Genomic DNA, 115,343 nt, shown 5'->3' with positions numbered 1-115,343 from the left:
GATCATTGGCGTTATCGACGGCGGCAACGACTCCATGGGCTCGCTGAGCCTGTACATGCCCCGAGCAACGATCGCCGAGCTCTACGGCGATGACAATCCGTCGTTTCCCAGTGTGACGGCACTCGCCGCCGAGGACACCGATATGGACGAGCTCTGCAAGACGATCGAGTCCAAGGTGCGCAGCATGAAGGGCATCTCGGAGGACGACGAGTACGACAGCGTGTCGGCAAGCTCCATGAAGAGCGCTATCGATGCCCTCAACTCCTTTATGAGCGCCTTCTCGCTCATCATGGGCGCCGTTGCTGGCATTTCGCTCCTTGTGGGCGGAATCGGCATTATGAACATGATGCTCACCAACGTGACCGAGCGCATTCGCGAAATTGGCATTCGCCGGGCCCTGGGCGCAAGCCGACGCGATATCACGGCCCAGTTCCTGGCCGAATCCTCGGCGCTGTGCATCACCGGCGGCATTTTAGGTGTCGTGATTGGCTATCTGCTGGCCTGGGGGCTCACGTTCTTTGCAGCGAGCTCGGGCATTATGAACGAGTTAGGGGGCACTGGGACGATTACGCCGAGCTTCTCCATTACGACCGTGCTGATCGCGTTTGCCGTATCGGTCGGCATCGGCGTGATCTTTGGCTTCTACCCCGCGCGCCGCGCCGCAAAGCTCGATCCAGTCGAGTGCCTGCGCTACCAGTAGAACCTCAACCCTAAGTTGCGGTGAAATAGGGACTGTTTAGGCCGCTAGAAGACCAATTCAGTCCTTATTTCACCGCAACTCAGGGAGGATAAGGCGCTAGTGCTATTCGAAACGAGATTCCAAGCTCGACAGGCCGTTGAGAGTCAAGTCGTTGGCGACCGCCGAGACGCGCTCGATGGGAACCGAGCCGTCCGACAAAGCCCACGTGCGATAGATGCCGATAATACCGGACAGCAAAAACGCCAGGTAGTAATCGAACATCTCGTCCTTTAGGCCCTGGGGAAGCAGATCGCGCTCAGCGATCTCGTGCTCGAGCGGTACACGCAGGCGAGCCATAAAGTCGTCGAGCGGAATGTTTTCGATCAACTGGCGATTAAGCACCAGGTTGTTGCACAGCGCCTCGTTAACGGTCTTGAAAAAGGACGCCGCAGCGCCAAGTGCGCGCTCGTTGGTGTCGCCGCCCATGGAGGAAAGCGTCTTCTCGACCGAATCGACAATCATCTCGACCACATCGACGGCAATGGCATCGAGCAAGCCATCGACCGTGCCAAAGTGCACATAGAAGGTCTTACGGTCGACATTTGCCTCGCGCGCGATGGCGCTCACCGTAATATCGGCCAGGGGCTTTTCCATGAGCAGACGCTCAAACGCCGAAAGAATCGCATTGCGGCTTCGGACGATACGACGGTCAAGGCGCGGTTTGGTGGTAGCCATAGACGTGTCCCCTTCATGTCAACTGCCCACCTGTAAATTCTCTACATGTGGGAGATAATCAACGTAAGAGGATTATCCTACATCTCACATCGCAATGACGGGCGTCATCAAGAACGCACGACTCGCCCACTGAGCCCTAGGACCTCTTCTTCTTATTAAGCGCCGACGGAGAAACGCGGATACCGTCACCAGTCTGACGAACGTAGGTCTTGTGAGCCGGCTTAGAGGCCACAGCAGCCTTTTGAGCACGCTGATTGGGATCCACGGTAACCTGGCACGCAGGATGCGCCCTAACGGGCGTAGAGGGCGTCTGAGGCGCACGCCCGAGCTTTCGCATCACACGGTCCCAGCGTGCATGAATACTCTCGTTGTGAGCGCTCTTAAGGCCCAGCAGCGGGGCGGCCAAAATGGTCGGCGCGATAAAGGTGATCAGACGCCACAGCAGATAGCCGGCAGTCGATGCCGTGCCAAAAAAGTGACCCAAAAACAGTGCGAAGCCGCCCTCGGCGCCACCGGTGCCACCGGGCAGCGGAACGGCGGAGCTCAGCAGCTGGACAAAGGCACTCGCGGCCATGACCGAGAAAAAGTCGACTTCGTGGTGGCCAAAGGAGAGCATCAAAAAGTACGGAACCAGGTAGAAAAACGCCAGCTGCAGCATAGTGATGACGACCGTGAGCAGCATGGACGAAAAATGGCCGGCGGAGAGTTTGAATTTCTCGGAGAACGAATAGATCTCGCCGTCGACAAAGGTGCGCCAGCCCTCGATCTTAGTGGCGGAGACGCCCACGCGCTCAAGCCAATTGATGATGCAATGTGCGACATGCGTGACGGTCTTGGGCATCAACGCCACGGCAAAGATGCCGAGCAGAATGCAGCAGTGGCCGCCAAAGCTAAAGACGCACAGCAGTGTCATGTCGCCATAACGCTCGGCGAAAAACGGCATACGGGCGAGCAGCAGAATGGCGCCCCATGCCACCAAACCAAATTGGTACACGATAAAGCGCGTAAACTGCGTGGCACCTGCTTCGCCCACGTTTTGGCCGGCTTTGGTCAGGCGGTAAATCTGGGCAGGCGTAGAGCCCATCATCATGGGCGTCAGGTTGCCAAAGAAGATGCCGCTCGCCTCGACCGAAATGAGGTCGCGGATGCCGACGGGCGAATCGGGGTCGAGCCAAACGGCAATCGCGTACGCCACGATGCCAAAAACGAGATACAGAAACATGCAAAAGCATGCAGCAAAGAGCCAGGGCATCTGAACGCTGGACATGGCGGCCCAAAACTGCCCCATCTGCCCGGTCACGACCAGATAGACGATATAGCCGATCAGCACAACGCCGATAAAGATGGCGCCGCGACGCGCGCTCTTGTTGTCATCGCCGCCAGAAACCTCGACCTGGGGCTTTGGGCTATGCTGAGAGGACTCCGTCATGAGGCTCCTTCTGACCATCAAAGTATCTGGCCTATTGTACCCGTATGGGAGATGAGCAAAACGTAAAGCTATGAGGCAAATGGGATTAACAGACCAGCCCGCATGCAATAAAAAACCCGGCCTTCTTACGAAAGACCGGGTATCTAAAACATGGTAGCCCGTACCAGATTCGAACTGGTGATCTCCGCCTTGAGAGGGCGGCGTCCTAAACCGCTAGACGAACGGGCCATAAGCCTCAGCAAAAAAGAAGTGGTAGCCCGTACCAGATTCGAACTGGTGATCTCCGCCTTGAGAGGGCGGCGTCCTAAACCGCTAGACGAACGGGCCACATGACATCTGCACTGCCGTGCTGCGAGGAAATATATTACGGGACAAAAAACGCGAGCGCAAGAAGAAATTCCAAATTGCTCAGATTTTGTCGTGAGGTTATGGAAAGCGCAGTTAAAAGCCACAGCCTATGATTTTTCTGGGACGGGGCTTAAAAAATCATTTCAGATTGCCGAGCGATTCTTTAAGACCACAACTTCATTCAAAATGATTTTTAAGCCCCGTCCCAGAAAAATCATCCTAGGTTGAGATGAGTCAGGAGGACTTCGCGCTCGTTGGGAACATTGTCCTCGATCACAGCGTCGAGGGCGGCGTTGAGCAGCTGCCCCAACTCCGGCCCCGGCTTGACGCCGGCGCGAATCAGGTCGCCGCCGTTGATGGCAAGCATCTTGAGCGTATAGGGCTCCCCCGCCTCAAGCAGTTCGTGGGCGAGCGAACGCATCTCCTCGATCGTCTCGACGTAATAGAAGCACGACGGCGCCTTACCGAGCGTATCGGCACGTTTAAGGTCCATAAGCTCGTCAATCAAACGCGGCGTGTCAACACCCTCGCCCGAAAGCAAGCGCATCATATTGAGCAAACAGGAGCGCTCGGGGCGCAGCGGCTTATCATGATACTTGATAAGCAGACACACATCGCGAACCAAATCGTGCGAAAGCGCCAGACGATCCATAATGGCGCGAGCCTTCTTGGCGCCAAGCTCGGGATGACCGTAAAAGTGGCCGCTGCCCGCATGGTCGACCGTAAAGCAATCGGGCTTGGAGACGTCATGCAAAAACGCCGCCCACATAAGGCTCGGCGAAGGCTCCACGCCGTCACACAGCGCCAGCTCCCCCGCCACCGTCAACACGCGAGCAATATGCTCATAGACATTAAAGGCATGGTAGACGCTGCGCTGGTCAAACCCACGAGCAGGCGAAAGTTCGGGCACGGCGACACAAATAAGCTCGGGATAGCGCAGCATCGCGTCTCCCCCGTGACCGGTCGAAAGAATGCCTTCGAGCTCAATGCCCACGCGCTCGCGTGCCACGGCATCGAGCAGCGATGAGCATTCGGCAAGCGCCTGTTTGGTCTTAGGCTCGATCATAAAATCCAAACGACAGGCAAAACGCACGGCGCGCAGCATGCGAAGCGCATCCTCATTAAAGCGACGCTTGGGATCCCCGACGGCACGGATCAACTTACGCTCCAGGTCACCCTGGCCATCGTACCGGTCGACAAGACCGCGCTGCGGATGCCAAGCCATAGCGTTAACGGTAAAGTCACGACGCGCCAGATCGTCCTCAAGCGAGGCCGCACGCTGCACACTCTGGGGATGGCGACCATCAGTGTAAAAGCCGTCCAAACGATACGTCGTGACTTCGATGCGCTCATCGTCACAAATGGCGGTGATGCCGCCAAATTTAATGCCCGATTCAACCACGGCAATGTCAGCGGCCTCGAGTGCCGCCTTGGACTCCTGCCACAGGCCGCTGCAGCACATATCAACATCGTGGCTGGGGCGTCCCATCAATGCGTCACGTACCCAACCGCCCACGAACCAGGCCTCAAGACCGGCTGCCTCAAGCGCATATAGCACACGCAGGGAGGCGTCTGAGGGCTGCGTACCGTTGAGCGAAACATTGCACATACCTATGGCCTCCTACGCCTGCAAGCGTTAATCGATGGTTCTCAAGAAGTCTAACAAGAAACGGGCATGCGCGCACATGCAATCGTATCGTCAATTCGAACGAACGAAACAGCAGACACCACATATGTTCAGCGCGCAAAAAACACCCGCCTTGGTAATCCAAAGCGGGTGTTCGGCAACGATGTATCGATGCGGCTAGCAGACCTGGCGAACCTCGATGTGCTTCTTATATTCGTCCACCTTGGCAAAATCGCCCAAACCGGGGCACTCGACCACGTTGGCGCCGGTGGCCATCGACAGGCGCAGGGCGTCCTCGACGCGCTCGGGGGCGTCATGCCACACGGACAGGAAGGCAGCGAGCGAGGAATCGCCAGCACACACCGTCGACAGCAGCTTGACGTCGAAGGTGCGGTTAGCAAACCAGATGTGCTTGCCGTTGGAGAAGTACGCACCGGCGCCACCAAGGGTCAGCAGCACGTTCTTGGCGCCCTTGGCGTGCAGCTCGGCCATAGCGCCCTTGACGGACTCGTCGTCGCCACCGCTCACCTTGATGCCAAAGATGTCAAGCAGCTCGTCGTCATTGGGCTTGATCAGCAGTGGCTCCAGAGCAATGAGGTCTGCCAGCTGATGGCTCGAGATGTCGAGGACGAACTCGGCCCCCTTGGCCTTGACACGGCGCAGGACCTCGGCCAAGAAGCCCTCGGAAGTGTTGGGAGGCAGCGAGCCGCTGATGACCAGGCAGGTCATGTCATCGAGCGAATCGATAAGTTCAAACATCTCCTGCTCGTTGGCCTCATTGATGGCGGCACCGGCGTTGACCATGTTGTACTCGGTGTCGGGGCCGGCATTGAGGAACACGTTGACGCGCGTGATGCCGTCGGTCCACACGGGCTTGACGGGCACGCCCAGGGCCTCGGCGCCCTTGACGATGAACTCGCCCGAGAAGCCAGCGAAGAAGCCCAGGATCGTGGTGTCGACACCGTAGTGGTCAAGCGTAAACGAGACGTTGAGGCCCTTGCCGTTGGGCGTATAGACGGCGTTGCGAGTACGCGTGACGGTGTTGGCGGAAAGACCATCGCAGGCAATGTTGTAGTCAATGGCGGGATTTGCAGTGAGCGTGTAAATCATGTAAGTTCCTTTCACAAGGCAACGTGTTAGTGAAAGTATATTCCACGCTTCGGGAAAAGACCATAGCAACTCGGCGAACGGTGTAGAACGCGTGCAGGGCGACGGGATGACGGGCAAAAGAAACAGGGTCCTTGTCCTGTCGCTCGCCCACAATATACAAAAATGGCGCCCCGGCCAAAACCGGGGCGCCATGCACGCGAAAATAATGAGTTTCGCTTACTTGCGATCGAGCTTGCGGACAGCAACGCGCTTGCTGTACTCATCGACGTGGCCGAAGTCGCCGATGCCGACGGACTCAGCGACGTTAGCGCCGGTAGCCATAGCGAGCTTCATGGCCTCCTCGACGTTGTCGCGATCCCTGTACCACTTGTGCAGGAACGCAGCGAGGGTGCAGTCGCCGGCGCAGACAGAAGAGACCAGCTTGATGTTGAACTCACGCTTGGCGTACCAGATGTCCTCGCCGTTAGAGAAGTAAGCGTCGCCGCGGCTACCACGGGTGAGCAGCACGTTCTGAACGCCGGCGTCGTGGGCGAGCTTCATGGCAACGCGGACCTCGTCGTCGGTGTCGACCGGCACGCCGAAGATGGCCTTCATCTCGTGATGGTTCGGCTTAATGAGCAGCGGCTTCTTGTGAGCGAGCTCCTTGAGCTTGTCGGAGGACAGGTCCAGGACGACGTCGGCGCCACGGGCCTGAGCATGCTCCATGACCTGAGCCAGGAAGTCGGGCGTAGCTTTGGGAGGCACGGAGCCGGAGACAATCAGGCACTCAAGATCGCCCGCGGTGTCCAGGATGTTGTAGAGCTCCTTCTGATGCTCCGGCGTAATCGGGGCGCCGGGGTTCAGGATGCCGTACTCGTGCTGGCCATCGTTGACGTAGGTGTTGATACGCGTGATGCCGTCGGTCCAGACCGGGCGGCACAGGCAACCCAGGTTCATGACCTCCTCGACGATGAACTTGCCCGTGAAGCCAGCGAAGAAGCCGAGCGCGACGGTGTCGACGCCCATCTTCTTAAAGGCGAAGGACACGTCGAGGCCCTTACCGTTTGCCGTGTAGCTGGCCGAGCCGGTGCGGACGTTCTCGTCGGGCTCGAGCGGAGAGCTCGAAACCGTCATATCGACAGCCGGGTTAGCGGTTAGCGTGTAGAACATTTACAGTACCCCCTGTATATGTGAGGGCCGCGTGGCCGGCCCATTCCAACCACGCGGTTACCTCTGATACCAAATTAGCGAGCTGCAGACTCGAGCAGCGCCTTGACCTCGGCGGCGGTGTTGCAGGCGAGCGCCTTCTCGGCGAGCTCGTCGCACTCGGCCTTGGTCCACTGGCTGATGGTCTTGCGGGCGCGCAGGATAGACGGAGCGCTCATCGAGAACTCCTCCAGACCCCAGCTGATCAGCAACGGCTCGAGCAGCGGATCGGCAGCGGCCTCGCCGCACATACCGACCATGATGCCGGCCTTCACGCCGCTCTCGATGATGTTCTTGAGCGAGCGGAGCACGGCGGGATAGTACACCTGGTACAGGTTGGAGATGGTGTCGTTGCCACGGTCGGCGCACATGGTGTAGCCGATCAGGTCGTTGGTGCCGATGGAGAAGAAGTCGGCGACCTCGGCAAGACGGTCAGCGAGCAGCGAAGCGGCGGGCGTCTCGACCATGATGCCGACCTCGATATTCTCGTTGAACTTGCGACCCTCTTCGGTCAGCTCGGCCTTGCACTGCTCGACGAGCTCCTTGACAGCCACGACCTCCTCGACGCAGGTGACGAGCGGGATCATGATCTTGACGTCACCGAAGGCGCTGGCGCGCAGCAGGGCGCGGAGCTGGACCTTGTACTGGTCGGGATTGGCCAGGCAGTAACGCACGGCGCGGAAGCCCATGAAGGGGTTGTCTTCCTTGACCATGTGCAGGTACGGGATCTCCTTGTCGCCGCCCACATCAAGCGTACGAATGATGACCGGAGCGCCCTTGAGCGCGCTGGCGACCTTGCGGTAGGCGTTGAACTGCTCCTCCTCGGAAGGAAGCTCAGCAGAGTCCATGAACAGGAACTCGGAGCGGAACAGACCGATAGCCTCGGCGTCGTGATCGAGCGCGTTGGGCACGTCATCGGGGTTACCGATGTTGCAGGCAATGATCTTCTTGATGCCATCGGCAGTCACAGAAGGCTTGCCGCGGAAGGCCTCGAGGGCTGCCTTCTCGGCAGCGAAGGCCTCGGCCTTGGCTGTGTAGGCGGCGAGCGTCTCCTCGTCGGGATCGGCCTCGACGATGCCCTTGCCACCGTCGACGACAACGGTCATGCCGTTGCGCAGTGCGGTGCAGCTGTTGGAAACCGAAAGGACAGCCGGGATCTCGAGGGCGCGCGCGATAATCGCGGAGTGCGACGTACGGCCACCGGTCTCGGTGACGATACCGGCAACGTGGGCCTTATCGATCGTGGCGGTCATGGACGGCGTAAGGTCGTGCACGACAACGACGGTGTTCTCGGGCAGGACGGAAAGGTCGACGACCTCCTTGCCCAGCAGCTCGGCCAGAATACCGGTGCGGATGTCGGCGATATCGGCCGCGCGCAGACGGAACATCTCGTCGTCCATGGACAGGAACATGTTCTCGAACATGGTCGAGGTGTCCATGAGCGCCTGCTCGGCGCAGGTGCCGCCGTCAATGGCGGCGTTGATGGCGTCGGTCATGCCCGGGTCCTGAGCCAGGACGATGTGTCCGCTCATGATCTCGGCCTCGGCCTCGCCCACCGTCTCCTTCATGTGGTCGGCCTGAGCCTGGGTCTTCTCGCAGAAGACCGAAAGAGCGGACTGATAGCGCTCCTTCTCTGCTGCCGAATCAGCAACCTGGTGCGGCTCAAACGTCAAGTCGGGATCGACGGCGACCATAACGGTGCCGATACCGATGCCCTCGGAAGCGTTGACTCCCTGATACATTCCCATTCCTCTCTCCGTGTCATGTGATAAAGCGTTTTGCCATATCCTTGACAAAAGAGCGCAGTTACCTTAAAACAGGTCACTGCGCTCCCAAATATGAACTTAGTTGTTCAACATGCGACCCGTTTGAGTTCTACTCGCCAAGACCGCTCTTGATGAGGTCGATGGCAGCAGCCAGAGCCTCGGCCTCGTCAGCGCCGTCGCACTTGACCTCGACCTCGGTGCCGCAGGGGATACCAGCAGCCATGAGGGCCATCGGGGACTTGCCGTTGACCTCCTTCTCGGGGGTGACGACCGTCACGTCGCAGGCGTACTTGCCCATGGTGGAGGCGAAGAGGCCAGCCGGACGCATGTGAAGACCCTGAGGATTAACGAGGGTAGCCTTCTCAGAAACCATAATTGACTCCTTTTTGTGTTTAACCCCTGTCAGCCATGCGACAGGAGCCATATTCACGACGTTGTTTATATTAACTCACATCAAACTGTTTTTCATTGTGTTTCGCACGAATTATTGGACGGATGTCGTTGCAGCACGCTCGCCTGCCGGGCGGGGCGGTTAAGTTTGCTGCTCTACAGTCCTGCGCAAGACGGAAAGCACATTAAGTGCTTTCCTTTGCGTGCGGAACTCGCGACAAACTTAACCGCCCCGCCCGGCAGGCGAGCTGCGGAAACTCGGTCGGTCCAGAGCAATATCGTGCGAACGGAATTCTGGCTGAATATTTATCCGCACGGACGATCCGATAGACAGGCCGCGCTATCCCCTTCTTCCAAGTTGCGGTGAAATAGGGACTGCATTTGGAGTTGAATCGTTTAAACAGTCCCTATTTCACCGCAACTTGTGGGAGAGGTAGAAATAGGCGGAGGCCCTAGAGGGGGTCTCCGCCTTGTATGCAGGGAGCGATGTTTTACGCGTGCTGCGGGTTTAGACCAGACGGGCGTTGATCGTCTTGGCGATCTCGGCGGCGTCGGAGGAACCCTTGACGGTGGCACGGAAGTCCTCGTCCATGAGCGCCTCAGCGACCTTGGACAGGATCTTGAGGTGCGTGGTGCCGGCCTGGGCACCGGGGATGAGCAGGGCAATAGCCACGTTGACGGGAGCGCCGTCCATGGTATCCCAACCGGTCACGCCAGAGTCGTCCTTGACGACGATGACAGCAGCCTCGGTAATGGCATCGGACTTGGCATGCGGGATAGCGAAGCCCTCCATCATGCCCGTGGTGCCCTCGGCCTCGCGAGCCAGGAAGGCGTTCATCACGGCGTCGGCGTCGTTTGCGATACCGGCCTTGACGGCCTGGTTGGAAACGAAGCTCAGAGCCTCGTCACGAGAAGCGAAGTCCTCGGCGACAAAGACATTCTCGACCTTCACGAAGCCGGCAGCCTCGGCCTTGGAGGCCTCGACGGCAGCGGCCTTGGGAGCCTCGACCGGCTTAGCGGAAGCGGCAGGAGCGGCCTTCTGGTTCTTCTCGAAGTCATACTTCTTGAAGGCAACGAACAGGATGCCACCGACCACGGCGCCGATGAGGATCGCGAGGACCCACAGCGGACCGTTCTCGACAACGGGCAGGACCAGGAAGCCACCGTGGGGTGCCGGATCGTGGACGTTGAACATAATGGTCAGGATCGAGGCGATGGAGGAACCGAGCATCATGATGGGCATGACGGGCCAGATGTTCTTGGTCATGAACGGAATGGCGCCCTCGGTGATGTGGGTGCAGCCAAGGATGAGGTTGACGACACCGGCGTCATGATCCTCCTGGCTGAAATACTTCTTGCCGACGATGACGGCGAAGGTGGTGATCAGCGGCGGAACGATACAGGCGGCAGAGACGGCAGCCATGAAGTTGGTGCCGAAGTTATAGGTGTCGGTGCCGACACCAGCAGCCAGGGCCTCGGTGAGCATGGCGGTACCGGTGACGTAAGCAGCCTTGTTGACCGGGCCACCCATGTCAAAGGCGCACATACAACCAATAGCAAGACCCAGGACAACAGCGCCAGAGGCAGACAGACCCTTGAGGAAATCCATCATGGCGGTGTTGATGGCAGCCATGGGGCCGGAGATGCCGAGCATGACCAAACCGACGATAGCAGTCGAGAACAGTGGGTACAGGAAGATGGCCTTGAGGCCGTCCAGGTTCTTGGGCAGCTTGGCAAAAACCTTCTCGAGCAGAAGGATGACATAGCCGGCGAGGAAGCCGCCGACAATGCCGCCCAGGAAGCCGAAGCCCACACCGGTGCCGCCAGCATCGATCATGTGGGTATCGGCGTTAACGGGCAGGCCCTGGATGGCGATCATACCGGCAACAAAGCCGGGGACGAGTGCCGGGCGCTTGCCGATGGACTCGGCGATGTAGGCGGAAAGCACGGGAACCATGAGGTTCATGGCAATGCCGCCGATGATCTTGAGCATAGCGGCGAAACTGTTGTAGTCGGCAGCCGTCGAATCGAAGGACGTGATGCCCCACAGGAACGAAACGGCGGTCAGGACGCCACCGGCAACGACGAAGACCAGCATGTGACTAACGCCGTTCATGAGGTGCTTATAGATGATGTGGCCGATGGATTCCTTCTCCTCGACCTCATCCTCGACATCGGCAGCAGCGGCAACCGTATCGTCGCCCTTGGCGGCGAGTGCGCGGTCGATCAGCTTGCCGGCAGCCTCGACGGACAGGGCCTTGGAAACACCAACGGAAACCATGGGCTTACCGGCGAAACGCTCCGCCTGGACATCCTTGTCGGCTGCGACGACGACGGCCTTGGCACCAGCGATCTCACTCTTAGTGAGCTCGTTCTCGACACCGACCTGGCCATGGGTCTCGACCTTAATGGTCAGACCGCGCTCGGCAGCCGCCTTCTCCAGCGCCTCCTTCGCCATGAAGGTGTGCGCAATGCCGGTCGGGCAACCGGTGGCTGCGATGATGTCAAACTTAGCCATGTGTCCCTCCTTCTTGAGTACAGCGCCCGCGGGCGCTCCCCTACACGCGCTTCGATACGCGTTTTTCCACACCTGAAAGATACCAACCCACCGCTTATATGAGAAGCAATACAGCTCATTTCTCCGGTGAAAGGTTCTTTCATTACCGTAAACGGTCGATGAAAGTTTACCATCAACTATTGAAACGGCAAGATGTATCTTGTAATTGAAAATGCCCGTATACTACGACATTACAAAACAAGTCCGATTTTCATGCCAGCCAGGAGCCATCCCATGTCCGATAGCAGCAAGAGCGCACTCTCCCTTATTAGTATGCACAGGGGGTACAGCGAGTCCGAGCAGCGCATTGTCGACTATATCCTAGAGCACCAGTCCGAGGCCCCGCGTCTGACAGCCGCTCAGCTTTCGCGCGCCGCTGCAACCTCCGAGGCAACCGTCTCGCGCTTCTGCCGCAAACTGGGTTTTGGCAGTTTTCGCAGTTTCCAGTTTTCACTAGCGCGCGATCTGGAAAGCCAGCGCAATGAAGGCCTCACCGACGAGGTCTCGCTCGACAATATGGAGCAGAGCCTCAAGAATATTCTCGCTGCAAAGGTAAGCGAGCTTAATGCGACTATCGATGGCATTGACCACGACACGTTGGCAGCCGTCGTGCACGCGTTTAAGAACGCAGGGGCTATCGAGTTTGCTGCCGTAGGCAACACCAACGCCGTCGCGCTCGACGCGACGTTTAAGTTTTCGCAGCTGGGCCTTCGCTGTATGGCAAGCACCATCAGCGAGACCTCGATTGGTTTTGCGCTTACGCTGCGCCCCGGAGATGTCATCGTGCTGATCTCGAGCTCCGGCAAGTCGCGTCGACTGAATCGCATGGCAAAAGCGGCTCGCGGCTGTGGCGCCACCGTTGTCGTCATCAGCAGCGACAGCAAGTCCCCGCTTGCTCGCCTGGCCGACTACACCTTTAATACTGTGAACCACGAGGCACTGCTCACCACGGGCGACTTTGCGTTCTCCAAGATGAGTGCCACGATGATCATCGAGGTTATATACAACTTCCTGCTGCCCGAGATTGAAGACGCCCGCGAGCATATCAGCTACTACGAGGAGCTCATCCAGCCGGATAAGGTCGTGGAGTAGGTTTTATCAGGGGACGTTATGTACCATTCCGATAAAACTATGCCGGTTTACTACGATGAAATCGTGATATGCGACCACATCGTGTTTTAAAAGAAAACCGCAGGGGTTCTACCTGCGGTTTTCTTTTTACAATTTTAGCTGTGCTCGAGCTACGCCGATTCATCGTAGTAAACCGGCATAGTTTTTGACGGTCGGGCCAGACAAGCAAGTGGCGGTGCAACAATTGCTGATATTTTGTCCCCGCCAACACTGTCAGCTCGTTCTAACCTCGAGCCTCTTCCAGCATCTGCTTGCCGTGTGCCAGGCTTGCCTCCGATTGATCGCCGCTCAGCATGCGGGCGATCTCTGCGATGCGGGCGTCCCCGGCCACCTCATCCAGATGCGTCTGGGGAACGTCGCCGGGCTCTTTGCTCACCACGTAGTGTTTGTCGGCCATGACAGCGACCTGCGCCAGGTGGGTTACGACAATCACCTGATGCGTAGCGGCGAGATCTGCCAGCACGCTCGCGAGGGCACGTGCTGTAGAGCCGCCGACACCGGCATCGACCTCGTCGAACACCAGCGTATCCACGCCGTCCGCGTTACCGAGAACGACCTTGCTCGCCAGCATGACGCGGCTCAGCTCGCCGCCCGACGCAATGCGGCGCAGGGGGCGCGGCGTCAATCCGGCACCACTGCGATACAAAAGCTCATAGCTCGAAGGCCCCGCCAGCGTCCATTCGGCACGCGGAAGATCGCGCGACTCCCAAACGAGCTCGGCGTCGCCCATCTCCAGGCGCGCCATCTGACGGCCAACCTCGTGGCAAAAGCGAGGGGCTGCGGTATTCCGCACGCGTTTAAGCGCCTTGGCAGCAGCAAAAAGCTCGCGTTCGGCACACCCGAGCGCCTCGCGAGCCTTCTTGATCCGCTCATCACCATCATCGACCAGCGACAACAGCTCTTGTGAGCGATCGCGCATGGCAAAGACATCGCCCATGGTGGGTCCCCACTGACGTAGCAAACCCTTAAGATCGGAATAACGCTCGCGCATACGAGCCAGCTCGCGCGGATCGAAAGCGACCCCATCGCGATAGGCGCGCAGCTCGTTGGCACAATCCTCGAGCGAGATGCAGGCATCCGAAAGCGCATCGGCGATGTCGCCCAGCTTGCGGTCGACGGTCGCCATGCGGGAAAGCTCCGCCACGGCACTGTTCACGGCATCGAGCGCTCCCCCTTCAGCTGCAAGCGATGCATGGGCATCGTTGGCCGTGGCCACCAACACCTCAGCATGCTCGGAGCGCGGCAGCAGCTCCTCGAGCTCCTCATACTCGCCCGGTTTGGGGTCGACCTCGGCGATGCGCTCCATGGCGAAGCGCGCCTCCTCGACGCGACTCCCCTGCGCACGCGAGGCCTCTTCGACGCGACGGACCTCCTTGGCAGCCGCACGCGATGCCTTAAAGCAAGCACGGTAGTGCTCGAGCGCCTCGAGTGCCGGGCGCCCTGCCCAGGCATCGACCATGGCAACATGATGCGCCGGGTCGAGCAGGCGCTGGTGCTCGTGCTGACCGCAAAGATCCATCATCACGCCGACGCGCTCCGAAAGTTCACGCACGCTGGCGATGCGGCCGTCAATTTTTACGCGGCTGCGGCCCTCGGCAGAAAGGCTGCGCTGCACGGTGAAGCCCTCCGTGTCGTGCGGTCCGTCAAACAGACGCGCCTCGACGCTGGCAAGCGCCTCGCCCTCGCGCACCGTCGACGAATCCGCGCGCTCGCCCAAAATGAGCTTAAGCGCCGAGAGCAGCGCGGTCTTACCGGCGCCGGTTTCTCCGGTCAGAACCGTTAGACCCGCGCTCGGAACCAACGTCGCCTCGCGAATGAGTGCAATGTTGGAAACCTGCAGCTCATCGATCATGGCGCACTCCGTAGAACACGCGGCTCACCGAGTTATAGAAGCTCTCGGGGCCGTAATCCAGCAGCAGCACATCGCCGGGACCGCGTCGCACGGCCACGCTCTCGACCGTGCCATCGCAGGTAATAAACTGCCCGTCGATGGCGATCGCCGGCACGCTCGGGCGATCATCGGACATAAAGATCTCGACGATATCGCTCGGCGAGGTCAAAAAGGCGCGAGCCTGAATGGTATGCGGAGCGATGGGCACACAGACCATGCCCGTGTAATCGGGACTGACGATGGGGCCGCCGGCGGAAAGCGCGTAGCCGGTGGAGCCAGTCGCCGTAGATACAACCACGCCGTCGCCGCGCAGGCGGTCGATATGATGGCCGGACACCGTGATATCGAACTCGACCATATCGGACAGGGGCCCGCGCGTAAGCGCCATATCGTTGAGGGCAAACGTGCGCACGACATCCTTCGTGCCGTCTTCGCGAACCGAAACGATATCGGCGGCGATGGTGGCACGGCGGCTCACATGGAGCTCGCCGGACAGGGCATCGCTCACGACCTGCAAAATGTCGCGCTCCTCGGGGCTCGCGGCCGTCAAAAACCCCAAATGACCATAGGAAAGACCCAAAATGGGAATCTCACGGTAGTTGAGAATGCGAGCGGCACGCAGCAGCGTACCGTCACCGCCGAGCGTAATGACCAGGTCGGCATCGTCAACATCGGGAGCACTCTGGATCTTGGAACGCTGGTCGGCAGCCCATGCGACCTCGTAGCCCTGGCGCGAAAGCCAAAGCTCGAGCATCAGGCCGCTCTCGACCGCTTCTTGCTTGTAGAAATTGGGAACCAGAAAGACCTTCATAGCGTTGCAGCTTTCTCGCTCAAAACCGATACCTGGGAATGCAGCTCATCGTCGGTGCATTCGCCGGGGGCAAACCTCGTGCCGTACAGGAAAAACTCAACGTTTCCTTTGGCGCCATGGATGGGCGACACGCACACGTCGCGCGGGAACAGGCCCTTGGCGGCAAAGAGTTCAATCGCCGCCACGAGCGTATCGCGGCGGACGGCGGGGTCGGTCACGATGCCGCCCTCGCCCACCAGCGCAGCCGGCGCCTCAAACTGCGGCTTTACGAGCGTGCAGAACGAACCCGAAGGCTTCAGGCACGCCAGCACGGCGTCGATGATATTCGCGATACTCGTAAACGAAACATCGCACACGGCCAGGTCGACAGCGCCGCCGTAGCCGAGCTCGGGCAACTGCGTCACATTGGTGCGTTCATGGAGCGTCACGCGATCGTCCTGGCGCAGTGACCAATCAAACTGGGCGCGACCCACATCGACCGAAACAACCGTGGCGGCGCCACGCTTGAGCAGGCAATCGGTAAAGCCGCCCGTGGAGCAGCCCACATCGAGGCAAGCAAGGTCCGTCGGATCAATCCCAAACGCATCGAGCGCGCCCTCGAGCTTGAGCCCACCGCGCCCCACGTAGGGAATACGACCCTTCACGTGCAACGGCAGGCCGGGCGTCACCTTAAGACCCGGCGAGGTCAAACGCTCGCCGCCGCTCGAGACCAAGCCGGCCATAAGAGTGCGAAGGGCATCCGCGCGATCGGCGCAGATGCCCTGTGAAATCAGTTCGTCATCAAGACGCACACGTTTCATGAATGCCATCAACCATTCGTATCCGGAGACGCGGCCTGGCTATCCTTGGATTCGTTTGCCGCATCCTCATCGTATTCCTGCTCAAGCTTATCGGCCTCACGAGGCGTCAGCTCAAACTTATCGACCATGTCGACCGCACGGGAGCCCAGCTCGATCGCCTCGTCGAACAGATCGAGCGAACGCTCCAGGGACGTATCCTTGGAGCGAACGGTCGCGATAATCTGGTCCAAGCGGTCCGAGATCTCGTCGAAGTTGCGGACGGAACCCTCTGGCATGGCTACTCCTCGACGGTACCGGTCTCGGCCTCGGCGACCTCGGCATCCTCGTCGAGAACGCCGGCCGCAGCCTGAGCGGCGGCAACCTTGGCGGCAGCCTCGGCAGCCTGGGCCTCCTCGCGGGCACGGTCCTCGGCCAGCAGCTCCTGATACAGGTCCTCGCCCGGTAGCTCTTCGCTACGAGCGATCTTGCCCAGCACGCCATTGACGAACGACGCGGACTGGTCGGTGCCATAGGCCTTGGCAAGCTCGACAGCCTCGTTGATAACGATGGCGTCCGAGACCTCCTCGTCGGTGAGGAAGCGCATCTCATAGACGGCGATGCGCAGCAGATTGCGGTCGGCACCGGGCATGCGCATAAGATCCCAGTTCTTGGCAACGGAGCGCAGGGCGCAGTCGATGCGGTCGATGTGCTCGTAGGCACCGCGGCACAGCTCCAGCGCGTAGGGGTCGAGGGGACCCTTCGAGATCAGGAAATCGCCCTCGAGGACGCGCTCGAGCGGGCTGTCCGTGGCCTCAGCCTGGAACAGCAGCTGCAGCGCCTGACTGCGGGCAAGCGTACGCCCGCGATAAACCTTAAGGCTCAAAGGTTACTCCTTGGGGAAAACGAGGCCGTCGATGCAAACGTCAACGCGCTCGACCTCGACGCCCACCTGGGCGTCGATGGCGGCAACCACGGCGGCTCGAACGGCATCGGCGAGTTTCTTGAACGGATAGCCAAAGAACACCACGACGCGCACGGTAAGCGCGAGCTTGTCGCCGATGACCTCGGCCTCGACCGCCGGCTCGGAAGCCGGGGCCTTGGACGAAAGCATCATGGAGACAAGGTTGGTGGCAAGGTCCTTGACGCCCACGGAGGCGATGCCCTCGACATCCGTGACGGCGCGCGAGACGATGGCGGTCAGAACATCGGGCGAAATGCCGATGCCGTCAATCTTGATTTCCTGGGGCATGAGTCCTCCTAGAAGAGTTGGTTGCTAGACGCGGGAGACGAACTTGCCGTCGCGGGTGTCAACCTTAATGACCTCGCCCTCGTTGAGGTACATGGGGACCTGGATGACAGCGCCGGTGTCGATGGTGGCCGGCTTGGTGGAACCCTGGACGGTATCGCCCTTGAAGCCCGGGTCGGTCTGGACGATGGTGGTCTCGATAAACATCGGCGGGGTCACGCCCATGAGCTCGTCGTCGGCGAAGAGCAGCTGGCAGGTGTCGTTCTCGCGCAGCCACTTGGCGTTCTCGCCCACCATGTCCTCGGGAACGGGAACCTGCTCGTAAGACTCGTTGTCCATGAAGATGTAATCGGCGCCGTCGTTGTAGAGGTACTGGAACTCACGGGTGGTGAGCATGACGCTCTCGAACTTGGTGCCGGCGTTGCAGGTGTTCTCGACGACGCGGCCGCTCTTGATGTCGCGGGTCTTGTAGCGCACGAAAGCGCCGCCCTTGCCCGGCTTGACGTGCTGGAACTCGACGATGGTGTAGACCTTGTCCTTAATGCGGAGACCGAGGCCGTTCTTGAAGTCGGCGGTAGAGATAGTAGGCATAGCAACCTTTCTTGTTATTGGCGAGACGCACAAGCGTCCAAATTACATACGACCGAAATTATACACTTGCAGACGGCGGCTGCGGCGAGCGCATAAAAAGAGAACGCGGGGCGCCCGAATCATTTCGGACGCCCCGCCCCCAAAAACCCAACGGGATGTTTTAGCAATCGATAATGTGCAGGTCGTGCGGGGTCTTGGTGAAGGGCTCATAGCCGTTCTCGGTAACGACGCCGTAGTCCTCCAGGCGCACGCCGCCCACACCGGGCAGGTACACGCCGGGCTCCACGGTGATAACCGAGCCGACCTCGATGATGTTCTTGCTGCGGTTGAAGTTGGGCAGCTCGTGGATGTCGATGCCCACGCCGTGGCCCAGACCATGGTTGTAGTAATCGCCATAGCCGGCATCGCCGATGATCTTCTTGGAAAGCTTGAAAATGTCGTTGCCCTCGACGCCCGGATGGATGGCGGCGACGCACTCCTCGTGCGTGCGGCGCACGAGCGCGTACAGGTCGAGCTGCTCCTGGGTGGGCTCGCCCATCACGACGGTACGAGTCATGTCGGAGCGGTAGTCGCAGTAGCCCGCACCGTAGTCCATCAGGACAAAGTCGCCCTTCTCGATCACACGGTCGCTCGGGACGGCATGCGGGTTGGCGGTATTAGGACCGCTCGCCACGATGGAGCCGAAGGCCAGGCTGTCGGCACCGTTGGCGAACATAAAGTTCTCGAGCTCGTTGCGAACCTGCTTCTCGGTCATACCGGGCTTAATAAAGCCGAGCATGTGCTGGAAGGCAGCATCGGTGATCGACTGCGCGTGACGCATGAGCTCGATCTCCTCGGCATCCTTGATGGCACGCATCTTGCGGATGTCGTCGTGCATCAGCGGCAGCATGCAGGCGACGGAGCGGTCCTCCAGACCACGCTGGATACCCTGGTAAAAGTTAATCTGCATGTCATCCTCGACGGCGCAGACGCGGCACTTGTTGGCCGCAATCTTGCCGGCGACCCAGCCGGGGATGGTGCCCTCGTCCATGTCGTAGACCCAAGGGCTGCCGGCGGGCGTGTTCTCCTCAAAGCTGTTGAGATAGCGCGAGTCGGTGTGGAACAGGCACTGGTCGGCCGTAATAAACGCGGCATGCGGGAACTCGAAGGTGTAGTCGAAGACGCCCTTCACGCCCGTGAGCCAACGGAGATTGGCCTCGTCGCGCACGACGATGGCGTCGTAGCCGCGCTCGGCCATCAGGGCACGGACACGCTCGATACGACCGGCAGGACCGGCAGCAAACTCAGACATGCAGATTCCTTTCTTGATGTCCTCAATAAAAGCGGGATGGACTCAATCAGCGCACGGAACCGTAAACGATTCGCAACCGATTAAAACCCGTCCCTCAAAATGATACGAAAGACGATGGATGTCAATAAAATTAGAGAAGTTCCCTGCGAGAAGCCAGATACGCCTGCGCATGGCGCTCGAGTACATCGTCGTCCACGGCGTTAAGACGAATGGCGCCAAGTGCCGCAGGCAGCGGCAGCATCGTACGATTGGAGCGAGCGAACTGCTGCTTGCGGAACTCCTCGATAAACGCGGTGGGCTCCAGGTCGAAGCCAAGCTCCTCGATGCCAAAGTCCTCCAGGCAGTCATCGACCTCAAACACGTAGTCGATATCGAAGTCGCAGGCATCATGTGCTAGGCGCGCCTCAAAGCGCATACCCTCGGAAAGGAGCTGGTATGCGGGGACGTGCGCCGCGGCATCGCCCAGGCAGGCGCGAAGGGTGCGCTCCCCCGTCTTGCCAAAATCGAGCGCATGGCGAGCGCTCGGGTTCGTGGCCATCAGTACGTCCTTGCGGGCAGTCTGAGACCACTGAACGGCATTGACGAGCGCGACTTCCTCGCCAGCGAGAATCTCGGGGATGGTCTCGGTAAACTGATTCCAACGGGACTTGCTGCTCGAAAGCATGGTGCCAACAAGTACCGCATAACCGAGCTTGAGGTCCTCGGGGTCCGCTTCGCGAACAAGTTCGAGGTCACACACGACCAAGCCCGGCTCGGGACGGAACGCGATAGCGGGAAGCGCATTCGCCGACGAGGCGACGAGCGGCTCCATCGTCGTAGCGACCGTGAGCATAGCGTCGAAGGTCGTCGGCAGCAGGGCGCACTCCGTGCGTCCGCACCACTGGTTGGCGCACCAGCAAACAACCGAGCAGGTTGCGGCATCGCCAACAGCAACAACCAAGTCATCGCAGGTAATACCGTTAGCCGACAGTGCGCCAAAGACAGTATCGGCGTCAGCCAAGGTCGCGCCATCAGGCGAAACCTCAAGCGAAAGCTCCGACACAGCAAAGCCGGCATCAACCAGAGCGTGCTCAACGATCTCGCCAAAGCGATCGGACACAGCGCTGTTCCAGACAACCATCGCGCGCTTGGGCTTGCCCACGACCGAGGCAAACATGCGCGACAGCTCGCTAAACGCGTCAAAGCCGACGCGAACATCGACGCTGCGGTTTTGGAAATTGATGAGTTGACGGCGAATCATAGCAGTCCACGCTCCAAAAGCATCTCGGCACAAACATAGGAAACGTCCTCAAAGGACTTATTGCGAATATCGAGGGTAAGATCGGCAGCTTGGCGATACAGCGGACGTCGATGCTCGAACAAGCGCGCCGCATGCTCAGGCGAGCGGAAATCGGGGCGCGTGTCGGAGCGGCGGATCTGGCGCATCGAGTCCTCAAAGTCACCCTCGAGATACACGCAGGTACCCATCAGGTGCATGAGCTCGATATTGACCGGCGTCTCGACAATGCCACCACCGCACGAAACCAGCAGGCTGCGCTCGCTTTGGAGCGAACGGAGCGCCGAGGTTTCGAGCTCACGAAAACGCTCCTCTCCCTCGGTCTCAAAAATCTCGGTTACCGATTTTCCACAACGACGCACGACCAGGCGGTCGGTATCGATAAACCGACGCTTAAACATGGTGCCCACGTTGCGCGCGAGCGTCGATTTACCCGCACCCAAAAACCCGATAAAGAAGATATGGTCGCAGCCGTGCTTGGTGTGCTGGGACATGACGCAACCTATTCCTCGCAGGGAAGGTCGCGCAGGGCCCGGCGCTCAAAGATACGGAAGATTTGCGTATACCACAGGTCCTGCGTGGCCTGCGGCTTTACCAAGATCGTGTCGACACCGGCAAAGTTGCCGCTCCACACGTCCGTGTACAGCTGGTCACCGATCAGCACGGCCTCGTCGGTCGTGGCGCCCAAGCGCTTAAGACCGGCCCTGAGAGCAAACGGCGCGGGCTTCATGGCATGGCTGATGGCCTCGAGCCCCAGCTCGCGTGCGGAGCTCATGACCTGGTCGCGATGCCAGTTGTTCGACACCATGCACAGCTTAAAACCCTTGGAGCGAGCGGCGTCGAGCCAAGCCAAGACGGCAGTGGGAACCTGCTCGGTATCACGCGGCACCAGGGTATTATCGCGGTCGAGCAAAATGGCGCGCTTGCCGTCGGCCCAAAGGGTATCGAGGTCGATGCGGTCGACCGAGGCAACATATCGTTTGGGGCTGAAAATCCTCATGTTTAATTCCAAGACTGTTGGTGCTCTTCGTAGGTCTGCGAGAAATACTCCTCGTCCTGCGTAATGTAGAAATACAGGTCATCGGAGTCGGTGGGCTCAAGGGTGGCCTTAAGCGCCTCGAGCGACGGAGAGCAGATGGGCGTGGGCGGCAGCCCCTCATGCTTATAGGTGTTGTACGGACTATCGCTCTGCAGGTCGTCGGCGGTAACCTCGCCGCCGGTGACATACATCATGGTCGCATCGCTATTGAGGTAACGCAGGCCATCGAGCTTGCCCGCCAGACGGTTATAGAAAACCGATGCCACGTGCGCGCGCTGCTCGGCGTTGAGGCCCTCGCGCTCGACGATCGAGGCAAGGTTAACGATGTCGTAATCGGACATATCCACGCCGTAGCGCTCCTTGATTTTGGCCTCGCAACCGGCAAAATCGAGCGACTTGTACTCGGTGTTGAATTGATCGAGCATGGCGCGAATCACATCATCGGCAGACGGATCCTTACCCAACGAATAGGTCTTGGGGAATAGGAAGCCCTCGAGCGAATCGTTTGCAGCGCCCTCAAGGAAGCTATAGTCCTTCACATAGTTGGAGGCCTTTGCCTGATTGAGGAAGTCTTCCTTGGAGATACTGTCGTATGCCTTGACCACGCGATCGGCGACCTGGTCAACCGTCAGGCCCTCTGGGATAGTCAGTGCATCGGAGCCCGCATTGGGGCCCTCCATGAGCTGCTGAACGACCTTGGTCGCGTCCATGAGCGTGGTGAACGAGTAGGTGCCGGGCTTGAGCGACATGTCGGCGTTGAGCTTTTTGACCGCCGCGTAATAATCCTTGGGATTTTCGACGATATGGTTCTCGGAGAGAATCGAAGCGATGCTGTCACCCGAGGCACCATCGGGAATAGTGATAGTAACCTGCTGGCCAGCAGTGACTTTCGCATCCTCACCAGCAAAAAAGCCCTTGACAGCTGGCACGACAAAGAAAACGATCGCGACAAGCGCAAGCACGACGACGACGCCACCGATAATCATAGGCACCGGGGAGCTTTTCTTTTGGGCACCACGGCGAGCGCGCGTGTTATAGCTCGAGCGCGTGGCCGGAGCAACGCCGTGCGAGCCATGAGCATGATGTGCGTGGGAGCGTGATTGCAGTGCCTGTCCCTGCGTGCGCTGGGCAGGAGCCTGCTGCTTAAAGCGGGAACCGCCCGCGGGCTGGGCTGTATGGGCAGCAGACTGCTGAGCAGGACGACGAACAGGCTGCTGGCCTGGACGCTGAGTGGGCTGAGTGGGGCAAGAAGAGGGCTGCGCCGAACGTGCGGCGGGTTGGGCCGCGCGCTGAGTCGGTTGCATCGGACGCTGACCGGACGATACAGGGCGTGGCGCAGGCTGTCGTGTACGATTCGGCTGGCGCGGATCGAAAGCGCTAGACATGCAAAACCTCCTCGTTTTTGCGATCGAGCCACGTCTGCAAGAACAGGCTGGCGGCGATCATGTCGATCTTGCCCCTCATCTGCTTTTCGTTGAGTCCCTGCTCGCGCAGGATACGCTTGGCCTCTTGCGAGGACAGGCGCTCGTCCTCAAACTCCAGCGGAAGATCGAGCTCGTCGGCGATCTTTTGCGCTATGGCGGCAACGCGCTCGGCCTGGGGGCCAGGCTCGCCGGCCATGGTCAGGGGACGCCCGCTTACCAAGATGTCGGGCTCATAGTCCTCGACCAGGTAACGGAACGTCTTGGCCATACCGGTAACCTCAGCGGCCGGAAGCACCTTGACGGGCATCGCCATCTTGCCATCACGGCTCGAGACGGCGATGCCGATCCTGGTCTCCCCTATGTCCAGCGCGAGCGCGACCACAGCGACTACTTAGGCGCCGAGCGCGGTCTTGGCGGCCGCGAGGGCATCGGCGATACCGGCAGCGTTCTTGCCACCGGCCTGGGCCATGTTGGGACGGCCGCCACCGCGACCATCGACCAGACCCGCGATCTGCTTGATCACGTTGCCGGCGTGGAAACCGGCCTTCACGGCGTCATCGGAGCCGGCGGCGAGCAGGGCCGGGGTGCCCTTCTCGGTCACGCTGGCAACAACACAGGCAACGGGGCCGGCGACCTTCTGGTGCACGGTATCCCAAACGTTGCGCAGGTCGGCGGCCTCAAGGCCCTGGAGCTCAGCGACGACGAGCTTATAGCCGTCGAGCTCGACGGCACCCTCGATGGCGCTGGAGATAGCGTCAGAGGAGCCACCGGTCAGCGCCTTCTTGAGCTTGTTAGACGTCTCGCGCAGCTCGGCCTGCAGGTTCTCCACACGAGCGGGAACCTCGTCAACGCGGCACTTGAGCGCAGCGGCAGCGGCGTCAACGAGTGCCAGGCGGTCGGCCATGTAGTCGAGGGCGCCCTTTGAGGTAACGGCCTCGATACGGCGGACGTTCGAGCCCGTGGAGGACTCGGAGATAATCTTGAATAGGCCGATCTCGGCAGTGTTGGCAGCATGCGTACCACCGCAGAGCTCGCGGGAGAACGGCTGGTCCTCGGCGCCCACGGAAACGACGCGGACGACGTCGCCATACTTCTCGCCAAACAGGGCGACGGCGCCGGCGGCCTTGGCCTCGTCGATGCCCATGACGCGGGTCACGACCGGCTTAGATGCAAAGATCTGTTGGTTGACCAGGTCCTCAACAGCCTTGAGCTGCTCGGAGGACAGGGCCTCAAAGTGCGTGAAGTCAAAGCGCAGGTGCTCGGGCGTCACCAGCGAGCCGGCCTGAGAGACATGCTCGCCCAGGACGTGCTTAAGCGCGGCGTCAAGCAGGTGAGTGGCGGTGTGGTTGCGGCGCAGGAAGCCACGGCGCTCGGCGTCGAGCGCGGCGGTCACGGTAGCACCGACGGTCAGCGTGCCCTCGGCGGCGTGCGCAACGTGGGCATACAGGCCGTTGTGGTTCTTGGTATCGGAAACGGTCAGCGAAACGCCCTCGGCGGAAAGCTCGCCGGCGTCACCCTGCTGGCCGCCCATCTCGGCATAGAACGGGGTGCGGTCGAGCACGACCTCAACATCATCGCCCGCGGCAGCGGACTCGACGGACTCGCCGTTGCGCACGATGGCGACAACCTTGGCGCCTTCGATCACATCGTTGTCATAGCCGTCGAACTCGGTCGCAGCGACCTTGTCCGAAAGCTCGACCCACACATCGTTGAAGCTGCCCCAGGCATCGCCCTTGGCATTGGCGCGAGCACGGGCCTTCTGGTCCTCCATGCAAGCGGTAAAGCCGTCCATGTCGACGTCGTGGCCGGCGGTGCCGGCAATCTCGACGGTCAGGTCGATGGGGAAACCAAAGGTGTCGTGCAGCTTAAAGGCGACATCACCCGGGAGCACGGCGCCCTCGGCAAGCGCTGCCAGGGCCTCGTCCAGGTAGACGCGGCCGTTGTCGAGCGTCGTGGAGAAGCGCTCCTCCTCAGAGGCGACGATACCCTTGACGAGTGCGACGTTCTTGAGCAGCTCGGGATAGGCCTCGCCCATCTGAGCGTTGACCTCGTCGATGAACTTGGTCAGGAAGGCACCCTCGATGCCCAGCAGGCGGCCGTGGAACACGGCACGGCGGAGCAGACGGCGAAGGACGTACTCGCGACCCTCGTTACCGGGGAGGATGCCGTCAGAGATCATAAAGTCGACGGCACGGGAGTGGTCGGCGATGATGCGCAGGGAGCGGCTGGCACCGGAGTAATCGTCGGCGTCATAGGTCTTGCCGCTGATCTCCTCACCGAGCTTGATGAGGTGCTGCATCAGATCGCCATCGTAGTTGGCGGTCTTGTGCTGCATGATAGCGGCCATGCGCTCCAGGCCCATGCCCGTATCGAGGTTGCGATGCGGCAGCTCCGGCATGGAGCCGTCCTCCTGGCGGTCGTACTGGGTAAACACGAGGTTCCAGAACTCAAGGAAGCGGTCGCAGTCGCAGCCGGGCTTGCAGTCGGGGCTGCCGCAACCGACCTCCTCGCCCATGTCAAAGTAGATCTCAGAGCACGGACCGCAAGGGCCAGTGGGGCCGGCGGCCCAGAAGTTGTCGTCCTCGCCCAGGCGCGAGATGTGATCCTCGGCAACGCCCAGAGAGCGCCACACGTCGTGGGTCTCGTCGTCCTCGGTAAAGACGGTAAAGTACAGGCGGTCGAGCGGCAGTTTGAACTCCTTGGTGATGAGCTCAAAGGCCCAAGCGCAGGCCTGCTGCTTGGAGACGCCGCCAAAGGAGAAGTCGCCGAGCATCTCAAAGAAGGACAGGTGACGGCCGTCCTCACCGATGCAGTCGATGTCGTTGGTGCGGACGCACTTCTGGCAGGAGATCGCGCCAATCTCCTTCATGGTCTTCTTGCCCTGGTAGTACTCCTTAAACTGGTTCATGCCGGCGTTGGCGAGCAGCAGCGAGGGGTCATCAGGAACAAGGGACGAAGAAGGATAGAGCTTAAGACCGCGCTCCTCAAAGAAGTTGAGGAACTTGGAGCGGATCTCGGCCGTAGTCATTGACGGGTAGTCAGCACTCATAGAGGGAATCTCCTCGGTTTCACATCGAAACAGTTCAAACGTAACGATATTACCATCCCGCCGCGCCAGTGCAAAAAAGAGGGCCGCCAAACAGCGACCCTCCAGCGAAAGTGCACGTTATTTAGGAGTATGCGATGCTTTGAAAAAGGCTACTGTATAATTACATATAAGATTCACCCGGAAGGAGCGATCGATGAAAAGCAAACGATTTGTCCTGAATGCACTTCTGGTTGTAGCACTTTTAGCGCTTTTGGCTTTCTCCTGCTGGTACGCAAACCAACCAGCATTTGGCTACGTATTGTATGCAGTAATGTCCGGCGATAAAGCCTATTACACTCTACGCGCAATTGACGTTCTCTTTTTCTATGTAGCCGGCCCCTTAACAATCGCTTTGCTCGCGTTTCTTGTCATTTACAACTTCAAGAAACGTTAATAGGACCTATTTAGAATCTGAATCGTCCATGGAACCGTCGATGCCGGTTTTGGTGTCGTCGTTCGTATTGGAATCGTCATCCTTGGCGAAGGGATTCTTGAAAAAGCCCGTCGCATCGGGCTGCAGGCCCGAGAGCTTGATCCAGGGATTCTCGAGCTCGGGCTTGGGCATCGCCTGGGCCTCGGGCGCGGTCTCATTGCCGATGAGCTCGGACTCGTAAATGAACGTATCGTCTCCAAGCGCGTCATAGGCGGCGACCGGGTTGCCCTCGGCATCGCGATACGGCGTGCCCTTAAACACGGCGCCGTCGTATGCCACGAGCTGACGGCCGGTCTCGTTCTCAAAGTAGTAGACGAAAATGCCCTTGAGGGCCGCGCACAGCGGAATGGCGATGACCATGCCGATGGGACCCATGAGTGCCGAACCAATAACGAGGGCCGTCAGGCTCATGATGGGATGCACCTGCACCGAACTCTGCATGACCTTGGGGGAAATGACGTTATCGGTGACGTTTTGGGCCACCATGGTCACAACGAGCGTCCACAACGCCAGCATAGGGCTAAACATAAAGCCGAGCACCGTGGCGATCGCCGCGCTTACCCAGGGACCGACAACCGGGACCAAGTGCATGATGCCGGTAAAGATGGCCATGAGTGCCGCGTAGGGATGGCCAATGAGCGTAAAGCCGATAAAGGCGAGGATGCCACCGCAGATGGACGTCACGACCATGCCGCGCATATAACCGCCGACCGAGCGCGAAAGAATCGCGACCATAAAGCGGTACGAGGTCTCCTTTTCCTGGCCAATGATGGTGCAGACCTCGTGGTGCATGCGGGGGTAGTCGCAGGCCAGCCAGTAGGCAAGCACCAAACCTAGGAAGATTACGAACAGCTGCGAGGCCGTGTTGGTAATAAGCGGGAACACGCCGCGACCGAGCTCAGCGGCGATTTGCGATACGTACTTGGACGCCACAGTAACCAGCGAGGACAGATTATCGTCCAAGTACTCCTTGAGCGGCGTGTTGTTGAGCGTCTTAGCGTGCGAAATCATCTCGTTGAGATCACCGCCCGCAACGCGAAGCTGCTCAGGCAGACGACTCAGGACTTCCATAATCTGACCGAGCAAAATAGGCGACAGGATGCAGACGACGCCGACGAGCACTGCCACAACCACGATCAGCGCGATGAGCGAACCGATGCCACGACCGACGCCGTGATGCTCGAGCCAGTTAGTGATCGGCGACATCACAAAAGCGATGATGGAACCGACAGCGAGAAACTCGATAACCGGCGCCAGGATACCCATAAGGTTAAAGATGACGGCTGCGATGACAATGCAGCCGACGACAGCCCAAATGCGAAGCGTCAGAATACGAGTATCGCGCAGCGTGCGGTCGGTTTGTTGGGGGTGCTCAATCATGAACGAACCATCACTCCGTCGGGGTCGATCTTGTCCTGTATCTTCTTAAGGGTACGGCGCAGCAGGCGCGAAACCTGCACCTGCGAGATACCCAACTTCTTAGCGATCTCGATCTGGGTCATGCCCTTCACAAAGCGCAGCTCGATAACCTCACGCTCACGCGGCGAGAAATCGCGGATGGCTTCCTCGATCACCAGGCGGTCATCGGTAAAATCGAGCTCGTTGTCGTCATCGGCATAGCGGTCGAGAATCGAGGGGGCATCATCGGAATCGGACGCGCCAGGAGCCTCGATGGGCACCGAGGTATAGGCCGAAGACGATTCCATGGCCTCCAGCACCTCGTCGACGGTCACGCCCAGGTACTCAGCGATTTCTTCAACCTTAGGCGAGCGCTGCAGCTCGTTAGTGAGCTTGTCGGTAGCTTGGTTAACCTTGGCAGAAAGCTCCTGCAAACGGCGCGGCACGCGCACGCTCCAGCCCTTATCACGGAAGTGACGCTTAATCTCGCCCAGGATGGTAGGCGTGGCAAACGTCGTGAACTCGAGTCCGCGCTCGGGGTCAAAGCGGTCGATAGCCTTGAGCAAACCCAGATAGCCGACCTGCATGAGGTCGTCGAGTGGCTCACCGCGGTTCTTAAATTTGTTGGCAAGAAACCTTACCAGGTTCATATGGGACATGACGAGCTGCTCGCGTGCGTCCGGATCACCGGTCTCTTTGTAGCGACGAAACAGCTCGCGGGTTTTCTCCTTGTCCCAAGCGGTCTTACCGCTCCGGGAACGTTCGGTCATATTAGATATCCGCCTTGAGGTCGAGGGAAAGCGTCAGGGGCGCCGCGGTCTTTTCGTAGGAATCGCACACGCTTGCCAGAATGAGCTCGGCATACACGGCAGCCTGATCATCCTCATCGACAGTCGCCTGGTCACCAAAGGTAAAGGTCATGCCCACGTGCGATTCGTCGACGTCGAATTTGATCGAAATGTCGTCAGAATCAACGGCCGTGCAGCCAAAGATGAAGGCCTCCTCGGCAGCCATACGGATGTCCTCGATACGATCGACGGACATAGAGCACAGCGCACCGACATTTGCCGCCGTCATGCGCACAAGGCGCGCGAGACGCGGATCACCGGCAACGCTCAGCGTAATGGGGCAGGTTGCTTCGCTACTCATCGCAAGACTCCTCGGAGGTCTCGGCGGGCGTATAGGTGTAATACTGAGCAGGCTTGGCTGCGGGCTTCTGCGCATCATCGTCACCAGCAGCGGCATCGTCCCCGGCTTCGTCAATCAGGACACGCTCGGTCGGCTGCTCGGCTTCGGCGACAGCGGAAAGCGTGCGCTCGGCGTCGGCCGCGGGAGCCTTCACCTTGTTAAAGAGTTTCTGCACGGCACCAGCAGCAGAATCAGTCACGCTCGATACGGCATTGCTGGCCTCGGCCACGCTGCCCGTAACCTCGGAAATGTCGCGAACCACAGCTTCGACCTCTACGAGATTGGAGGTAAGGGCGTCGACGGCGGTCTTGCTCGACTTGAGGAGCGGCTCAACCTGAGCCAACGCGGGGGTGAGCTCATCGACAGCGCCATCGAGCTTTGCTACCACCGGCTGTGCCTCGGCGATGGTGTTGTTAAGGTCGCTCACGGTCTTATCGACCGAATCAACGACGGTGCGGGTCTTTCGCAGCGTGAGCGCGAGCTCGATAACAGCCCACACACCGGCAACGGCGAGCAGCAGCAGGGCGATTTGAATGGGACTCATACAAGCCTCCCGAAGGAATCGAAATACAGACGCTGTTCATGGTACCCCAAAGAAGGGGAAAGATACCCAAAGGGAATGTGCGAGGTCCCAAGGACCTACTTGGGCGCTCTGCCGCTACGGTCCCGCTCGCTTTGCTCTACGCGCCACTCTTCCCAGCCGCGGCCGGCAGGCTGCCAAAACGCACCGCGCTCCAACCCCTCGGGCAAATAACGCTGATCGACCCAGCCTTCGGGATAATCATGCGGATACTTATACACACCGTATTCGTCGCTGCCCGGGCGATGACGATCGCGCAGATAACTCGGCACCTCGCGCAGCCCACTTGAATGGATATCGGCCAACGCCGCATCGATCGAAGCCTCGCACGCGTTGGATTTAGGCGCCAAGCACACATAGAGAGCAGCCTGAGCCAGATTAATACGGCACTCGGGATAGCCAATGACCTCGGCAGACTTATACGCGGCATGTGCCACCAAAAGCGCCTGTGGGTCGGCGTTGCCAACATCCTCAGAAGCCTGAATCATAATACGACGAGCGATAAACTTAGGATCCTCCCCCGCGTCAATCATGCGCGCGAGCCAATAAATCGTGGCATCGGGGTCGCTACCGCGCATAGACTTAATAAACGCACTGATGATGTCGTAGTGCATGTCACCGTTTTTGTCGTACGAAAAGCCACGGCGCGGATTGGCAATCTTCACGTCGTCAACAGTGATGGGATAGCGCTCCCCCGCCGCCGGCGCGGGCGTTCCCTCGGTATCGGGGCGCGTGACGGCAATCTCGCTCGCAAGCTCAAGCGTCGTGAGCGCCGATCGAGCGTCACCCGCTGCCAGCGTGCAAATGGTCTTAACCGTATCCTCATCGGCCGAGAACTTACCGTTCAAACCCTGCGGCGCCTCGAGCGCACGCTCAATAAGCGTGGCGATATCCTCGTCTTTAAGATGCTCAAGTTCCACCACGCGACCGCGCGAGAGCAATGCCGAGTTGACCTCGAAGTACGGATTCTCCGTCGTGGCGCCAATCATAATGACGGTACGGTTCTCAACTGCATGCAGCAGGGCATCCTGCTGCGACTTGGAAAAGCGATGAATCTCATCAATAAAAAGAATGGTGCGGCGGTCGTACGTATTCAGGCGCGTCTTAGCCTCGTCAATCACGCGACGAAGATCCTTTACGGTGCCCGTCACAGCGCTGACCTCGACAAACTCGCTCTTGGTATGGTTGGCGATAATGTGGGCCAGCGTCGTCTTGCCCGTACCGGCCGGCCCGTACAGAATCACACTCGACAGCACATCGTGCTCAATCGCGGCACGCAACCACGAGCCCTTGCCGACGGCCTTTTGCTGACCCACATACTCGTCGAGCGAATTGGGCCGCATGCGCACCGCAAGCGGCGCATTCTGAAAGGAACGCTCGCGCGTCGAAGCAGAAAAAAGGTCGTCCATAGCCATCCCGTGCATCTATCAAAGTCGTCATCTGCTAACAGTATACCGAAAATATACGAACTACCGTTCGTTAATATAGGTACGGTGTGGAAACTTCAATCCCGGGAACAGCTTGCTCGTAAGTTCGCAGAAATAACCGTCCGTCATGCTCGCAATGTAATCCACGACCGCCTGGTCCTTATCGTCCTGCCATGAATAGGTGCGATCGTAGTAGGAAAGCTGCTGCTCAATGCGAGAAATGTGGTGCTTAAAGATATACGAGGACTCGTCTCCTTCGTTTATGTCCTGCAGGCAACGGTCGTAGAGCTTTTCGAAGGCCTCGCGCAGCTCCGCTTCGGAGTCGCCCTCAATACCGCCCTTGCTATAGATCTTCTCGTAGTTTTCACGCTTGGCCCGGCGGATCTCCTCAAACAGGTCCTCGCTCATCTCGATGCGCGGCTTGCCATAGCTGTGCGCGACGATATCGATAGAGGCATGCGTAAGGATCCAGCTGTTGTATGCGCCGCCCAGGTCATCGTCAAAGGCGTCGGGTGACAGCAGGCCTGCCGCAATGGCGTCTTGGCGATCGCGCCCCACATAGGCAAGGATGTCCGAGATGCGAACCACGCAGCCCTCGAGCGTCATGGGGCGCAGGTGCTCAATTGCGCTGTAACCTGTGGCAATGCAATCCTCAACCGTCTGATCGAACTGGTCAAAGGAACCCATGTCCGAAAGCTCAAACACACGTTGCTCATACTCGCCGTTGTGGCACAGTACGCCGTCGAGCGTCTGGAGCGACACGTTGCGGCCGTACAGCGCGTCGAGCACGCGGACCGACTGCACGTTATGGAAAAAGTAGCGGCCCGTACGATCGTGATAGATATCGTTGAGGAATCGCTCGCCGGCATGGCCGAAGGGTGTATGGCCCAAGTCGTGGCCCAAACCAATCGCTTCGATCAGATCGCAGTTGAGCCCCAGGGCGCAACCGATATCACGTGCGATGCGCGAAACAAGTTGCACGTGCAGGCCGCGACGCGACAGATCATCGTTGCTGCGAAAGCTGAAAACCTGAGTTTTGCCGGCGTATCGGGCGTACGCAGGCAGATGCAGAATCTTTTCGGCATCGCGCATAAAGGCCGGACGCATGAGCGTGCCTTGGTCTGCGGCTCGATCAACACGGCGGATGACCTGACCATCGTTGCATCGATAAGGGTTAACGACACCCGAGGCACGGTCGGTAGCGATACGCTCGACCAGCTCGGGCGACAACGCCGAGGGAATGCGATCCATACGCGCCTTGATGGCGGCTGTCTGTTGATTGATTGCCATGGCATGCTCCTTAAAAAGGGCGCGCAACGATTACAGCGTACTACCCACGACCTCGATTATGGCAAATATCGGCACTAAAAACGGCAGCAATGGCAAGGAGCGCGATTTTGTGATGAGGCAGGCGACAGCAAGGGCAAGGAGCGAGACAGCAAACGCAACGATGCCACCCAGAGGGTCGAGGATGCAAAGGGCAAAGAGCGCCTTGGCGTCCCCCATGCCAATGCCGGGAGCGTGGCGAATACGACGCCAGAGCGACTCAGCAAACACAAGGGCAAGGTAGACGATGACCGCAAGACCGGCGTGCTCAAGCGCCGTGTTAATGCCCCTGTCGAGCCAAACGCCTGCAAACGCCGCCACGGCACACGCGCCGGCAAGTTCATTGGGAAACCGCCGCTCACGGGCATCAATCGCCGCGCCAACAAAGATGCAAATCCAAAACGGAATAAAGACCATCTAACACCTCCTTGGGCAGCAGCTCAAACGCAAAAACCACCACAAAGGTACTGTCCCTTTGTGGTGGTTTTGATCGTAGTTATTTGGCGCCTTGCATGACCTCGTCGAGGGTAACGCTTACGGCGTGTTGCGTCGGCACCCAGTCAACCTTCAAGAACAGAGCAGCCACCGTGATGGGGATATAGCTGAACATAAAGATCGGGAAGGTAAACAGGTTGGTCACCAGACGCCACTTTTGCGCACAGTGAATGTGCTTGTACTCAAAGATGGTCGTAAGCAGCGCCAGGATAAAGAAGGTCTGATACATCATCGCGAAGGTCATAATGAGCGAGGCGGCACACGCCTGCATCTCGACCTCGGTGGCCAAGAAGCCGTGCGAAAGACCGCCCACGATGAGGAAGGTAGCATTGGCGAGCATCGAGATCAGCGATAGCAGCATACCCGGAGCGATCGTCATAAACATGTCGTAGGCGGCAAAGCGATGATAGCGGAAGGTCGATTTGACCAGATGCTTACCGTAGGTAAAGAACACCTGGTAGAAGCCCTTGGTCCAACGCATACGCTGTTTCCAAGACGCCTTAAACGTCACGGGCTGTTCGTCAAAGAACTCCGCCGGCGCATAGCCAATGCGAATGCCGTGGATAGCGCAGAACGTGGTGAACTGAATGTCCTCAGTCAGCGTGTGGAACTGCCAGCCGTGCATGCCCTCGATAACACTGGCAGAAATGAGATAGCCCGAACCCGATACAGCGCAGGAAGTCTTGCAGATGTTGCGCGCATTGTTAAGGAAGCGCGCCTCGCGCAGATACCACGTGGCGTTGGCCGCAGAGATCCACGAACTGCCGAAGTTCTTAGAGTTGCGATAGCTGGTGACCACATGAAAGCCTTGGTCAAAAGCATCGTTCATCTTGGATACGTAATCACGGGAAATGACATTATCGGCATCGAAAATAAAATAGCCCTCAAAGGTATCGGGATACTCGTTGAGAATGCGGTCGAAGCCAAAGTCCATGACCCAGCTCTTACCCTTGCGGGCAAGGTCATTACGCTCATAGACAATGGCGCCCGCCTCGCGCGCGAGCTGCGCCGTGTTGTCGGTGCAGGCGTCGGCGACCACGAAGACCTCAATAAGCTCGGACGGATAGTCCTGATCCTTGATGGAGCGAACGAGGTTGGCGATCACGGCCTCCTCGTTATGCGCAGCGATAAAGAAGGCATAGCGGTGAAGTTTTTTGGCCTTGGGAGGCGCGACCTCGCCACGAAGAGCGCCAATGACAAAGAAGACCACCTGGTACAGAAAGCAGACCGTGAGCAGCGTGACGACAATCTGGTTGAAGATCACGATGGGTGTGTTGGTTTGTAAAAAGGCGAGCATGCAGGCTCCCAGCAACGCGTTACGTAAACAATCGTATATCTTACCGCAGGCTTACCGAGTTCAAGAAACCACCTAATACTGGCTAGGCTTCGAGCAGACCGAGCTGCGGGACGATTTCGTCGCCAGCGACAGTGCGGCCGAGCGAACGAGGGGCCAGATCATCCAGAACCGCCGCAAGGTCCCACGGCAGCTCGTCACGGCACTCAATGCGCTCCCCCGTCACGGGGTGGTCAAACGCCACGCGCCAAGAATGGAGGAACTGCCTGGTCAGGCCCTGATCGGCGCGTGCATCGCACTTACCGTAGAGCGGATCGCCCACGCAGGCGTGGTTGATATGGCGCATGTGCACGCGAATCTGATGCGTGCGGCCCGTAAACAGGTGGCACTCGACGAGCGTATAGCCGTCGTCAAATCGCGTGGAATCGAAGCGCTCGAGGACCTTAAAGGTCGTAATGGCCTGGCGCGCGAAAGGATCGTCCGAAACCGCCATCTTGACACGGTCGCGCGTCGATCGGGCAATGCCGGTGTTGATGGTGCCCTCGTCCATGGCGATGTGCCCGTGAACAAGTGTGATATAGCGACGGTCGAGCGTACGCGTGCGGATGAGATTTTGGAGCGCGCGCTGGGTGTCGTCGTCCTTTGCCGCAAGCATGAGACCCGAGGTATCGCGATCCAGGCGATGCACAATACCGGGGCGGTCCTCGCCCTGCACGGTGCCCAGATGGTCGATACCGCAGTGATAGACCAGGGCATTCGCGAGCGTACCGCTCTCATGACCATGCGCAGGATGGCACACCAGGCCGCGCTGCTTGGAGAGCACAATGAGATAAGCGTCCTCATAGCGAATGTCGAGCGGGATGGCCTCGGGAATCACATCGGCGGGATCGTGCGGCTCGGGCAAATCGACCGAAATACGATCGCCGGCTCGCACGGCGTACTTTTTGGACAGGCAGGTCTCGCCATTGACTACTACGGCACCGCCCTCAATCAGATGCGCGCAGGCAGAGCGCGTAGGGCAGCCGTCATTGGCGCCCAGATAAGCGTCAAGACGCTGACCAGCGGCATCGTCGGCAACAAGAATATGGATGTCGGCCATTAGCGCTCGTTCCTTTCGCGCATCTTGCGGGCACGCTCCCCGCGTTGCTGGGCCTTGCGCTTAGCGCGGGCCTCGTCACGGGCGTTAAGCTCGGCGGTCGCATCGACCTCACGGGCAGCGGGGCTCAAGAACATGTAGCCGAAGAGGGCGAGCACGACGCCCAAGGTAATGCCGATATCGGCCACATTGAAGACGGGAAAGTCGATGAAGGTGGTGGCAATAAAATCGGTCACGAAGCCAAAGGCCAAACGATCGATAGCGTTGCCGATAGCACCGCCCGCAACCATCGCCATGCCCACAACCTCAAGATGGGCGAGCTGGGGTGCACGAACGAGGTACACGGCAATAGCGATAATGACCGCCAACGCCAGCACGGCAAACGCGATGCCATGCCCCTCGCCCATGCTAAAGGCAGCACCGATATTGCGGACAAACATAAAGTCGATGACACCGGGGATAACAGTCACATGCAGAGCATCGCCCACGGCACGAACCGCAAGCTTGGTCAGCTGGTCGACAAGCAGCACAACGAGCGCTACCCCACCAGCAACACCCAACCGCCAACGCAAAGGCGGCGTCATATCCCCGGCACGACCCAAATCAATCCCCTACCCTCAAGAACATCGAATTACGTTTAACGCAAGTAATCATCTTATATTGCCACACGCGGAGCGCACGACATATCCACCAACGCAAGCGAAATATTCAGCTAAAAACGAAAGCGGCATTCCGAAAAACAGAATGCCGCTTGAATGTGACACAGGTAGTCAATGGGAACGTTCTTGTTTGACTAGTCGTTTAAGAACGTCCCCAACAACTAAACAATAGAAACGCCGCATTACCGTCGCCAACAGCGAAAACGTCCCTAAGCGAGCAAGGTGACGTGAAAGAGGAGGGAAGCGTACTTTGGTACGCGACCGACGATTGAACGTCAGGTTGCCGCTTAGGGGCGTTTACAGCGTCGGTAGGTTACGGCGTTCTACGAACGCCGTAACCTACAGCGCATCAGCGCAGCGCTTGCAAATATGCGCGTGGCCGTTGTACTCGCCGACGGTGGTGCGATAGTTCCAGCAACGGTCGCAGCACTCGCCCTCGGCAGCCTCAATAGCAACGGAAAGCTCCTCGCCCTGGGCCAGCTCAACATCGGAGACGATGTAGAACTCGGCCAGGTCGACGGCTTTGTCGCCGGTCAACAGCGCATACATCTCGGCGGGAACGACCGCCTTGACGCGAACCTGCTGGCTCTTGGTGAAGGTGCCGGCAGAACGGGCATCCTCGAGGGCCTTGGTCACGGCGCTACGGAGCTCGAGCGAAGCCTCGAGCACGCCCTCAAACTCATTGGCCTCGTCGACCGTGATAGGCGACTTGTACCAATCGAGCAGCGCGGCGTACTTCTGGTGATCGACGCAGCCGGCGGGCGCATAGGCCATGGCCTCGTCGACGGTGTAGGACAAGATCGGCTGCAGATCGCGCATGAGCATCGAGAAGAGCTCGGCGAGCACGGTCTGAGCGCTGCGGCGCTCGAGAGAGCCGGGCTTCTCGCAGTACAGACGGTCCTTCAGGGCGTCGAGGTACACGTTGGAGAGCTCGGTAACCACAAAGTCGTAAAGCGCACGGTAGGCGCGCGGGAACTCGTAGCTGGCGTAGGCATCGTCGACCTCGGCCTGGACCTGGGTCAGGCGGGCAACCATGAGCTTGTCGAGCGGCAGCAGATCGGCAAAGGCGACGCCGTCGGTCTCGGGCTCAAACTGGCCCTCGAGCTCGGAAAGCAGGAAGCGCAGCGTGTTGCGGAAACGGCGGTAGGCATCGGACGTACGAGCGAGAATCTCGTGGTCGATGGAAACGTCAGAGCTGGTGTCGACCGAGGCAACCCACAGGCGGATGATGTCGGCGCCCATCTCGTCGCAGACCTTGTTGGGGTCGATGACGTTGCCGAGCGACTTGGACATCTTGCGGCCCTGACCGTCGAGCGTGAAGCCCTGCGAGACGACCGCCTTGTACGGAGCATGGCCGTTGGCGCCCACAGAGGTGAGCAGCGAGCTCTGGAACCAACCACGGTGCTGGTCGGAGCCTTCGAGATACACGTCAGCCGGGTACTCAAGCTCGGGGCGATACTCGCAGACGGCCTTCCAGGAGACGCCGGAATCCCACCACACGTCGAGGATGTCCTTATCGGCCTTGAGGTGATGGCCGCCGCACTTGGGGCAGACACAGGCCTCGCCCAGGTAGCTCTCGGGAGCGTCGGTGAACCAGGCGTCGGAGCCCTTCTCATGGAAGAGCTTGATGACGGCATCGAGTGTGGCGTCGTTCATGACCTTCTCGCCGCAGTCGGCGCAGGTGTAGCTCGGGATGGGCACGCCCCAGTTGCGCTGACGGCTGATGCACCAGTCGGGACGCTGCTCGACCATGGCGCCAATGCGATTGGCCGCGTGGGCCGGATACCACTTGACGTTCTCGCGGACCTCTTTGCCAGCCTGCTCGCGCAAACCGGTCTTGTCCATCGAGACAAACCACTGGTCAGTAGCACGGAAGAGCACCGGGTGCTTGCAGCGCCAGCAGTGCGGATAGCTGTGCGTGATCTTCTTCTCGAGAACCAGGGTGCCGCGCTCGCGCAGGAACTCGATGATATGCGGGTTGGCCTCATCGGTATCCATACCGCTGAAGGGACCACCGGTGCCAAACTCCTCGCCGGTGTAGAACTTGCCGTCGTCATCGACCGGCATGCAGATGTCGGTGATGCCCTCCTTGAGGCAGGCAAAGTAGTCGTCGACGCCGTGGCCGGGCGAGTTGTGGACGATACCGGTACCGTCGTCGACACCGACGTAATCAGCCAGCAGCGCCACGCCCTCAACACCGTCAAAGATCGGCTGCTTGTAGTGGATGTGGTGGAAGGTCTCGGCGGGAACCACATAGGGCTTGCCGTCGACCATAACCGGGGTGTACTCCCAGCCAAACTCCTCGCAGCACTTGGGAGCCAGGTCCTCGAGCATGACCTCGGCACGGCCATCGTGCTCAACGGCGACATAGGCGGCGCCGGGCTTGAGGGAAACTGCCTGGTCGGAGGGGATGGTCCACGGCGTGGTCGTCCAGATGATGAAGTCAACCGGGCCGTCGAAGTTCTCGAGGCCGGCGGGCTTGGAGGTCATCTCGAAGCGCACGAAGATGGACGGGCTCGTCTCGTCGGAGTACTCAATCTCGGCCTCGGCGAGTGCGGTGTGGCAGTGCTTGCACCAGTGGACGGGCTTATGGCCGCGATAGATCATGCCCTTATCGAACATGGCCTTGAAGACCTCGATGTCGGCGGCATCATGCTGGTGATAGAGCGTCAGATAGGGGTTGTCCCAGTCGCCGAGCACGCCCAGACGACGGAAACCGGCCTTCTGAAGCTCGATGTTCTCGACAGCGAACTCGTTGCAGAGCTCACGGATCTTGGCCGTGGGGGTCTGGTTGAACTTCTCGGTGCCGAGCTTCTCCTCGACCTTATGCTCGATCGGCTGGCCGTGGCAGTCCCAACCGGGGACATAGGGAACCTCATAGCCCTGCATCATCCAGTAACGGTTGATCATGTCCTTGGAGATCTTGTTCATGGCGTGGCCGATGTGGATCGGACCGTTGGCGTACGGAGGGCCGTCGTGCAGCACGAACTTCTTGTGACCCTCGTTCTTCTTCAGAACCTGCTCGTAGACCTTGTTGTCCTGCCAGTCCTTGAGTCGCTTGGGCTCGGACTTGGAAAGACCGGCACGCATGGGAAAACCGGTCTTGGGCAGATTCATCGTCTGCTTGTACTCGTTTGCCACGGTACCCCTTTCATGTCGTGGGCGCGCACGCCCTCTGGGCACCAAAAAAGCGCCCGTCCCTGCAAGCTGGGACGAAGCGCCACAAAACGGGCTGTGCGCCCGCAAAAGCTCTTCGCTTAACCACCCAGCTTAGATGCCCTCGCCCGCGTATTCGCGCGCTCGCATCCGTTACTCGGCTGGCCTGTATCGACGACCATCTCGGCGATGTCTACTAAGACGTGCCTATGCGGCTCGTCCGTTAGGACCGCAGCTCCGGGGTGATTTTCATCGGTCGCATGCACGGGCTCTCAGCGCTCCCCGCTCTCTGTAGCATGCGGACGGCCGACTACTCGTCCCCATCAACGCTTATGCGGTGTATGCTAGCACGTTCCGCGCCGGCGAAAAACCCTCAACACTGGTTTTATACGTTCGAAATTTCTCGCTATTACAGCCCTGCTCTAGGAGCAAAATACCTGAAAGCACTCTATCGAACGAAAGAAGGTTGCTATGCGCACGATTGGAATGAGCGACTACACCGTTGGCGAGGATTGCTTTGACGAGCTGCCCGCCGCACTGGCGGAGTACGGCGCGACAAAGGTCGCGATCATCGGTGGCAAGCGGGCACTGGCCGCAGCACTTCCCGGTATCGAAGCTGCGCTGGCAGGTACCGACGTCGAGATTCTGGAGACGCGCGTCTACGGTACCAACAGTACGCGTGCCAATATCGCCAAGGTCGTGAACTCCCCTGCCTGCCAGGAAGCCGACGTGCTCATTGCCTGTGGCGGCGGCAAGGCGCTTGATACCGTGAAGACGGCGGCCATCGAGCTCAAGAAGATCGTCTTCACGGTCCCGACGATCTGTTCCAACTGCTCCGCCGCGACCGCCATTGCCGTTGTCTACAATGACGACGGCTCGCTCGAGGGCTATTCGTACCCCAACCGCCCCGCGCACATCTTCATCAACCCCAAGATCATCGCCGAGGCTCCGGCGGAGTACTTCTGGGCCGGCGTGGGCGATGCCCTGTCCAAGCAGCCCGAGGTCGAGTACGCCACGAGCGCCGGCAACCTGGAGCACACCGCCGGGCTTGGCCTGGCACTCGCCCACACCTGCTCCGAGCCGCTGTTTACCTATGGTGTCCAGGGTCTTGAGGACGTGCGGCAGAACCTGTCGAGCGAGGCCGTCAAGCAGATCGCGCTCGATATCGTGGTCAACACGGGCTATGTCTCCAACCTGACCAACCAAAACGATTACTACTACAACTCGAGCGTGGCGCATGCGTTCTACAACGCCACGTGCAGCATTCCGCGCGAGGGCTCCTACCTGCATGGCGAGGTCGTGAGCCTGGGCGTGCTGGTGCTGTTTGCCTATACGGGAGACACCGAGAACCTTGAGCGCTACGCTGCCTTTAACAAGCAGATGGGGCTGCCCGTGACGCTTGAGCAGGTCGGGCTTTCCGAGTCCGATATCCCAGCCCTGTGCGAGTACGCGCATGCCACCAACGAGTGGAAGCAGGGCAACCCTGAGCCCTTCACCGACGAGAAGTTCGCCGCCGCCATCAAGGCCGCCGACGCTTACGGCCACACCCTCTAGCTCTAACCCAAAACCACCACAAAGGGGACAGGCACCTTTGTGGTGGTTTTTTATTGCTCCAACATTCAGTTCGCACTCGAACCCGATTCTATACGAGAAAGGGTCCGGGTACGTTTTTTGTTTATCGGTAATTCTGCGGAAGGACCACTCGGAACGGTAAACAGAAACGAACAGAGGCAGAGTACCATCGTGGTGATGGTATCCTGCCTTTTGTTTTGCGGAACCAAGGTCGCTTTATGCGAACTTGATCGCCACTTATATGGCGCATTGATGGCAATTGCTGCGTACGTGCGTACCGGGAGCCTGTACGCCTCTGGCAAGGCGTAACACACTAGACTTTGTTCCAAAGTCCGTGTGCTAAGGGGGCAGGGCCCTTAGAATTCCTGTGGAGTGTGTACGCACGTACGCAGGAAAACAGCAAATTACGCTATATCAGGGCGTTCTTTCATTGGTGAGTATGGTATACACGGCTTAGTTCAACAAATAAGAATTTAATTTATATATAAAGGAGAATATTGATGAAAATGTTTTTATGTTCGCACTTTTCAAGTGTAGGAAGTCTGATAAAGGAAGAAATTGAAAATAAAAAAGTCGCATTTATTCCAACAGCTTCGCTGCGTGAAGGCTACACCGGTTATGTCGGCTCGGCTCGAAAATTATTCAAAAAGTTGGGAGCAATCGTAACTGAAATTGATATTTCAACGGAGGCTTATTCAACGATACAGTCTCTTTTTGAGGATGCGGATGTGATCTATTTTACCGGCGGAAATTCTTTTTTCCTTATAGACCAGCTCCGTAAAACGGGAACGGATGAGCTGCTGAAGAAAGAATTGGCAAAGGGAAAACTGATGATTGGTGAATCAGCAGGTGCGATTGTATGCGCTCCAAGCATCCAATATATCGAGCAAATGGATGAAAAGCCGGAGGACTACTCACAAGAAGATGATGCAGGGCTTAATTTGATTGATTTCTATGTTCTTCCGCATTTTCTTACAGCACCATTTAAGAAAGTTACCGAGAAAATAATAACTGAGTTTTCGGATTTGAATCTATGCCCAATTAACAATCGTCAGGGAATTGTAATTGATGGTGAAGGTTCAAAGGTTATTTGCAAAGACTAATTTAAACTTCCAGTTTGCTGCACTCGCTCCTAGCAGGGTTTGGGGCAGGAGGGGCGCAAGAGACGGGAGGGCCTTGTACGCGTTCCTGCGCGAGGGCCGCGGGGAGGGGCTGCCTGGGTACGGCGCCTGTCAACTCGGTCTACGTCTTTGATGACCGGGTCGTACTCAATATCAACTTCATGGATGATGCCAAAACGGTCACCCGTGAGGAAGTGTTGGGTTCGAGTGTTGTGGACAATGTTCCAGCATGCTGGGATCGAACTCGCTAGCCGGAATCACACGGTACCCGTGGCGCAGGAGCAGGTCGACGAAAATACCGTTGCCCGCGGTGAGCGTACCGCTAAAGGATCCGTCGTAGATGCGACCCGCGCCGCACGAGGGACTACGGTCCTGCAGGATGCACGCGGCGATCTCTTCCGGTCCGCCCGCCTGCTCGCACATATCGAGCGCTCGTTGGGCACCCAGGCGAAATTCGCGATCGACCGATATGCCCTCGCAGGTACGAACCTCTCCGTTCACAATCTCGGACGGCTTGCGCGGCGTGGGCAGGCCCCCAAAGACCTCAGGGCACACCAAGAGGACCTCGGTCCCTGTACGCTCGCAGGCCTCGACCAACTCGCGATGGTAGTTGTCGAGCCCGTTATACTTGCAGCTCTCGCCCATCAAGCAGGCGCTCACCACGATCTTCATTTCCATCCCTCTCAAGCAAAACGCCCCATTTGAGAAAGCTGCTCAAATGGGGCGTCGGCGTTTACCGGCTCGGCCGCGGCTTTACCGCTGCTTGGGCATCAGCGGATTCTCGCGCGTGAGGAGGTTCATGAACTCCTCGCCCGTGATGGTCTCCTTCTTATACAGATAACGAGCCAGCTCATGGAGCTTAAACTTGTTCTCCTTCAGAATCTGCAAAGCGCGGTCGTGCGCATCCTCGATCAGCTTGGCGACAATCGCGTCCACGCGCTCGGCCGTACCGGGGGCGCAGGTGAGCGACGTGTCCTGGTTGAGGTACGCATTCTGAACGGTACCGAGCGCCATCATGCCAAACTCATCGGACATACCAAAGCGCGTCACCATGTTACGGGCGAGCTTGGTGGCCTGCTCGATATCGTTGGCTGCGCCGGTCGTCATCTCACCAAAGATGAGCTCCTCGGCTGCACGGCCACCGCAATAGACGGCGAGCTTGTCCAGGACCTCCTGACGTGTGGTCAGGAAGCGCTCATCCTCCTCGACCTGCATGGTGTAGCCCAGAGCACCGCTCGTGCGCGGCACGATGGTGATCTTGGTGACCGGCGCAGAGCCCTTCTGGCGAGCGGCAACGATGGCATGGCCGATCTCGTGATAAGAAACGACCTGCTTCTCATGGTCGGACAGCACCGTGGACTTGCGCTGCTGACCGGCGATGACGACCTCCACCGACTCCTCAAAATCATCCTGGGTGGCACGCTTGCGACCCTCGCGGACGGCACGCAGGGCGCCCTCGTTGATGATGTTGGCCAGGTCCGCACCCGAGGCACCGGGCGTGGCGCGGGCAATCGCGGTCAGGTCAATCGGCGGCTGCGTCTTCACGCTCTTGGCATGCAACTCAAGAATGTTCTTACGGCCGGTCAGGTCGGGCAGCTCAACGGGGATACGGCGGTCAAAACGACCGGGGCGCAGTAGAGCGGGATCAAGGCTGTCGGGACGGTTGGTAGCAGCGAGAACGACAATACCCTTGTGGTTATCGAAGCCGTCCATCTCGGTCAGCAGCTGGTTGAGCGTCTGCTCGCGCTCGTCGTTGCCACTAAAGCCGCCGCCATCGCGCTTCTTGCCGATGGTATCAATCTCATCGATAAAGACGATGCACGGGGCCTTTTCCTTGGCCTGCTTAAACAGATCGCGCACCTTAGCGGCACCGCGGCCGACGAACATCTCGACGAACTCAGAACCAGAAATACTAAAGAACGGCACGCCCGCCTCGCCGGCCACAGCCTTGGCAAGCAGGGTTTTACCAGTACCCGGAGGGCCGACAAGGAGAGCACCGCGCGGCAGCTTGGCGCCAATCTCCTCGTAGCGCTGCGGCTTCTCCAGAAAGTCGACGACCTCCTTGAGGGACTCCTTGGCCTCTTCCTGGCCGGCAACGTCCTTAAAGGTCACGCCCACGTCCTTGGAGGCGATCACGCGCGCGCCGGACTTACCCAGTCCGCCGCCGCCAAAACCGCCGCCGCCAAAGTTCATCGACGGACCGTCATCGCCCATGGCCTTCTTCATGCGGCGGTTGAGCCACCAGCCGATCAGGAAGAAAATCGCCATGGGAAGGATAAGGGTGAGCAGGTAGTAGGTCATCAGACCCGAGTTCTTATCGGGAACGACCGACTCCAGTGAAGCACCGGACTCAAGCACGCGATCGGTAAAGCCCGCGTCATTCGGAACACCGGTCGTCTTGTAGGCGATGTTCTCGTCCTCGCCCTTCTTGGTGTAATAAATCGTGTAATCGTCCGTGTTGTACTCGACCTTGTCGACACTCTTCTTATCGAGCGCTTTGACAAACGTCGAATAATCGGTCTTCGTAATCTGCTGCGTGTGACCGATGTTGGGGAACAGAACGGTCGAGAGCACGAGGTAGACGACGAAGGCGATGAGCACGTAGAGGATCATATTCCGTCTACGTTTGTTGTCATCCATCTCCATCTGCTTGAACTCCATCTACTGGGGTTGATAATGCTAACTAGAATACCCAACCCGGACGGCGATAAACCGACGCCGGGCACGAAAGGACAGAGATGGCATCACTTGAAGTCGGCAAGGTTCAGATCTATACGGGCGACGGCAAGGGCAAAACCACGGCTGCGCTGGGATTGGCGATGCGCGCCAAAGGTTATGGGCTCGACGTACTCATGCTGCAGTTTGCCAAGAAGCTGCACTGCGCCGAGCACGACGCCGCGCCGCGCCTGGGACTGCGCATTGTACAGGCCGATCGCGACACACCCGAGGCCTGCGCCGAGCAGATCATGGAGCTCGCACGCGAGCAGATATCACAGGTCGACGTTCTGATTTTGGACGAACTCGGCGAAGCGATGCGCCGCGGATTCGTGACGCGCGAGGATGTGGAGGGACTGATCGCGCTGAAGCCTGCCACCACGGAGCTCGTGCTCACCGGCCGCGGGCTGCTGCCTCTCGCGGACCTCGCCGACCTAGTCACCGAAATGCGCCCCGTCAAACACTACTTCGACGAAGGCCTCCTAGCCCGTCAAGGCATCGAATACTAATTGATCCAAAGGGGACGGAGGAAAACGGACCATCGACATCAAGACGGAGAGAAATGATCCGTTTTCCTCCGTCTCATACGGATCATTAGGCGGTGGCGCGGCCGAGCCAGTTGCCGCTATGGTGGTAGATGGTGAACATCGTGGCGGTGATGAGCCAGGTTACAGGGTAGACCAGCAGCAGGTGCTCAAGCGACGGATCGAACGGCATAATCGCAAACACCCAGATCACCCTGAGCACGACGGTGCCAAAAATCGTGAGCAGCATGGGCTGCAAGCTCACGCCGGCACCACGAATGGAGCCCGACGCGTTCTCGATAATCGAGAAAATCGCGTAGAACGGCGCAATGAAATGAAGAATCGTCGTGGTATACGCCGAAATCGAAGCATCGTCGACAAACAGACGCGACAACGGACCCGAGAATACCAGCAGCACGGCAGACAGGCCGCCAATGAGCATAAACGACAGCACGAGCGACGTATGGTAGCCCTTGCGCATGCGCTCGTAGTTGCGCGCGCCAAAGTTCTGTGCCGAGAACGTGGTGATCGACACGCCAAGCGCCTCGGTAACCATCCAGACGATGCCATCCAAGCGGCCCGAAAGACCCCACGCCGTGGTGACATCGGCACCAAACGAATTGACCGACACCTGAATCAAAACGTTGGAAATCGAATACGCAGCAGACTGAAAGCCAAGCGGCAGACCACACGAGATCATGCTCTTGCAAATGCCAGGATCAATGCCGAGTTTGGACAGTGAAAGCCGCCACGCACCCGGTGCGTGCATCATACGAATCACGATCATCGTGGCGTTAGAGCAAATGGTCAGTGCCACCGCGATACCGCAGCCCAGAGCCTCCATATGAAGCACGGCAACGAAGATGACATCCAGCACCGCATTAACAAGGCAGCCGGAAGCGATAATCACAGCAGGCCCGCGCGTGTCGCCCACGGCGCGCAGCAGTGCCGTTCCCATATTGAGCAGCAGCGCCGCAACCATGGCGGCAAAATAGCAACGAGCATATGCCACGCCCTCGGCCAATAGTTCATGCGGCGTGTTCATAAGCACCAGCATGGGCTCAACGAACACTATGCCAAGAATCGAGAAAACGATACCGCCCACCAACGCGAGCGTCATGGCCGTATGGACCGAACGACTCAGCCGCTCATCATCGTGCTGGCCAAAATACTGACCGGTAATGACCGCGCAGCCGGCGCCAACACCAACGCAAAAGCCAATGCAGAGCTCGGTAAGCACCATCGTGGCTTGAATGCCACCCAGTGCGAGTTTGCCGCCAAACTGGCCGACGATATACGTACCGATGAGCGTGTAGGCCTGCTGAAAAAACGAACTAAAAAAGATGGGAACGCACAGCGAAAGCAGCTGCTGCCAAATAACACCCTGCGTTACATCGATAGCCGTAGATTTCTTAGCCACACGCCCTCCCCAAAAGCGCACGTCAACCGACAAAACAGCAAATTAAGGCCAACGCCAATACCAGCTTAGCACCGACCGGCGTCGACCGAAACACCCCGAATAAGAGCCCGGTGCGAACTATCTGCCTAGTGATACAGCCCCGGCTGGTAGTGGTACTCATTACTCACGTGCGGGCACAGCTGCCAAAAGGCGACGGCACTCGCCGCTGCCACGTTAAGCGAATCGACCCCGTGCGCCATCGGAATGCGCACGGCCCGGTCGCAGCCCGCGATAGTCTTGGCACCCAGGCCGGCACCCTCGGTACCCATAAAGATTGCCAGGCGGTCAATCTCCTGCAGCACGGGATCGTCCAGCGATACGGAATCGTCCGTCAATGCCATGGCAGCACAGGAAAAACCGGCTTCGTGCAGTGCCGCCAGGCCATCGTGCGGCCACACACGAGCCTCGCTGCCAATGCGCGTCCAAGGCACCTGGAAAACCGTGCCCATGCTCACGCGGGCCGAGCGACGGTACAGCGGGTCGCAGCACGTAGGGCTGACCAAAATACCGTCAACGTTCAATGCGGCCGCCGAACGGAAAATCGCGCCCACATTGGTATGGTCGACAATGCCCTCGAGCACGCACACGCGCACCGGACGCTCCCCCGCCGCCTCGACGACGCCGTCGAGAAACTCATCAACCGGAATCTGCCGCGGGCGACGAAACGCCGCGAGCGCGCCGCGCGTCACGTTAAAGCCCGTCAATTGCTCCATGAGCTCCATGGAGGCAACGAACACAGGAACCGGACCTGCGCCCTCGCGCACAACCAGGCGCTCAAACAGCGGCATCATCTGATCAAGCCAGCGTTCGCTCAAAAGAAAGCTCACCGGCTGGTATCCGGCGCGCACCGCGCGCTCGATAACCTTGGCACTCTCAGCGATAAAGATACCCTTTTGGGGCTCCAGCACGCAGCGAAGCTCGCGCTCGGTCAGTCGCACGTAGGCGTCGAGCCGCTCATCCGTAAGCGAATCGATTCGCAGAACCTCAACGGCATCAGTCATAGCAGCCAGCCCGCACCCTTCTTAACAGCACATCTATACCAAACGAGGCGACGCGAAGCGCCGCCCCATGCATTCAATCAACCCGATAATACCGTTCACGCTAGGCGATTCACGCCTCAACGCGACGATATGTCACGAACTCATAATCGAGACCCTCGTCACCCTCGCCCGCGGCAATCGTGGCAACCCCGCCAGCCTGCGAAACTTCCCATGCAGGATCGGCGTCCAAATTGGGAAAATACGTGTCCACGGGATGAACGCAGTGGTTATGCGTGACCTCGGCCTCCACGCAGTACGGCAAAAACTGCCGATAGACATCGCCACCACCGATCACCCAGGCAACGGGCTCATCGGCAACCGCGGCGAGCGCCTCGTCGATACTATGCACCACGTCGACGCCCTCGGGAGCAAAGCTCTCGTCGCGGGTAAGCACAATATTGCGGCGGTTCTTGAGCGGACGCCCGCCGGGAAAACTCAGCAGCGTCTTGCGTCCCATAATGACCGGGCAACCTTTGGTGCACGCCACAAAATGGCGCATGTCGGCGCGATTGGACACCACCATGTCGCCCTCGCAACCAATGCCCCAATCATCACACACGGCGACGATGGCAGAAAGCTTACACGTCATAAGCGCCACCTACACCGCAATGGGAATGTTCTTGACCTGCGGGCCGTGCTCGTAGCCCTCCACGATAAGGTCATCGGTCGTAAACGCGTAGAAATCATGCACGTCGGGGTTAAGCGTTACCTTAGGCGCCGCAAACTGCGGACGCTCGATAAGCTCACGGACGATATCGACATGACGGTCATAAATATGGGCATCGGCGATCACGTGCAGCAGCTCGCCAGCAATCATGTCGACCGACTGCGCGACCATCATCAGCAAAATGGCGTACTGGCACACATTCCAGTTGTTCGCGGCCAAAATGTCCTGGCTGCGCTGGTTGAGAATCATGTTGAGCGTGGGCTTATCGTCATGCGGGCGCTGCGTAACGTTATAGGTCACGCTGTACGCGCACGGATACAGGTGCATTTCGGACAGGTCGCTAAACACGTACGTGTTGGTCATGATGCGGCGGCTGTACGGCGTATGCTTAAGGTCGTACAGCACGCGGTCCATCTGGTCGAAATCGCCCTCGGCATAATGGCTCTTCTGGCCAATCTGATACCCATAGGCCTTGCCGATGGAGCCGGTCTCGTCGGCCCACTCGTCCCAAATATGGCTGTTGAGGTCATGAACGTTATTGGACTTCTTTTGATAGATCCACAGGATCTCGTCCATCGCAGACTTAAGCGCCGTGCGGCGCAAGGTAAGCGCGGGGAACTCCTCGCGCAGGTCGTAGCGTGCCGTAACGCCAAAGTTTTTAATGGTATAGGCAGGGGTGCCATCCTCCCACACCGGACGGACCTTTTGCCCCTCGGTGGTGGTGCCATGGTCCAGAATATCGCGGCACATGGATACAAACTGTTGATCAGCCTTGCTCATTGACCCTCCTGTCAGTCGCCTATAAGCGAGATTCATTGTAGCTCAGGCGCACGCAGCCCCACAGCCCAAACATAAGCCCTCATTTTCTGACATATGCCAGAAATTCCTTGCTCAAATCCGCATATTCGCTATTCTATTATTGACATATGTCAGATAAGGAGCATGTATGGCAGGAAGACGCGAAAAATTGCGCCGCGTTGGGATCATCCCCGAATATCGCGGCTTTACCCCTGACGGCCTTGCCAGCGGAGACGCCATCGAGATGACGGTCGACGAGCTCGAAGTCCTGCGGCTGTGCGACCTGGAAGGCCTCAATCAGCAGACCGTCGCCCAGCACATGGGCATCGCTCGCGCCACCGTGGCGGCCATCTGCAGCCGCGCGCATCGCAAGGTGGCAAACGCGCTGGTCAACGGGCGCGCGCTGAGTATCGAGGGCGGCAATATCGCATACTCCCCCATCACCACGACGACGGCCGCATGGCCAGCAAAGGAGGTCGGCACCATGAGGGTGGCAACGACGTACGACAACGGCAACATCTTTATGCACTTTGGCCGCAGCGAACAGTTCAAGATCTACGACATCCAGGATGGCAAGGTGCTCAACGAGCAGGTCGTAGGCACCGGCGGCACCGGTCACGGCGCCCTGGCGGGCCTGCTTGCCAACGGTGGCATCGACGCGCTCATCTGCGGCGGTATCGGCGGCGGCGCCATCAACGCGCTCACCCAGGCCGGCATCACCGTCTATGCGGGCGCCCAGGGCAGCTGCGATGCCTGCGTCGAGGCCCTCATTGCCGGAACGCTCGCTCAGACCGGCGAGGCCACCTGCGACTGCCATGGTCATGACCACGAGCACACCCATGAGCATGGCGAGTCCTGCGGCTGCCACGGTCATCACGACCACGACGGACATGAGGGCTGCAGCTGCCACTAGCGGCAAACCCGCGCGTCAGAACGCTTCCGCACATGCAACAACCTGCAAACAAACGGCGAAGGCCGCCTGGAGTACCATCCAGGCGGCCTTAGCAACACACGACTCAATCAGTCGTTATTTTTTATTGCGCATCTGCGCTTCCATCTGACGCAGCAGGTCCATATCGGACTTAGGACCACCCGCTCCCAGTCCGCCCATGCCGCCCAGACCCATGGCATCCAGACCGGGAATATTGGGCATGCGCATCTTTTTGCCCTTCTTACCCTTCTTGCCCTTCTTGCCGCCGGCCTGCGCCTGATTGGCCATCGTGCGCATGCGGCCCATCATCTTATTCATCTCGCCCCACTGCTTCATAAGGCTATTGACCTCGGTGGGGGTCACGCCGGCGCCCTTGGCAATGCGGGCACGGCGCTGGCCGTTGATGATGGAGGGGCGAAGGCGCTCCTCCTTGGTCATCGACATGATGATGGCCTCGTTCTTGTCGAAGATGCCCTCGTCCAGGTTGCCGCCCATCTGGTTGAGCGCGCGCTGGCCACCGGGAAGCATACCCAGAATGCCCTTCATGCCGCCCATCTTCTTGACGGCCTTCATCTGGTCGAGCATATCGTTCATGGTAAAGCCCTCGCGCAGCATGCGCTCGGCGGCCTCGAGCTGCTCGGCATCGGCGGCCTCCTGGGCCTTCTCGATGATGCCGACGACATCGCCCATGCCCAAGATGCGCTTGGCCATGCGGTCCGGGTAAAACGGCTCCAGCGAATCGGGCTTCTCGCCCATGCTCACGAACTTGATGGGCTTGCCGGTCACCTGGCGCACAGAAAGCGCGCCGCCGCCACGGGCGTCGCCATCGAGCTTGGAGATGATCACGCCGTCAAAGTCGGTGCGCTCGGCGAAGGTCGAGACAACGTTGACGATATCCTGGCCGGTCATGGCATCGACGACCATCAGCACCTGATCGGGCTTGACGGCTTTCTTGATGTCCACGGCCTCCTGCATCATTTGCTCGTCGATCTGCAGGCGGCCGGCGGTATCGACGATGACCACATCGCGCAGGTGGTCGACAGCCTCCTGGATGGCGCCCTTGGCGATATCGACCGGGTGCTCGCCGTCACCGCGGAAGACCGGAACGCCGATCTCTCCACCGAGCGTGGCCAGCTGGTCGGCAGCGGCAGGGCGGTAGACATCGCACGCGGCGAGCAGGGGCGAGCGGCCCTGCTTCTTGAGCAGGTAGGCCAGCTTTACGGCCGCCGTGGTCTTACCGGAACCCTGCAGACCCACGAGCATGATGACATTGGGGATGCGGTTGCTAAAGACGAGCTTGCTCTCGGTGGAGCCGAGCATCTCGGTGAGCTCGTCGAGCACGATCTTGACGACGTTTTGCGCCGGCGACAGCGACTCCATGACCTCGGCGGTCATGCAGCGCTCCTTGGTCTTGGCGACAAACTCCTTGACGACCTTGAAGTTGACGTCGGCCTCAAGCAGCGCCATGCGAATGTCGCGCATGGCCGAGGTGATATCGGCCTCGGTCAGCTTACCCTTGCCGCGCAAGCGGTCAAATGTGTCGTTGAGGCGATCGCTCAGGGAATCAAACACTGGTTACTCCTTAGTTGGACTCGCCCACCAGGGCGCGGCAGAAATCTTTGGCATTGAACTCCTGCAGGTCATCGACCTGCTCGCCCACGCCCACGCGCAGGATCGGGAGCTTGAGCTTCTCGGCAACGGCCATGGCGATACCACCCTTAGCCGTTCCGTCGAGCTTTGTCATGATAATACCGTCCAGACCCAACGCCTCGTTAAACTCAAGCGCCTGGTTCAGACCGTTTTGGCCTGTCGCGGCATCGATTACGAGTACAACCGAGACGGGCATGGGGCCGGCGGCCATATTGGCGGCGCGCTTACGCGTCACGTTGACCACCTTGGCAAGCTCGCGCATGAGCTCGGGGCTCGTGTGCAGACGGCCGGCGGTATCGATAAGCACCAGGTCGCTGTCGCGCTTGTCGGCCTCGTCGAGCACGTCGTAGCAAACACTTGCCGGGTCGGAGCCGCGGTCGCGCTTGATGACGGGGACGCCAGCGCGCTGGCCCCACACATCGAGCTGCTCGATAGCGGCAGCACGGAAGGTATCGGCCGAACCGATCACGACGTTCTTGCCGCGGGCGGCCATGGCGCTCGCGATCTTACCGACCGTCGTGGTCTTGCCGGCACCGTTAATGCCCACAAACAGCACGCAGCTCGGCGTATCGGAGAACGGATCGCGCTCGATGGGCACAAAGTGCTGCTCAAGCTGCTCGGCCAGGGCACGGCGAAGCTGTGGAGCGGTCTTGAGGTTCTTCTTGGCCGCAGCATCGCGCAGGTCATCGGAGACCTGAATGGCGATCTCGGCGCCCATGTCACCCATGACGAGGGTGTCCTCCAGGTCCTCCCAAAAATCCTCGTCGACCTCACCGCCAAAGTAGAAGACCTCGTTGAGGGCCTCGCGGCTTCGCTCAAGTCCGCGCGAGAGAGCATCGAAGAATCCCATTATGCATTCACGACCTTTCCGGTTTCGCGATCGAGTTTTTGCGAGACGACGCGACTGACGCCGTCGGCTTGCATCGAGACGCCATAGAGGACGTCAGCGTCCTCCATAGTACGGCGCTGATGCGAGATAACCAAGAGCTGCGTATCGGAACGCAACACATCGAGCGCGCCGATGAGCTTGGACAGGTTGGCGTCATCGAGCGCCGCCTCGACCTCGTCCAGCACATAGAACGGCACCGTGCGCGTGCGATACACGGCAAAGAGCAAGGCGAGCGCCGTCAGACTCTTCTCGCCGCCCGACATGAGCATCATCTTGGTGATGCGCTTGCCGCGCGGCTGCGCCACGACCTCGATACCCGTCTCGGCAGGATGCTCGGGGTCGGTCATCTCCAGATGCGCCTGTCCACCCGGGAACAGCATGGCGAAGATCTCGCGGAAGTTCGCGTCGACCTTCTCAAGCGTCACCAGGAAGGCCTTCCGCATCTTGCGATCAATGGCCACCGTGATCTTGGTGAGCGCCTTGCGCGCGCTCTCCAGATCGGCCAGCTGCTCCTCGATGTAGTCGGCGCGGCGCTTGAGCTGCTCGTACTCCTCCATGGCAACTTGGTTAACGGGACCAAGGTTGTTGATCTGGCGCACAAGCTGGTTGAGCTCGCGCTCGGCGGCGTCGCGGTCGGTGGGCGCGGGAAGCATGAGCGCTTCCTCGAGTACCGTGGTGCCATCGGCGGTGATGGCCTTGATGGCCGCCTCCACCTGCACCTCGAGCTTGCCGCGTGCGACCTTGAACTCGTTTTGCGTGGCAGAGGCGGTATCGACTCGTTCCTTAGCGCGGGCAACCTCTGCCTTGGCATCCTCGATGGTCTTCTTGAGCGAAGCGGAGTCCGCCTCCTCCAGAGAGGCCTGGTCACGCAGGCGCGCTGCCCAATCCGACGCGCGTTCCAACAGGGCAGAATAGCGTTCGTGCATGGGATCGACGCGCAGGCGCAGCAGCTCGAGCGAGCGCGAGGCCTGGCGTGTTCCGCGGATACGACGGTCGATGCCCTCAAGACGATGCTCCAGGTCGGGCACGCGGCCCTTCAGCGAACGCAGGCGTTCACTCGTCTGGGCTAGGCGAACCTTGGCGTCGGCGAGCTTGCCGGCAGCCTCGGAATCGTCACGGCGAACGCGGTCGAGTTCGTCGTTGGCCTCGGCAATCTGCAAGCCCAGATCGCTTGCCTGCGCACGGGCCTCGTCACGCGAACGGGTGAGCTCGTCCACGCGCGGGCGCGCGGCGCGAACGGCCTCGGCAGCCTGCTCACGGCGCTTGGAGATACGCACGCGCTCGACCTCGGCATTGTTGGCGCTTTGCTCCAGACGGCCGATCTCGGACAACAGGGAGCGGCGCTCGCCCTCAAGGCGGGCAATCTCACCGGCGGCATCGCCCTCAGCGGCACGCGCTTCCTCAACGGCCGCATTGGCCTCGACGACCTGATCCGACACATGCTCAAACACAGCGGCCAAATCGGGCTCAAGCCCCTCCAGCTCGCGAATGCGACGCTTACGCTCCAGAGCACCCGACGCCTCGCCGGCATCGAGGCCCACACGCACCAGGCCGCCGCAGGCGACGCGGGCGCCATCGGGGGTCACGTAAGTCACGCCGTCAACGACCGGCGCCGAAAGCGCGGCAGAAAGATCGTCCACTACGTAATAGCCGCCGAGCAGCGCCTCGACGACGGGTCCGTAGCCTGCGCGCACGGACAGACGATCAACCAGGCGGGTACCGGCAGCGCCCTCAGCGGCGGTAGAGCCGCTCACGCCGCGCGCCACCAGCAGTGCCTCGCCCGAGGCCTTCTTTTGGTCCAGAGCCGCACGACCGGCACGCTCAAGCGTGGCGGCGTCATCAAACAGCAAGGCATCGATATCGCCGGCGAGCAATTGCTCCACCAGGCCCTCAAGCTCGCGCGGGGCCTCGAGCACGTCACCCAGGCGGCCCGAGACATCGTCGCCCAGCGCACCCACCAGTCGGCTCACGAGCGGCGAGCTGTCGGCCATGCGGGCATCGAGTTTCTTTTGGCTGGAAAGCTCCGAGCGCACCTCGGACAACTTGTTGCGCGCCTCGCTCTCGCGGGCACGCAGGTCCTTCAGGGCTGCACGGGCGACCTCGGTGGCCTCACGCGCATCGGCCTGGGCCTGGCGCGCTTCCTCAAGAGCGTCCTCAAGCTCCTCGGCGCGGTCGCGACGGCTCTCGAGCGAGGCCGTGACCTCCTCGAGCTGCTCGTCAATCTGCTCCAGGCGCGAGGCATACATGTTGTCCTCGACCTCGGCATTGCTCAAGGAATCCTTAACCTTGGTGAGCTCGAGCGCGGCGTTATCGGCCACGCGCTGCACATCGCGTTGCTCTCGCGTAAGCTGCGAAATCTGATTGTCGAGCGCCACGCGCCGCTCGTGGAGCTCAGCGGCGGCAGGACCAGCGGCGTCAACGTCCTCCTGGGCTTGCATATGCGCACCGGTCACTTCCTCAAGCTGCGCACGCGCGTCCTCGAGCTCCTCGACCACGCGACGACGCTGATGCTCGGAGCTCGAAATCTGACCGCGTATGTCAGACAGGCGCGACACCATGTTGTGGCCCTTTTCCTCGAGCAGGCGCATGTCGGAGTTAATGCGGCCGACCACATCTTGCATATGACGGCGTTGCTCGCCCAGGTCGCCCACAAACAGGCCCTTTTCCTCAAGCATAACCTGGAGCTTCTCGAGCTCGCGCTCCTTTTCGCTCATGCGGTACTGCGCAAGCTCCAGCTCGGCAGCACCTTCCTTGGAGCGGCTCTCCAGGTCGTTCCACTGCGACTGCAGCGAACGAAGCTCATCGACAGCCAGCATCTGCGTAAGCTCGTTCGCGCGCGAGGACAGCTCTTTGTACTTGCGCGCGCGATCGACCTGACGCTCCAGCGGTCGCAGCTGACGGGCGATTTCCTTATTGATGTCGCGGGCACGCGTCAGGTGCTCGTCCATCGACTTAATCTTTTTGAGCGCACGCTCCTTGCGGCGCTTGTGCTTGGAAATGCCGGCGGCCTCCTCGATGAGGGCGCGACGCTCCTCGGGGCGGCTCTGCAAAATGGCGTCGAGCTTGCCCTGGCTGATGATGGAATGCGTATCCTTGCCTAGGCCCGAATCGTGCAGGATGTCCTGAATGTCCATCAGGCGGCACGGACTCGAGTTGATGAGGTACTCGCTTTCGCCCGAGCGATACATACGACGGGTGATGGCGACCTCGTCAAAGTCAACGGGCAACATATGGTCCGAGTTATCGAGCACCAACGTGACCTCGGCGACACCCACCGGCTTGCGCGCCGACGAGCCCGAGAAGATGACATCCTCCATGGCCTGGCCGCGCAGCTGCTTGGCGCTCTGCTCGCCCAGGACCCACAGAATCGAGTCAGAGATGTTCGATTTTCCCGAGCCGTTTGGACCGACGATGACGGTCAGGCCCGGCTCAAACGTCATATGGGCGCGGTCGGCAAACGACTTGAACCCTTTGAGCGTGAGAGACTTGAGATACACGGTTCCTCGCTTACACGTGCTTCTTGTTCAGAATCACGCCGTTGGTGGTGTAACCCATGCGGTCGAGCGCTTCGAGCGCGGCAGCTCCCTCGGCTTCCTTCTTTGAGGAGCCGGAGCCGCGACCCTGACGAATACCATCGATCAACACCACAGCGGTAAAGGTGGGCGCATGCGCCGGGCCCTCGGAGCCAACGAGCTTGTACGCCGGAGGTTCGTGACCGTCGGCTTGCACGCACTCCTGCAAAAACGACTTGGGGTTCGCAGGATGCTCGGCACGCTCGGAAGCCAAATGCGGCTTAAGCGTACGGTGAATGAACTCCGCCGCAACGTCCCAGCCGGCATCCAGGTACAGCGCGCCCACGAGCGACTCATAGACGTTCTCGAGGGCCGAATGCAGGCCGCGCGCACCGGTACCGGTCTCGGAGGCACCAAAGATGATGATGTCGTCGATGCCCAGCTCGTGAGAAACCTCGGACAGCGTAGCGCCCGAGACAAGCGACACCTTCAAGCGCGTGAGCTTGCCCTCGTCAAACTCCGGATAGGACTCAAACAGGGAGCGTGCGACCACAGCGCCCAAAATGGAATCGCCCAAGAACTCAAGGCGCTCATAGCTGGCAGAAACCGGCTGGCCCTCGACTGCCGAGGGATGCGTAAGCGCCGCGCGCAGCAGCACCTTATTGTTGAACTCGTGGCCCAGGATTTCCTGGGCGCGCGTAAGTCGGTCGGATAAAGCCAAGACTTAGGCCTCCTTGGCAGCTTCGATAGCGTCGACGGCGTCGGCGACAGAGTTGAGCGAGAGCAGGGTCTCGTCATCGATCTCGAGGTTGAACTCGTCCTCGATAGCCGTAACCAGCTGCAGGCGCTCGAGCGAGTTGGCATCGAGGTCGTCAAAGGTGGTCTCCTCGCTAATTTCGGCAACATCGACGCCTAGAACGTCAGCAGCGACCTCGGCGATCTTGTCGAAGATTTCGGAGCGGTCCATAGCGCTTCCTCTCATAGTGCATGAATACCAAAAGAATGGTACCGCCCGGGCGGTACCAAGACACGGTTCTGATTCTACCCCACGGCGTGCACCGCGAAGCACATAACAGCGCTCTAACTCGCTCTTATAAAACGATACCATCCATAGAGTTGGCGACATTCTCGACCAGCCCGGCGCGCACGGCTTCGGCCGCCGCGAGCGTACCGTTTTTGACAGCCTCGACTGAGGTGGCACCATGGCCGATCAGGACCACGCCGCGCAGGCCCAGAAGAATCGCGCCGCCCTTGGCGTCGCCAGAGAGCTTGGCCTTAATCTCGCGCATCTGCTTTTTAATGAGCAGCGCGGCGATCTTGGTGCCGAGCGAGGCCATAAAGGCGCCCTTGAGCTCCTGCAGCAAAAACTTGGCAGCGCCCTCGGTGGCCTTGAGCGCAATATTGCCCGACATGCCATCGGCAACGATGACATCGAAGTTACCTGAGGTGAGGTCGGTGCCCTCGCAGTTACCAACAAAGCCGGGAACGGCGGCCTTCATAGCAGGGAAACAGGCCTTGGTAAAGTTGGAGCCCTTCTCGTCCTCGGTGCCGTTGGCGAGCATGCCCACGCGAGGATGCTCGATGCCCAGGACGACGCGGGCATAGGCGCTGCCCATCTGGGCAAAACGCACCATATCGTCAACCTCGACATCGGGGTTGGCACCCATGTCGCACAGCACCGTCAGACCGCCGGCGCGATTGGGCAGTGCATTGGTCAGACAGGGGCGCACCGGCTGCTTCTTGCCTTCGGCCTGATACCTAAACGGCGTCACGTAGGCGGTGGCAGCGGCGGTCATGGCACCGGTCGAGCCGGCGGAGAAGAACGCATCCGCGTTGCCCTTCTTAATGGCGCGGCAAGAAAGCACGATCGACGACTTACGCTTGGTCATCACGGCGCGAATGGGATCGTCATCCATGGCGATAACGTCAGGTGCCTCAAGGGCCTCAACACGTGCATGGGAAGCTGCAAAGGGATTGACGATTTCGGCGGGGCCAGCTGCCAAGACCTCGATATCGGGATCGGCGGCAAGCGCAGCCTCGATACCATCGAGAACAACCTGAGGTTTCTCGTCTCCGCCCACAACGTCTACACAAACGCGAACGTTACTCATATACATGCTCCTTATACAAAAATGGCCGACTCACTGAGCCGGCCATTGTGGTTCCATTTGGAACGGCATCGCATCCAGAGTATACCGTTACTCGGTAACGATAACCTCGCGGTCCTTGTAGAAACCGCAGCTGGGGCACACGTGGTGCGGAAGCTTGACAGCGCCGCAACGGGGGCACGTGGACTGAGCCGCAGCCGAGATCTTCATGTTGGCGGAACGACGGGTGTGAGTGCGGATACGACCCTGCTTTTGTTTAGGTACGGGCATAGTGACCTTCCTTATGAACTATCCAGTGTGGCGATTACGCGCAAGTAGCGATACTACCACAGTTTTACTCATCGAGCTTGAGATTCTTCAATGCTGCAAATGGATTTTCCGTGGCAGCGGCCCATTCTGCCTCTGCCTGGGCGGCGCAATCGCATTGCTCGACGTTGAGATTGCAACCGCAGGTGGGGCACAGACCACGGCAATCGGGCTTGCAGAGCACCACAAACGGCGTGTCCATAACGACCGCGTCATTGATGGGCTCACCCAGATCGACGATGCGGTCCTCACCCAGGAGCTCGTAGCCGTCCTCGTAGGCCTCGGGATCCTCGGGCTCCTCAAAGAGGTAGAACTCCTCGATCTCTCCGGCGATATCAAACGAGGCGGGCTCCAGGCAACGGTCGCACTCACCGGTGGCGTGCGAGCGGACCATGCCCGTGAGCAAGACACCGGTACCGGCATTGGTAAAGACAACGTCGTAGTCGATGCCGTCCTGTAGCTGGTACTCCTTCTCGCCCACCGTGTAGGTGGCGACATCGACCTTACCGGTCAGCGGAAACGAATCTCCAGGAAACTCGAGCTGCTCGGAAAGATCGACGGTAACGCTCGGGAACTCAGCCATTACCACTGACCATTCTGCTGGGCGGCACCCTCGTTGAGCTGCTGACGGCAACGGGTAACGGTGCCGGTCAGGCTCTTGAGGTTCTCCTCCAGGTGCGTAAAGACCTGCTCTGCGTAGTCCTCGGCAGCATAACGCGTCTCGCGCTCGTACTGCTGGGCACGATCGCGGATGTCGTCGGCCTGCTGCTGCGCAAGGCGGACAATCTCCTGCTCACCGGCAATGGTGAGGGCCTGCTGCTGAGCATCGGCGATGATGGAATCGGCCTGAGCAGCGGCGGAAGCCATAAGCTCCTCGCGCTCTTTGAGGATACGGCGGGACTTCTGCCATTCCTCGGGATAGCTCATGCGGATCTCATCGAGGATGTTAAAGAAGACGTCGGCGTCGATAACCTTCATCTGGGCGTTCTTGCCGAACGGCGTCTTAGCCTCTTCGATGAGCCCCTCGAGCTCGTCGACAAGACTCACGATCCTATCGCCAGGAAAATTCTCGCCCGGCATCCGGTCTCCTTTCATAGGTAACATATCATCGTGCTAGTTTACCACATGCCACCAGGCAATAAAAAACGTCACGAAAAGCGATGTCTGAGCGCTTCGACCACGTTGGGCGGCACAAACGTCGATACATCGCTGCCGAGCGAGGCGATCTGGCGAACGACCGAGCTCGAGATGTAACCGTACTGCGGAGCACTCATGACAAAGATGGACTCCAGCTCGCTATCCAAGCGATAATTGAGGTCGGCCTGCTGCAGCTCATACTCAAAGTCGGTCATGGCGCGCAGGCCCTTGACCACGGCCCCCGCCCCCTGCTCACGAGCGAAGTCGACCAAGAGGCCGGTAAAGGGCAGGACTTCGACGCCGTCGATATCACCGAGCGCCTCGCGGGCCAGCGCCACGCGCTCATCGAGCATAAACGTGGTGCCCACACCGTTTTTACCCTGCGACTCTGCAACAGCGACGATCACACTGGGAAAGATGCGGCGGGCGCGGCGGATCACATCGATATGGCCAAACGTGATGGGATCGAAGGTGCCCGGGACGATCACGCGGTTGATGGTGTCATTCATGGGCGTCCTCCGGGGATACTGCCTCGTCATTTTCGTTAGCGTCAGTGCCGCCGTCCTTGCTATCGCCGACCCAACGGAGCAGGTCGACCGAGGTAATGCCGTAGCGCTTCTCACGTACAGTCTCAAAGCCTGCCGGATGCGCGCCCGCATCGGCGGCGGCATGCTCAAACAGGGCGTAAGCGCCAGACGCAAGCATACCCTGCTGAGCCAGGTCCTGCAGCAGCTCCTCGACCGGCTCGGCACCAAAAGCATAGGGCGGGTCGAGCAGGACCAGATCAAAGGGGCCGCCTGGTACACGACCGCGCGAGGCACTCACCAGCATGTCGCCCGTGACCACGCGCCAACGCGCACGGTCACGGCAGAGCGACTCGATATTCTTGGTAATGAGCCGCGCGGCGTTGCGATCGATCTCAAACGTCGTGAGCGAGCGGGCCCCACGAGAGAGCATCTCTAACCCTAAGGCGCCGGAGCCGCCAAAGGCGTCCAGCACGCGGACCTCGTCCAGATCGAAGTCGAATGCCGACATGACCATAGATGCGCATGCCTCGCGCACGCGATCGGTCGTGGGGCGGGTGACATCGCGACCACGGGGCTCCTCGATCTTACGACCGCGCCATTCGCCGCCGATGATTCTCATCCTCCGCTGACCTCCTTAAAAATGTGTCGATATCGCATGGCGACCGCATCGCGCAGAGGGCGCGTCGCCACGGAGTCAAGGGTGCAAGCATACCGCAAGAGCTCGACCGCGTCCAAATGGGCCCACTCGATCAGCTCCTCGTCGGCATCCAGGTCGACAAAGCGCAGGGTCACACCACCATGCTGGCGGTACCCCAGGATTTCGCCCTCGTGGCGCAAACGCAGGTCCATTTGGGCGAGCGTAAAGCCGTCCGAGGTCTTTTCGAGCGACTGGAGACGGTCTTGCGCCGCCGATGCGCCGCCGTTGCCCTTGGAGTGCGTCATAACCAGGCAGGTGCCCGACACGCTGCCGCGGCCCACGCGACCGCGCAGCTGGTGCAAGGCCGCCAAGCCAAAGCGCTCACCGTTCTCGATGACCATAACGGTGGCGTTAGGCACGTCGACGCCCACCTCGACCACCGTAGTCGAGACGAGCACGTCGATCTCGCCACGCTTGAAGGCATCGATGACCCGATCCTTCTCCCCCGCTGGCATACGGCCGTGAAGGCGCTCGATGGCAAGACCCGGCAACGCCAGACGCAGGCGGTCGAGCTCGGTTGCCGTATCGTGCAGTGGCACGGGGACCGTCACGCGGCCCTCGTCGTCGCGGGCGATACCGGGCACGTCTTCCAGCTCATCGGCCGAGTCACTCGGCTCCACGAGCGGACAAATCACGTAGGCCTGCTGACCCTTTTCATGCGCCTCGCGGATGGCGCCATAGGCGAGGTCGCGACTCGACTCGGTGAGCACGCGTGTCGACACGCCAGCGCCAGGGACGGGCCGATGGCGGATGATGCTCGTATCCAGATCGCCGTAGACCGAAAGCGCCAGCGTACGCGGGATGGGCGTTGCCGTCATAACGAGCAGATCGGCACCGGGGCCCTTCGCGCGTAGGGCGTTGCGCTGGCCAACGCCAAAGCGGTGCTGCTCGTCGATGACAACAAGCGACAGATGCTTGAACGCAACGTTATCCGAAAGCACCGCATGGGTGCCAAAGAGCACGTCAAGCTCGCCCGATTCCAGCTGGGCATGGATGCGCTCGCGCTCTGCGGCCGGCGTGGCGCCCGTCAGAAGCGCCCAGGACATGCCGGCCTGCGAGAGCAGAGGGCCGGTCTTATCGGCATATTGGCGCGCCAGCACGCCCGTGGGCGCCATAACGCAGGCCTGTGTGCCGCTATCGGCAGCCACAGCCAGCGCGCAGGCGGCAACGGCGGTCTTACCGGTACCGACATCGCCCAGCAGCAGACGGTTCATCACGCGCCCGCCATCGCACATGTCATGCAGGATGTCTTGGAATGCGGCCTCCTGCTCGTCGCTCAGCGAAAACGGAAGGGCCTGTTTAAGCGCGCCCAGATGCTCGCCCGCAGTGTGGGCATAGGGCACCACATCGACCAGGCCGCCGTCGTTGCGCAGACGCAGCGCCAGCTGCAGGTAGAGGCACTCCTCGTAGGCAAGACGCCGGCGTGCGATGTCGCGCTCAGCCATGCTCGAGGGAAAGTGGATCGAACGCAACGCGCGGGCATTGCTCATGAGCTTCCGCTTTGCGCGCAGCGGCGCGGGAATCGGATCGAACGGATTGCCGACGACCTCGAGCGCGCCGCTTACGATGCGGCGCATCCACGCCTGGCTCACGCCATCGCTCACGTAATGGACCGGCAGGATGGTGCCCGCAGCACGCCCGTCATCGAGCTTTTCAAAGTGCGGCGAGGCCATCTGCTTAAAACCGTAGGCAAACTCGACCTTGCCCATCACGGCCAGGCGGTCGCCCTGTTTAAGCTGCTGGGCAATCCAGGGCTGGCGGAAAAAGGCGACCTGCAACACGCCCGTCTCGTCCACAAGCGATACCTCGGTCACCTGCATGCGCGGACGCGGCTGCTTTTGGACGATGCGGTCGACCGTGGCAATGATGGTGCACACGGTACCGATGGGCGCCATCTCGATGGACCATGAGCGAGTGAAGTCCAGATATCGATGCGGGATATGGAGAAGGAGGTCCCCCACCGTCCGAATTCCCAGACGGCGAAGGGCCTCCTCACGTTTACCCGAAACATATTTGAGTCGCGCGATATCCTCGCCGAGCGCATTGCTCTGGGCAAAGCGCTCCGAGACGCGCGGCACGGAGCATATCTCGGACATGTTCAGATGCCTACTCGATCGAGAAGATCACGGGATAGAGCGGCTGCTCGCCACGATGGGCATCGACCTCCAGGTCGGGCTGAGCTTCCTCGATGGCGTCGACGATCTCCTGGAAGGCCTCGTCGGACAGTTCCTCGCCGGCCAGAATCGTCAGCGCGTCGCCCTCCTCTTCCTCCTGCATACGGTTGATGCAGTCGAGGGTGACCTGTTTCACATCGGAGCCGACCACGTCGATGGAACCGGCGATGATACCCATGACGTCACCGGAGTGAATCGGAGAGCCGTCCGAGGCGCTGGAGTCGCGCACGGCGCGGGTGACCTCGCCATCGCGGACCTCGCTGATGGCGTCGACCATAGCGGCGACGGCGTCCTCGAGCTCGGAATCGGGCAGGACGGCGAACAGCGCGGAGAACGCCTGGGGAACGGTCTTAGTGGGAACGACGGCGACCTTCTTATCGGTGCAGGCAGAGGCAGCGGCCTCGGCAGCCATGCGGATGTTGCCGTTGTTGGGCAGGATGATGACCGAGGTCGCGTTGACCTGGTCGACGGCGCCCAGCAGGTCGGCGGTCGAGGGGTTCATGGTCTGGCCACCCGAGACGATCACGTCAACGCCGAGGGACTTGAGGATATCGGCCTCGCCCGAACCGGCGGCAACGGCGACAAAGCCCAGCGCCTTGGCGGGCTCGGCAGCCTTCTCCTGGTCCTCATGAATCTTGGCGGTACGGTCGTGGGCCTCCATCTCCATGTTGTGGATAAAGACCTCGTAGATCTGACCAAGCTGCAGCATGTGCTCGAGCACCAGGTTGGGGGTGTTGGAGTGCACGTGAATCTTGTAATCGGGGTAAGCGCCAACGAGCAGCTCGCAGTCGCCCATGGAGCCCAGGAACTTAAGGCACTCGTCCTCGTCAAACGGGGCGTCTGCCTTAAACAGGAACTCATTGCAGTAACGGAACTCCGAGCCCTCCCAGTCGTCATTGGCCTCAATCTCAACACGGCCAAGAGCGGCATCGCGGGCAGAGCCTGCGGAATCAAACGTAGCGGAGAAATCCTCGACAACGGTGCTGCGGCCAAGAGCGGCAGCCACAAAGTTCTCGAGGAAAATGGCAAATCCAAAGGCGCCGGAGTCGACCACGCCGTTCTCCTTCAGAACGGGCAGCAGGTCGGGCGTGCGGGCGACGGACTGGTATGCCTCGACGACGATGGCATCGAGCGCATCCTCTGCCGAGAACTTCTTCTTCTCGCACTCATCAGCCTTGGTCGAAACATCGCGCAGGACCGTGAGAATCGTGCCCTCGATGGGCTTGCGGACAGCCTGGAAGGCGACCTTGACGGCGCGACGGAAGGCGAAGGCGATGTTGGCGGACGTAATGGGCTCGTCGGCAGAGACAAGGCCCTCGGCCACGCCGCGCAGAATCTGCGACGTAATAACGCCGGAGTTACCGCGGGCGCCCATGAGGGAGCCGTGGGTGATGGCGCCGGCAATGGCTTCCATGTCAGCGTCGGCAGGAAGAGCAGAAAGCTCCTTGGTCACCGAGGCGAGCGTGAGCGACATGTTGGTGCCGGTATCGCCATCGGGTACGGGGAAGACGTTGAGCTTGTTGATCTCCTCGGCCTTGTCGGAAACGGCAGCCGCAGCGATCGGAAAACAGGTGCGAATGGTCTTTGCAATCATGGGTGTTAGAATCTCCGTTTTCGGATGCTAGTTCAGACGGCTCTTGAGCGCGTCGATGTGAATGCCGATCTTAAGGCTGGCGGGATCGATCTGGGCGATCTCCTGCAGGGTGAAGGCAACGGAGCTCGAAAGATTGTGGCAGACGGACTTCATGTTGACGCCGTTCTCGAGCACAACGTGAAGGTCGACCGTGAGGCCGTTCTCATCGGCGGAGACAAGCACGCCCTTGCGGAGGCGCTGACCGGCAAGCAGGCGCACGCTCTCGGCGCCCTGGAGCTGCTCGGCCATACCGACGACGCCGTAGCACGTCATCGCGGCATAACCGGCAATATCGGCAATAACGTCATTCGAGACGCTCAAGCTGCCGTTAATGGTCTCAGACACAAGAATCTCCTTTTCTGGTGCTCGCGGCACCATGTCGTGGGAGCAATCATTGCAATATTCTACAACGACCACGCCATGTTAGGGCGGCGGGGTTCACGATTACATCCTCGACACGAAATGTTGATACGGCAACGTTCGCGACAGCCGATCGCGGCATGAAAAAACCCGCCGCATAAGCGACGGGTTTTACAACCTGGCTCCCCGGGTAGGACTCGAACCTACAACAGCGCGGTTAACAGCCGCGTGCTCTACCATTGAGCTACCGAGGAATTTAAAAGCCCAGCAGAATGGGCTGAGAAATTCTGGCTCCCCGGGTAGGACTCGAACCTACAACAGCGCGGTTAACAGCCGCGTGCTCTACCATTGAGCTACCGAGGAATAGGTGCGTGCTCTCAAGCAACGAAGTTTATTATACGGACGAATCAGCTCAGGGCAAGAACTTTTTTGAGAATTTTTCCGACCTAGTCAATTAGTCATTGGGGACGTTCTTAAACGACTAGTCATTCAAGAACGTCCCCAATGACTACACCCAACGACTACATGAAAGCGCCCTCAAGCGGATGTGCTTGAGGGCGCTTCTTGCTTGCGAGGTTAAGACTCAATATAGTCCTTGAGCTTGCTGCTGCGGCTGGGGTGACGGAGCTTGGCCAGGGTCTTGGACTCGATCTGGCGAATGCGCTCGCGCGTGACGCCAAACTCGCGACCGACCTCCTCGAGCGTGCGGGGATGTCCGTCAACTAGGCCAAAGCGCAGCTCGATAACCTTGCGCTCGCGATCGGCAAGCGAATCGAGCACCTGGGTGAGCTGTTCCTGCAGCATGGAGAAACTGGCCGCATCGGGCGGAACGATGGCCTGGGAGTCCTCGATGAAGTCGCCCAGCTGAGAATCCTCTTCCTCGCCGATAGGAGTTTCGAGCGACACGGGCTCCTGCGAAATCTTCTGGATCTCGCGGACACGATCGGCGCTCATGTCCATCTCGGCACCGATCTCCTCGGGGGTCGGGTCGCGGCCCAGGTCCTGGAGAAGCTGGCGCTGCACGCGGACGAGCTTGTTGATGGTCTCGACCATGTGCACGGGAATACGGATGGTACGGGCCTGGTCGGCGATAGCGCGCGTAATGGCCTGACGGATCCACCACGTGGCGTACGTGGAGAACTTGAAGCCCTTCTGGTAGTCGAACTTCTCGACAGCACGAATCAGACCGAGGTTGCCCTCCTGGATCAAGTCCAGGAACAGCATGCCGCGACCGACATAGCGCTTGGCGATGGAAACGACCAGACGCAGGTTGGCGCTAATGAGTGCCTGCTTGGCCTCAAGACCGACATTCTCGATACGGGTCAGACGACGCATCTCGGAACGCGTGAGCTCAAGCTCGCCCGCCTCGGAGGCCTCGAGCTTCTCAGTGGCCTCGAGACCCGCCTCGATCTTCATAGCCAGATCGACCTCTTCGGAGGCGGTCAGCAGGTCGACCTTGCCGATCTCCTTGAGGTACATGCGGACAGGGTCGCCGGTCAGCATCACCGTGGAGGCGTCGATACCGCGCACGCGCGAACGCGAACGGGACGTGCGCACGGTGCGCTTCTTCTTGCTCTTGGAGGAGCCCATCTCGGCATCGGCCTGACGGGCCATCTTGAGCTCGTGATCGTCGAGCGAGCCGGAATCGTGCTCGTCATCGTCACCAAAGTCGTCGGTATCGGTATCGTTATCGTCATCGTCGACGTCCATGGGGGCGTCGTCGTTACCGCTCGCGGAGATAATCTGGATGCCGCTGTTGCGCAGCGCGGAATACACCGCGGTGAGCTGCTCATCAGTTACATCGATATCCTTCAGGGCGACCTGAATCTCGTCCTCGGTTACCGAAGTCCTGTTTGAGCCGTTGCCCATGAGCTTTGCAACGTAGGATTCCAGCCCAGTACCCGTGCTCTCAGTCTTTTTTGGCACAGATTCTCCCTTCATAGTCCACAGGACTCAATACTTTAGCACACACAGTGACGTCTATACCCAAAATTCAGACTGGATATAGGCGCGAATACGCTGGTTGACCACAACATCTAGGCCTGGTCGGCGTCCGCGGTCTCCAAACCGATCAAACGGAACGGGTCTGCCACGCCGCCGATCGACTTTTGGAGTTCGCGCTGGCGCTGAGAATCTTGCATCGCCTGCATCGTCAGCACACGGCGCGCCTCATCGTCGAGCGACCGGTCCTGGCGAAGCTTGGCCTGTGCGGCGCGCATGCGGCGCTTGATGGTGTAGAGCTCGAGGGTATCGAGCATAAACACGATGTTCGTCTCGGTGGGGTGCTTGCTCGTCGCCGAGATGCGTCCGGCACTGACAAGCGATGCCGCCTCGGGACATACCGCGCGCGCCGCATCCATGCACGCCGCGGGGTCGGTGCCCGGCGGCGTCGCGAGCACGGCCCACGCGATGGACTCGTGGCGCGGATCCACCCACTCGATCGAGCAGATGCGGTCGGCATACGTGCGGAACAGGTCGGGGTAGCTCGTGAGCATCGTCAGCAGCTCGCGCTCCCCCGCCAGCGACTTCCGCTCCAGATCAGTGAGCACGATCGGCATCGCCGGAGCTGCGGGCGTGCCCGTTGCATCGGCAACCGGCGCCGCACCATCCATGCCAACCGGCACATCGATCGGCGGCATATCGTCGACGACACCGACTGGCGCGGCCTCATAGGCCTCGAGCGGCACATAGTCGTACGGGTCTTCCTCGACCGGTGTGGACACTGGCGGCGTCGCGCCCGACGTCCAGGTGCCGCGCGGCGCCCCCTGCGAACTAGACGCCCGACCGCCTGCGTTTCCAGAGCGCTCGGCCCGTGCCCTCTGGCGCTCATAGTTCTGCTCACGGCGGCGCTCTGCATCCTCGCGCTTGGCGACATCGCGAAACACGCGGCCCGAGCTCGCACGCACGGTCTCCAGATCCAAACCCAGCAGATCGGCAATCTGGATAAAGTACGTATCGATCATATAGCTATCGCGCAGCGGATAGATGAGCGTGAGAGCGTCCTCCAGCGCCTTGGCGCGACCGCCCGGCGTGGTAATATCGCTCGACTCCTGCAGCGAACGGTAGACAAAGTCCATGAGGGGCTCGGCAGCGTCGATGCGCGCCTGCAGCTCCTGTCCACCATGCGCCGTGATGAACTCCATGGGATCGTTGCCGTCGGGCAGCACCACGCAGCGCAGATCCATCGAATCCTGCTCGATAAACTGAATCGCACGGCGAGCGGCCTTCTGGCCCGCGGCATCGCCGTCAAACATATACACGATGCGCTTGGCAAAGCGAGTGAGCGTCTTGACGTGATGTTCCGTCAACGCCGTGCCCAACGTGGCGACGACGTTTTTAATCCCCGCCTCCCAGCAGGCGATGCAATCGGTATAGCCCTCCACCACGATGGCGGTATCCTGCGCGACGATAAACTCCTTGGCCCAATTAAAACCGTAGAGGTTTCGCTTTTTATGAAACACGCTCGTCTCGGCGGTGTTGAGGTACTTAGGCTGGCCGTCGCCCATAATGCGACCGCCAAAGGCAATGTTGTGACCCTGCTCGTCAAAGATGGGGAACATCACACGGTCGTAGAAGCGGTCGGCAAGCTGCCCGCGCCCGCGGCTCACGGCAACATTGGCGTCGATCATCTCCTGCGGGGTAAAACCCGCCTGGGACAGGTGCGACACCAGCGCGTTACGGCCTGGTGCAAAGCCCAGGCAGTAGCGGCGGCAGACGTCGCCACCCATGCCGCGGCTGGCAAAGTACTCGCGCGGACGACCGTCCTTACCGCGCATAAGCATGGTGTGGTAGAACTGGGCGGTCTCGGCGCACAGATCGTAGATGCGGGCACGCTTAGTACCGCGCTCGCGGCGATCTCCGGTGTCGTGCAGCTCAATACCTGCGCGATCGGCCAAATAACGGATTGACTCGGGAAAGCTCAGGTTCTCGCGCTTCATGATATAGGTGAAGACGTCGCCACCCTCGCCGCAGCCAAAGCAATGCCACACCTGCGTGGCGGGAATAATGTGGAAGGACGGCGTCTTTTCGCCATGGAAGGGGCAGCAGCCCCAAAACTCATGGCCGCGGGGCTTGAGCTCAACCGTTTCCTGCACGATGGCAACCAAGTCAGACGCAGCGCGTACCTGGTCTTTTTCCTCATCGCTAATCACGAATGCTCACCCCCTGATCGCCCAAGTTGTGACGAATATCTTCGATATTACCCTCGACGGTCGCGATCAACTCATCCAGCGAATCGAACACACGCGAGGGACGCAGCCAGCGCGTAAACGCCAGCGAAACGAAAGCGCCGTACAGGTCGCCCGTATAACCAATTAAGTTGGCCTCGAGATGCGCCGAAGCGGCATCGTCGGCATACGTCGGCGGCAGTCCGACGTTAACGGCAGCGGGCCACACGATGTCATTGACCAGCACCAGACCCTCATACACGCCATCGGCTGGCACCTGAATGCCGTCGGGAACCTGCAAGTTTGCCGTGGGAAAGCCCATGCCAGAACCCTCGTGACGGCCGCGAATAACACCGCCACGCACCATATACGGACGGCCGAGTAACTCAGCAGCAAGCTCCACATGGCCCTGTCCCAGCTCATGACGAATGCGGGTGGCGCAAATGGCCTCACCGCCCTCGCAAAGCAGGTCGTGACCATACACGTCAACGCCGTGCTCGGAACCCCAGGAGCGCATCTCGGCAACACCAGAAGCACCGCCACGACCCAGCCTAAAGTCACTGCCAACGCGAATCGATCGAATGTCGACCAGACGCGACACCAGCGAGAGAAAATCAACATGGTCAAGCGCCGCAACCTCAGGCGTAAAGGGAACGGCCACCACCGCATCGACCCCGGTTTGAGCCAAGGCATGCAGACGGTCGGCCGTCGTCATCAATTTTTGAGCGGGCGAAGGGCTCACCACAACGTCCGGGTCGGGATCGAAGGTAACCACGACCGCCTTACAGCCATGGGCACGGGCATCACGGACAAGCGCTTCGATGAGTTCCTGGTGTCCACGGTGAACGCCGTCGAACACGCCAATGGCGATTGAAGCGGCACCCAAGTGCTCACACTCATCAAACGTATCGGCAGCAACGATGCGAGCCTCGTCCGACTCGCCCGCGAAAAAGACACGCGCGAGCTCGCGAGCGGACAACATCATCGAACACCGCCGATTGCCTGCGGAAACACGTGCTCCATGACAAAGCGGCCGCCCTCAATGCGGGCGAGCGCCCTGAGTCCCCCATCGAGCACCAACGCAAACGGCGCCTTCGAGGAATCGAAATCGGCAAGCGCACGCTCAACGGGAATGCGTCGGCCGCAGAGCAGGTCGTCGGCAAGATTGCCCGGCAAGTCAACACGTGTGGCGCCCAGGGCCGCAATGGGATCCAGGGCAAAGCCAGCCGCGGACTCGGGAGAAAGCTCCTCGACCGCATGACAAGCGCCAATGGAAACAACACCGGAAGCCGTGCGGCGCAGCGCGGAAATATGCGCGGCGCTATCGCAAGCGCGGCCCAGGTCGCGAGCGAGCGCACGGATATAGGTGCCCTTGCTCACCGAGAACGCCACGGTCCACACACACGTATCACCTTCGCCGCCCACGGCGATCAGGTCGGCGGCATAGACCTCGACGGGGCGCGGAGGTAGGTCCACCGCATTGCCCTCGCGAGCAGACTTGTAGGCGCGAACGCCATTGACCGAGATAGCAGAAAACGCCGGCGGCACCTGCATCTGCGGGCCCAGCATGGCGGCCAAGCGCTCACGAGCATAGGCAGGATCGCGGAGCTCGTTGGCAACAGCCACCGTGCGGACCGCCTCGCCCTCCGCATCATCGGTATTGGTCTCGGCGCCAAACGAGATGTCGGCGACATAGCTTTTGGTATCGAGGGTTAGCATGCCCAGCAGACGAGTAGCCTGGCCCACGCCCACCACCATGACGCCGGATGCCATGGGGTCGAGCGTGCCGGCATGGCCGACGCGCCGCTCATGGAGGGCGCGTCGGCATTGCGAGACCACATCGTGGGACGTGCAGCCCACCGGCTTATCGACGGCGAGCAGCATATTCAGTTGAGAAGGCGTACGACGAGCCATGTACCATCCAAAAAGTTAAAGCTCGACGGTCACCGAAGCGGGATCCTCCCCCACCAGCTCGGCCAGCATGGGAAGTGCCACGGCGAGCGTCTCGCGAATTGTTCCGTTGTTGGAAAAGCCGGCGGCGGCATGATGCCCGCCACCGCCAAAGTTGGCAGCGATCTCGGACACATCGAGGTCACCCTTGGAGCGCAGGTTGCCGCGCACCTTGGTATCGCCGTCGATGCCCTTTAAGAACAGGCAGACCTCGACGCCCATCACCGAACGCACCACATCGACCAGACCGTCACATTCATCCGAGGTGACGCCGCAGGCCTCAAGGTCGCTCTGGAAGGCATAGCTATACGCCACGCGCCCGTGCGCGACCGTCTTGATACGGCCCATGACAATGGACTTGAGGTGCAAAAACTCGACGCGCATGCTCTGATAGACCTCGAGTGCGACACGAGCCGGATTGGCGCCATGCGCCACCAGGCGCGAAGCAGCATGGAACGCGGCAGCATCGGCGTTCTGGTACTGGAAACGACCGGTGTCGGTCACCAAGCCGCACAGCAAGCAGGTCGCGACGCCGTCACGTGCGACAATGCCGCAATTGTCCAAGAAACGGTCGATGATCATGGCGCAGGCCGCGGCATCGACGCGCCTCAGACTGAGCTCGGCAAACTCCTCGCGCGCCGGATGATGATCGAAGCACACCACATGCTTGGAGCGACGAAGCACCTCGGCAGAATTATTGAGGCGCTCGACGACCGGTACGTCCACCGAGATGAACAGGTCAGGATTGCCGGCGTACGCAGATGCCGGCACCAGGCGATCGGAGCCTTCCATAAAGCGGTAGATACGCGGAACCGGGTCATCGTCTGCCAGCAGCAGCGCAATGTCCTTGCTGGGGAAAAACTTCATGAGCGAAAGGCCCAGACCCAATACGGAGCCCAAGGCGTCGCCATCGGGAGAAGTATGTCCCGAAATCGCAATGGAGGACGCACCCTCGATGAGCTCGAGGATGCGTCGCTGAATATCTGCAGACTCGCACGAGGCGAGGTCGGCGGAATTAGTCATCTAAAGCTGCCTCCTGGGCGGCATCCGCTATCGGATAGCCGTCCTCGTCCTTTTCGATCGCAAGCGTGGCGGGAACATTTTCCAGCGCACGCGTGATGCGCTCGGCCTCATCGGTCGAGCGATCGATGCGAAAATCGAGCTCGGGCGTAACACGCCAATCGAGCGAGCGAGCCAACAGGCTGCGAATACGGCCCTTAGCGCTAGCGAGCGCCTCCATGACCTCGTCGTAGCGGCTCGCATCGCACGACACGTACACGCGCGCGAACGAACGGTCCACCGCGACTTCGACCGCGGTCAAAGTAACCAGGTCGAGACGCGGATCGGAAACCTCAAAGAGCAGGATATAACCGAGCTTCTCGCGAAGCTGCTCGCCCAGTCGGCGGGTTGCCTGCGTTTGCTTCATAGCGCTACCCCCTACTCGGTACGGGCAACCTGGTCGATACGGTAACCCTCGATCTGGTCACCGGGCTTGATGTCCTGGAAGTTCTCCAGGCCAATACCGCCCTCGGAACCGCTCTTGAGGCTCTTGGCCTCGTCCTTGTAGTGGCGCATCGAGGCGATCTTGCCGTTGAAGACCACGATGCCGTCGCGCACCAGACGCACGGAATCGGTCGCGGCGATCTCGCCCTCCTCGACGCGGACACCGGCGGCGATACCGACTTTGGGCACCTTGAAGGTGTCCAGGACGGTCGCGGTACCCGTGGCGACCTCGACCTCGGTGGGCTTGAGCATGCCGATACGGGCGGCGTCGAGCTCCTCGAGGCACTTGTAGATGACGTCGTAGCAACGGATCTCGACGCCCTCGCGCTCGGCGGCGGAGCGAGCCTTACCGTCGGGACGGACGCCAAAGCCGATGATGATGGCGTTGGAGGCGTCGGCCAGGACGACGTCGGTCTCGTTGATGGCGCCGACAGCGGAGTGGATCGTGTTGATGCGGACCTCGGACTGATCCATCTTGTCGAGCGAGTCCTGAAGAGCCTCGATGGAACCCTGGACGTCGGCCTTGATGATCAGGTTGAGCTCCTTGACCTCGGCGTCGGCGATGGTCTCGAAGAGGTTCTCGAGCGTGACGTGCTTCACGCGGCTCTGCTCCTCGATACGGGCCTTCAGCGAACGCTCGTCGGCCAGGGCGCGTGCCTCGCGCTCGTCCTCGAACACGCGGAACTCGTCGCCGGCGTTGGGCACGGACTGCAGGCCCAAAATCTCGACGGCGTCGGAGGGACCGGCCTCGGTGACGGCGCGGCCCTTGGGGTCGAGCATGGCGCGGACGCGGCCGTAGGTAAGGCCGGCGACCAGCGTATCGCCCACGTGCAGGGTACCGCGGGTCACGAGCACGGTAGCGACCGAGCCGCGGCCCTTGTCGAGCTTGGCCTCGAGGACGTTGCCGGAGGCAAAGGTGTCCGGGTTGGCCTTGAGCTCGAGCACGTCGGCCTGGAGCAGCACGGTCTCCAGAAGTTCGTCGATACCGATCTTCTGCTTAGCCGAGATGTTGACGAACATGTTCTGTCCGCCCCACTCCTCGGGGATGACTCCGTACTCGGTGAGCTCCTGACGCACACGGTCGGGGTTGGCGCCCGGCTTATCGATCTTGTTGACGGCAACGACGATGGGTACGCCGGCAGCCTTGGCGTGGTTAATCGACTCGACCGTCTGGGGCATGACACCGTCGTCGGCAGCCACGATCAGAATGACGATGTCGGTCACCTTGGCACCACGGGCACGCATAGCCGTAAAGGTGGCGTGACCCGGGGTATCGATAAAGGTGATCTTGCGGTCGTTGATCATGACCTGCGAAGCGCCGATGGCCTGCGTAATGCCGCCCGCCTCGCCGGCAGCGACGCCGGTGTGACGGATGGCGTCGAGCAGCGACGTCTTGCCGTGGTCGACGTGACCCATGACGGTGACGACCGGGGCGCGCGGCTTAAGGTCGGCGGGATCGTCGTAGAACGAGAAGGTGTTCTCCTCCTCGGGGGTGATGATCTTGATCTGGCGGCCCAGGTCGTCGGCGACGAGCTCGACGAGGTCGTCGGACATGGACTGCGTCATGGTGAGCGGCGTACCCAGCAGGAACAGGCGCTTGATGATGTCGTTGGCCGGAACGTCGAGCGCCTCGGCAAGCTCCTGGACGGTAACGCCCTGGGAGACCTTGATGGCGTCGAGGTCCTCGGGGTTCACGCCCTGGGCCAGCGCCTCCTCTATCTTGCGCTCCTCCTGAGCCTTGGCAGCCTCGCGCTCGCGCTTCTCCTTGCGCTTCTTGCGGCGACCGGTGGACTCGCGAGAGGCCTCCTCGACGGCGGCACGAGCCTCCTCGAGCACCTTCTCGCGGCTGTACTCCTCGGCCTCGCGAGCCATGCGGCTGTAGTGGTCCTCTTCGTTGTTGTGACCGCCCTTGCGCTTCTTGCCCTTGCCCTGCTTGTCGGGGTTGGGGAAGTCCATGCCGGCAGCGACGTTGTTGCTGGCGTTGGTGCGATGGCTGTGCGGACGGCTCTCGGAGGCGTTGCGCTCGGAGTTGTTGTCGGAAGCGTTGCGATCGTTACGACGGCCACCGCGACGGTCGTTGTTGCCGCCACGACGGTTACCGCGCTCGGCGGCGCGCTCGGCCTTGGCCTTGTCCTCGGCGTCCTTCTTCTCCTTGAGCACGGTCTCCTGTGCGGCGATCTGGTCGAGCAGCGAACGGAAGCGGGAACCGGAGTCGGAAGCGGGAACGGCGCGGCGCTGGGCCTCGCGGGCAGCCTCCTCCTTCTCGCGGGCAAGGCGCTCCTGCTCGGCCTTCTTCTTGGCCTCGGCCTCGGCGCGGGCAGCCTCCTCAGCAGCCTGGGCTGCGGCAAACTGGCGACGCTCCTCCTCGCGTGCCTTCTCGGCGGCGATGCGCTCGCGCTCGGCCTCGGCGGCGCGTGCGGCCTCCTCGGCGGCAGCCGCCTGCTCCTCGGCCTGCTTGGCGGCCTCGACTTCCTGGGCGCGGGCCTCGATCACCGAGGCGAGCTGCTTGCGGACCATAGCGACATAAGCGTCCTCCAAGGTGGAGGAAGCGGACTTAGCGGGAATCTTCATATCGGCGAGATGACCCATCAGTTCCTTGGAGGTCATGCCGAACTCTTTGGCCAGGGTGGACACACGGACTTTTGCCATATGACTTCACCTACCCTTTCTGGCACCTTGGGTGCCTAGAGACTGAACGAGCGTGGGAGACGCGCCGGGACCCGCCCGGCGCGACCGCGCGCTAGATCAGATCCTCCGCATCATCGAAGGCGTCGGTGTCATGGACACCGCAGAAACGGGAGCCGGGACGAGCCTGGTTGCGGCACTGGACGCCGTCCTCGGACACGTACTCGCAGCGGCGGACGTCCTCGTCCTCCTCGTCACCGATCAGGTCGGCGGCGGGCTCCTCGTGAACGGGAACGTTCTTGAGGATGTCGGCGGCAAGCGTCTCGGACTTGATGTCGATGTGCCAGCCGGTCAGGCGCGCGGCGAGGCGGGCGTTCTGGCCCTCCTTGCCGATGGCGAGGGACAACTGGTCGTCGGGCACGATGACGCCGGCGTAGGCCTTCTCCTCGTCGATGAGGACGCGGGTGACCTTAGCGGGCGACAGGGCGTTGGCGACGTAGACGGCAGGATCGGCATCCCACAGGATGACGTCGACGCGCTCGCCACGGAGCTCGCCCACGACAGCGCGAACACGGCTGCCCTTGGGGCCGACGCAGGCGCCCACGGGATCCAGACGGTCGTCGAGCGAGTGGACGGCGACCTTGGAGCGCTGGCCGGGCTCGCGGGCGATCGATTTGATCTGGACAGTGCCCTCATAGATCTCGGGCACCTCCTGCTCAAACAGGCGACGCATGAGCTCGGGGTGGGTACGGGAGATGACAATCGGCGGACGGCTGTGCTCGCCACGAACCGGCTGCAGGTTGGAGTTGGGGTCGCGAACGTCGATGATCACGGCCTTGATGTGCTGGTTGTGCAGGTAGCGCTCGCCCATCGGACGCTCATTGCGCTCGTTCTCGTAACGACGCTGATCGAAGTGCGGCAGCTCGGCCTCGACGCCCTCGCGAATCTTGACGATCGTGAAGTCGGGCGTGGACTGCAGCACGGTACCGCTGATGAGGTCACCGATGCGGCCGGAGAACTCCTCGTAGATCTGCTCGCGGGCGGAGTTACGCACGATGGCGTTGATCTCGGCCTTGGCGTGCTGGGCAGCGATGCGGCTCGTGTTCTTGGGGGTGACGTCGATCTCCTCGAACTCGGTGAAGTTGCCCTCCTCGTCCATGGAATCGTCGATCGGCTCCAGGCGGTAGACATAGATCTTGCCGGTGGTGCGGTCGATGGTCACCTTGGCGCCCCACTCAAGATGCAGGATCTCGGCATAGCTCTTGGCGAGCGACTGCTCCAGGCGGTCGATCAGGTAGAGCTGGTCGATGTGCTTCTCCTGGCAAAGCTCCATCAGGGCGGACATCATGTCGGATGCTGCCATCTTACTTTCCTTCCTTCGCGGGCTTGAAGTCGTAGGTGGGCTTCAACTTGCACTTTTTAACATCAGAGAAATCGAGGGTAACGGACTCGCCGTCCTCGAGCTCGAGGGTCACGTTCGTCTCGGTGGCGGCGGCAATCTTGCCGGCGTACTTGCGACGGCCCTCGGTGGCGGTGGAGGTGAGTTCACAGTTCTCGCCCACAAAGCGGGCAAAGTCGCACGGGCGGCGCAGCGGGCGCGCCATACCCGGGCTCGACACCTCGAGCGTATAGCTCGAAGAGATGGGGTCGAGCTCCTCAATCACATCGCCGACCCACTTGGTGTTGGCCGTGACGTCGTTGAGCGACAGGCTCTGACCCTCGGCACCCTCGATACGCACGCGCACGCAGGGGGCCTTGGTGGCACCCACGAGCTCGACGTCGACGATATCGACATCGTGCTGGGGAGCGACGGCCTCGAGCGCGTCGATGATCGCCTGCTCGGTCTTGGTCTTGACCATTGCGGCACCTCCATCCATACAAAAAAGAAGCGGGGCCGAAACCCCACTTCTTTCAATTACAACTTCATTTGCAAGCAAACTATACCAATAGCTGCGGAAACGTGCAAGCACAGTACGAACCTGCAGGTCAGCGTGCGCACAGCTTCTCCATAAGAATAGGACAATTGACCGAGGAGCCCCATGCGGCACGCCCTCAACAGCCCCAAAACGGGCCATGCGTCCCAATCCACAGGCCCGTTCGGACCCCAAGGGCATTCCTCCCCGAGCCCCTATCGAACAGACTTACGCTAAGGGACATTCTGCAACAAGCCAGCCAGCAAGTCGCGCAACGACGAACATTTCCAAATCCTCTACGGCAAGGAGACACCCATGAAACGTCTAGGCACCCCCTGCATGACTGCACTCGCCATCGCAACGTGCTCGTTGGCCCTCTTGGGCTGCGGCAACGCGAATGGCAAAACCGAAAAATGCGAACCGAACCCTGGCAGCACAAAAGCCATCGAGAAAACGACGCCATCGGGGAGCTTCGACAAAATAGACGAGGACATCGTCGATCCCCAGGGCCTGGGTCCCGAGCCCCAAGAACAGTTCCCCATCGACCTTGAGGTAGACGAGAACGTCCATGTTACCTGCGTGGGCAAGGACACCGACGGCTACGGGGACGCCGCGCTCGTCTTTACGGTGTCCAACAACACCGGTGTCGACATGATGTTTGGGGATGTGGACTCATTTGCCTACGTCAACGGCGCAGTCCGCGATGTGCGCATGCGCCAGCCAGTCGCCGCTGGAGAGGAAACGCGCGCCATGCTCACCTTTGTGGGCACCTTCGACGATCCGGACTTTGATGTGAACAACGACCTCAACGACATCTATCTCAACATTTGGATGTTCGAAGAGGCAACGGGCAACGTTTACTTTAGGGACCTGGTACACATCCCATAGAAGACGGTGCGACGCACTGGCTAAGCAGGGCATACAACACAAAACGAGGGACGACCCAACCGAATCGCCCCTCGTCTTTTATGCGTCAGCTTTGCGCGCAGCGCTTACTTGACCACCAAGTTGACCAGCTTGCCGGGCACGCAGATGGCCTTGACGACCGTCTTGCCCTCGAGCCACTTGGCGACGGCGGCCTCGGCGGCAGCCTGCATCTCCTCGTTGGAGGCATCGCGGGCAACGTCAACGCGGCCGCGGACCTTGCCGAGCACCTGGACCACGATCTGCACCGTGTCCTCAACGGACTCGGCCAGGTCGAACTCGGGCCAGGCGGCGGTGTAGGCGTTGCCCTCGCAGCCGAGTGCCTCGTGCCACAGCTCGTCGGCCCAGAACGGGCAGATGGGCGCCAGGACGCTCACGATGTCCTTGGCCACGCCGTAGCACAGGGCCTTGTCGCGGTCAGCACCCTCGGTGGCGTTGAGGTAGGCGCTCGCCGCGTTGACGAGCTCCATGACGGCCGAGATGGCGGTGTTGAACTGGCCGCGGTCGAAGTCCTCGGTGCACTTGGCGATGGTGCGGTGACGCTCGCGATAGAGCTTCATAGCAACCTCATCGAGCGCAGACTTGTCGAAGGCCACGTTGGCGTCGCCGGACTGGACGAGCTGCCAAACGATACGCCAGGCGCGCTTGATGAAGCGGTTGGCGCCCTCAACGGCCTTGGGATCCCAGTCGAAGTCCTTCTCGGGCGGGGCGATAAACAGGATCGCCAAACGCATGGTGTCGGCACCGTAGGGCTCGATAACCGAGCTCGGGGGCACGACATTGCCCTTGGACTTGGACATGGTGTCGCCGTTCTCGTCCTTGACCATGCCCTGACACAGCAGGTTGGTGAAGGGCTCGTCCACACTCAGCAGGCCCAGGTCGCGCAGTGCCTTGGTAAAGAAGCGGCTGTAGAGCAGGTGCAGAATTGCGTGCTCGATGCCGCCGATATAGTTATCGACGGGCATCCAACGATCGGCGGCTTCCTTGGAGAAGGGCAGCTCGGTGTTGTGCGGGTCGGTATAGCGCAGGTAGTACCAGCTGGAGCAGGTGAAGGTGTCCATGGTATCGGTCTCGCGCTTGGCCGGGCGGCCGCAGACCGGGCAGGTGGTCTCGTAGAACTCCTTGCACTCGGCGAGGGTTTCGCCGGCGCCCAGGTCCAGGTTCTCGGGCAGCGTCACCGGCAGCTGATCCTCAGGCACGGGCACGATGCCGCAATGTTCGCAGTGGATGGCCGGGATGGGGTTGCCCCAATAACGCTGACGGGAAATAAGCCAGTCGCGCAGACGGAACTCGACCTTGCGACGGCCGCAACCCATGGCCTCGAGGTCGGCCACGATCGCAGCCTCGCCCTCGGAGTGCTTGCCGCCACGCATGCCGGTGTATTTGCCGGACTGGACGAGCGTGCCCTCGGCAGCGTGGGCACAATCCCAGTCGACGGTCTCGGCATGGAAGGTATCGATGGTCTCGCCGCTGGCCTCGACGGCGGCGCGATCGTCATCGTCCAGGATGATCGGCACGATCGGCAGGTCGTACTTGCGGGCAAACTCAAAGTCGCGCTGGTCACCACAGGGAACGGCCATGACGGCGCCGGTGCCGTAGTCTGCAACGACATAATCGGCAACCCACACGGGGACCTTCTCGCCGTTGACGGGGTTTACCACATAGCGGCCCGTGAAGGCACCGTGCTTCTCGAGGGTGCCCTGGGCACGCTCGACGGCAGAGATGTGTTTGGAGTCCTCGACGATCTTGGTGACAGCCTCCTCGTACTCCGTGCCCTCGACGAGCTCGTGCAGGCCGGCGTACTCGGGAGCCAGGACAAAGAAGGAGACGCCAAAAAGGGTATCGGCACGCGTGGTGAAGACGGTGATCTTGCCCTCATCGCCCTCGATGGGCTCGCCATCCTGGTCGCACAGGGTAAAGTCGACCTCGGCGCCCTCGGAGCGACCGATCCAGTTGGCCTGCATCTGCTTGACGCGCTCGGGCCAGCCGGGGAGCTTCTCCAGGTCGTCGAGCAGCTCCTGGGAGTACTCGGTGATCTTGAAGTACCATTGCTCAAGGTCGCGCTTCTCAGGCTCGGTGCCGCAGCGCCAGCACTTGCCCTCGGTGACCTGCTCGTTGGCCAGAACGGTCTTGCAGGTGGGGCACCAGTTGACCGGGTTCTTCTTACGGTAGACCAGGCCCTTTTCCCACATCTTCTCAAAGATCCACTGGCCCCAGCGGTAGTAGTCGGGGCTGCAGGTCTTGACCATGCGATCCAGATCGTAGGAGAAGCCCATGCGCTTCATCGTGGCGAGCGCCTGGTCCATGTTCTTATACGTCCAGGCGGCAGCCTGCGTATTGTGCTTGATGGCGGCGTTCTCGGCAGGCAGGCCAAAGGCGTCAAAGCCGATGGGATGCAGCACGTCATAGCCGCGCATGCGGGCCTGACGGGCCATGGCATCGCCGATAGTGTAGTTGCGCGCGTGGCCCATGTGCAGGTCGCCCGACGGATACGGGAACATCTCGAGCACGTACTTTTTGGGCTTGCTGTCGTCGGTGTCGACGGCAAAGAGGTTGGAGTCCTCCCAGGCCTTCATCCACCTGGACTCAATGGCCTGCGCATCGTAGGCAGGGACCTCGTCCTTATGATCTGTGCAATCGCACATATCAGCTCCTTTAATCTTAGCTGGGGTCGGTCGGCTTGGCTTTGTTCGCTACTGCGGACAGTCCTGCGCAAGACGAAGAGCACATTAAGTGCTCTTCTTTGCGTGCGGAACTTGTAGCGAACAAAGCCAAGCCGACCGACCCTAAGGTTAACTTGACTGATGATAGCAAATACGACAAGCGAGATGCCTGCGACTTGCATGCATCTCGCTTTATCTAAATAACGTGGTTGTGAATCAACCGCTAATTGTTACCCGCCCAAGCATGGTCGGGTTTTCCAAGTGCCGCAGATTGCCGTGAAAGAGGAGCGACGCGTACTTTGGTACGCGAGCGACGGTTTGAACGGCAAGGTGCGGTGCTTGGGAAAGCCGCTTAGCGGTAGCTGACGCTCTGCTGGGAATCCTTGACGACTACGTCGTGGGCGCCGCCTTCGACGATGGAGGTGGAGCTCACCAGGGTCAGGCGTGCCTTTTCCTGGAGCTCGGGGATCGAGAGGGCACCGCAGTTGCACATCGTGGACTTGACCTTATAGAGCGTGCCGCCCACGCCGTCCTTGAGGGAACCGGCGTAGGGAACGTAGGAGTCGACGCCCTCGACGAAGCTAAGCTTCGCGGCGCCGCCCAGGTCGTAGCGCTGCCAGTTGCGAGCACGCGCAGAACCCTCGCCCCAGTACTCCTTCATGTACTGACCGTTCACGTTGACGCGCTCGGTCGGGCTCTCGTCAAAGCGGGCGAAGTAACGACCCAGCATCATAAAGTCTGCACCCATGGCAAGGGCGAGCGTCATGTGGTAATCGTAGACGATGCCGCCATCGGAGCACACGGGCACGTAGACGCCGGTCTCCTCGTAGTACTCGTCGCGAGCGCGGCAGACGTCGATCAGCGCGGTGGCCTGACCACGGCCGATGCCCTTGGTCTCACGGGTGATGCAGATGGAGCCGCCGCCGATACCAACCTTGATGAAGTCGGCACCGCAGTCGGCCAGGAAGCGGAAGCCCTCGGCGTCGACGACGTTGCCGGCACCGACCTTGACGTCCTCGCCGTAGTTGGCGCGGATCCACTCGATGGTGCGCTTCTGCCACTCGCTGAAGCCCTCGGAAGAGTCGATGCACAGGACATCGGCACCGGCCTCGATGAGCAGCGGCACGCGCTCGGCATAGTCGCGGGTGTTGATACCGGCACCGACCATGTAGCGCTTGTCGCCGTCGAGCAGCTCGTTGGGGTTGGTCTTGTGGCTGTCGTAGTCCTTGCGGAAGACGATGCCCATGAGGTGATCGTAGTCGTCGACGATGGGCAGGGCGTTGAGCTTATTGTCCCAGATGACGTCGTTGGCAACCTTAAGGCTGATGTTCTTGTCGCCCACGATGAGCTGCTCACGCGGGGTCATGAACTCGGAGACCTTCGTCTGGTGGTCATCGCGGCTGGGGCGATAGTCACGGCTGGTGACGATGCCCAGGAGCTTACCCTTGGGAGTGCCGTCGTCGGTGACCGGCATGGTGGAGTGGCCGGTCTTCTCCTTGAGCTCGATGACCTGCTCCATGGTCATGTCAGGGGTCAGCGTGGAATCGGACTGAACGAAACCAGCCTTGTGATCCTTGACGGCCTTGACCATGGCGGCCTCGGACTCGGCGCTCTGGGAACCGTAAATGAAGGACAGGCCGCCCTCGGTAGCGAGCGCGACACCCATGTCGACGCCCGAGACGGACTGCATGATGGCGGAAACCATGGGGATGTTCAAGGTGATTGCCGGCTTCTCACCGCGCTTAAAGCGGGTTAGCGGCGTCTTAAGAGAGACGTTGTTGGGGATGCACTGCGAGGACGAGTAACCAGGGACCAGCAGATACTCCGAAAACGTGTGGGACTCACCGGGAAAGAACGTAGCCATGTTTCTCCTTTTTCCATGCGACCGGTCGGCTGCAGGCCTCGTAGGACCCAGCCCAACCTTGGGCGCCCAATACTGGGGAAGTATCTTAACGCACTTTGACTGCTACAATGCATGATTTAAGAAGAGCACACGAGGGTTTGACGCAGGCTTTGCGTTTGCCCAGCAAACACTTTAGCGGGGAGACGTGGAGCACATGGAGTACAAGACGACGGCAAAGTTGGTCATTCAAGCGTGCGACAAAGATCTGCCGGGCGTGTTCGGCCACGGCTGCGTCTTACTGCTGCAGGGCATCGCCCGCGAGCACTCGCTCAACCGCGCCGCCAAGAGCATGGGCATGGCATACTCCAAAGCCTGGCGCATTGTGAACGAGGCCGAAGGACAGCTGGGCTGCAAGCTCATCGAGCGCGACGGAGCCCGCGGATCCACCCTCACCCCCGCCGGCGAGCGAGCCATAGCGGCCTACGAGGAGCTGCAGACCGACATCAACAACGTCATCGCCACCAAAGCCAACGCCCTCATCGCCAGCATCAAAAAGTAGCTCATTTGGGACGGGGCCTTATAGCCACACAACCCATTCTCATAAGTTGCGGTGAAATAGGGACTGTTTATGCGGTTAAAGCCGTAAATCAATCCCTATTTCACCGCAACTTATGGAGTCGAGGATGATTTAGCTAGTTGCGGAGGGCATTATCTAGGGCGGACGCTACGACCAGGGGGTTGTCGGTGCCGGCGAAGAGGCGGATGGTGCTCCCCTGCTTGCCGCGCGTGGCCGAAAGGCGCGTCGTTGCGCCGCCGGCGGGCGATGTACGAAACTCCCCCGGCAAAGCATCGAAGAAATCACCCGCACTGCGCTCGATAAGATCAAATTCAACTGCCGGGCCAAAGCCGTGCTCGAGGATTCCCGTTGCAACCGCATGATCAGGATGCGAGCTCAGTCCGGGATAGCGCACGCTGCGCACCATCTCGTTGGCGGCCAGATACTCGGCTAGCGCACGGGCGCGATCGAAATGCGCCTGCATGCGGACATCGAGCGAGTCCAGCCCGCGCTCCAGTACACCGGCCTCGTCAGCAGGCATATCAAGCTTGGCCAAGCCACAGCCCTCAAGCAGGGCATGCGCGCACTCAGCCGCGGCATCCACGCGATGGCGCTTGAGCTGCGAGCGCGCGACCGATACGGCAACCAACTTGCGCGGAGCCTTGCCGGCGCACACGCGGTCGAGCGCCTCGAGCGACAGCACGGCACCCAAACGCAGCGGATCGCAGCCAAAAGCCGACGCCACGGTGTTGTCCACAACCAGCAGCGCATGGGCCTCGCGAGCCGCACGACCCAGCGCACGCAGATCGGGCACGCACAAACCAAACCCGCCGATGGAGTTGACAAACCACCACAGGTGCGGACCCTCGACATCAAACGAAGCATCAAAGCCCTCGGACGCAGCGGCAAACGCCGCAACCGACGGCGTGTCCACGAGCACAACGTCGCAGCCATCAAAGCCGCGCGCAAACGCATCGGCAAAGTCATCCGCAAAGGCCACCAAGCGGTCACCGGGACGCACAATCCCCAGCTGCGACAGCGCTGCTGGCACATGCGAGGCCGCAAGCAACCGCGCCTCACGCGCGCCGGCTCTCAAAGCCCAAGCCTCTTCTAGCTGTTGCACGTCCACGCGGCACCGTCCCTTCATAAGCAAAAATCCACGATGCGGGTGTTCCCCGCATCGTGGGTAACGGCTGCAGTATAGCGCCGATATGCGATGAATCGCCTAGATGATGAGCGTATGATAGGTCACGCTCGCACCCGGGGCGTCAACGGTCAAGCCATAGGCCTCGGGATAGATGCGCGTCGAGAACACGAGTGCGCCATCGTTCACAAACACCTCGACCGACGAGACATCGCCGACAATGCGCACGTTACGAACCTCGTCGACGGGCTCCCAACGCACGGTGCGACCGCAGCCGGCAGAAGCGCGACCCTCATCGGTAAATCGCATCTCAAAGCGCGCGGGCAGCTCGCCATTGGCGGGCACAAACGCCAGCTTCAGCTCGCCATCAACGGTCGCGGCAAACTCGCCGTCGACACCGTCGACAACAACGTCAAAACAGGTATCGCCAGAAACCTCCAACGAGCCCGCCCCCACACGCACCGAGGCATAATGGAGCTCGATCTCGCGCGCCGGCTGCTGCAGCACCACGCCGCCATCACCGGCCGTAAGCTCGCGCGGCACCGTCATGCAGTGCTGCCAGCCGCACGCCACGGTAGGCGCGTTGCCATAGGTCGGCTCATCGGGCATGCCCATCCAGCCGATCAGAATGTGGCGACCATCCTCGGACATGAACTCCTGCGGAGCATAGAAGTCAAAACCGGCGTCCCACAGGCGGAACTCGCCCAGCTCATAGGCACCGTCACCACCGGCAATGTCACCCGTTACAGGCATGTAGCCAGCAGCGTATACGTTGCCGCGGTCCCAACGGCCGCCCTCGAGCCCCTGGGGAGAGAAAGACAGAAACCTTGCCGGTACACCGCCATCCGCCTCAAGCTCAAGGTATCCCGGGCACTCCCACATAAAGCCAAAGCGCTCGGGCGTAGACACACGGCTCTCGAGCTCCCAACTCAGCATATCGGCCGAGCCATACACCAAGATCTCGCCAACATCGCGACCGGCGCCCTCGCCATGCATGGCGCAAAAACGGCTCTCGACGTGCGGCCCGTCAACTCGACGACGCGCACCCAGCACCATGTGATAACGCCCGTCCGCGTCACGCCACACCTTGGGATCGCGCACGTGGCACGTCAGATCCTCGGGATAGTCCTCCGACGCCAGCACCACGCGCTTTTGGCTGAACTCCCGACCGGCAAGGCCATCAACGCTCTCGACATAAACAGTATCGGCGCGGCGGCCGGTATTGACGTAGTCGTACGTGCCGTCCGCATCGGAAAGCTTAACGTTGCCCGTATAGAGCACGCGAATGTGACCGTCCTCGGCAAGCGCGGAGCCCGAATACACACCGTGGCAATCGAACGGCTCGTCGGGCAGCAGCGGAGCGCCAACATAGTCCCACGTCATAAGATCGCGGCTCGTCGCATGACCCCAGGCCTTAACGCCGCCCTCGACATCAAACGGCGCATATTGAAAATAAACGTGGAACACGCCGCCCGCTTGGCAAAGACCGTTGGGGTCGTTGAGCCAACCCGCCGGCGGCATAATATGGAAGCGCTGGCCATACGCGCCATGACCGCACTCAGTGGCGGCGGCGTCAACAGCGGCAACCAGCTTTGCAAGATCGCGACCAAGTGCATTAGACATATCAAAGTCCTAACGGATCGAAAGTTACAAGGCACCAGAGAACGGCACCAGATACGGGAAACACCCGCGAGCATACAGCCCGCGGGCATTCCCTTAATCAAATGCTCTTAGGCCTGCTCGGAAGCCTTGGTCTCGTCCTTGTACAGGACAAACGAGACGGCAAAGGAAACCAGCGCGGCGACCGCAAACATGATCGCGTACTGCACGGGCTGGGCCAGGCACAGCAGGATACCGAAGATACCGGTAACGCCCGTGCCGGAGGCAGCCAGCGAAGTGAGCGCGCAGACCAGGGCACCGCAACCGCCGCCGATGCAGCCGGCGATGAAGGGCTTAAAGAAGCGCAGGTTCACACCAAAGATGGCAGGCTCGGTAATGCCCATGAAGGCGGACAGGGCCGAAGGAAGCGCCAGGCCCTTGATCTTGGCATCGCGGGTCTTAAAGGCAACGGCGAGCGCGGCACCACCCTGAGCGATGTTGGCGGCACTGGCGATGGGTAGCCAATAGGTCACGCCATACTGAGCGAGCTGGCCCAGATCGATGGCGGTGTACATCTGATGGATACCGGTAACGACCGTGGGGGCATAGAACAGGCCGACGATAAAGGAACCGATGCCGAAGGGCAGGGTCAGCAGGGTCTGGATCAGGCCGAGGATGGCGTTCTCGGCCCAGACAAAGATGGGGCCGACGGCAACGAGCGTCACGAGCACGGTCACGAACACGGAGACGAGCGGGGTCACAAAGAGGTCGAACATCTCGGGAACGATCTTGTGCAGGCGCTTCTCGAGAAAGGCCAGAATGGCGCAGGCGATGACGATCGGAATCACATGGCCCTGATAGCCGACCCACTCAAAGCTGTACACGCCGGGAATGACGGTGACCATGGTCTGCACGCCCTCGGAGGCAACCGTATAGGCGCTCTGCAGCGAGGAGTTGATGAACGCACCGCCGACAACGGCACCCAGATACGGGTTGGCGCCAAAGGCCTTAGCGGCGGAGTAACCGATCAGGATCTGCAGAATGCCAAAGGACGTGCCCGAGACCAGGTCGGCAATCTTATAAATAAAGTTATTGGTGTCGAGCGCGATAAAGCCGTTGGAGGCCATAAAGTTGAGGGCGCTCATAATGCCCAGCAGCAGGCCCGAGGCCACGATGGCGGGGATGATGGGGACAAAGACGTCGCCGAGCACCTTAATGGCACGCATAAAGATGTTCTGCTGCTGCGCCGCTGCCTCCTTGACCTCGGCCTTGGTGGCAGCCTCGACGCCGCTGAGCGCAATGAACTCGTCGTAGACCTTGTTGACGGTGCCAGTGCCAAAAATAATCTGGAGCTGGCCCTGGGCCTCAAAGACGCCCTTGGCGCCGTCGACGTTCTCGAGGGCCTCCTTGTTAACCTTAGTGTTATCGGCAATCACCAGGCGCAGGCGAGTGGCGCAGTGCGCGGCCGAAACAACGTTGTCGGCGCCACCGATGTTGTCGAGCACCTCTTGGGCTGATTTGCGGTAGTCCATGACTTCCCTTTCCTCCAACGGGCGCATTTACACCCGGCCATCTTTGACACTTACACTGTAATCGATTTCAGTTTCATATGTCTGCAATCGTTTTCATAGTAGGGTGAATGGTAGGAAAAAGCCGGTGAATGGTAGTTTTGAGACAAACATAAGGGCTCAGAGGCAGACAGACATGCCCAAGACCTAGACATTCATAAGCTGATGACCGAGCTTGAGTGTCTTGAGACCGCTCTCCCCCTCCACGCCATCGAGCGTGTTGAGCAACATATTGGTCGCCTCGACGCCACTGGTCAGGTAGCCATAATGCACGGTGGGAATGCCGCCCGTCAGCGCGCGCAAAAACGCATTGTCGCCAAAACCACTCACGCGGTGTATGCCCTCGCCCATGCCGCGAACCTCATCGATGGCACGCAGCGCGCCCGCCGCCATGGTGTCGGTCGCGCAGGCGATAAATGAAACATCGGGAGCGACGGAAAGCAGCTCACGCGCCGCACCATAGCCCGAATCGAGCGTAAACGAGCCCAGGCGAATCAAGGCGGCATCGAGCGGGTTGCCCGCGGCGCGCAAGCCGGCCTCAAAACCGCGACGGCGGTCATAACCGGCCGCGCGATCCTCCTCGGTAACTCCAATATAGGCAATCTTGCCGTCCACGCGACCCCCAAGCGCATGGCCCAGCTCAAAGGCGGCCTCGTAATCGTCGTGATAGACGCACGCCGCGCCCTCAACATTCTGGCCGATCAGCACGATGGGCACGCGGCACGACTCAATCGCCCGACGGTGCTCGTCGGTAATCATAGTTGCCACCAGCACAATGCCATCGACTGGGTGGTTTTGGAATAAATCGAGGTATTCGAGCTCGCGATCGGGGGCATTGTCAGTATTGGCAAGCAGCATCTGGTAGCCACGACGACCGAGCACCTGGCCGATGCCGGCGGTAATGCGGCTCACGGATTCCGAGTTGATCTTGGGCACGATGACGCCGATGAGCTTGGTGGAGCCGGTGCGCAGCGCGCGAGCCTGGCTGGACCGCACGTATCCGGTCAGCTCAATCGTCTGCTTAATGCGCTCGGCCTTGTCCGCCGAGATATATCCACCGTTGAGGTAGCGCGAGACGGCGGCGCTCGAAACGCCCGCCAGCTCGGCCACATCTTTCATCTTTACCACGAGCACCCCTGTCGTTGAAATCGCTTTCACCATGATACCCAACCCTCGCCCGAAAAATATTCGACTGGAAAGGTCTCAGCGGATCATTTCAACCGCCCAGGTCGAGCAAACGCCAGCGATCCACCGCCGCGTGCATGTTTATGTCAAACGTAATGCGCAATGTACCTTCGTCCATCACCCACGGCTCACGCTCATAGTTCACGATGGTCCACGGGCGCATCATGTTGCAGATGCACTCGATGTAGAACTCGCGACGGAGCGGATAGGGAAAAGCCCAATTCCGGCCAATCCCTTACCGGCAACCACAGCGAATTAAGACTGAGCAACAACACGTCAGTAAAGTTACATACGAGCAGAAAATCGCACGCAATTTCGCCTTTTCTTTATTGAGATGTAAATTTTGACAGGCCGAATCTTACATCCATACAAATGATGAAAAGGGGCGGCAATTCAAAAGAAAAGCCGCCCCCGCAGGACGCAGGCCCGTAGGTTGACTGCGTCAATACCGCTAGATTCGGCCTAGTATCCTATCGGGTCCCAAAAGGTCAATCCAGTTAAAGACGGCAGGCAGCCCGAAACAACATCTTTCATGAATCTCCAGTCCCATCAAGCCCGATCGAACTTGACCGTCAAACCAGATACGGCCCAATCACATCAAATATCTCGCCAACCTTAGTTGCAGGGTTTTGCGCAGATGGCTTAATGTTACCCAGTTCCCTATGGTACGCGACGAGGCGCCCAGCACGCTGCAATGCTTCGCCTCGCCTATCATCCACTGCCCCAAACATCCCGTCCAGGTTCTTGCGGTACTCGATGCCCAAGTTCTTCGACATCTCCTGCGCGAGGGCATGCTGGCAGTCGGACGCGGACATATGCGCGGTCGTGTAGCGAAAGTGCAAAAGCGGCCACAGCTCGAAGCAGGGGTTCGACCACAACGCATGGAAGGTCCTCGAACCATCGGAGAGCTCGTTGCACTTACGTTCCATCGCGTCGAAGTCGGGCGCAGGGAAGTCATCCTTGTCATACACGAGCCACACGTGGTCGAACGTCTCGGGCGCATAGAGGCAGTGTTCGACGGCGAAGTCGAGCAGGTCGAGAGTATGTTTGCCAGTCCCCTTAACGACTACGGCAACCTTCCGCTCGTTTGCTGCGCCCAACGCGGCGCGCACGCCCTCGAAGTAGCGAGGCTCAGTCTCCTTGCCCTCGGTCACCACGAGATGGCGCGTCATCTGTACCATGCGAGAGCGTCCCTCGCGCTTGCCGCTGCGCCAGTCCCTCGACTTTTTCGCGGCCATACTAATCCCACTCCTCAATGCGCGTGAGATACGGGTCGGCACCATAGCGGCCAGACAGGTACTGCTTGTCGAATGCCGCGTTCTTGCTGACCAGGTTGCCATTTGCCTCGTGGATGTCGGCGAGCGACCATAGCTGGCTCGCCTCCCCCTCGCCGCGTGCGGCAAACCATATCTCGTCGCGGCGAAAAACATCGTTTCGCATAGTGGACACGTCCTGAGACGAGAAGATGAGCTGCGCGCCGCTCTTGTTGACTTCGGGATCTTTGAACAGCAGGATCACGTAGCGCAGGAGCTTCGGATGCAACTTGGCGTCGAGTTCATCGACAACGACGGTACCGCCGCGTTCGAGCGCCGCCAGCAGAAACGCCGCCAGCCCCATGAGCTTCTGAGTACCGGCCGACTCCTCGGACAGGCGCAGCTCATAGCCCTTACCGTCCACCTCATGCTTTACGAAGACGCGCTGGCCCCGCCATTCCGGAGCTATCTCAACCCTAAAGCCATCGATACGCACGTCAACGGCACGCAGAAAACGCGTGATCTCGGGTGAGTCATCCTCATCGAGCAACTGTTCGAGCATCTGCTCCAAATAGGAGCTGTTGTAGTTCAGGAACACCCCATCAAGAAACCAACTGGCAGCCTCCTTGATCACCGGCGCGTCAAAGTTGATGCAGAGAAACGACAGGTATGGCAGGCTCGGGTTGAATCTCGCGGCCGTCACGAGCTTACGCAGCGTGGGACCAAGCTCAACCCCCGTGCCCTCGCGCTCGAAAAGCATCGCCGTGCGTGACGCCCCCAATTTGCGCCGCCACAGTCCTTCGGACACGATCTCGTCCGCATGCACGGACAGGGCATAGCGGTACTCATGCTCACCCGCGCGATAGTAGAGCTCGAACTCGGTGGGCTTAGCAGCCGACACGTCATCGAACTCGAACGCAGAGCAACGAGGTATCGAAGATCGGTTACCTTCTGGCGCATCAGTGCTGGCAGACAACAACCTGATCGGCCTTGCTACCGCCGAACGAATATAGTCAAGAGCCTCGAGCAGGTTAGACTTGCCGCCAGCGTTAGGCCCGTAAACCGCAGCCACCGGAAGGAAACTCTGCCCGTCAGGACACTCTATGAGGGAGCGCTCGAACTCCCTCATCGATGTTGCCTGCATGGAAAGCACAGTTTCGGCGCGATAGGATCTATAGTTCCTGAAGTTAAACTGGCAAAGCATCGTCCTCAAAATTCCTTTCATTGTTTTGAAAAGATATTTCAGAGTTTTTATTTGATTATAGACCTTAAATAGCATCAATCAAGTGTTTGCAGCATCTAGAACAAAGGGCACAAGGCCAAAAACTCGGAAGTATGCAGCAAATCCCTGGCGTGCCGAGCGCTCCGGAATACCGCAATGCTTCTACCTGCGGATCCTATATGTGGAAAAGCCGTTGTGCTCGGGGATTCCAGAATTTGCCACATACTTCCGGAAGGCGCTTGCGGCTGCGGACACGCTAATCCATGCCCGCAGCCACAATGGCGTCAAGCCCCTATCCTCTCGGCGGGAAGGGATCGTGCCCATGGGAATCCTTTGCGCGGATTCTGCCATCGGGACGATGGGTGATTAGCTCAGAGTGCTGATTAGAACTAATTTGACGACCGCGCTTTATAGCTTCGCCCTGGGTCGTCGTAACAAAGGAAGCGCGACGCGCCCCCTCACCCTTAACCTGCCATTTGCCATCCGCCCGCTTCGTAACGTGCTGGTTTCTACCTTTCATACTCACCTCGCCTTCACGACCGATTGGTTAACGTGCTCACAGCATGAGGCTTGTAGCAAGTTCACTCGTGCCGCTTTGCTTAAAGCATAAATACCGGCGCGGACATAAATCGGACTTGGAAGGTGTCAGTGTGGGATCCCGAAGAAGCGCAAGCCGGCCTCATACTGAAGCCGCCGTATCGCTCATAGCCATTCCTATAAACGAAGCTAGTGCTACATAAACTCAGAAAACAAGGGGGATACACATTGAAAGTTAATTGGACCTGCCTCTATCTATAGGAAATCGGAAGGTCTTGATACAAGAATATCTAAATCCGCCAACTGCAACAGCCTTGTTTCCCCAGCGCATGACAGCCCATCACCCTGCAACTATTCTTTCCGATCGTCGGCAGGTTTTAAAGCCTCAGTCAACTCGTTCAGCATGGTCGTAAGTCGAGCAATGAGTCTTTTCGCATCTTCTCTATGGTCTTCGGTGACCACATCGCCGTAAAGCCTATCGTATTTTGAGCCCTTGCCGTGCGCCGCCCCCGCCGACCGAAGGTTCTGAAGGTCACGGAGAGGCTTTAGGTCCGTCACGATGTCATACCCGCTAAGAAAGGCCTCCAGCTTGTTAATACTACCCTTCGCATCAGCGCCCTTTAGAGAACTTTCATCGATGTAGTCGACAAGAGCTCTCGTGAGGGCCATAATCACGGCCTCAAATTCAGGCTCGCCATTACCAGATGGAATGTGGATTTGTTCAAGAATGCCTTCGTCAGCACGGTGGAAAGGCCTGAACAGCGCCAGGCCAAACCGCTTTTCCCACGCTTTATCAAGCTCCATGCGCGCCCTCATAAGCATGGAAACGGGGCCTGTCGGATCCTTAACCCACATGTTGAACAAATCCGTCTTGAACACCTCATCAGAAATGCGCTGGTCAACGGGTGACATCTCGAAGGAGAGGAAGTGGGTGCGCTCGCTCTCGGGAAGATCGCGTCCCAAATCGCCGAGATACACCATGACTCTGTCCGGGTTGACATTGTCAATCTCGCACCTCCACTGGCTCCCACATGAAATGTGGTGCTCGCTAACATCGAAGAGAGGGTTGCTCCTGTACTTATCGAGTACAGCGGGCTTAAAGAAAACGGGGGTTAAGTAATGTGGAGCGCAAGGCTCCTTTTCAAAGTGGGTGCCAAGCTTATTCGGGTCGCATGTGTATCGAACGAGCGAACCGTCAGGTCGTTCATCGATGATGAACTCAGGGTACCGTTCTTTCTTCTCATCGTACGGCCATACGCCGCAAGTCTCGACGTCGCCGGGCTCGATAAAGCTTCGAGCGTAAAGCATCGATAGCAGGTAGCTTTCATCAGCATCGCTCGTGTACCATTGCCCGATATGGTAATTCCCCCCGACCTCATCACTCTCTGAAATGCACTTAGTGCTCCCCAAAGGAAAGCTGGGCGCAGATGCGAATCTCGCGTCCACAAAGTGGACGAAGAGACATTGCTTAGCCGCAATAAAGCGCAGCATATATTTGGTCCTGACGCGCACCTCGTCTTCAGCAAAGTCGACGACTTTTTCTCTCTCGCCACACCTGTCGACGCTATAGTAGCAACCGTCTTCGCCGCGGTAGAGTTCAAACAGCATGATAAATACCTGGTTGACCAGAATCTGCGCTTGGTCGAGCGGATAGAAATACTGCTCGGCAACAATAAAGTCATAGCCTTCGTCACGCCCGTTATGATAAGTGACGTCGTCTCTATACATGCAGAAGCCTGGTGAGAAGCTTAAGGCGTTCTTTAGCCAATCATCACCTGCAAGAATCTCCTCTTTTTTTGTAAGATCGGCAAAACAGGCGAAAACAGAAGGCCTTCCATCAGCAGCATCATGGTGCGAATAGACAGTAACCCATGCTCCGGAAAGAGGATTCTTAACCAGTTCGATTACCTTCTCCTGCTTAAACGGATCGGCGTCGAGACCCAAGTTGGCTAAAACCTTTGAAACCGCTTCGTTCATATGCACTCCTTATCATTTGGAACCATCATCGAAGACTAAAGCGAGGGTGAACCTTGAATCGAATCGCATCAACGCAGCCGAGAAGACTAAACACAGCACTTGATGAATAGCTTCCCGAATGGTGTTAGCCTAAAAACATGATGTACGCAATCAAACCGCCATCCATCAGAAGGCGTAATGTCCTTCTTTATATTTCGGATCCTTTCAGAATCCTCAATACCAAGATAATCGTCTTCTCCCTCATAACAGTACGTTTCTCCGCTTAGCAGTTTCAGTCGCTCCAAGTTATTCAAATACAAGGACACGTTCTCAGGGCATTGGACGATGGCATCGAATACGTTCGTATAGTTTTCGCAAAGCAATCTCCACCGAGCTTTAATTGGCATGTCATCATCTTCAACAACGCGCAAATCAATAACTGGAACATGATCCTTACCAGGCTCTTTAGAAAGAAATGACATCATTTTGGCTTCATCGGGAGTCAACTGTCCGATTATGCTAACAAAGCTCGGATGAACCAGATAAGAAACCCTTTTATCCATAGAGGACGCGAGTAAATTAACGTACAGGTCCCTTAAATCCTGACTGTCATACGAATACGACAGCTGCTGAATAGCCGGTACCACAACATTAGGTGCAGGCTCGCAAAAACAGTCCTCCGGGACGTCTCCCATCTTTCGATCAACTTGCCGAATCGCCTCCTCGATATTGTTCTCGCCGTTAACCACCCATTTCTTCCAGGGGCCAAGTATCACAGCGACCGTTCTAGGAACCAAGCTCAGAGTGTCTCCGAGCGACGAGAGCGCAGGATGCGCGACATCGTCATAAGCTTTACCCAATACAATGGATGACTGAGATGCAACTTCTTTGGAAAGCTCGTCCATTCAATCTCCCTCAATTCATACCGACATCAAGTCCATGATATACAACGCCCACATTGACACAGCCAACAACGGGAAGAGCCGTCTCGCAATGTAACTCCCGAAACGACCTGCCGAAGGACCGCCTATGCCCAGCCGAATTCCTTCAACGACGCCTCAATCATGTGTCTGATGGTGTTATTCCCTAGCTCTCTTTGGACGAGCTCTGTTTCGCCTGGCCTTCCGGAGAGATGCATGCAGCTGTTGTATATGGAGCCCAACAGGTGAAATGTCTCTGGCACCTCAACTCCATGCTCACTCGCATAACGGAGCCTGTCCTCGGTCCCTGTATTAATTATCAGAAATCCAGGCTTATCATCTGCCGCCAGCCTCTCATAACTGAGCCTCTCGACAGCCAACCTGATGCCACAGCACACTTCCGATGGAGCAAAGGACTTTCCAGAGAAGTAGTCGCCAAGCTTTGCCTCCATAACACTCCGAAACGATGAAGGCCTCTTCAGCTCATCTTCAATCCCCTGTTTAGCGATGTATTCCAAGACATTATCAGAGACTGTGTCACACTCAGAGAAATGAAGGTAATGGGAGGAGACCGAATTATAAATATCAGAGAGCTCCTTCTTACACCTATTTCTGTCAATGAGCAGCTTATTCAAACACCCATTTACAGAGTCGCCACCTGAATTAGGAATGTATGAGGTATGGAAGCTTTTGAAACGAAAACTCTTAAAGAGGCCTGGGTCAAGATGAGTCAAGATGATGACATAGAGGTTCTTCCCGGAATTCTTGAACTGCTTCATCATCTCCAGCAGGAAGTGCTGGGCGACAAGCAGATTGGCATCGTCAAGGTAATCGAAAACCTCATCGATAAGCAATAGAGCGTCATCTTTATCAGTAAACCTCGCCCGCGCTCGAAATAGCGCAACACACAGCTGGAGTACATCGATTTCGCCGTTAGAGGCCTCATCCCAATCGGGGAAATCAACGACGAGCTGATGGTTCCTGACTTTAGCCACGACCCCATACCTGGTTCTGTTCAGCAAATGGAGCATCTCATTGATATCATCCTTAATCTTACGGAATCGAAGATATGAACAGGCCTCCTTTATCTCGTTACGCTTCTTCTCGATAAATCTATTAACCTGTATCGCGTTCATGCAGTTCGAGATATCCCCCTTCGCGGGATACCAACGATCAAGGATTTCCTTAATTGAGATCAGCGGTTTTACAGAAGAAATGTAACTGAGAACTTCAGCCTCAGTGATATCACCGCCCATGCCCGTTTCGAGCGAAATAACGCCCTTGAAGAAATTATTGATTGCTGCAGCGTATCGGGAACCCTCAGTCGTTTTAAAAGCGGCATCGCAGCTGAGCAGCTCGCTAAGGAACTCATAGCTCTTGAATGCCTCGGCAAGGTTATCCATTCTCCCGCGTAAGATCGACGCATATTTCTGTCGCTCCGCAGTGACTGAATAGTCCAAGTGGACAGTGGCTGGCACCTTCTCGTACAAAACACACTTTTGGACGCTCATCTTCGTTTGACTGAGAACCCTTGGCCCCACCCGGCGGTTCGTCATATTTGCATACAGCCCAGAGCGGATAACCTGCACGTCTACCCTACTCGCAATTTCATTCGAATCAGCATTAGCACTTAATGTCACGTCATCGTCAAAAGTCACGGACAAGGAGGTGTCGTCCCAGTCCTCCCCGTTATAACGATCCGCGTCTGCCAATTTTAGTCGCCTGGTGTTAAGGGATGCGAACGCCGCCGCAAGCGAAGACTTACCCGACCCGTTAGGCGCCACAAGAAAGTTAGGCTTGTTTGGGTAAAAATCGCATGGCACGTCAAGATGGTTAATCCCCTTAACGTGGTTGCACGTAATACCGGTAATCCTCGCCATCGTAAGCTCCTCCCTGCTTTACGACACAGTCCTTTCTGTACGCATAGCAGCAATATTACCGCTGCTCCCAGCGCGCGAGCATAGGTGTCTTTAATAGAGAATGGACAGCTAGCAATATAGCGTCACCGGGACTCATGCCGACCCCGGCGCCCAGGCGTAATAACGGCGGTGCTGTTTCGCGATATTCAAGTCATATGTAATTGAAAGGTTCAGCAAGCAAGCAGGCATCAGAAGCGCTTGTAGCAGGCGTAAAGGAAGCACTTTCCGGAATAACTATTTTGGATAATGAGCAGCTGACTGCCGATGTCATCGCATCCTTAATTGATATTGCGAGTATAGAAAAGAACGTTAATGACAGATATCAACGGGCCATTGAAAACCATGATTACAATGAGATTCTCGGGCTATTTAACGACAAGTCCCTCGTGGTAAGCGTTGGACGTTACTTTGGTATTGATAACAAAATCTATATCGATAGAGCAATTTCCCTATTGGAAGGCGACCTGAGAGATGAACTTTCCGAAGCCCTAATGCACTATATTTCGCACTGAACGGCCTCTTCACGCCCAGCGAGGTCCGACCAGACCTCGAGCCAATAGCAGACACACTCCATAGCGCCACAAATCACCCCTACCCGTCCATGGCCGTCCAGCTCACGGGTTCGATGCCCGGAAGAGACGTTAGGCAAGAGGGACAGGCAACCTGATAGTTCCCGTTATTTGTCCTGCGCTGCAGCGACGCGGAGACATGTACCGCTTTGCGGGCGCGAGTGACACCGACGTACAGCAGGCCCATTTCCTCAATAAGCCCGTCTGGCATTTTCTTCGCATCCACGTTCCGGTATCTATGCGCAGAACGCGAACATATACCAGCACTTTCGCACCGCGAACAAATCCTTCCAGGCCAATCGAAGCTCGTAACGCCCGGTATGAAAACGGTGTCCCACTAGAGCCCCTTAGCGGAGTGAACGGTCATTATCGAGATGTCTGCATCAAGGTAATCAGAGAAACGCCGCAGGGAGCCCTCGGAAAAGATGCTAACGATATAGTCGAAGCGCTCAGACGGAACCATGGCGAAACAGCTTATCGCAAGGTGCTTCCGCAACGCCCCAAGAAACATGACATAGGACCACCCCTACTCGAATCTCCTGGAGCCATGTGACAGTAAAGATACATGCAAGAAGAAAATCACTCGCTTTTATGCCAGTTTCCAATTCAGATGCTGGTTTTGACAGGGCATTTCTTACATCAGAATCACTTGATTGGATGCCAGCGCAACGGTGGTCTTCAGGTGGCGTTCTTAGGAAACTTTAGCAGCATGTCTAAATCATTTTGTCGATAACCTTTGTTTGCCCACGGCAAAGAGTACAAGCGGCAACGTCACATAGCCATGGCCGTTCCATAAAGCAAAAGGTGCTGGAGCTTTCAAAGCCCCAGCACCTAACCGGCCGGCCCCGACAAAATCAGACGCGTTCTTGTCTACCAGCACGCTGAGCGTCTCCTCGACGGTCTTTCTCACCAGATTCTATATGTCCTTGCGCAGCGACTCCTCGTCGACTTATACGACGTTCGCAGACACGACCCGTGTCCCTTCGTCAATGATTTGTTGTTTAGCCGCTAGAAATCATATGACGGGGCGCAGGCCGTGTTCGCCATGCGGATGTCAGTTTGCGAAAGAAATTACGTGTCACCATGCAAAGGCACATGCTTCAATTAGGCTCTTTGCCCAACAATTCTATTTTTCCACCAATCAAGACCGCTGTAGATAGCCTGTACATATCCAAGCCCGGTACGTTTTAGAACATATTGTGGCCAATGCCAATTGTTGTAGCAGAGCTGCGGAATTGCCTGGCCAACTACAAGACCCCAGGCTCCCCAGCTAAAGGCGCCACACAAAACGCAACTTACGCAGATTCCAGCAGCAGTTGATACCAAATACGCTTTGAAGTACGGAATCTCGTTCATGCTAACAATAATGTTGCAAAACAGAGAGTGCTGATTAAGCAGGAAGTAATAGAGGGCAATACCTAGGAACAAAACTGGATCGCAAATGAAATCATGCTTGAAAAGCGTGAGTATCGGCAGGCATGCCGTTACAAGAACTGTAGCGACAATATACATGCATACATAGCAGGAAATACCGCGTTCGACCACCGCCTTCTGAGTCTGCTTGTCATCCCTGACATAGGCAGACTGGAAGGTGGGAAAGCATGAACGTAAATAGGCGCTTGAAATCTGGTGGATCGCCGTCGCGAACTGCAACATGACGGAATACGTACCAGTTTGTTCAAGCCCTAGGAAAGCCGAGCAAAGCAGCGATGTTGCCTGCGTGGCGCCATACCAGGCTAGAGATACGACACCATCACGCCACGCCACAAACGAAACCGTCTTTAGAACGTCAAGCATTTCGTCCTTAGCAACAGCTGCGGCATCGGATTTAATCCCCTCTTCGACGTCATGATGGCTCCGAAATGTCCTAATCGCAAATAACCTCAGCAAAGTGCTGTAAGCCAAGAAGCCGAGTGCGGCAGCGAGAAGGCTCAAGCCACAAAACAGAAGGACCGCCGTAATAGCAAGCTGCCCAATCCTGGCAAGCGTTTTAGCCCTGTTCTCACCGGCAACGTCTCCAAGCCCACGGAGAAACGTGAGACAGTAAAGAAAATACAAGTTAGTGAAAATGGAAACGACAAACACAATCCATGCAGGCAACGAACCCTCAATTAAAAAAGAATCAGTGACATAAGAAACGTAGAAAGTTCCCAACGTTGCCGCAACAAATAACGCGATGAGACCCAAGACAGCGTATATCGTTTTAGACGTATCAAGAACGACGCGCATCAAGTGCCAGTCAACTTCTCCATCAACAGAAGAATAGTCGCAGCCTTGTTTGGTCAGTTTCTTTGCCCCGCTCAGGCAATAAAGAATGTTGCGGGACAAGGTAGAAGTAAAACCGAATTCAAGCAGCTGCGCAAAACCCGAAATGGCTACGAACACGTACCAGAGACCAATTTGAGCACTCGATAAAAAAGATAGGAGTAGCGGCAAGAGCAAAAAGTTACTGCCCATAGACGCGATCGTGCCGACATAATTCCAAATCACATCTCTTTTGGAGACGGTCACTTTCTTGCTTTCGGCCATTTACCCTAATACCTCCGCACAGTAATTTCGTAACGTCTCGGCCGTTTTGGTCCAGCTACATTCATCAAAATCGATGGAATCAAACAGCCGCTTGGAGTTAGGAGCTCGAAGCAATCCCTCGATCTTATCGGCAACCTCGATCGGGTCCTCGCAGTTTTTCACGACATCGGATCCCTGAATCGACATCACTTCGGCAATTCCGCAGTTAGTCGAAAGAAGGAGCGAGCATCCGGCCTCAATCGCATCAAGGGCAGAGAGACCAAAGGACTCATGCCTAGAATTCATAACGAATACCAAGCACTCTCGAAGCTCGTTCACAAACTGATCGGAGGCAACTTGACCCCTATATTCACCTTCAGCCGAGGTCATGAGATTATCTAAGGAAGAGTTATCAGAGTACCGTCGCCCGTACACCCTTAAAGAGCAATCGACACCACGATCTCTGAGAATTGAGACGGCCTTCGCGACTATTTCGTTGGCCTTAATTGGACGGGTGCCCCCGCTAACAGCAACGATATTTTCACGTTGGCCTTCGAAGCCGCATTGTTTAAACCTTTTGACCCCAAGGCAAACGTGCTTAACCTTATCGGAGCATTCAGGTAGCTGTTTCTTAACAAAGTTCTCCTGAAGGAAAGAATTCGCAACGATCAAATCCGCAGTACGCAAATGCTTAATGATTGCCTTGACGGTTCTATCGCTATAACCGAGCCCGTTGATCTCATTCTCAAAAGGGACGTACCCATGATTAAAGCAAATGACAGGTTTGCCGAAGGCAGAGAGCAGCCGATGTGCAATGATGTCAGTCCAACCAGCTCCGCAAGAGATAATCACATCGCTCTCAAGGCCCTTGAAAATAGCCTCAAATAGCTTAAGGATTTTACTTTTAGAATATAGCGGCCGTATCGAATCGCAAGAAGGCCAATACTCCACTAAAGATTTATGAACATTAGTAGGTCCAGTATTACCTGTGACTTCACCAATTAGAAGAATCTTCATTGAATGCTTCCTTTAATGTTATGCAAGAGGTTGGAATCAGGTGCTAATGAGACCTTAATTCCGTACCCCCCCCCGCGCTTGAGCAAACCAATGCGAATTAGCAAACGTTTAAGCGATTGTTTAAAATACCTTTTGGGCAAAGACCTTCTTACCGCATCGGTAATTGATCTACCGCATGAAAGGTCCTCGAAGAATCGCGCTCGCGCAGATGGCTTCTCGGAGGGACTCTTCAACTGACCGTTATTCTTAATGGCGGTCTCGATATCAACCGTCATTAACTCAGCACCAGCAAGGTCTATCAGTCGCTGTCCTTTTTGATTCTGGATTAAAACCAGGGAGACACCCCGACGCATTTCTTCGGTAAGATTCGTCCCCCAGGAATCGCCTAATGTAACATCAGAAACTCTTTCAATGCTTGCATACTTGCAGTGATAACAGTTTTCCGTATAGTCCAGCCCCGCCAAGAAAGCTACTGTATACCCATCCAAAACACCGGGCAAATCAATCGTTCGCTCGTTCTCCCTTAGCTGAAAGCTGCCTTTAGAACGAAACTCAATCGACTCAAGCTGATTCATGTCAATCCCATTCTCACTCAGGAATTGACGGAGAATCGCAGGCGAAGGAGTACCGTGGCAAATCAAATCAACCGTATATAAATTCGAAAGAAGCTTGTTGCCGACAAAGTTTTTAAGAGAGGCCACTTGGCAAGGCAATCCTACAAATAAGACTTCTTTACCCTCAACCAGCAATTTTTTTATACGAGCGTAAGAGCCAATTGGATTGCTTTTAACGTACTTGGATCCTTTATATTTAACGGCATCAGCAATCGAGCTAGAAAACTCAAACCCAAACTGACCGTCCCGGAAACAGCAAGAGCAAACTACTCCTTCGGCAGAAATAAACCCTCGGATAATCGCGGCCGCCAAGCCGCCCGATGAGGAGGTTCCCCTGCTCTCCGAGTTAGAATCCCATCCTTGCAACCATTTACTAGGTTTAGAGCCTTGAGGCGGATTGCATTGTTGACATACAGCTGTGCACCTACCGCAATCAATGCATTTGTTTTGATCGATACTGGGGGTATAGTACTCGAGCCTTTCAAGAACAGCGATTGCATCTTTAGGACAGGCATCGACACATGCCATGCAGCCCGCACACATTTTGTCTTCGCAGATACTTTGCATTCATCTATTCCTTCAACGCGCGATCAAGCCAGGAGAGGCTGCGGTTGCGCTCCCCATCAAGAACCTCGCCAACATGCTGCCAATCGATATCGTCGCCCCAAGCATTGCCTTGGAACGTGTCCCAGGCCCTATGCTCTAGGCCAAAGAGTCTAAGAACAGATTTATTTCGCGCGGCATTAGCCTTTGGAAAGATCTCAACAAATGGGGTGCCGAGATTGATACAAAAAGCAGTGCCGTGGAATGAATCCGTGTATACGCAAGATGCATCCCTAAACAGCGCAAGGAAATCCTCCAGGGGCGGAAGAACGACCTGTTTTCCTACCCTTCTCCTAAACGTAGGGCAAACACTTACAATCTCAAGATTGGAGCCAGCGGTCTTATCTTTAACGTACTGCAGCATATCTGAATCAGGATGAAGGTTATAGACGAGGGCGTAGGGCTTTTCAACGGGAGCCTTTTCACTGGCAATCTTGTTCCACTCGGAGCGATTGAGAAGCAGGGTCGGATCCAAAACCTGCTCAGCTTTGAGACCGTAGCTCTCAACGATATCCTTACCTGAATCCTCGCGGACGGAAATGGCATCGTAGCGCTTGAGCCAGTTACCAATTTGCGACTCATACCCCTTTACAACGCCACCACGTCCAAAACTAGCGGCGTAGGATACGACCTTCTTTCCCTCGACCTTAGAAAGCCCGTCCCAAAAGAATACCGGATCTAGAGAGCCATCGCCAAGTTCGTTCCAGACCTGATCGCTGCCAGTCAAATAGATATCTGTGTTAGGCAGCAAGGCGTCGATACTTGTTTCATCACAATGCGGAGAAAGAGTCAGATACTGCTCTCTCATGCTCTTAAAACGCTTCTCACCTGCACCGTACAGCAAACGCCAAACCGTGTTCCTATAGATGCGATGAGGCAGAGACCTACCTTCTGAATAACGCTTCACAAGAGAATCAAGGGTCTCAGCGCATCTCCGATAGTCAACAACAACAGGATCGTACCCCAAGTTTTTAACAACTTCTTGCGTAGCATAAGCCTGGAGGACAGACCCGTAGTTGAGAACGTTATGACGAGTAATAATTGAAACTTTTTTCATTCTGATACCTTTTCTAGATAATGGACTAGTTCATAGGGGGTTGTCGTTTCTGATATCTTTTTATCCACTCACTTAGGAACAGAGACGAGATGGCTAAAAACCAAGTCGTTGGAGTAAAGAGAGATGAGGTGAGCTTTCCAACAAGCGGCATGGAGAATATGCCCGAAGAAAGATAGGTATACGAAATCATCGAAAAAGACAGCGGGGACCCACCATGAAGCATGCGAGCATGCTCATAGAGGTTTGAATAAAAAAGACCAGTTAAGAGGCTAAATAGCGCAGTACCGCCAAAACCGAAATCGTGATACCACAATCGAAATACCGTGTATACATTACCGAGATCGATTGAACCCCAAGAACGAAACTCATGGTTACCGGATGAAACTAAATTAGTAAAGCCAAAATTTCGTCCAAAAGACGAATATAGTGCTACGAAAGTCTCCGAGCCAAAGTACTTGCTTGCAACACCAGGATTTTGAAGAAATTTATCAAATAAAACAAATGAATAGCCAATGTAGCTGCAAATATAATCCAATGGTCCAAGAGTAACTTCTCGTCCAACAAACCAAGAGGCAACCCAAAATAAGAAACAGGCAAAAACAAGAGCGAATACAATTTTGATAAACTTCCCAAGGGTTATTCTTATCGTCCACCCACTGTTAATCGATAGTAAAATCCATATGCAGCAAACGCATGAACAGACAAAAACAATGGCACCTAGCCTTACGCCATTCAATAATTGACAAATTGCATAAAACGCAGCGGGGAGAAGCATGAGAGCATCTTTGATGCTAAATCCATCGCAAATAATATTGTTAAAACCAATAATTAGATATACAAACGAAAAAATGGTAAGCAATTTAAAGCATATATTGGATAAAGACGAAAGCCCGACTGAAGGATCATCGCCGCTATAAGCAGATGCAGTTCGGTAAGAATTCATTAAAGAATTCCAGTCCCCAGCAACAGGACCCGAAACAGCTGATCGAACATCTTTCAAAAACAAAACGGCAGTAACGACCCCAAGGACAACAGCCAATAGAACAAGAGATGTCGGAACTTGAATCCTTACAAGAGTCGTCGATTCAACACTAGCATTAAGTTTGCTTCGCTGCACTTTTATCTGTCTAAAATAAAGCAAGAAAAATAGCGATGCGACATCAAAGACGGTAACAAAGAAGCAAATAAGTAATCCTCCATGGAGGGAGACTTCAGTACCGAAGACAAGGCAGTTATACAATTCAGCGAGTGAGCAAATAAAGAAAGAGGCGTTACAAATTGATGCTGGATTCATCCAATCACTTTTTGATAGCTCTTGAGAGATTGCAAGCAGCAAAAGAAAATATAACGTCATTAATGATAGAACTAACATTGTTTAAGCTACTTTCAAGTTAGTTATTGCATTAATCCAGATAAGCGACAGGCAGAACAAAATACGGAAAAAATTCTTCTTCCGCAGCAGGCAAAAAATGCTGCCAAGCGTTCTCTTTTTCTAGCTTCGAAATCCTTCAGAACAGGCAAACGAAATGTAGATAAGTTATTCCAAAGGTCATCGCGGTCTTTAAGGTCGCTTTCAGAGACCCCAGCCATCGGAATCTGTGCGTAAACCATCCTACAAACAGAAAAGCAGCGCGAAGCGGCGGCTTTACTTAGGTCCGGATACCAATTACAAATATCCTGGTAGAGCCGATCGGCAATTATCAATGCGGACTCGCCTTTAATGTGTCGATATTCTTGCCTGATAATGCTGTTACTTCTCATGCGATATGCATACAACTCACGGCAATCGACAACGGCAACGGAATCAACCTTGTGAATAATCTTATAGACGCTAGCGAGATCCTCGTAATACAGCCCCTTAGGGAACGGGTCAATGCCCAGTGGCGCCTTTGCGTAAAGGCGCCACTGGGCACCGGTGTCCAGCGTCTGATATAACATCAGACGCTGGACATCGGACGAAGGCAGTGCCTTCGCAGGCGCCACGGGGTCAAGAGACTCCACCAAAGAGCAAGCATCACCATCATTGAACGGCTTGCCAAATGGAACAGCAGATATCTGACATCCCGTATCGCGGCAGGCGTTAAAAAGAACCTCGATAAAAACAGGAGAAATGTAGTCGTCGCTATCAACGAAGGAAATCCAGTCGCCCTGAGCAATACGCAGCCCTGCATTACGAGCGTCGGAAAGACCGCCATTTTCCTTATGCAAAACGGTGGTACGGTCGTCGCTTGCAGCAAGAACATCACAAAGCTCGCCAGAACCATCAGTCGAGCCGTCATCGACAAGAATGATCTCGATGTTACGATAGCTTTGACGGCAAATGCTATCAAAGCACTCCCGCAGATAAGGCTTAACGTTATATACCGGCACAATCACCGATACCAAGTTACTGTTTGCCATCTAATTCCTTGAGTAGAGATCTAGATATTTATAAGTCAGTCGCTCGCCTTGCAACTCAATGTTGTAATCGGCGAATTGCCCACTTGAGATAGACGATCGACCCTCATACGAGTACGGCAAGAGTGAATCGATTTCATCGGCCCACACGGCAGGACTATCAATCGGCAAGAACTTGCATTCCCCCGTTACGTCCACTTCGCGCGTAATCGCATCACTCAGCAGGCACGGCAGGCCAGACACCTGTGCCTCGACGCCGACGAGGCCCAGGCCTTCGTAAAGGCTTGGCAGAACGAACGCATCAAACGCCTGGTACAAACGATTGACATCGCTTCTCTGTCCCAGAAACATAACGCGATCGGTAAGACCGCGTTCATCCACCAAGGACTTTACGGAGGCCTCGGCTTCGCCGGTACCGACAAGCAACAGGACGACATCGTCGCGGCGCTTTACGACCTCAGTAAAAACATCAATCAAAAATGCATGGTTCTTCTGGGCAGTAAAGCGTCCCACATGCCCAATGGCAAACTGGTTGCCGACGAGGCCCAGGTCGACTCGCGCTTGAGCGCGAGCCTCCGCATTGAAGCGGAAGCGACCCAAATCAATTGCGTTGTATACGACCTCGAAGTGTGCAGCTTTACCGAAAAGCCATTCACCAGCAAATTGACTACATGCAAAACGGTGTGTTGGATACCGATTCGATTGCGTTTTCAGCACGGCCTTTAGGGCATTCTTGGCATACTCCCCCTTACCACTCGTAGAATGGCTATGGGCGATACGCACAGGAACGCCCGCCTTCTTCGCGGCACGAAGCGGAAAGACCGAAAGCGCGTTGATGTGACTGTGGACAATCTTCCAGCCCTCTTGTTTAAAGAGACGCTGAAGCTCTCGCTGGTATTCAACAACATGCTGATAGGGCGGAATCTCAAAGACCCTGCCGCCGAGCGATTCAATTTCTTCGCGCGGAACAAGCGTCGAATCTGAATCAACGAGAAAATCGAACTGCACTTTACTTCGGTCGATATGGCGGTAGTAATTCATGACGACAGCTTCGACGCCACCGCCAACCATCTTGCCAACGACCTGAGCTATCCTAATCGGTTCAGTCATTTAGCAAGCACCTCCGCCGGTAAAGACCTCAACAACCGTGAGGAGAACAATCTTCAGGTCCGTGATGATGCCGCGTTTGGCGATGTACTCAAGATCGCGGCGGACCATGCCGTCGAAGTCGGTATCATTCCGGTCCGTGACCTGCCACCAGCCGGTGATCCCAGGCTTCACGGCAAGTCGCTGCAGGTCGTACTCGGTGTACTCGGCAACCTCGTTCGGCAGCGGCGGGCGCGGGCCGACGACGGACATCTGGCCCAAGAACACGTTGAGGAACTGCGGGAACTCGTCGGTGGAGTGCTTGCGAATGAACCTGCCGATCTTGGTGACGCGCGGGTCGTCCTTCATCTTGAACATGGCGCCGGCGATCTCGTTCTGGCCCTTGAGCTCGGCTAGGCGCTCGTCGGCGTCTTTGTACATGCTGCGGAACTTCCACATGCGGAAGGTGGACAGGCTGCCGTCGCGGTGGGTCTGCCCCACGCGGATCTGGCTGTAGAACGGGTTGCCCTCGCTCTCCAGGCGGATGGCGGCGGCGAGCACAAGGCTCGGCACGGCGATGAAGGCCAGCACGCAGCCGCTGAACACGATGTCGAAGGCGCGCTTTACGACCCTGTAGCCCAGTCGCGTGTGGCCCCAGTCCTTGACGGTCTGCATGGCCTTGTAGCGCATGCTCGCGTCGCCGCCATTCATGGCCTGGGAAACAAGTGCGGCCCCCACCGGCGCGTTTTGCCCTGTCACTTCTTTACTAGTAAAGTTCAAATCCACGTCCCTGTCCCCAGGAATCCCCAATCGATGAATTCAAATTGCGAATGAATTGCCAATGCGACGTCCCCTTACGTCTTACTGGGCACGTCCAACGGAAGCAGCTCCCTAAAAGCGGAGTCGCCTTCGCCCACGTCTACCAGGCACCAGCGCTTATGACGGTCGATCTTCTTTACACGGGCCTCTTGCCCCACCAGTGGGCCCTGCTCTATGTGCAGCACGCCGTCTTCTATGCGGGCTACGCTGTTGCGTACCACGCCCTCGTCGTCGAGTACGCTGCGGTACCAGTCCTGCGCATCGTCCGGCATGGGCGCATAGGCCCGCTCCCTGCAGCCAGCAATGCGACAGCCAAAGCTCAACTGGGCCAAAGCCTTGTCGAGCAGGGCGGCATCGCGCGTGGCGACGAAGAAGTATTCCTTGTACATGGGTTTGGTTTGGAGCGACCAGGCGCCGTCCCGCTTAAACCAGAACTCCTTTTGCATCACAAAAGCGTCCTGCATCAGCTCATGCGGGATAATGCGGCGGACCTTTTCGCAGGTCTCGCGCTCTTTTCCATTGGGGGTGTGGACCAGATACCAGCGAACACGGCCATGCTGGCTGTTGGTAGTAGCGCCACTAAAGGCACCGGGCAGCTGCTCTTGGCGCCGCATTGTCTGTTCCATCTCTCGCCTCCTTTTCTTGTCTCCGCGACGCACACGGATGCAGAGGCGTTAAGAACAGGCTTCTCGCTCGCGGCTAGGCGCAATCGCAAAAGTACAGGTTTTTGTATCTTTCGACGGGCTTCATTATACGAGCAAACTGCTCGCGTTTTCCCAGATTGCACAAAATGCGCCGCGAATGGGTGCATCTCCATACGCCTCTACAAAAACCTGTACTTTTTTGCACAACAAAAAAGCCGCTCTAACCAGCGGCTTTTCTTCTTTAGACAACAAAAAAGGCGACCGCCCTGTAGGACGATCGCCATTGTTAATTCTTGTATTGTTTGTGCTAGGCGCGAGTCATGATCTCCTCGAGCACCTTGGCCACAAACTCGTCAACGCTCATCTGAACGGTCTCGTTGGAACGATCGCGGACGGAGATGTTGCCGGCCTCGACCTCCTTCTCGCCCAGGATGAGCATGTAGGGCACGCGGTCGATGCTGCGGGCCTCGCGGATCTTATAACCGATCTTCTCGTCGCGGTCGTCGCAGACCACGCGAATGCCGGCCTCCTCAAGCTTGGCGCACACCTCGTGGGCGTAGTCGCGGCTCTTCTCAGAGACGGGAAGTGCCTTGACCTGCACGGGGGCCAACCAGGTGGGGAACTTGCCCGCAAAGTGCTCAATCAGAATACCGATAAAGCGCTCGATAGAGCCAAAGCACACGCGATGCAGCATGATGGGGCGCTTTTTGGTGCCGTCGGCGTCCACGTACTCCAGGTCAAAGTTGAGCGGCATCTGGAAGTCGAGCTGGACGGTGCCGCACTGCCAGGTACGGCCGAGCGAATCCTCCAGGTGGAAGTCGATCTTGGGGCCGTAGAAGGCGCCGTCGCCCTCGTTGACCTCGTAGTCCATGTGCAGCTGCTCCAGAGCGGTGCGCAGGCCCTCCTCGGCGCGAGCCCAGTCCTCGTCCGAACCCATGGAGTCCTCGGGGCGGGTGGAAAGCTCAACGTGGTACTTAAAGCCAAACTTTTGGTACACGGAGTCGATGAGGTTAACCACGCCCACGATCTCGTCAGTCAGCTGGTCGGGACGCACAAACAGGTGGGCGTCGTCCTGGTTAAAGCAGCGCACGCGGAACAGGCCGTGAAGGGCGCCGCGCAGCTCGTGGCGGTGCACCAGGCCAATCTCGCCGGCGCGAATGGGCAGCTCGCGGTAAGAATGCGGCTTGGAGGCGTACACCAGCACGCCGCCCGGGCAGTTCATGGGCTTAATGCAGTACTCTTCGTCGTCGATGACGGTGGAGTACATGTTGTCCTTGTAGTGGTCCCAGTGGCCCGAGGTCTTCCACAGCTGCTTGTTCATGATGAGCGGCGTGGAGATCTCCACGTAGCCGGCCTTGTGGTGGATCTCGCGCCAGTAGTCCAGCAGCGTGTTCTTAAGGATCATGCCGTTGGGCAGGAAGAACGGGAAGCCGGGGGCCTCGTCGCGCATCATAAAGAGGTCCATTTCGCGGCCGATCTTGCGATGGTCGCGCTTCTTGGCCTCCTCCAGCATGTGCATATGCTCGTCGAGCTCTTCCTTGGTGGCAAAGGCGACGCCGTTGATGCGGGTGAGCATCTTGTTGTCCTTGTCGCCCTTCCAGTAGGCGCCCGAGACGCCGGTGAGCTTAAAGGCCTTCAGAGCCTTGGTGTAGCAGATGTGGGGACCGACGCACATGTCGATGTAGTCGCCCTGCTGGTAGAAGGTGATGCGGGCGTCGTCGTCCAGGTCGCCGATGTGCTCGACCTTGTACTTCTCGCCGCGCTCCTCCATAAGGGCGATGGCCTCGGCACGGGGCTTCTCGTACACGGTGAACTTGAGGTTCTCCTTGACGATCTTCTTCATCTCGGCCTCGATCGCGGGGAAGTCGTCCTCGCTGATCTTGACGCCCTCGGGCAGGTCGACGTCGTAGTAAAAGCCGTTGTCGGTCGCGGGGCCGTAGGCAAAGTCGGCCTCGGGATAGAGGCGCTTGATGGCCTGCGCCATGATGTGCGCGGCGGAGTGGCGGATGACGTGCGTGACCTCGTCCTGCGGGAGCTCGGCCACCGAACCGTCATTGTAGAGTGCCTTCATGGGTATGTTTTCTCCTCTCGGATGCCTGATGCAAGTGCGTGCGATGCGCTCGGCGTTTTTGACTTGCATCATTATAGGCAGGTTGCCTTGGTATACAAGCGCCCGCCGCACCTTAATGGCACGGCGGGCGATTTTCTACGCATGCTTCATCGTGTGGGGGCGGGGCTGCGGGGCGCGTGTGCGGCTTGAGCGTGGCGCGCGGTGCCCGTGGCTTGCGGCCAGCCCGGCGATGGATGCGTTACTGAATGCGAGTTCGGCAGTAAGGGCAGACCTTCCAGTGCGCGTCGAGCGGGCGATGGCAGCTGGGGCACACGTTGCGAACCTGGGTGTCGCACACCGGGCAGACCACAAAGTCCTTCTCGATGGGGGCGCCGCACTGCGGGCAGGTACCGTACTGGGCAAGCTGGCGCTCGCGCAGGGCCATATCCAGCTCCTGCTCCTCGCGGTCGGCCGCGTAGGAATGCGGGCGCAGGACCAGGTAGGCGATGAGGCCCACAAACGGGATAAGGGCGATGATGCCCCATGCCACGTAGGCGCTGGCGCCGCGGCGGCGAGCGTCGATGAACACATAGACGACCGACAGCACGTACAGGGCGATGATAAAGCCCACGAAGGCATAGATGACGCCCATAAGCTGCGGCGACATGAGCTCGGAGATGTACTTGGACATTGAGGTGTACCTTTCGGAATATTTACAGTCCGGTCAAGTTTACCACGGGGTTTGTTTATATGGGACTACGGTTGCAAGCGGGGCTGGTGCGGACACAAACATCTCAATCTGTAACAGATGAAGGGCGGATTCTGGGTCTAGGTGTTACAGATCGAGACACAAGGGTCCCTCCCCGACTTCGATCTCGATCTGTAACATCTTGACTCCAAAATCAGTCCTTACTGTTACAGATCAAGATGAACGGTAAGCCCTCCGTTAAATATCTCAATCTGTAACAACTAGGGGCCAGAAACCCTTCTATCTGTTACAGATCAAGACAAAGGAAAACGTCCAATCTCAATATCTCAATCTGCAACAATAATTCGGCAAAAACAGGTCTAACTGTTACGGATTTAGACATTCGAAACCGTCTGATAGGTTCATCTAAATCTGTAACACCTAAACCCCAAAACGGTCCCGAGATGTTACAGATCGAGACAGAAGAATCTCTCCCTGACTTTAAATCTCAATCTGTAACACGTAGGACCGATTTTCTCTTCTAACTGTTACAGATCGAGACAAACGGAGGACCCGCCTGGCAAACGTCTCGATCTGTAACATCTGGAACCCAACTCTTCTGCTTACTGTTACAGAACGAGACAAACTTCTGACACCAGGGGGGGCAGACGAGGTCACCGATGGTCCTGAGTCTCCCCTCGCCTGCCGTTGGCGGATGCAGTTGGGGCTGTTCGCCGCATTGCCGCTGCGCTAGGGGTGTGCAGACCGTAGGATAGTCCTATTGACAGCCTGTCAACTTGTCTGGGAGGCACTGTGATGGAAACGTTTGATATCGCAATTGTGGGCGCGGGCATCACGGGATGCGCCATCGCGCGTCAGCTCGCGCGGTTTGACCTGTCCATATGCGTGATCGAAGCGGCCAACGACATCGCCCTGGGCGCGTCGAAGGCCAACGGCGGCCTGGTTCACGCCGGCTACGATCCGGCGCCGGGCACGGTAAAGGCGCAGGTCAACGCCCGTGGTTGCGAGCTATATGGCACGTGGGCCCAGGAGCTGGGATTTTTGTTCCGGCGCACCGGTTCGATGGTGCTGGGCTTCAACGACGAAGACCGGGCGCACCTGGAGAAGCTGCGCAGCAATGGGCTGGCAAACGGCGTGCCCGAGCTGTCGATTATCGGCCCCGAGCGCATCCACGAGCTGGAGCCGCGCGCGAGTGCCCAGACCTCGTGCGCGCTGTGGTGCCCCTCGACCGGTTACGTTGACCCATTTGAAGTGGCCATCGCCGCGCTGGAGAACGCCGTTGCCAACGGCGTGACGTTTATGCGCTCCGCACCGGTGGAGGCGATTGAAGTTGCCGGCTCGGATGACGGAGCCGCGCGCTTTACGCTGGCGACGCCCGCCAGAGACGTGCGCTGCCGTTACCTGATTAACGCCGCGGGCAATGGTGCCGCGGACATCTCGCATATGGCGGGCGCCGAGGAGTTCCAGATGGTCTGGCGCCAGGGCAACATCGTGGTGCTGGACAAGGAGCCACGCGCGCTCATGCCGCTCTACCCTGTTCCTACGCCGGTGTCCAAGGGAGTTATCGTCACGGGCACTGTACATGGCAACACCGTGATTACCGCGACCGCTGCCGTGCGCGAGCCCGGCGACACGCAGACCTATGCGAGCGATATCAACGCGCTGCTGAGCGGCGCGCGCAAGCTGGTGCCCGATCTGGATACACGTCGCGTGGTGCGCGCGTTTGCCGGCGGGCGCCCTGTCATTCAGGGTACGAACGACTTTTTTATTGGGCAGTCGGCCGTGGTGCCGGGACTGTTCCAGGCGGCAGGCATTCAGTCGCCGGGCGTGGCGAGCGCGCCGGCCATTGCCGAGCGCATGGAGCAGGTGCTGCGCGATGCCGGCGTCGACCTGCGCGAACGGGACGATTGGGACCCGATTCGCCACGCGCCGGACGATTTTGACCGTGCACCGCTTGCGCGCAAGGAAGAGCTCATTGAGTCCGACCCAGCATGGGGGCAGATCGTCTGCCGCTGCGAGACGGTGCCCGAGGCCGAGATCGTGGCCGCGATCCGACGCCGCCCGGGCGCGGTTTCGGTCGAGGGCGTCAAGCGCCGCTGCCGTGCCGGCATGGGTCGGTGCCAGAGTGGTTTTTGCCAGAGCCGCGTGGTGGCGATCCTGGCACGCGAGCTGGGCTGCGAGCCCAGCGAAGTGCTACTGGAGGACACTGGCTCGTGGCTCGTTGAGGGACCTTTGAAGGGGGTGCGCTAGGATGGCAAGCTTTGAAGTGAATGTCACAATCGCGGCGGACGGCGCCGACGAGGCAGTGCCAACGCAGGCGTTCGACGTGGTCGTTATCGGCGGCGGACCCGCTGGCATGGCTGCCGCGCTTGCCGCGCATAAGGCCGGCGCGCGCGTGGCCATCGTGGAGCGCGAGCAACATCTAGGAGGAATCCTCCGCCAGTGCATCCACCCCGGATTTGGCCTGTCGCACTTTAAGCAGGAACTCACCGGTCCCGAGTACGCGCAGCGCTTTATCGACCAGGTGCGCGCGACCGACATTGCGCTGTTCCTGGGCAGCATGGTGCTTGGGATCGATTCGAGCGAGTCCACGGAAGACGCCGCACTCCACACCGTCACGCTCATGAGCCGTGCCGGCATGTTGCAGCTCACCGGACGCGCGGTCGTCCTTGCTATGGGATGCCGCGAGCGCACGCGCAGCGAGATCAAGATCCCCGGCAGCCGCCCCGCCGGCGTGTTTACGGCTGGCCTGGCGCAGCGATACATCAATATCGAAAATCTCAAGCCCGGCTCGCGTGCCGTCATTTTGGGCTCGGGCGACATCGGGCTGATCATGGCGCGCCGCTGTACGCTCGAGGGAATTTCGGTCGAGGGCGTGTACGAACTCATGCCGTACGCCAACGGTCTGCGCCGCAACGTCAAGAACTGCCTGGACGACTTTGGCATTCCGCTTCACCTGTCCACTACCGTCACACGCGTAATCGGACACGATCGCGTGGAGGCCGTCGAGGTGAGTCGGGTCGACGAGCGCCTGGCACCCATTCCGGGGACCGAGCGCATTGTTCCGTGCGACACGCTACTGCTTTCAGTGGGCCTGATTCCCGAGAACGAGCTTTCGGTGGGCGCGGGCGTTGAACTTGACCCGCACACGCGCGGCGCCGTGGTGGACCAGAGCCTGCAAACGAGCGTGCCGGGCATCTTTGCCTGCGGCAACGTACTGCACGTGCACGACCTGGCCGACAACGTGACGACCGAGTCCGAGCGCGCCGGTGCAGCTGCGGCGGCGTACGCGCTGGGTGGCAGTGCGGATCTCAAGACGAGCCCGGGTTGCCAGCTCACGGTCTCCCCCGCTGGCATTGCAGGCTACGCGCTGCCGGGACGCATTACGGCCGTGGCACTCACCAAACTCAACTTCCGCGTGCGCCGACCGGTCGACGCCGCCCGCGTGCGCATTCTGGCAGGCGACGATGAACTATTCACAGGCAAGGTCCGCCCGTTTAAACCGAGCGTAATGGAAAGCTTCCCTCTGCCGGCAAAGATGATTCAGCGCGCACTAGACCTGGGTGTTAGCGAGATTGTCCTGTCCGTCGATCCCATTGAGGAGGCGTAGGGTCATGAGCATAAACGCGATAGAAACGCAGCAGTTCAACTGCACCACCTGCCCATCCGAGTGCCTCCTGACCGTAGAGGTCGAGCGCAACGCAGACGGCGCCGTGGTAGAGGTGCGCTCCGTGACCGGCAACAGCTGCCCGCGCGGTGATACGTTCGCGCATCAGGAGCTCACCTGCCCCATGCGCGTACTCACTACCACCGTTGCCGTATCCAGCGGCGACGAGGCACTGTTGCCCGTGCGCACGGTCGAAGCAATCCCGCTGGCACTCCACGCCCAAGCCATGAACCTCATCCGCGGCCTGGTCGTCAAAGCCCCAGTCCGCATGGGCGACGTCGTTCTAGAAGACCTCCTCAACACGGGCATAGACCTCATCGCCAGCATGGACATCGACCCTGCCTAGGTAGCTCATTTGGGACGGGGCTCTTTTAGCCACCCCGCCATCCACCCCACCCTCCACAATTGCGGTGAAATAGTTCCTGATTTCCGCCAAAACCCCGGCATCCAGGAACTATTCCACCGCAACTTATGTGGGGGCGTATGGGATACCATGGTGGCAACCTAGCGAAAGGATGTTTCATGGCACATGTCGATGACCAGCGCGTGGCGCACGTGCTCGATGCGCTCGAGGCTCAGCACCCCGGCGCGCAGTTGCTTGTAAACGACCCGTGGTCGATTTATTACCTGACCGGCTTTTATGCCGATATGTTCGAGCGTTTTTGCGGCGTGCTGCTCGCGCGCGGTTGCGAGCCCGTTATCTTGGTCAACGCCCTGCATCAGCTGCCCGAGTATGACAATGCCCGCGTCGCCTATCACACCGATACCGACGTCGTGGCCGACGCCATCGCTCGCGAGGTCGATCCATCCAAGCCCCTCGGCATCGACACCGTCATGCGTTCCGGCTTTTTGATGCCCCTTATGGAGCGCCACGCCGCCAGCGAGTTCTTCC

At 58.7% G+C, this 115,343-nt stretch carries 99 protein-coding genes, 4 tRNA genes and 1 pseudogene (2 of these 104 cut by a window edge); 14 read left to right on the top strand and 90 right to left on the bottom strand.

The window, feature by feature from the left end:
• Positions 1 to 700, top strand: partial view of an ABC transporter permease gene (locus ACKUUJ_RS01270; protein ID WP_409064392.1) — the 3' portion only. It extends 515 nt beyond the left edge of the window; 700 of the gene's 1,215 nt are visible here — the last part of the coding sequence; its start codon lies off the left edge, out of view; the stop codon is at positions 698 to 700.
• Between the two features lie 102 nt (positions 701 to 802).
• Here ACKUUJ_RS01270 and ACKUUJ_RS01265 read toward each other — a convergent pair whose 3' ends face one another.
• The 10 genes from ACKUUJ_RS01265 to ACKUUJ_RS01220 all read right to left on the bottom strand — a co-directional run bounded on the left by ACKUUJ_RS01265 (position 803) and on the right by ACKUUJ_RS01220 (position 11,787).
• The gene (locus tag ACKUUJ_RS01265; RefSeq protein ID WP_409064391.1) at positions 803 to 1,414 is read right to left on the bottom strand and encodes a TetR/AcrR family transcriptional regulator; all 612 of its coding nucleotides are present in this window, start codon (positions 1,412 to 1,414) and stop codon (positions 803 to 805) included.
• Between the two features lie 136 nt (positions 1,415 to 1,550).
• Positions 1,551 to 2,843, bottom strand: a complete 1,293-nt coding sequence (locus ACKUUJ_RS01260; protein WP_409064390.1) for a YbhN family protein — start codon at positions 2,841 to 2,843, stop codon at positions 1,551 to 1,553.
• Positions 2,844 to 2,994: 151 nt separating this feature from the next.
• Positions 2,995 to 3,071 (bottom strand) — tRNA-Glu (locus ACKUUJ_RS01255).
• 22 nt (positions 3,072 to 3,093) lie between these two features.
• Positions 3,094 to 3,170: transfer RNA gene (locus ACKUUJ_RS01250), tRNA-Glu, on the bottom strand.
• A 235-nt stretch (positions 3,171 to 3,405) separates the two neighbouring features.
• Positions 3,406 to 4,800, bottom strand: coding sequence for a CCA tRNA nucleotidyltransferase (locus ACKUUJ_RS01245; RefSeq protein ID WP_409064389.1), 1,395 nt, complete (start codon positions 4,798 to 4,800; stop codon positions 3,406 to 3,408).
• Between the two features lie 195 nt (positions 4,801 to 4,995).
• A complete protein-coding gene (locus ACKUUJ_RS01240) occupies positions 4,996 to 5,928 on the bottom strand; it encodes a 1-phosphofructokinase family hexose kinase (protein WP_409064388.1) in 933 nt (310 codons plus the stop codon).
• Positions 5,929 to 6,144: 216 nt separating this feature from the next.
• Positions 6,145 to 7,077 carry a 1-phosphofructokinase family hexose kinase gene (locus tag ACKUUJ_RS01235; protein ID WP_152076986.1) on the bottom strand — a complete coding sequence of 311 codons (933 nt, stop codon included), beginning with the start codon at positions 7,075 to 7,077 and terminating at the stop codon, positions 6,145 to 6,147.
• A gap of 74 nt (positions 7,078 to 7,151) precedes the next feature.
• Entirely contained in the window at positions 7,152 to 8,855 is a 1,704-nt protein-coding gene (gene ptsP, locus ACKUUJ_RS01230; protein WP_409064460.1) for a phosphoenolpyruvate--protein phosphotransferase, read from the bottom strand.
• A 133-nt stretch (positions 8,856 to 8,988) separates the two neighbouring features.
• Entirely contained in the window at positions 8,989 to 9,252 is a 264-nt protein-coding gene (locus tag ACKUUJ_RS01225; RefSeq protein ID WP_409064387.1) for an HPr family phosphocarrier protein, read from the bottom strand.
• Positions 9,253 to 9,777: 525 nt separating this feature from the next.
• Positions 9,778 to 11,787 (bottom strand): fructose-specific PTS transporter subunit EIIC, encoded by a 2,010-nt coding sequence (locus ACKUUJ_RS01220; RefSeq protein ID WP_409064386.1) that lies wholly within the window; start codon positions 11,785 to 11,787, stop codon positions 9,778 to 9,780.
• Between the two features lie 273 nt (positions 11,788 to 12,060).
• Here ACKUUJ_RS01220 and ACKUUJ_RS01215 point away from each other — a divergent pair, with 273 nt between their 5' ends.
• Entirely contained in the window at positions 12,061 to 12,918 is an 858-nt protein-coding gene (locus ACKUUJ_RS01215; protein ID WP_409064385.1) for a MurR/RpiR family transcriptional regulator, read from the top strand.
• A 262-nt stretch (positions 12,919 to 13,180) separates the two neighbouring features.
• On the opposite strand, the gene ACKUUJ_RS01210 is transcribed toward ACKUUJ_RS01215, so the two are convergent.
• From ACKUUJ_RS01210 to alaS, 14 genes are all read right to left on the bottom strand, one after another.
• Positions 13,181 to 14,809 carry a DNA repair protein RecN gene (locus ACKUUJ_RS01210; RefSeq protein WP_409064384.1) on the bottom strand — a complete coding sequence of 543 codons (1,629 nt, stop codon included), beginning with the start codon at positions 14,807 to 14,809 and terminating at the stop codon, positions 13,181 to 13,183.
• Positions 14,799 to 15,659 carry an NAD(+)/NADH kinase gene (locus tag ACKUUJ_RS01205; RefSeq protein WP_409064383.1) on the bottom strand — a complete coding sequence of 287 codons (861 nt, stop codon included), beginning with the start codon at positions 15,657 to 15,659 and terminating at the stop codon, positions 14,799 to 14,801. The genes ACKUUJ_RS01210 and ACKUUJ_RS01205 overlap by 11 nt, the downstream gene beginning before the upstream one ends.
• Entirely contained in the window at positions 15,656 to 16,459 is an 804-nt protein-coding gene (locus ACKUUJ_RS01200; RefSeq protein WP_409064459.1) for a TlyA family RNA methyltransferase, read from the bottom strand. The genes ACKUUJ_RS01205 and ACKUUJ_RS01200 overlap by 4 nt, the downstream gene beginning before the upstream one ends.
• A gap of 8 nt (positions 16,460 to 16,467) precedes the next feature.
• Positions 16,468 to 16,734: an exodeoxyribonuclease VII small subunit gene (locus ACKUUJ_RS01195; protein WP_343007822.1), complete on the bottom strand. Its 267-nt coding sequence runs from the start codon at positions 16,732 to 16,734 to the stop codon at positions 16,468 to 16,470.
• Positions 16,735 to 16,736: 2 nt separating this feature from the next.
• Positions 16,737 to 17,321 (bottom strand): transcription antitermination factor NusB, encoded by a 585-nt coding sequence (nusB, locus tag ACKUUJ_RS01190; RefSeq protein ID WP_117583457.1) that lies wholly within the window; start codon positions 17,319 to 17,321, stop codon positions 16,737 to 16,739.
• A gap of 3 nt (positions 17,322 to 17,324) precedes the next feature.
• Positions 17,325 to 17,687 carry an Asp23/Gls24 family envelope stress response protein gene (locus tag ACKUUJ_RS01185; protein WP_409064382.1) on the bottom strand — a complete coding sequence of 121 codons (363 nt, stop codon included), beginning with the start codon at positions 17,685 to 17,687 and terminating at the stop codon, positions 17,325 to 17,327.
• A 24-nt stretch (positions 17,688 to 17,711) separates the two neighbouring features.
• On the bottom strand, positions 17,712 to 18,275 hold the full coding sequence (gene efp, locus ACKUUJ_RS01180; RefSeq protein WP_117583455.1) for an elongation factor P: 564 nt from the start codon (positions 18,273 to 18,275) through the stop codon (positions 17,712 to 17,714).
• A gap of 160 nt (positions 18,276 to 18,435) precedes the next feature.
• Positions 18,436 to 19,566: a M24 family metallopeptidase gene (locus tag ACKUUJ_RS01175; protein ID WP_409064381.1), complete on the bottom strand. Its 1,131-nt coding sequence runs from the start codon at positions 19,564 to 19,566 to the stop codon at positions 18,436 to 18,438.
• A 130-nt stretch (positions 19,567 to 19,696) separates the two neighbouring features.
• Positions 19,697 to 20,806 (bottom strand): hypothetical protein, encoded by a 1,110-nt coding sequence (locus tag ACKUUJ_RS01170; protein ID WP_409064380.1) that lies wholly within the window; start codon positions 20,804 to 20,806, stop codon positions 19,697 to 19,699.
• Positions 20,803 to 21,336 (bottom strand): shikimate kinase, encoded by a 534-nt coding sequence (locus tag ACKUUJ_RS01165; RefSeq protein ID WP_409064379.1) that lies wholly within the window; start codon positions 21,334 to 21,336, stop codon positions 20,803 to 20,805. Before ACKUUJ_RS01165 ends, ACKUUJ_RS01170 begins: the two co-directional genes overlap by 4 nt.
• 8 nt (positions 21,337 to 21,344) lie before the next feature.
• Entirely contained in the window at positions 21,345 to 21,842 is a 498-nt protein-coding gene (locus ACKUUJ_RS01160; protein ID WP_409064378.1) for a YqeG family HAD IIIA-type phosphatase, read from the bottom strand.
• A gap of 2 nt (positions 21,843 to 21,844) precedes the next feature.
• The gene (gene mltG / locus ACKUUJ_RS01155) at positions 21,845 to 23,266 is read right to left on the bottom strand and encodes an endolytic transglycosylase MltG (protein ID WP_409064377.1); all 1,422 of its coding nucleotides are present in this window, start codon (positions 23,264 to 23,266) and stop codon (positions 21,845 to 21,847) included.
• The gene (gene ruvX / locus ACKUUJ_RS01150) at positions 23,259 to 23,687 is read right to left on the bottom strand and encodes a Holliday junction resolvase RuvX (RefSeq protein WP_409064376.1); all 429 of its coding nucleotides are present in this window, start codon (positions 23,685 to 23,687) and stop codon (positions 23,259 to 23,261) included. The genes mltG and ruvX overlap by 8 nt, the downstream gene beginning before the upstream one ends.
• A 9-nt stretch (positions 23,688 to 23,696) precedes the next feature.
• A complete protein-coding gene (alaS, locus tag ACKUUJ_RS01145) occupies positions 23,697 to 26,354 on the bottom strand; it encodes an alanine--tRNA ligase (RefSeq protein WP_409064375.1) in 2,658 nt (885 codons plus the stop codon).
• A gap of 193 nt (positions 26,355 to 26,547) precedes the next feature.
• Here alaS and ACKUUJ_RS01140 point away from each other — a divergent pair, with 193 nt between their 5' ends.
• Positions 26,548 to 26,787, top strand: coding sequence for a hypothetical protein (locus ACKUUJ_RS01140; protein ID WP_409064374.1), 240 nt, complete (start codon positions 26,548 to 26,550; stop codon positions 26,785 to 26,787).
• Between the two features lie 6 nt (positions 26,788 to 26,793).
• Here ACKUUJ_RS01140 and ACKUUJ_RS01135 read toward each other — a convergent pair whose 3' ends face one another.
• From ACKUUJ_RS01135 to ileS, 11 genes are all read right to left on the bottom strand, one after another.
• Positions 26,794 to 28,206, bottom strand: a complete 1,413-nt coding sequence (locus tag ACKUUJ_RS01135) for an AI-2E family transporter (protein ID WP_409064373.1) — start codon at positions 28,204 to 28,206, stop codon at positions 26,794 to 26,796.
• Positions 28,203 to 28,994, bottom strand: coding sequence for an RNA polymerase sigma factor SigF (locus ACKUUJ_RS01130; RefSeq protein ID WP_118237452.1), 792 nt, complete (start codon positions 28,992 to 28,994; stop codon positions 28,203 to 28,205). The genes ACKUUJ_RS01135 and ACKUUJ_RS01130 overlap by 4 nt, the downstream gene beginning before the upstream one ends.
• A gap of 1 nt (position 28,995) precedes the next feature.
• The gene (locus tag ACKUUJ_RS01125) at positions 28,996 to 29,373 is read right to left on the bottom strand and encodes an ATP-binding protein (RefSeq protein ID WP_117798324.1); all 378 of its coding nucleotides are present in this window, start codon (positions 29,371 to 29,373) and stop codon (positions 28,996 to 28,998) included.
• Positions 29,366 to 29,956 (bottom strand): hypothetical protein, encoded by a 591-nt coding sequence (locus tag ACKUUJ_RS01120; RefSeq protein ID WP_409064372.1) that lies wholly within the window; start codon positions 29,954 to 29,956, stop codon positions 29,366 to 29,368. Before ACKUUJ_RS01120 ends, ACKUUJ_RS01125 begins: the two co-directional genes overlap by 8 nt.
• Positions 29,957 to 30,051: 95 nt before the next feature.
• Positions 30,052 to 31,401 (bottom strand): replication-associated recombination protein A, encoded by a 1,350-nt coding sequence (locus ACKUUJ_RS01115; RefSeq protein WP_409064371.1) that lies wholly within the window; start codon positions 31,399 to 31,401, stop codon positions 30,052 to 30,054.
• Positions 31,402 to 31,461: 60 nt separating this feature from the next.
• The gene (locus tag ACKUUJ_RS01110) at positions 31,462 to 32,709 is read right to left on the bottom strand and encodes a deoxyguanosinetriphosphate triphosphohydrolase family protein (RefSeq protein WP_409064370.1); all 1,248 of its coding nucleotides are present in this window, start codon (positions 32,707 to 32,709) and stop codon (positions 31,462 to 31,464) included.
• Between the two features lie 30 nt (positions 32,710 to 32,739).
• Positions 32,740 to 33,162 (bottom strand): prepilin peptidase, encoded by a 423-nt coding sequence (locus ACKUUJ_RS01105; RefSeq protein WP_409064369.1) that lies wholly within the window; start codon positions 33,160 to 33,162, stop codon positions 32,740 to 32,742.
• A gap of 79 nt (positions 33,163 to 33,241) precedes the next feature.
• Complete coding sequence (locus ACKUUJ_RS01100; protein ID WP_089571721.1) at positions 33,242 to 34,537, bottom strand: glycosyltransferase family 2 protein; 1,296 nt, start codon at positions 34,535 to 34,537, stop codon at positions 33,242 to 33,244.
• An 82-nt stretch (positions 34,538 to 34,619) separates the two neighbouring features.
• Entirely contained in the window at positions 34,620 to 35,633 is a 1,014-nt protein-coding gene (locus tag ACKUUJ_RS01095) for an RluA family pseudouridine synthase (protein WP_409064368.1), read from the bottom strand.
• Complete coding sequence (gene lspA, locus ACKUUJ_RS01090) at positions 35,633 to 36,232, bottom strand: signal peptidase II (RefSeq protein ID WP_409064367.1); 600 nt, start codon at positions 36,230 to 36,232, stop codon at positions 35,633 to 35,635. Before lspA ends, ACKUUJ_RS01095 begins: the two co-directional genes overlap by 1 nt.
• A 396-nt stretch (positions 36,233 to 36,628) precedes the next feature.
• Positions 36,629 to 39,406 carry an isoleucine--tRNA ligase gene (gene ileS, locus ACKUUJ_RS01085; protein WP_409064458.1) on the bottom strand — a complete coding sequence of 926 codons (2,778 nt, stop codon included), beginning with the start codon at positions 39,404 to 39,406 and terminating at the stop codon, positions 36,629 to 36,631.
• Positions 39,407 to 39,916: 510 nt separating this feature from the next.
• Between ileS and ACKUUJ_RS01080 the strand changes: the two genes are divergently transcribed.
• Both ACKUUJ_RS01080 and ACKUUJ_RS01075 read left to right on the top strand, forming a co-directional pair.
• Complete coding sequence (locus tag ACKUUJ_RS01080) at positions 39,917 to 40,999, top strand: iron-containing alcohol dehydrogenase family protein (RefSeq protein WP_409064366.1); 1,083 nt, start codon at positions 39,917 to 39,919, stop codon at positions 40,997 to 40,999.
• A gap of 518 nt (positions 41,000 to 41,517) precedes the next feature.
• Complete coding sequence (locus ACKUUJ_RS01075; protein WP_368138541.1) at positions 41,518 to 42,120, top strand: Type 1 glutamine amidotransferase-like domain-containing protein; 603 nt, start codon at positions 41,518 to 41,520, stop codon at positions 42,118 to 42,120.
• A gap of 198 nt (positions 42,121 to 42,318) precedes the next feature.
• Here the strand turns inward: ACKUUJ_RS01075 and ACKUUJ_RS01070 are convergent, their stop codons facing one another.
• A complete protein-coding gene (locus ACKUUJ_RS01070; protein WP_409064365.1) occupies positions 42,319 to 42,810 on the bottom strand; it encodes a DUF523 domain-containing protein in 492 nt (163 codons plus the stop codon).
• An 81-nt stretch (positions 42,811 to 42,891) separates the two neighbouring features.
• Positions 42,892 to 44,784 (bottom strand): ATP-dependent zinc metalloprotease FtsH, encoded by a 1,893-nt coding sequence (ftsH, locus tag ACKUUJ_RS01065; protein WP_409064364.1) that lies wholly within the window; start codon positions 44,782 to 44,784, stop codon positions 42,892 to 42,894.
• 92 nt (positions 44,785 to 44,876) lie between these two features.
• Here ftsH and ACKUUJ_RS01060 point away from each other — a divergent pair, with 92 nt between their 5' ends.
• Positions 44,877 to 45,362 (top strand): cob(I)yrinic acid a,c-diamide adenosyltransferase, encoded by a 486-nt coding sequence (locus tag ACKUUJ_RS01060; protein ID WP_161115831.1) that lies wholly within the window; start codon positions 44,877 to 44,879, stop codon positions 45,360 to 45,362.
• Positions 45,363 to 45,447: 85 nt separating this feature from the next.
• Here ACKUUJ_RS01060 and ACKUUJ_RS01055 read toward each other — a convergent pair whose 3' ends face one another.
• From ACKUUJ_RS01055 to thyA, 4 genes are all read right to left on the bottom strand, one after another.
• Complete coding sequence (locus tag ACKUUJ_RS01055) at positions 45,448 to 46,797, bottom strand: MATE family efflux transporter (protein WP_161115832.1); 1,350 nt, start codon at positions 46,795 to 46,797, stop codon at positions 45,448 to 45,450.
• 125 nt (positions 46,798 to 46,922) lie between these two features.
• Positions 46,923 to 47,837 (bottom strand): TrmH family RNA methyltransferase, encoded by a 915-nt coding sequence (locus tag ACKUUJ_RS01050; RefSeq protein ID WP_409064363.1) that lies wholly within the window; start codon positions 47,835 to 47,837, stop codon positions 46,923 to 46,925.
• A 109-nt stretch (positions 47,838 to 47,946) separates the two neighbouring features.
• Positions 47,947 to 48,465, bottom strand: coding sequence for a dihydrofolate reductase (locus ACKUUJ_RS01045; RefSeq protein ID WP_409064362.1), 519 nt, complete (start codon positions 48,463 to 48,465; stop codon positions 47,947 to 47,949).
• Between the two features lie 9 nt (positions 48,466 to 48,474).
• On the bottom strand, positions 48,475 to 49,323 hold the full coding sequence (gene thyA, locus ACKUUJ_RS01040) for a thymidylate synthase (protein WP_409064361.1): 849 nt from the start codon (positions 49,321 to 49,323) through the stop codon (positions 48,475 to 48,477).
• A gap of 166 nt (positions 49,324 to 49,489) precedes the next feature.
• Between thyA and ACKUUJ_RS01035 the strand changes: the two genes are divergently transcribed.
• Positions 49,490 to 50,254 carry a NifB/NifX family molybdenum-iron cluster-binding protein gene (locus tag ACKUUJ_RS01035; protein WP_409064360.1) on the top strand — a complete coding sequence of 255 codons (765 nt, stop codon included), beginning with the start codon at positions 49,490 to 49,492 and terminating at the stop codon, positions 50,252 to 50,254.
• A gap of 114 nt (positions 50,255 to 50,368) precedes the next feature.
• Here the strand turns inward: ACKUUJ_RS01035 and ffh are convergent, their stop codons facing one another.
• From ffh to rimP, 25 genes are all read right to left on the bottom strand, one after another.
• A complete protein-coding gene (gene ffh / locus ACKUUJ_RS01030) occupies positions 50,369 to 51,844 on the bottom strand; it encodes a signal recognition particle protein (protein WP_409064359.1) in 1,476 nt (491 codons plus the stop codon).
• Between the two features lie 10 nt (positions 51,845 to 51,854).
• Positions 51,855 to 52,772, bottom strand: coding sequence for a signal recognition particle-docking protein FtsY (ftsY, locus tag ACKUUJ_RS01025; protein ID WP_409064358.1), 918 nt, complete (start codon positions 52,770 to 52,772; stop codon positions 51,855 to 51,857).
• The gene (smc, locus tag ACKUUJ_RS01020) at positions 52,772 to 56,308 is read right to left on the bottom strand and encodes a chromosome segregation protein SMC (protein WP_409064357.1); all 3,537 of its coding nucleotides are present in this window, start codon (positions 56,306 to 56,308) and stop codon (positions 52,772 to 52,774) included. Before smc ends, ftsY begins: the two co-directional genes overlap by 1 nt.
• A 10-nt stretch (positions 56,309 to 56,318) precedes the next feature.
• Positions 56,319 to 57,044 carry a ribonuclease III gene (gene rnc, locus ACKUUJ_RS01015; protein WP_138112385.1) on the bottom strand — a complete coding sequence of 242 codons (726 nt, stop codon included), beginning with the start codon at positions 57,042 to 57,044 and terminating at the stop codon, positions 56,319 to 56,321.
• A gap of 3 nt (positions 57,045 to 57,047) precedes the next feature.
• Positions 57,048 to 57,290 carry an acyl carrier protein gene (locus tag ACKUUJ_RS01010; protein ID WP_055286398.1) on the bottom strand — a complete coding sequence of 81 codons (243 nt, stop codon included), beginning with the start codon at positions 57,288 to 57,290 and terminating at the stop codon, positions 57,048 to 57,050.
• A gap of 124 nt (positions 57,291 to 57,414) precedes the next feature.
• On the bottom strand, positions 57,415 to 58,434 hold the full coding sequence (gene plsX, locus ACKUUJ_RS01005) for a phosphate acyltransferase PlsX (RefSeq protein WP_349088091.1): 1,020 nt from the start codon (positions 58,432 to 58,434) through the stop codon (positions 57,415 to 57,417).
• Positions 58,435 to 58,521: 87 nt separating this feature from the next.
• The gene (gene rpmF, locus ACKUUJ_RS01000) at positions 58,522 to 58,701 is read right to left on the bottom strand and encodes a 50S ribosomal protein L32 (RefSeq protein WP_022094017.1); all 180 of its coding nucleotides are present in this window, start codon (positions 58,699 to 58,701) and stop codon (positions 58,522 to 58,524) included.
• Between the two features lie 64 nt (positions 58,702 to 58,765).
• The gene (locus tag ACKUUJ_RS00995) at positions 58,766 to 59,320 is read right to left on the bottom strand and encodes a YceD family protein (RefSeq protein ID WP_409064356.1); all 555 of its coding nucleotides are present in this window, start codon (positions 59,318 to 59,320) and stop codon (positions 58,766 to 58,768) included.
• On the bottom strand, positions 59,320 to 59,817 hold the full coding sequence (locus ACKUUJ_RS00990; RefSeq protein ID WP_022094019.1) for a hypothetical protein: 498 nt from the start codon (positions 59,815 to 59,817) through the stop codon (positions 59,320 to 59,322). The genes ACKUUJ_RS00995 and ACKUUJ_RS00990 overlap by 1 nt, the downstream gene beginning before the upstream one ends.
• Before the next feature lie 68 nt (positions 59,818 to 59,885).
• A complete protein-coding gene (gene coaD, locus ACKUUJ_RS00985) occupies positions 59,886 to 60,383 on the bottom strand; it encodes a pantetheine-phosphate adenylyltransferase (protein ID WP_117847654.1) in 498 nt (165 codons plus the stop codon).
• Positions 60,376 to 61,020, bottom strand: coding sequence for a 16S rRNA (guanine(966)-N(2))-methyltransferase RsmD (gene rsmD / locus ACKUUJ_RS00980; protein WP_409064355.1), 645 nt, complete (start codon positions 61,018 to 61,020; stop codon positions 60,376 to 60,378). The genes coaD and rsmD overlap by 8 nt, the downstream gene beginning before the upstream one ends.
• Complete coding sequence (locus ACKUUJ_RS00975; protein WP_409064354.1) at positions 61,017 to 63,194, bottom strand: ATP-dependent DNA helicase RecG; 2,178 nt, start codon at positions 63,192 to 63,194, stop codon at positions 61,017 to 61,019. Before ACKUUJ_RS00975 ends, rsmD begins: the two co-directional genes overlap by 4 nt.
• Before the next feature lie 10 nt (positions 63,195 to 63,204).
• Complete coding sequence (locus tag ACKUUJ_RS00970) at positions 63,205 to 64,866, bottom strand: DAK2 domain-containing protein (protein WP_118225807.1); 1,662 nt, start codon at positions 64,864 to 64,866, stop codon at positions 63,205 to 63,207.
• Between the two features lie 27 nt (positions 64,867 to 64,893).
• Positions 64,894 to 65,283: an Asp23/Gls24 family envelope stress response protein gene (locus tag ACKUUJ_RS00965; RefSeq protein ID WP_006234031.1), complete on the bottom strand. Its 390-nt coding sequence runs from the start codon at positions 65,281 to 65,283 to the stop codon at positions 64,894 to 64,896.
• Positions 65,284 to 65,444: 161 nt separating this feature from the next.
• Positions 65,445 to 65,519 (bottom strand) — tRNA-Asn (locus ACKUUJ_RS00960).
• 34 nt (positions 65,520 to 65,553) lie between these two features.
• Positions 65,554 to 65,628: transfer RNA gene (locus ACKUUJ_RS00955), tRNA-Asn, on the bottom strand.
• A 213-nt stretch (positions 65,629 to 65,841) separates the two neighbouring features.
• A complete protein-coding gene (rpoD, locus tag ACKUUJ_RS00950) occupies positions 65,842 to 67,191 on the bottom strand; it encodes an RNA polymerase sigma factor RpoD (protein WP_409064353.1) in 1,350 nt (449 codons plus the stop codon).
• Between the two features lie 110 nt (positions 67,192 to 67,301).
• Positions 67,302 to 69,416, bottom strand: coding sequence for a DNA primase (dnaG, locus tag ACKUUJ_RS00945; RefSeq protein WP_409064352.1), 2,115 nt, complete (start codon positions 69,414 to 69,416; stop codon positions 67,302 to 67,304).
• Positions 69,409 to 70,416, bottom strand: a complete 1,008-nt coding sequence (ribF, locus tag ACKUUJ_RS00940) for a riboflavin biosynthesis protein RibF (RefSeq protein WP_409064351.1) — start codon at positions 70,414 to 70,416, stop codon at positions 69,409 to 69,411. Before ribF ends, dnaG begins: the two co-directional genes overlap by 8 nt.
• On the bottom strand, positions 70,413 to 71,345 hold the full coding sequence (gene truB / locus ACKUUJ_RS00935; RefSeq protein WP_409064350.1) for a tRNA pseudouridine(55) synthase TruB: 933 nt from the start codon (positions 71,343 to 71,345) through the stop codon (positions 70,413 to 70,415). Before truB ends, ribF begins: the two co-directional genes overlap by 4 nt.
• Before the next feature lie 15 nt (positions 71,346 to 71,360).
• Positions 71,361 to 72,404, bottom strand: coding sequence for a DHH family phosphoesterase (locus tag ACKUUJ_RS00930; protein ID WP_409064349.1), 1,044 nt, complete (start codon positions 72,402 to 72,404; stop codon positions 71,361 to 71,363).
• Complete coding sequence (rbfA, locus tag ACKUUJ_RS00925) at positions 72,397 to 72,807, bottom strand: 30S ribosome-binding factor RbfA (RefSeq protein WP_006234038.1); 411 nt, start codon at positions 72,805 to 72,807, stop codon at positions 72,397 to 72,399. The genes ACKUUJ_RS00930 and rbfA overlap by 8 nt, the downstream gene beginning before the upstream one ends.
• Before the next feature lie 11 nt (positions 72,808 to 72,818).
• Positions 72,819 to 75,533 carry a translation initiation factor IF-2 gene (gene infB, locus ACKUUJ_RS00920; RefSeq protein ID WP_035138110.1) on the bottom strand — a complete coding sequence of 905 codons (2,715 nt, stop codon included), beginning with the start codon at positions 75,531 to 75,533 and terminating at the stop codon, positions 72,819 to 72,821.
• 91 nt (positions 75,534 to 75,624) lie between these two features.
• Entirely contained in the window at positions 75,625 to 76,872 is a 1,248-nt protein-coding gene (nusA, locus tag ACKUUJ_RS00915) for a transcription termination factor NusA (RefSeq protein ID WP_117629484.1), read from the bottom strand.
• Between the two features lies 1 nt (position 76,873).
• A complete protein-coding gene (gene rimP / locus ACKUUJ_RS00910) occupies positions 76,874 to 77,368 on the bottom strand; it encodes a ribosome maturation factor RimP (protein WP_128620602.1) in 495 nt (164 codons plus the stop codon).
• A gap of 369 nt (positions 77,369 to 77,737) precedes the next feature.
• Between rimP and ACKUUJ_RS00905 the strand changes: the two genes are divergently transcribed.
• Positions 77,738 to 78,310 (top strand): hypothetical protein, encoded by a 573-nt coding sequence (locus tag ACKUUJ_RS00905; RefSeq protein WP_409064348.1) that lies wholly within the window; start codon positions 77,738 to 77,740, stop codon positions 78,308 to 78,310.
• A 104-nt stretch (positions 78,311 to 78,414) separates the two neighbouring features.
• On the opposite strand, the gene leuS is transcribed toward ACKUUJ_RS00905, so the two are convergent.
• Both leuS and ACKUUJ_RS00895 read right to left on the bottom strand, forming a co-directional pair.
• A complete protein-coding gene (gene leuS, locus ACKUUJ_RS00900) occupies positions 78,415 to 80,991 on the bottom strand; it encodes a leucine--tRNA ligase (protein ID WP_409064347.1) in 2,577 nt (858 codons plus the stop codon).
• A 370-nt stretch (positions 80,992 to 81,361) separates the two neighbouring features.
• Positions 81,362 to 82,873 (bottom strand): IMP dehydrogenase, encoded by a 1,512-nt coding sequence (locus ACKUUJ_RS00895; RefSeq protein WP_035138103.1) that lies wholly within the window; start codon positions 82,871 to 82,873, stop codon positions 81,362 to 81,364.
• 193 nt (positions 82,874 to 83,066) lie between these two features.
• Here ACKUUJ_RS00895 and ACKUUJ_RS00890 point away from each other — a divergent pair, with 193 nt between their 5' ends.
• A complete protein-coding gene (locus ACKUUJ_RS00890; RefSeq protein WP_409064346.1) occupies positions 83,067 to 83,411 on the top strand; it encodes a winged helix-turn-helix domain-containing protein in 345 nt (114 codons plus the stop codon).
• Positions 83,412 to 83,544: 133 nt separating this feature from the next.
• Here the strand turns inward: ACKUUJ_RS00890 and ACKUUJ_RS00885 are convergent, their stop codons facing one another.
• The 10 genes from ACKUUJ_RS00885 to ACKUUJ_RS00840 all read right to left on the bottom strand — a co-directional run bounded on the left by ACKUUJ_RS00885 (position 83,545) and on the right by ACKUUJ_RS00840 (position 96,672).
• The gene (locus tag ACKUUJ_RS00885; RefSeq protein WP_409064345.1) at positions 83,545 to 84,537 is read right to left on the bottom strand and encodes a PLP-dependent transferase; all 993 of its coding nucleotides are present in this window, start codon (positions 84,535 to 84,537) and stop codon (positions 83,545 to 83,547) included.
• 96 nt (positions 84,538 to 84,633) lie between these two features.
• Positions 84,634 to 86,175: a glycoside hydrolase family 32 protein gene (locus ACKUUJ_RS00880; RefSeq protein WP_409064344.1), complete on the bottom strand. Its 1,542-nt coding sequence runs from the start codon at positions 86,173 to 86,175 to the stop codon at positions 84,634 to 84,636.
• 107 nt (positions 86,176 to 86,282) lie between these two features.
• On the bottom strand, positions 86,283 to 87,683 hold the full coding sequence (locus ACKUUJ_RS00875; RefSeq protein WP_409064343.1) for a PTS transporter subunit EIIC: 1,401 nt from the start codon (positions 87,681 to 87,683) through the stop codon (positions 86,283 to 86,285).
• A gap of 183 nt (positions 87,684 to 87,866) precedes the next feature.
• On the bottom strand, positions 87,867 to 88,838 hold the full coding sequence (locus ACKUUJ_RS00870) for a LacI family DNA-binding transcriptional regulator (protein WP_409064457.1): 972 nt from the start codon (positions 88,836 to 88,838) through the stop codon (positions 87,867 to 87,869).
• Between the two features lie 638 nt (positions 88,839 to 89,476).
• A complete protein-coding gene (locus tag ACKUUJ_RS00865) occupies positions 89,477 to 90,142 on the bottom strand; it encodes an RloB family protein (RefSeq protein ID WP_409064342.1) in 666 nt (221 codons plus the stop codon).
• Between the two features lies 1 nt (position 90,143).
• Positions 90,144 to 91,286 (bottom strand): AAA family ATPase, encoded by a 1,143-nt coding sequence (locus ACKUUJ_RS00860; protein ID WP_409064341.1) that lies wholly within the window; start codon positions 91,284 to 91,286, stop codon positions 90,144 to 90,146.
• Between the two features lie 385 nt (positions 91,287 to 91,671).
• The gene (locus ACKUUJ_RS00855; RefSeq protein ID WP_195534616.1) at positions 91,672 to 91,899 is read right to left on the bottom strand and encodes a DUF2188 domain-containing protein; all 228 of its coding nucleotides are present in this window, start codon (positions 91,897 to 91,899) and stop codon (positions 91,672 to 91,674) included.
• Positions 91,900 to 92,267: 368 nt separating this feature from the next.
• A complete protein-coding gene (locus ACKUUJ_RS00850; RefSeq protein ID WP_409064340.1) occupies positions 92,268 to 93,893 on the bottom strand; it encodes a hypothetical protein in 1,626 nt (541 codons plus the stop codon).
• A gap of 86 nt (positions 93,894 to 93,979) precedes the next feature.
• The gene (locus tag ACKUUJ_RS00845) at positions 93,980 to 94,777 is read right to left on the bottom strand and encodes a DUF4393 domain-containing protein (protein WP_346964696.1); all 798 of its coding nucleotides are present in this window, start codon (positions 94,775 to 94,777) and stop codon (positions 93,980 to 93,982) included.
• 122 nt (positions 94,778 to 94,899) lie between these two features.
• Positions 94,900 to 96,672 (bottom strand): hypothetical protein, encoded by a 1,773-nt coding sequence (locus ACKUUJ_RS00840; protein WP_409064339.1) that lies wholly within the window; start codon positions 96,670 to 96,672, stop codon positions 94,900 to 94,902.
• Between the two features lie 200 nt (positions 96,673 to 96,872).
• Between ACKUUJ_RS00840 and ACKUUJ_RS00835 the strand changes: the two genes are divergently transcribed.
• Positions 96,873 to 97,223 carry a hypothetical protein gene (locus ACKUUJ_RS00835; RefSeq protein WP_409064338.1) on the top strand — a complete coding sequence of 117 codons (351 nt, stop codon included), beginning with the start codon at positions 96,873 to 96,875 and terminating at the stop codon, positions 97,221 to 97,223.
• A gap of 79 nt (positions 97,224 to 97,302) precedes the next feature.
• Here ACKUUJ_RS00835 and ACKUUJ_RS00830 read toward each other — a convergent pair.
• The 12 genes and pseudogenes from ACKUUJ_RS00830 to ACKUUJ_RS00775 all read right to left on the bottom strand — a co-directional run.
• A pseudogene (locus tag ACKUUJ_RS00830) lies at positions 97,303 to 97,605 on the bottom strand (hypothetical protein); the annotation flags it as partial.
• A 779-nt stretch (positions 97,606 to 98,384) separates the two neighbouring features.
• Entirely contained in the window at positions 98,385 to 99,809 is a 1,425-nt protein-coding gene (gene wzx, locus ACKUUJ_RS00825; RefSeq protein ID WP_409064337.1) for an O-unit flippase-like protein, read from the bottom strand.
• The gene (locus ACKUUJ_RS00820) at positions 99,810 to 100,805 is read right to left on the bottom strand and encodes a glycosyltransferase family 4 protein (RefSeq protein WP_409064336.1); all 996 of its coding nucleotides are present in this window, start codon (positions 100,803 to 100,805) and stop codon (positions 99,810 to 99,812) included. It abuts the gene before it with no gap.
• Complete coding sequence (locus tag ACKUUJ_RS00815; protein ID WP_409064335.1) at positions 100,802 to 101,986, bottom strand: Coenzyme F420 hydrogenase/dehydrogenase, beta subunit C-terminal domain; 1,185 nt, start codon at positions 101,984 to 101,986, stop codon at positions 100,802 to 100,804. Before ACKUUJ_RS00815 ends, ACKUUJ_RS00820 begins: the two co-directional genes overlap by 4 nt.
• A 4-nt stretch (positions 101,987 to 101,990) precedes the next feature.
• Positions 101,991 to 103,079 carry a polysaccharide pyruvyl transferase family protein gene (locus tag ACKUUJ_RS00810; RefSeq protein ID WP_409064334.1) on the bottom strand — a complete coding sequence of 363 codons (1,089 nt, stop codon included), beginning with the start codon at positions 103,077 to 103,079 and terminating at the stop codon, positions 101,991 to 101,993.
• A gap of 25 nt (positions 103,080 to 103,104) precedes the next feature.
• Positions 103,105 to 104,373, bottom strand: coding sequence for an O-antigen polymerase (locus tag ACKUUJ_RS00805; protein WP_409064333.1), 1,269 nt, complete (start codon positions 104,371 to 104,373; stop codon positions 103,105 to 103,107).
• Between the two features lie 101 nt (positions 104,374 to 104,474).
• Complete coding sequence (locus ACKUUJ_RS00800; RefSeq protein ID WP_409064332.1) at positions 104,475 to 105,479, bottom strand: glycosyltransferase family 2 protein; 1,005 nt, start codon at positions 105,477 to 105,479, stop codon at positions 104,475 to 104,477.
• Positions 105,480 to 106,586 carry a glycosyltransferase family 1 protein gene (locus tag ACKUUJ_RS00795; protein WP_409064331.1) on the bottom strand — a complete coding sequence of 369 codons (1,107 nt, stop codon included), beginning with the start codon at positions 106,584 to 106,586 and terminating at the stop codon, positions 105,480 to 105,482.
• A complete protein-coding gene (locus ACKUUJ_RS00790) occupies positions 106,587 to 107,342 on the bottom strand; it encodes a sugar transferase (RefSeq protein ID WP_409064330.1) in 756 nt (251 codons plus the stop codon).
• Between the two features lie 74 nt (positions 107,343 to 107,416).
• On the bottom strand, positions 107,417 to 108,007 hold the full coding sequence (locus ACKUUJ_RS00785) for a hypothetical protein (protein WP_409064329.1): 591 nt from the start codon (positions 108,005 to 108,007) through the stop codon (positions 107,417 to 107,419).
• A 325-nt stretch (positions 108,008 to 108,332) separates the two neighbouring features.
• Entirely contained in the window at positions 108,333 to 110,096 is a 1,764-nt protein-coding gene (gene thrS / locus ACKUUJ_RS00780) for a threonine--tRNA ligase (RefSeq protein WP_409064328.1), read from the bottom strand.
• A gap of 238 nt (positions 110,097 to 110,334) precedes the next feature.
• Positions 110,335 to 110,766, bottom strand: a complete 432-nt coding sequence (locus tag ACKUUJ_RS00775; protein ID WP_006234085.1) for a double zinc ribbon domain-containing protein — start codon at positions 110,764 to 110,766, stop codon at positions 110,335 to 110,337.
• Between the two features lie 813 nt (positions 110,767 to 111,579).
• Here ACKUUJ_RS00775 and ACKUUJ_RS00770 point away from each other — a divergent pair.
• The 4 genes from ACKUUJ_RS00770 to ACKUUJ_RS00755 form a co-directional block, all read left to right on the top strand.
• A complete protein-coding gene (locus tag ACKUUJ_RS00770) occupies positions 111,580 to 113,034 on the top strand; it encodes an NAD(P)/FAD-dependent oxidoreductase (RefSeq protein WP_409064327.1) in 1,455 nt (484 codons plus the stop codon).
• 1 nt (position 113,035) lies between these two features.
• Positions 113,036 to 114,394, top strand: a complete 1,359-nt coding sequence (locus tag ACKUUJ_RS00765) for an NAD(P)/FAD-dependent oxidoreductase (protein ID WP_409064326.1) — start codon at positions 113,036 to 113,038, stop codon at positions 114,392 to 114,394.
• Positions 114,395 to 114,398: 4 nt separating this feature from the next.
• Positions 114,399 to 114,797, top strand: a complete 399-nt coding sequence (locus ACKUUJ_RS00760; protein WP_409064325.1) for a DUF1667 domain-containing protein — start codon at positions 114,399 to 114,401, stop codon at positions 114,795 to 114,797.
• Positions 114,798 to 114,973: 176 nt separating this feature from the next.
• Positions 114,974 to 115,343, top strand: the 5' portion of a protein-coding gene (locus ACKUUJ_RS00755; RefSeq protein WP_409064324.1) for a M24 family metallopeptidase. 719 nt of this gene lie beyond the right edge of the window; only the first 370 of its 1,089 coding nucleotides appear in the window; the start codon lies at positions 114,974 to 114,976; the stop codon falls past the right edge of the window.

Source organism: Collinsella sp. wc0583 (genome assembly GCF_046116915.1).
Lineage (GTDB): Bacteria > Actinomycetota > Coriobacteriia > Coriobacteriales > Coriobacteriaceae > Collinsella.
The sequence above is the reverse complement of the archived record's forward strand: the minus strand, read 5'-3'. Positions and strand labels throughout refer to the sequence as shown.

Bases quoted from the DNA above. Each gene is read 5' to 3' on its own strand.
- ACKUUJ_RS01265 (WP_409064391.1), bottom strand. From the start codon at position 1,414: ATGGCTACCACCAAACCGCGCCTTGACCGTCGTATCGTCCGAAGCCGC.
- ACKUUJ_RS01260 (WP_409064390.1), bottom strand. From the start codon at position 2,843: ATGACGGAGTCCTCTCAGCATAGCCCAAAGCCCCAGGTCGAGGTTTCT.
- ACKUUJ_RS01245 (WP_409064389.1), bottom strand. From the start codon at position 4,800: ATGTGCAATGTTTCGCTCAACGGTACGCAGCCCTCAGACGCCTCCCTG.
- ACKUUJ_RS01240 (WP_409064388.1), bottom strand. From the start codon at position 5,928: ATGATTTACACGCTCACTGCAAATCCCGCCATTGACTACAACATTGCC.
- ACKUUJ_RS01235 (WP_152076986.1), bottom strand. From the start codon at position 7,077: ATGTTCTACACGCTAACCGCTAACCCGGCTGTCGATATGACGGTTTCG.
- ptsP (WP_409064460.1), bottom strand. From the start codon at position 8,855: ATGTATCAGGGAGTCAACGCTTCCGAGGGCATCGGTATCGGCACCGTT.
- ACKUUJ_RS01225 (WP_409064387.1), bottom strand. From the start codon at position 9,252: ATGGTTTCTGAGAAGGCTACCCTCGTTAATCCTCAGGGTCTTCACATG.
- ACKUUJ_RS01220 (WP_409064386.1), bottom strand. From the start codon at position 11,787: ATGGCTAAGTTTGACATCATCGCAGCCACCGGTTGCCCGACCGGCATT.
- ACKUUJ_RS01215 (WP_409064385.1), top strand. From the start codon at position 12,061: ATGTCCGATAGCAGCAAGAGCGCACTCTCCCTTATTAGTATGCACAGG.
- ACKUUJ_RS01210 (WP_409064384.1), bottom strand. From the start codon at position 14,809: ATGATCGATGAGCTGCAGGTTTCCAACATTGCACTCATTCGCGAGGCG.
- ACKUUJ_RS01205 (WP_409064383.1), bottom strand. From the start codon at position 15,659: ATGAAGGTCTTTCTGGTTCCCAATTTCTACAAGCAAGAAGCGGTCGAG.
- ACKUUJ_RS01200 (WP_409064459.1), bottom strand. From the start codon at position 16,459: ATGAAACGTGTGCGTCTTGATGACGAACTGATTTCACAGGGCATCTGC.
- ACKUUJ_RS01195 (WP_343007822.1), bottom strand. From the start codon at position 16,734: ATGCCAGAGGGTTCCGTCCGCAACTTCGACGAGATCTCGGACCGCTTG.
- ACKUUJ_RS01185 (WP_409064382.1), bottom strand. From the start codon at position 17,687: ATGCCCCAGGAAATCAAGATTGACGGCATCGGCATTTCGCCCGATGTT.
- efp (WP_117583455.1), bottom strand. From the start codon at position 18,275: ATGCCTACTATCTCTACCGCCGACTTCAAGAACGGCCTCGGTCTCCGC.
- ACKUUJ_RS01175 (WP_409064381.1), bottom strand. From the start codon at position 19,566: ATGTCTGAGTTTGCTGCCGGTCCTGCCGGTCGTATCGAGCGTGTCCGT.
- ACKUUJ_RS01170 (WP_409064380.1), bottom strand. From the start codon at position 20,806: ATGATTCGCCGTCAACTCATCAATTTCCAAAACCGCAGCGTCGATGTT.
- ACKUUJ_RS01165 (WP_409064379.1), bottom strand. From the start codon at position 21,336: ATGTCCCAGCACACCAAGCACGGCTGCGACCATATCTTCTTTATCGGG.
- ACKUUJ_RS01160 (WP_409064378.1), bottom strand. From the start codon at position 21,842: ATGAGGATTTTCAGCCCCAAACGATATGTTGCCTCGGTCGACCGCATC.
- mltG (WP_409064377.1), bottom strand. From the start codon at position 23,266: ATGTCTAGCGCTTTCGATCCGCGCCAGCCGAATCGTACACGACAGCCT.
- alaS (WP_409064375.1), bottom strand. From the start codon at position 26,354: ATGAGTGCTGACTACCCGTCAATGACTACGGCCGAGATCCGCTCCAAG.
- ACKUUJ_RS01140 (WP_409064374.1), top strand. From the start codon at position 26,548: ATGAAAAGCAAACGATTTGTCCTGAATGCACTTCTGGTTGTAGCACTT.
- ACKUUJ_RS01135 (WP_409064373.1), bottom strand. From the start codon at position 28,206: ATGATTGAGCACCCCCAACAAACCGACCGCACGCTGCGCGATACTCGT.
- ACKUUJ_RS01130 (WP_118237452.1), bottom strand. From the start codon at position 28,994: ATGACCGAACGTTCCCGGAGCGGTAAGACCGCTTGGGACAAGGAGAAA.
- ACKUUJ_RS01125 (WP_117798324.1), bottom strand. From the start codon at position 29,373: ATGAGTAGCGAAGCAACCTGCCCCATTACGCTGAGCGTTGCCGGTGAT.
- ACKUUJ_RS01120 (WP_409064372.1), bottom strand. From the start codon at position 29,956: ATGAGTCCCATTCAAATCGCCCTGCTGCTGCTCGCCGTTGCCGGTGTG.
- ACKUUJ_RS01115 (WP_409064371.1), bottom strand. From the start codon at position 31,401: ATGGACGACCTTTTTTCTGCTTCGACGCGCGAGCGTTCCTTTCAGAAT.
- ACKUUJ_RS01110 (WP_409064370.1), bottom strand. From the start codon at position 32,709: ATGGCAATCAATCAACAGACAGCCGCCATCAAGGCGCGTATGGATCGC.
- ACKUUJ_RS01105 (WP_409064369.1), bottom strand. From the start codon at position 33,162: ATGGTCTTTATTCCGTTTTGGATTTGCATCTTTGTTGGCGCGGCGATT.
- ACKUUJ_RS01100 (WP_089571721.1), bottom strand. From the start codon at position 34,537: ATGCTCGCCTTTTTACAAACCAACACACCCATCGTGATCTTCAACCAG.
- ACKUUJ_RS01095 (WP_409064368.1), bottom strand. From the start codon at position 35,633: ATGGCCGACATCCATATTCTTGTTGCCGACGATGCCGCTGGTCAGCGT.
- ileS (WP_409064458.1), bottom strand. From the start codon at position 39,406: ATGAATCTGCCCAAGACCGGTTTTCCCATGCGTGCCGGTCTTTCCAAG.
- ACKUUJ_RS01080 (WP_409064366.1), top strand. From the start codon at position 39,917: ATGCGCACGATTGGAATGAGCGACTACACCGTTGGCGAGGATTGCTTT.
- ACKUUJ_RS01075 (WP_368138541.1), top strand. From the start codon at position 41,518: ATGAAAATGTTTTTATGTTCGCACTTTTCAAGTGTAGGAAGTCTGATA.
- ACKUUJ_RS01070 (WP_409064365.1), bottom strand. From the start codon at position 42,810: ATGAAGATCGTGGTGAGCGCCTGCTTGATGGGCGAGAGCTGCAAGTAT.
- ftsH (WP_409064364.1), bottom strand. From the start codon at position 44,784: ATGGAGATGGATGACAACAAACGTAGACGGAATATGATCCTCTACGTG.
- ACKUUJ_RS01060 (WP_161115831.1), top strand. From the start codon at position 44,877: ATGGCATCACTTGAAGTCGGCAAGGTTCAGATCTATACGGGCGACGGC.
- ACKUUJ_RS01050 (WP_409064363.1), bottom strand. From the start codon at position 47,837: ATGACTGATGCCGTTGAGGTTCTGCGAATCGATTCGCTTACGGATGAG.
- ACKUUJ_RS01045 (WP_409064362.1), bottom strand. From the start codon at position 48,465: ATGACGTGTAAGCTTTCTGCCATCGTCGCCGTGTGTGATGATTGGGGC.
- thyA (WP_409064361.1), bottom strand. From the start codon at position 49,323: ATGAGCAAGGCTGATCAACAGTTTGTATCCATGTGCCGCGATATTCTG.
- ACKUUJ_RS01035 (WP_409064360.1), top strand. From the start codon at position 49,490: ATGGCAGGAAGACGCGAAAAATTGCGCCGCGTTGGGATCATCCCCGAA.
- ftsY (WP_409064358.1), bottom strand. From the start codon at position 52,772: ATGGGATTCTTCGATGCTCTCTCGCGCGGACTTGAGCGAAGCCGCGAG.
- ACKUUJ_RS01010 (WP_055286398.1), bottom strand. From the start codon at position 57,290: ATGGACCGCTCCGAAATCTTCGACAAGATCGCCGAGGTCGCTGCTGAC.
- plsX (WP_349088091.1), bottom strand. From the start codon at position 58,434: ATGAGTAACGTTCGCGTTTGTGTAGACGTTGTGGGCGGAGACGAGAAA.
- rpmF (WP_022094017.1), bottom strand. From the start codon at position 58,701: ATGCCCGTACCTAAACAAAAGCAGGGTCGTATCCGCACTCACACCCGT.
- ACKUUJ_RS00995 (WP_409064356.1), bottom strand. From the start codon at position 59,320: ATGGCTGAGTTCCCGAGCGTTACCGTCGATCTTTCCGAGCAGCTCGAG.
- ACKUUJ_RS00990 (WP_022094019.1), bottom strand. From the start codon at position 59,817: ATGCCGGGCGAGAATTTTCCTGGCGATAGGATCGTGAGTCTTGTCGAC.
- coaD (WP_117847654.1), bottom strand. From the start codon at position 60,383: ATGAATGACACCATCAACCGCGTGATCGTCCCGGGCACCTTCGATCCC.
- rsmD (WP_409064355.1), bottom strand. From the start codon at position 61,020: ATGAGAATCATCGGCGGCGAATGGCGCGGTCGTAAGATCGAGGAGCCC.
- ACKUUJ_RS00975 (WP_409064354.1), bottom strand. From the start codon at position 63,194: ATGTCCGAGATATGCTCCGTGCCGCGCGTCTCGGAGCGCTTTGCCCAG.
- ACKUUJ_RS00970 (WP_118225807.1), bottom strand. From the start codon at position 64,866: ATGATTGCAAAGACCATTCGCACCTGTTTTCCGATCGCTGCGGCTGCC.
- ACKUUJ_RS00965 (WP_006234031.1), bottom strand. From the start codon at position 65,283: ATGGTGCCGCGAGCACCAGAAAAGGAGATTCTTGTGTCTGAGACCATT.
- ribF (WP_409064351.1), bottom strand. From the start codon at position 70,416: ATGATGTTGTCCGCTCGCGAGCTCGCGCGTGTCTTTTTCGCGGGCGAG.
- truB (WP_409064350.1), bottom strand. From the start codon at position 71,345: ATGGCTCGTCGTACGCCTTCTCAACTGAATATGCTGCTCGCCGTCGAT.
- ACKUUJ_RS00930 (WP_409064349.1), bottom strand. From the start codon at position 72,404: ATGACTAATTCCGCCGACCTCGCCTCGTGCGAGTCTGCAGATATTCAG.
- rbfA (WP_006234038.1), bottom strand. From the start codon at position 72,807: ATGAAGCAAACGCAGGCAACCCGCCGACTGGGCGAGCAGCTTCGCGAG.
- infB (WP_035138110.1), bottom strand. From the start codon at position 75,533: ATGGCAAAAGTCCGTGTGTCCACCCTGGCCAAAGAGTTCGGCATGACC.
- nusA (WP_117629484.1), bottom strand. From the start codon at position 76,872: ATGGCAGCATCCGACATGATGTCCGCCCTGATGGAGCTTTGCCAGGAG.
- rimP (WP_128620602.1), bottom strand. From the start codon at position 77,368: ATGGTCAAGACCAAGACCGAGCAGGCGATCATCGACGCGCTCGAGGCC.
- ACKUUJ_RS00905 (WP_409064348.1), top strand. From the start codon at position 77,738: ATGAAACGTCTAGGCACCCCCTGCATGACTGCACTCGCCATCGCAACG.
- leuS (WP_409064347.1), bottom strand. From the start codon at position 80,991: ATGTGCGATTGCACAGATCATAAGGACGAGGTCCCTGCCTACGATGCG.
- ACKUUJ_RS00895 (WP_035138103.1), bottom strand. From the start codon at position 82,873: ATGGCTACGTTCTTTCCCGGTGAGTCCCACACGTTTTCGGAGTATCTG.
- ACKUUJ_RS00890 (WP_409064346.1), top strand. From the start codon at position 83,067: ATGGAGTACAAGACGACGGCAAAGTTGGTCATTCAAGCGTGCGACAAA.
- ACKUUJ_RS00880 (WP_409064344.1), bottom strand. From the start codon at position 86,175: ATGTCTAATGCACTTGGTCGCGATCTTGCAAAGCTGGTTGCCGCTGTT.
- ACKUUJ_RS00875 (WP_409064343.1), bottom strand. From the start codon at position 87,683: ATGGACTACCGCAAATCAGCCCAAGAGGTGCTCGACAACATCGGTGGC.
- ACKUUJ_RS00870 (WP_409064457.1), bottom strand. From the start codon at position 88,838: ATGAAAGATGTGGCCGAGCTGGCGGGCGTTTCGAGCGCCGCCGTCTCG.
- ACKUUJ_RS00865 (WP_409064342.1), bottom strand. From the start codon at position 90,142: ATGGCCGCGAAAAAGTCGAGGGACTGGCGCAGCGGCAAGCGCGAGGGA.
- ACKUUJ_RS00860 (WP_409064341.1), bottom strand. From the start codon at position 91,286: ATGAGGGAGTTCGAGCGCTCCCTCATAGAGTGTCCTGACGGGCAGAGT.
- ACKUUJ_RS00855 (WP_195534616.1), bottom strand. From the start codon at position 91,899: ATGAAAGGTAGAAACCAGCACGTTACGAAGCGGGCGGATGGCAAATGG.
- ACKUUJ_RS00850 (WP_409064340.1), bottom strand. From the start codon at position 93,893: ATGAACGAAGCGGTTTCAAAGGTTTTAGCCAACTTGGGTCTCGACGCC.
- ACKUUJ_RS00845 (WP_346964696.1), bottom strand. From the start codon at position 94,777: ATGGACGAGCTTTCCAAAGAAGTTGCATCTCAGTCATCCATTGTATTG.
- ACKUUJ_RS00840 (WP_409064339.1), bottom strand. From the start codon at position 96,672: ATGGCGAGGATTACCGGTATTACGTGCAACCACGTTAAGGGGATTAAC.
- wzx (WP_409064337.1), bottom strand. From the start codon at position 99,809: ATGGCCGAAAGCAAGAAAGTGACCGTCTCCAAAAGAGATGTGATTTGG.
- ACKUUJ_RS00820 (WP_409064336.1), bottom strand. From the start codon at position 100,805: ATGAAGATTCTTCTAATTGGTGAAGTCACAGGTAATACTGGACCTACT.
- ACKUUJ_RS00815 (WP_409064335.1), bottom strand. From the start codon at position 101,986: ATGCAAAGTATCTGCGAAGACAAAATGTGTGCGGGCTGCATGGCATGT.
- ACKUUJ_RS00810 (WP_409064334.1), bottom strand. From the start codon at position 103,079: ATGAAAAAAGTTTCAATTATTACTCGTCATAACGTTCTCAACTACGGG.
- ACKUUJ_RS00805 (WP_409064333.1), bottom strand. From the start codon at position 104,373: ATGAATCCAGCATCAATTTGTAACGCCTCTTTCTTTATTTGCTCACTC.
- ACKUUJ_RS00800 (WP_409064332.1), bottom strand. From the start codon at position 105,479: ATGGCAAACAGTAACTTGGTATCGGTGATTGTGCCGGTATATAACGTT.
- ACKUUJ_RS00795 (WP_409064331.1), bottom strand. From the start codon at position 106,586: ATGACTGAACCGATTAGGATAGCTCAGGTCGTTGGCAAGATGGTTGGC.
- ACKUUJ_RS00785 (WP_409064329.1), bottom strand. From the start codon at position 108,007: ATGGAACAGACAATGCGGCGCCAAGAGCAGCTGCCCGGTGCCTTTAGT.
- thrS (WP_409064328.1), bottom strand. From the start codon at position 110,096: ATGAAGGCACTCTACAATGACGGTTCGGTGGCCGAGCTCCCGCAGGAC.
- ACKUUJ_RS00775 (WP_006234085.1), bottom strand. From the start codon at position 110,766: ATGTCCAAGTACATCTCCGAGCTCATGTCGCCGCAGCTTATGGGCGTC.
- ACKUUJ_RS00770 (WP_409064327.1), top strand. From the start codon at position 111,580: ATGGAAACGTTTGATATCGCAATTGTGGGCGCGGGCATCACGGGATGC.
- ACKUUJ_RS00765 (WP_409064326.1), top strand. From the start codon at position 113,036: ATGGCAAGCTTTGAAGTGAATGTCACAATCGCGGCGGACGGCGCCGAC.
- ACKUUJ_RS00760 (WP_409064325.1), top strand. From the start codon at position 114,399: ATGAGCATAAACGCGATAGAAACGCAGCAGTTCAACTGCACCACCTGC.